81 protein-coding genes and 2 pseudogenes (2 of these 83 only partly in view) are annotated in these 115,343 nt (G+C 70.4%); 37 read left to right on the forward strand and 46 right to left on the reverse strand.

What is annotated here, in order from left to right; translation table 11 throughout:
* A protein-coding gene (locus OEB96_RS10330) for an amino acid adenylation domain-containing protein (RefSeq protein WP_266215370.1) crosses the window boundary here: on the forward strand, positions 1–622 show its 3' portion. It extends 986 nt beyond the left edge of the window; 622 of the gene's 1,608 nt are visible here — the last part of the coding sequence; the start codon falls outside the window, past its left edge; the stop codon is at positions 620–622.
* Positions 619–1,830, forward strand: coding sequence for a class I SAM-dependent methyltransferase (locus OEB96_RS10335; RefSeq protein ID WP_266215371.1), 1,212 nt, complete (start codon positions 619–621; stop codon positions 1,828–1,830). The genes OEB96_RS10330 and OEB96_RS10335 overlap by 4 nt, the downstream gene beginning before the upstream one ends.
* A gap of 54 nt (positions 1,831–1,884) precedes the next feature.
* Here the strand turns inward: OEB96_RS10335 and OEB96_RS10340 are convergent, their stop codons facing one another.
* The 4 genes from OEB96_RS10340 to OEB96_RS10355 form a co-directional block, all read right to left on the reverse strand.
* Positions 1,885–2,436, reverse strand: a complete 552-nt coding sequence (locus OEB96_RS10340) for a hypothetical protein (RefSeq protein ID WP_266215372.1) — start codon at positions 2,434–2,436, stop codon at positions 1,885–1,887.
* A 110-nt stretch (positions 2,437–2,546) separates the two neighbouring features.
* On the reverse strand, positions 2,547–3,527 hold the full coding sequence (locus tag OEB96_RS10345; protein ID WP_266215373.1) for a hypothetical protein: 981 nt from the start codon (positions 3,525–3,527) through the stop codon (positions 2,547–2,549).
* Positions 3,527–4,438, reverse strand: a complete 912-nt coding sequence (locus tag OEB96_RS10350; RefSeq protein ID WP_266215374.1) for a hypothetical protein — start codon at positions 4,436–4,438, stop codon at positions 3,527–3,529. Before OEB96_RS10350 ends, OEB96_RS10345 begins: the two co-directional genes overlap by 1 nt.
* 202 nt (positions 4,439–4,640) lie before the next feature.
* Positions 4,641–7,358, reverse strand: a complete 2,718-nt coding sequence (locus OEB96_RS10355; protein WP_266215467.1) for an ion transporter — start codon at positions 7,356–7,358, stop codon at positions 4,641–4,643.
* Between OEB96_RS10355 and OEB96_RS10360 the strand changes: the two genes are divergently transcribed.
* The 10 genes from OEB96_RS10360 to OEB96_RS10405 all read left to right on the forward strand — a co-directional run bounded on the left by OEB96_RS10360 (position 7,246) and on the right by OEB96_RS10405 (position 17,696).
* Positions 7,246–8,076 (forward strand): Coq4 family protein, encoded by an 831-nt coding sequence (locus tag OEB96_RS10360; protein WP_266215375.1) that lies wholly within the window; start codon positions 7,246–7,248, stop codon positions 8,074–8,076. The genes OEB96_RS10355 and OEB96_RS10360 overlap by 113 nt on opposite strands.
* 11 nt (positions 8,077–8,087) lie before the next feature.
* Positions 8,088–9,473, forward strand: a complete 1,386-nt coding sequence (locus OEB96_RS10365) for a sigma 54-interacting transcriptional regulator (RefSeq protein WP_266215376.1) — start codon at positions 8,088–8,090, stop codon at positions 9,471–9,473.
* Between the two features lie 111 nt (positions 9,474–9,584).
* Positions 9,585–10,997 carry a class II fumarate hydratase gene (gene fumC, locus OEB96_RS10370; protein ID WP_266215377.1) on the forward strand — a complete coding sequence of 471 codons (1,413 nt, stop codon included), beginning with the start codon at positions 9,585–9,587 and terminating at the stop codon, positions 10,995–10,997.
* Between the two features lie 59 nt (positions 10,998–11,056).
* Positions 11,057–13,120 (forward strand): M3 family metallopeptidase, encoded by a 2,064-nt coding sequence (locus OEB96_RS10375; protein WP_266215378.1) that lies wholly within the window; start codon positions 11,057–11,059, stop codon positions 13,118–13,120.
* Between the two features lie 71 nt (positions 13,121–13,191).
* The gene (locus OEB96_RS10380; RefSeq protein ID WP_266215379.1) at positions 13,192–13,380 is read left to right on the forward strand and encodes a CPXCG motif-containing cysteine-rich protein; all 189 of its coding nucleotides are present in this window, start codon (positions 13,192–13,194) and stop codon (positions 13,378–13,380) included.
* A 5-nt stretch (positions 13,381–13,385) separates the two neighbouring features.
* The gene (locus OEB96_RS10385) at positions 13,386–14,411 is read left to right on the forward strand and encodes a helix-turn-helix domain-containing protein (RefSeq protein WP_266215380.1); all 1,026 of its coding nucleotides are present in this window, start codon (positions 13,386–13,388) and stop codon (positions 14,409–14,411) included.
* Positions 14,412–14,475: 64 nt separating this feature from the next.
* Entirely contained in the window at positions 14,476–15,126 is a 651-nt protein-coding gene (locus tag OEB96_RS10390; protein ID WP_266215382.1) for a hypothetical protein, read from the forward strand.
* Between the two features lie 53 nt (positions 15,127–15,179).
* Positions 15,180–16,001, forward strand: coding sequence for a gamma-glutamyl-gamma-aminobutyrate hydrolase family protein (locus tag OEB96_RS10395; RefSeq protein ID WP_266215383.1), 822 nt, complete (start codon positions 15,180–15,182; stop codon positions 15,999–16,001).
* Positions 15,998–17,206, forward strand: coding sequence for an LNS2 domain-containing protein (locus OEB96_RS10400; protein WP_266215384.1), 1,209 nt, complete (start codon positions 15,998–16,000; stop codon positions 17,204–17,206). The genes OEB96_RS10395 and OEB96_RS10400 overlap by 4 nt, the downstream gene beginning before the upstream one ends.
* Positions 17,207–17,240: 34 nt before the next feature.
* Positions 17,241–17,696: a GatB/YqeY domain-containing protein gene (locus tag OEB96_RS10405; RefSeq protein WP_266215385.1), complete on the forward strand. Its 456-nt coding sequence runs from the start codon at positions 17,241–17,243 to the stop codon at positions 17,694–17,696.
* 36 nt (positions 17,697–17,732) lie between these two features.
* Here the strand turns inward: OEB96_RS10405 and glgX are convergent, their stop codons facing one another.
* The 7 genes and pseudogenes from glgX to treZ all read right to left on the reverse strand — a co-directional run bounded on the left by glgX (position 17,733) and on the right by treZ (position 32,062).
* On the reverse strand, positions 17,733–19,928 hold the full coding sequence (glgX, locus tag OEB96_RS10410; protein WP_266215386.1) for a glycogen debranching protein GlgX: 2,196 nt from the start codon (positions 19,926–19,928) through the stop codon (positions 17,733–17,735).
* An 86-nt stretch (positions 19,929–20,014) separates the two neighbouring features.
* Positions 20,015–21,913: a 1,4-alpha-glucan branching protein GlgB gene (gene glgB, locus OEB96_RS10415; protein WP_266215387.1), complete on the reverse strand. Its 1,899-nt coding sequence runs from the start codon at positions 21,911–21,913 to the stop codon at positions 20,015–20,017.
* Positions 21,910–23,652 carry a maltokinase N-terminal cap-like domain-containing protein gene (locus OEB96_RS46420; protein ID WP_323137357.1) on the reverse strand — a complete coding sequence of 581 codons (1,743 nt, stop codon included), beginning with the start codon at positions 23,650–23,652 and terminating at the stop codon, positions 21,910–21,912. The genes glgB (OEB96_RS10415) and OEB96_RS46420 overlap by 4 nt, the downstream gene beginning before the upstream one ends.
* Positions 23,653–23,682: 30 nt before the next feature.
* Positions 23,683–25,353 (reverse strand): annotated as a pseudogene (treS, locus tag OEB96_RS46425) (maltose alpha-D-glucosyltransferase); the annotation flags it as partial.
* Positions 25,354–25,388: 35 nt separating this feature from the next.
* Positions 25,389–27,440 (reverse strand): alpha-1,4-glucan--maltose-1-phosphate maltosyltransferase, encoded by a 2,052-nt coding sequence (locus OEB96_RS10425; RefSeq protein ID WP_266215389.1) that lies wholly within the window; start codon positions 27,438–27,440, stop codon positions 25,389–25,391.
* Between the two features lie 30 nt (positions 27,441–27,470).
* Positions 27,471–30,236 (reverse strand): malto-oligosyltrehalose synthase, encoded by a 2,766-nt coding sequence (gene treY, locus OEB96_RS10430; protein ID WP_266215390.1) that lies wholly within the window; start codon positions 30,234–30,236, stop codon positions 27,471–27,473.
* A complete protein-coding gene (gene treZ, locus OEB96_RS10435; RefSeq protein ID WP_266215391.1) occupies positions 30,233–32,062 on the reverse strand; it encodes a malto-oligosyltrehalose trehalohydrolase in 1,830 nt (609 codons plus the stop codon). The genes treY and treZ overlap by 4 nt, the downstream gene beginning before the upstream one ends.
* A gap of 88 nt (positions 32,063–32,150) precedes the next feature.
* Here treZ and OEB96_RS10440 point away from each other — a divergent pair, with 88 nt between their 5' ends.
* A complete protein-coding gene (locus tag OEB96_RS10440; protein WP_266215392.1) occupies positions 32,151–33,233 on the forward strand; it encodes a mechanosensitive ion channel family protein in 1,083 nt (360 codons plus the stop codon).
* Between the two features lie 12 nt (positions 33,234–33,245).
* On the opposite strand, the gene OEB96_RS10445 is transcribed toward OEB96_RS10440, so the two are convergent.
* Complete coding sequence (locus OEB96_RS10445; RefSeq protein ID WP_266215393.1) at positions 33,246–34,289, reverse strand: pyridoxal-phosphate dependent enzyme; 1,044 nt, start codon at positions 34,287–34,289, stop codon at positions 33,246–33,248.
* Positions 34,290–34,535: 246 nt separating this feature from the next.
* On the opposite strand from OEB96_RS10445, the gene OEB96_RS10450 reads away from it, so the two are divergent.
* A complete protein-coding gene (locus tag OEB96_RS10450; RefSeq protein WP_266215394.1) occupies positions 34,536–36,281 on the forward strand; it encodes a tetratricopeptide repeat protein in 1,746 nt (581 codons plus the stop codon).
* A gap of 31 nt (positions 36,282–36,312) precedes the next feature.
* Here OEB96_RS10450 and OEB96_RS10455 read toward each other — a convergent pair whose 3' ends face one another.
* From OEB96_RS10455 to OEB96_RS10465, 3 genes are read right to left on the reverse strand one after another with little or no spacing between them, the layout of a single operon-like run.
* Entirely contained in the window at positions 36,313–36,966 is a 654-nt protein-coding gene (locus tag OEB96_RS10455; protein ID WP_266215395.1) for a hypothetical protein, read from the reverse strand.
* Between the two features lie 45 nt (positions 36,967–37,011).
* Positions 37,012–38,346, reverse strand: coding sequence for a cation:proton antiporter (locus tag OEB96_RS10460; RefSeq protein WP_266215396.1), 1,335 nt, complete (start codon positions 38,344–38,346; stop codon positions 37,012–37,014).
* Complete coding sequence (locus OEB96_RS10465; RefSeq protein WP_266215397.1) at positions 38,343–40,016, reverse strand: cation:proton antiporter; 1,674 nt, start codon at positions 40,014–40,016, stop codon at positions 38,343–38,345. Before OEB96_RS10465 ends, OEB96_RS10460 begins: the two co-directional genes overlap by 4 nt.
* Before the next feature lie 234 nt (positions 40,017–40,250).
* Here OEB96_RS10465 and OEB96_RS10470 point away from each other — a divergent pair, with 234 nt between their 5' ends.
* Entirely contained in the window at positions 40,251–40,694 is a 444-nt protein-coding gene (locus OEB96_RS10470; protein WP_266215398.1) for a response regulator, read from the forward strand.
* A 5-nt stretch (positions 40,695–40,699) separates the two neighbouring features.
* Here OEB96_RS10470 and OEB96_RS10475 read toward each other — a convergent pair whose 3' ends face one another.
* Genes OEB96_RS10475 through OEB96_RS10495 form a run of 5 tightly spaced genes read right to left on the reverse strand, consistent with a single transcriptional unit; the run spans position 40,700 to position 46,184 of the window.
* Positions 40,700–41,323, reverse strand: coding sequence for an HmuY family protein (locus tag OEB96_RS10475; protein WP_266215399.1), 624 nt, complete (start codon positions 41,321–41,323; stop codon positions 40,700–40,702).
* Positions 41,324–41,346: 23 nt separating this feature from the next.
* Entirely contained in the window at positions 41,347–43,365 is a 2,019-nt protein-coding gene (locus OEB96_RS10480) for a TonB-dependent receptor plug domain-containing protein (RefSeq protein ID WP_266215400.1), read from the reverse strand.
* Positions 43,308–44,867, reverse strand: a complete 1,560-nt coding sequence (locus OEB96_RS10485) for an MXAN_6640 family putative metalloprotease (RefSeq protein ID WP_266215401.1) — start codon at positions 44,865–44,867, stop codon at positions 43,308–43,310. Before OEB96_RS10485 ends, OEB96_RS10480 begins: the two co-directional genes overlap by 58 nt.
* On the reverse strand, positions 44,864–45,757 hold the full coding sequence (locus tag OEB96_RS10490) for an HmuY family protein (RefSeq protein ID WP_266215402.1): 894 nt from the start codon (positions 45,755–45,757) through the stop codon (positions 44,864–44,866). The genes OEB96_RS10485 and OEB96_RS10490 overlap by 4 nt, the downstream gene beginning before the upstream one ends.
* On the reverse strand, positions 45,744–46,184 hold the full coding sequence (locus OEB96_RS10495; RefSeq protein ID WP_266215403.1) for a hypothetical protein: 441 nt from the start codon (positions 46,182–46,184) through the stop codon (positions 45,744–45,746). Before OEB96_RS10495 ends, OEB96_RS10490 begins: the two co-directional genes overlap by 14 nt.
* 231 nt (positions 46,185–46,415) lie before the next feature.
* On the opposite strand from OEB96_RS10495, the gene OEB96_RS10500 reads away from it, so the two are divergent.
* The 3 genes from OEB96_RS10500 (at position 46,416) to OEB96_RS10510 (ending at position 49,888) form a co-directional block, all read left to right on the forward strand.
* Positions 46,416–48,344: a Kelch repeat-containing protein gene (locus tag OEB96_RS10500; RefSeq protein WP_266215404.1), complete on the forward strand. Its 1,929-nt coding sequence runs from the start codon at positions 46,416–46,418 to the stop codon at positions 48,342–48,344.
* Between the two features lie 249 nt (positions 48,345–48,593).
* Positions 48,594–49,289, forward strand: a complete 696-nt coding sequence (locus OEB96_RS10505; RefSeq protein WP_266215405.1) for a DUF3501 family protein — start codon at positions 48,594–48,596, stop codon at positions 49,287–49,289.
* Positions 49,286–49,888 carry a peroxiredoxin gene (locus tag OEB96_RS10510; protein ID WP_266215406.1) on the forward strand — a complete coding sequence of 201 codons (603 nt, stop codon included), beginning with the start codon at positions 49,286–49,288 and terminating at the stop codon, positions 49,886–49,888. Before OEB96_RS10505 ends, OEB96_RS10510 begins: the two co-directional genes overlap by 4 nt.
* Before the next feature lie 10 nt (positions 49,889–49,898).
* Here the strand turns inward: OEB96_RS10510 and OEB96_RS10515 are convergent, their stop codons facing one another.
* From OEB96_RS10515 to OEB96_RS10525, 3 genes are read right to left on the reverse strand one after another with little or no spacing between them, the layout of a single operon-like run.
* Positions 49,899–51,947, reverse strand: a complete 2,049-nt coding sequence (locus OEB96_RS10515) for an ABC-F family ATP-binding cassette domain-containing protein (RefSeq protein WP_266215407.1) — start codon at positions 51,945–51,947, stop codon at positions 49,899–49,901.
* A 60-nt stretch (positions 51,948–52,007) separates the two neighbouring features.
* Positions 52,008–53,909, reverse strand: a complete 1,902-nt coding sequence (locus OEB96_RS10520; protein WP_266215408.1) for a PhoPQ-activated protein PqaA family protein — start codon at positions 53,907–53,909, stop codon at positions 52,008–52,010.
* Between the two features lie 51 nt (positions 53,910–53,960).
* On the reverse strand, positions 53,961–54,521 hold the full coding sequence (locus tag OEB96_RS10525; protein WP_266215409.1) for a hypothetical protein: 561 nt from the start codon (positions 54,519–54,521) through the stop codon (positions 53,961–53,963).
* Between the two features lie 161 nt (positions 54,522–54,682).
* Between OEB96_RS10525 and OEB96_RS10530 the strand changes: the two genes are divergently transcribed.
* A complete protein-coding gene (locus tag OEB96_RS10530) occupies positions 54,683–59,230 on the forward strand; it encodes a protein kinase domain-containing protein (protein WP_266215410.1) in 4,548 nt (1,515 codons plus the stop codon).
* A gap of 42 nt (positions 59,231–59,272) precedes the next feature.
* Positions 59,273–59,584, forward strand: coding sequence for a hypothetical protein (locus OEB96_RS10535; RefSeq protein WP_266215411.1), 312 nt, complete (start codon positions 59,273–59,275; stop codon positions 59,582–59,584).
* Positions 59,585–59,600: 16 nt separating this feature from the next.
* Here the strand turns inward: OEB96_RS10535 and OEB96_RS10540 are convergent, their stop codons facing one another.
* Positions 59,601–60,680, reverse strand: a complete 1,080-nt coding sequence (locus OEB96_RS10540) for an OPT/YSL family transporter (RefSeq protein ID WP_266215412.1) — start codon at positions 60,678–60,680, stop codon at positions 59,601–59,603.
* On the opposite strand from OEB96_RS10540, the gene OEB96_RS10545 reads away from it, so the two are divergent.
* Both OEB96_RS10545 and OEB96_RS10550 read left to right on the forward strand, forming a co-directional pair.
* A complete protein-coding gene (locus tag OEB96_RS10545) occupies positions 60,679–61,272 on the forward strand; it encodes a hypothetical protein (protein ID WP_266215413.1) in 594 nt (197 codons plus the stop codon). The genes OEB96_RS10540 and OEB96_RS10545 overlap by 2 nt on opposite strands.
* A 44-nt stretch (positions 61,273–61,316) precedes the next feature.
* Positions 61,317–61,814, forward strand: coding sequence for a hypothetical protein (locus tag OEB96_RS10550; RefSeq protein WP_266215414.1), 498 nt, complete (start codon positions 61,317–61,319; stop codon positions 61,812–61,814).
* A 9-nt stretch (positions 61,815–61,823) separates the two neighbouring features.
* On the opposite strand, the gene OEB96_RS10555 is transcribed toward OEB96_RS10550, so the two are convergent.
* Positions 61,824–62,624, reverse strand: a complete 801-nt coding sequence (locus OEB96_RS10555; RefSeq protein ID WP_266215415.1) for a hypothetical protein — start codon at positions 62,622–62,624, stop codon at positions 61,824–61,826.
* Between the two features lie 85 nt (positions 62,625–62,709).
* Between OEB96_RS10555 and OEB96_RS10560 the strand changes: the two genes are divergently transcribed.
* Positions 62,710–64,020, forward strand: coding sequence for an NAD(P)/FAD-dependent oxidoreductase (locus OEB96_RS10560; protein ID WP_266215416.1), 1,311 nt, complete (start codon positions 62,710–62,712; stop codon positions 64,018–64,020).
* Between the two features lie 26 nt (positions 64,021–64,046).
* On the opposite strand, the gene OEB96_RS10565 is transcribed toward OEB96_RS10560, so the two are convergent.
* From OEB96_RS10565 to OEB96_RS10605, 9 genes are all read right to left on the reverse strand, one after another.
* Positions 64,047–65,846, reverse strand: a complete 1,800-nt coding sequence (locus OEB96_RS10565; protein WP_266215417.1) for a DNA methyltransferase — start codon at positions 65,844–65,846, stop codon at positions 64,047–64,049.
* The gene (locus OEB96_RS10570; RefSeq protein WP_266215418.1) at positions 65,843–66,196 is read right to left on the reverse strand and encodes a c-type cytochrome; all 354 of its coding nucleotides are present in this window, start codon (positions 66,194–66,196) and stop codon (positions 65,843–65,845) included. Before OEB96_RS10570 ends, OEB96_RS10565 begins: the two co-directional genes overlap by 4 nt.
* A gap of 70 nt (positions 66,197–66,266) precedes the next feature.
* Positions 66,267–67,205, reverse strand: a complete 939-nt coding sequence (locus OEB96_RS10575; protein ID WP_266215419.1) for a hypothetical protein — start codon at positions 67,203–67,205, stop codon at positions 66,267–66,269.
* A 133-nt stretch (positions 67,206–67,338) separates the two neighbouring features.
* Complete coding sequence (locus tag OEB96_RS10580) at positions 67,339–68,619, reverse strand: ribonuclease H-like domain-containing protein (RefSeq protein WP_266215420.1); 1,281 nt, start codon at positions 68,617–68,619, stop codon at positions 67,339–67,341.
* Positions 68,616–71,000, reverse strand: a complete 2,385-nt coding sequence (locus tag OEB96_RS10585; RefSeq protein ID WP_266215421.1) for a DEAD/DEAH box helicase — start codon at positions 70,998–71,000, stop codon at positions 68,616–68,618. Before OEB96_RS10585 ends, OEB96_RS10580 begins: the two co-directional genes overlap by 4 nt.
* Before the next feature lie 498 nt (positions 71,001–71,498).
* Entirely contained in the window at positions 71,499–72,572 is a 1,074-nt protein-coding gene (locus OEB96_RS10590) for an RluA family pseudouridine synthase (protein WP_266215422.1), read from the reverse strand.
* Entirely contained in the window at positions 72,569–73,600 is a 1,032-nt protein-coding gene (locus OEB96_RS10595; protein ID WP_266215423.1) for a synaptic vesicle VAT-1 family membrane protein, read from the reverse strand. Before OEB96_RS10595 ends, OEB96_RS10590 begins: the two co-directional genes overlap by 4 nt.
* 53 nt (positions 73,601–73,653) lie before the next feature.
* On the reverse strand, positions 73,654–74,451 hold the full coding sequence (locus OEB96_RS10600; RefSeq protein WP_266215424.1) for a hypothetical protein: 798 nt from the start codon (positions 74,449–74,451) through the stop codon (positions 73,654–73,656).
* A gap of 301 nt (positions 74,452–74,752) precedes the next feature.
* Positions 74,753–75,316 (reverse strand): hypothetical protein, encoded by a 564-nt coding sequence (locus OEB96_RS10605; RefSeq protein ID WP_266215425.1) that lies wholly within the window; start codon positions 75,314–75,316, stop codon positions 74,753–74,755.
* Between the two features lie 187 nt (positions 75,317–75,503).
* Between OEB96_RS10605 and OEB96_RS10610 the strand changes: the two genes are divergently transcribed.
* The 4 genes from OEB96_RS10610 (at position 75,504) to metH (ending at position 83,521) form a co-directional block, all read left to right on the forward strand.
* On the forward strand, positions 75,504–77,408 hold the full coding sequence (locus OEB96_RS10610; protein WP_266215426.1) for an IgGFc-binding protein: 1,905 nt from the start codon (positions 75,504–75,506) through the stop codon (positions 77,406–77,408).
* A 57-nt stretch (positions 77,409–77,465) separates the two neighbouring features.
* Positions 77,466–78,686 carry a CaiB/BaiF CoA transferase family protein gene (locus OEB96_RS10615; RefSeq protein ID WP_266215427.1) on the forward strand — a complete coding sequence of 407 codons (1,221 nt, stop codon included), beginning with the start codon at positions 77,466–77,468 and terminating at the stop codon, positions 78,684–78,686.
* A 114-nt stretch (positions 78,687–78,800) separates the two neighbouring features.
* Positions 78,801–79,820, forward strand: coding sequence for an ArsR/SmtB family transcription factor (locus OEB96_RS10620; protein WP_266215428.1), 1,020 nt, complete (start codon positions 78,801–78,803; stop codon positions 79,818–79,820).
* Positions 79,817–83,521, forward strand: coding sequence for a methionine synthase (metH, locus tag OEB96_RS10625; RefSeq protein ID WP_266215429.1), 3,705 nt, complete (start codon positions 79,817–79,819; stop codon positions 83,519–83,521). Before OEB96_RS10620 ends, metH begins: the two co-directional genes overlap by 4 nt.
* 110 nt (positions 83,522–83,631) lie before the next feature.
* Here metH and OEB96_RS10630 read toward each other — a convergent pair whose 3' ends face one another.
* The 3 genes from OEB96_RS10630 to OEB96_RS10640 are packed head-to-tail and all read right to left on the reverse strand — an operon-like array spanning position 83,632 to position 85,439.
* The gene (locus OEB96_RS10630) at positions 83,632–84,270 is read right to left on the reverse strand and encodes a M15 family metallopeptidase (RefSeq protein ID WP_266215430.1); all 639 of its coding nucleotides are present in this window, start codon (positions 84,268–84,270) and stop codon (positions 83,632–83,634) included.
* Complete coding sequence (locus tag OEB96_RS10635; RefSeq protein ID WP_266215431.1) at positions 84,267–84,596, reverse strand: hypothetical protein; 330 nt, start codon at positions 84,594–84,596, stop codon at positions 84,267–84,269. The genes OEB96_RS10630 and OEB96_RS10635 overlap by 4 nt, the downstream gene beginning before the upstream one ends.
* A gap of 42 nt (positions 84,597–84,638) precedes the next feature.
* Entirely contained in the window at positions 84,639–85,439 is an 801-nt protein-coding gene (locus tag OEB96_RS10640) for a hypothetical protein (RefSeq protein WP_266215432.1), read from the reverse strand.
* Between the two features lie 675 nt (positions 85,440–86,114).
* Here OEB96_RS10640 and OEB96_RS10645 point away from each other — a divergent pair.
* Positions 86,115–87,239, forward strand: coding sequence for a sigma 54-interacting transcriptional regulator (locus OEB96_RS10645; protein WP_266215433.1), 1,125 nt, complete (start codon positions 86,115–86,117; stop codon positions 87,237–87,239).
* 123 nt (positions 87,240–87,362) lie between these two features.
* Here OEB96_RS10645 and OEB96_RS10650 read toward each other — a convergent pair whose 3' ends face one another.
* Positions 87,363–92,381, reverse strand: a complete 5,019-nt coding sequence (locus tag OEB96_RS10650; RefSeq protein ID WP_266215434.1) for an nSTAND1 domain-containing NTPase — start codon at positions 92,379–92,381, stop codon at positions 87,363–87,365.
* 119 nt (positions 92,382–92,500) lie between these two features.
* A complete protein-coding gene (locus tag OEB96_RS10655) occupies positions 92,501–93,547 on the reverse strand; it encodes a hypothetical protein (RefSeq protein WP_266215436.1) in 1,047 nt (348 codons plus the stop codon).
* 297 nt (positions 93,548–93,844) lie between these two features.
* Between OEB96_RS10655 and OEB96_RS10660 the strand changes: the two genes are divergently transcribed.
* Positions 93,845–94,489, forward strand: coding sequence for a hypothetical protein (locus OEB96_RS10660; RefSeq protein ID WP_266215437.1), 645 nt, complete (start codon positions 93,845–93,847; stop codon positions 94,487–94,489).
* Positions 94,490–94,547: 58 nt separating this feature from the next.
* Here the strand turns inward: OEB96_RS10660 and OEB96_RS10665 are convergent, their stop codons facing one another.
* Positions 94,548–95,891 (reverse strand): YncE family protein, encoded by a 1,344-nt coding sequence (locus tag OEB96_RS10665; protein WP_266215438.1) that lies wholly within the window; start codon positions 95,889–95,891, stop codon positions 94,548–94,550.
* 131 nt (positions 95,892–96,022) lie between these two features.
* Positions 96,023–97,864: a beta/gamma crystallin-related protein gene (locus OEB96_RS10670; protein WP_266215439.1), complete on the reverse strand. Its 1,842-nt coding sequence runs from the start codon at positions 97,862–97,864 to the stop codon at positions 96,023–96,025.
* An 863-nt stretch (positions 97,865–98,727) separates the two neighbouring features.
* On the opposite strand from OEB96_RS10670, the gene OEB96_RS10675 reads away from it, so the two are divergent.
* From OEB96_RS10675 to tnpB, 3 genes and pseudogenes are all read left to right on the forward strand, one after another.
* A protein-coding gene (locus OEB96_RS10675) for an IS3 family transposase (protein WP_266215440.1) occupies positions 98,728–99,917 on the forward strand; the annotation gives its coding sequence in 2 pieces (ribosomal slippage) (positions 98,728–98,998 and positions 98,998–99,917; 1,191 coding nt in all).
* Between the two features lie 508 nt (positions 99,918–100,425).
* Positions 100,426–100,701 (forward strand): annotated as a pseudogene (tnpA, locus tag OEB96_RS46625) (IS66 family insertion sequence element accessory protein TnpA); the annotation flags it as partial.
* Between the two features lie 176 nt (positions 100,702–100,877).
* Positions 100,878–101,069, forward strand: coding sequence for an IS66 family insertion sequence element accessory protein TnpB (gene tnpB, locus OEB96_RS10680; RefSeq protein WP_266215466.1), 192 nt, complete (start codon positions 100,878–100,880; stop codon positions 101,067–101,069).
* A gap of 74 nt (positions 101,070–101,143) precedes the next feature.
* On the opposite strand, the gene OEB96_RS10685 is transcribed toward tnpB, so the two are convergent.
* Positions 101,144–101,326: a hypothetical protein gene (locus OEB96_RS10685; RefSeq protein WP_266215441.1), complete on the reverse strand. Its 183-nt coding sequence runs from the start codon at positions 101,324–101,326 to the stop codon at positions 101,144–101,146.
* A 314-nt stretch (positions 101,327–101,640) separates the two neighbouring features.
* Here OEB96_RS10685 and OEB96_RS10690 point away from each other — a divergent pair, with 314 nt between their 5' ends.
* The 4 genes from OEB96_RS10690 to OEB96_RS10705 are packed head-to-tail and all read left to right on the forward strand — an operon-like array spanning position 101,641 to position 109,442.
* Positions 101,641–102,219, forward strand: coding sequence for a CAP domain-containing protein (locus OEB96_RS10690; RefSeq protein WP_266215442.1), 579 nt, complete (start codon positions 101,641–101,643; stop codon positions 102,217–102,219).
* Positions 102,220–102,264: 45 nt separating this feature from the next.
* On the forward strand, positions 102,265–102,843 hold the full coding sequence (locus OEB96_RS10695) for a CAP domain-containing protein (protein ID WP_266215443.1): 579 nt from the start codon (positions 102,265–102,267) through the stop codon (positions 102,841–102,843).
* A gap of 24 nt (positions 102,844–102,867) precedes the next feature.
* Complete coding sequence (glgB, locus tag OEB96_RS10700) at positions 102,868–106,998, forward strand: 1,4-alpha-glucan branching protein GlgB (protein ID WP_266215444.1); 4,131 nt, start codon at positions 102,868–102,870, stop codon at positions 106,996–106,998.
* Positions 106,998–109,442 (forward strand): DUF3536 domain-containing protein, encoded by a 2,445-nt coding sequence (locus tag OEB96_RS10705; RefSeq protein WP_266215445.1) that lies wholly within the window; start codon positions 106,998–107,000, stop codon positions 109,440–109,442. Before glgB (OEB96_RS10700) ends, OEB96_RS10705 begins: the two co-directional genes overlap by 1 nt.
* Before the next feature lie 10 nt (positions 109,443–109,452).
* On the opposite strand, the gene OEB96_RS10710 is transcribed toward OEB96_RS10705, so the two are convergent.
* Both OEB96_RS10710 and glgC read right to left on the reverse strand, forming a co-directional pair.
* The gene (locus tag OEB96_RS10710) at positions 109,453–110,250 is read right to left on the reverse strand and encodes a hypothetical protein (RefSeq protein WP_266215446.1); all 798 of its coding nucleotides are present in this window, start codon (positions 110,248–110,250) and stop codon (positions 109,453–109,455) included.
* 72 nt (positions 110,251–110,322) lie between these two features.
* Positions 110,323–111,588 carry a glucose-1-phosphate adenylyltransferase gene (gene glgC / locus OEB96_RS10715; RefSeq protein ID WP_266215447.1) on the reverse strand — a complete coding sequence of 422 codons (1,266 nt, stop codon included), beginning with the start codon at positions 111,586–111,588 and terminating at the stop codon, positions 110,323–110,325.
* Positions 111,589–111,684: 96 nt separating this feature from the next.
* On the opposite strand from glgC, the gene glgA reads away from it, so the two are divergent.
* Positions 111,685–113,139: a glycogen synthase GlgA gene (gene glgA / locus OEB96_RS10720; protein WP_266215448.1), complete on the forward strand. Its 1,455-nt coding sequence runs from the start codon at positions 111,685–111,687 to the stop codon at positions 113,137–113,139.
* Here the strand turns inward: glgA and OEB96_RS10725 are convergent, their stop codons facing one another.
* Together OEB96_RS10725 and OEB96_RS10730 are read right to left on the reverse strand one after the other, a co-directional pair.
* A complete protein-coding gene (locus OEB96_RS10725; protein ID WP_266215449.1) occupies positions 113,140–114,678 on the reverse strand; it encodes an HAD-IG family 5'-nucleotidase in 1,539 nt (512 codons plus the stop codon). It abuts the gene before it with no gap.
* A gap of 93 nt (positions 114,679–114,771) precedes the next feature.
* On the reverse strand, positions 114,772–115,343 hold the 3' portion of the coding sequence (locus OEB96_RS10730; RefSeq protein ID WP_266215450.1) for an ABC transporter ATP-binding protein. Its footprint extends 1,273 nt past the window's final position; the window shows 572 of its 1,845 coding nt (coding positions 1,274–1,845); the start codon falls outside the window, past its right edge; the stop codon is at positions 114,772–114,774.

Consider the following 115,343-nt stretch of genomic DNA (forward strand, 5'->3'; position numbering starts at 1 on the left):
CCCGATCGGCCGGCCCTGCCCGGGGGCTCGCCTTCGGCTGCGCGACGCCGACGGTCGCGTGCTGCCGCTCGACGCCCTCGAGCCCGCGGCAGGCGAGCTCGAGGGCGAGCTGTTGGTGCACGGTCCCACGCTGATGCGCGGCTACTGGGGCAACCCCGAGGCCGACGCCGCCGCGTTCTGGGTGGCAGACGACGGTACCCGCTACTACCGCACGGGCGACCGCGTGCGCCTCGGTCGTGACGGCGCGCTGTCGTTCCTGGGCCGTCGCGATCGACAGATCAAGCTCCGCGGCCATCGCATCGAGCTCGACGAGATCGAGCACGCCCTGGCCTCGCACCCCGCGGTCGAGGCATGCGCCGCACTGGTGGTCCGGCGGTCGGGCAGCGACGTGCTGCATGCGGCCGTGGTGCCCACCCTCGAGCGCCGCTCCGATCCCGCGCTCGACGTCGAGCTCCATGCCCACATGGCCGCTCGCTTGCCACCGTACACGATGCCCTCGATCGAGTTCCATGCCGCGCTGCCCCGCACCTCGACCGGGAAGATCGATCGCCGAGCCCTCGTGGCGATCGTGAGCGCGCGTCATCGCGATCCCACCCCAGACCCCAGCCAGGAGCCCCCGTGACGCCATCCTCCGATTCCCCGGACCCATTCACGGCTCCGACCTCCACGTTCGATTCCGGTGGGCTCGGCGAGGCCGCCGTGGCCGAGCTCATGCGCTGGTACCACGAGCGCATGTTCACGCCGGCCACGGTCGAGCTCTATCACCTCGCCGATGCCTACACGGCCGAGCGCGCGCGCGAGATCGCCGAGGAGCTCGCGCTGTTCGCTGCGCTCGAGCACCCGCGGCCACTCGACCTCGTGCTCGACGAGCTGGGGATCCTCCCCGGGGCCCGCGCGCTCGTGCGCCGCGTGGTGCAGATCCTCTGCCACGAGGGCATGGGCACGATCGACGGCGAGACGGCTCGCCTCGAGCGACGCGAGCGCCTCTACGAGCTCCACGCGCTGCGCGAGCGCGGGCTCGCGGCCGACCCGGCCATGCTCCCCGCGTTCGAGATGATCGACAAGGTCCGCGAGCACGCCGCCGCGTTCGCTCGCGGGACCATCAGCGGCGCCGAGATGCGCTCGCGGGTGCACGTCGCGTTCTTCCTCGAGTGCCCGCTCGGCACCCAGGGCAGCCGCCTCGGCGGCGAGGTCATGCGTCACGTCGTGCAGACCCGACCCGACGCGCGCTGGTCGGTGCTGGAGCTCGGCGGCGGGACCATGAGCGGGGCCATCGGCACCTTCGAGGGGCTCGCCGAGGCCGGGCTGGTCGATCGCATCGGACGCTTTTGCTTCACCGAGATCAACCCCTTCTTCGTGATGCAGGCCCGCGAGGCTCTGCCCGCGCGCTACCCGGAGGTGGGCGCATTCCAGTGCTCGGTGGTCGACTTCAACGAGCCGTTCCACAAGCTCGAGTCGGAGGGCTTCGACCTGGTCTACGGCGTCAACTGCCTGCAGTGTGCCCGGGACCTGCCGTTCACGCTGTCGGAGATCCGCCGCGTGCTGCGACCGGGCGGGTGGCTGGTGATCCCGCAGTACACCCGCGGTGCCGACGACCAGCCGCTGCCGCTGGTCGACCTCGCGTGCGATCCACTGCCGAGCTACTGGGACGTGCAGCTCATCCCCGGCATGCGCCCGATCCACGGCATGCCCACCGCTGCGAGCTGGGCCGCCACGCTCGATGCAAGCGGCTTCACCGGATTCCAGGCCGTCCCCGAGCGCGCGATCGGGGTCGAGTGCTTCGACGAGCGACACTACTGCGGCGTGATGCTGGCGCGACGGCCCGGCTGATGGCTCGGGCGGCCTCGCGTTGCCGATGAGCCACCCCGGCTCACGAGGCTGCGCCTACTCCAGCGTCCAGGTGGCCAGCTCGACCGACATCCCCACGCCGTTGCCTTCGCCGTCCGAGGATCCCGAGCGCAGCACCAGCGCGCCCAGCGGTCCATCGGCGGTACCGTAGGAGAGCTGCAGGCGTAGCGTGGCGTCCGGGTCGACCGGGTCGAAGATCAGGTCCCCGAGGTCTTCTTCGGTGAGGTCGGCGTAGATCGATGCCGAGGTCGAGGTGATGAACTTCGCTCCAGTCATCAGAGTCGTGTCGAGCGCTCCGTCGTCGCTTCGAAGGTCGATCTCGAGGTCGGCCTCTACCCAATCGGAGCAATCGATTCGCTCGTTCAGCCAGGGGAACCTCGAACTTTCTGCCCGCTCGAGGTCGATCTCCTGAACCATGCTCGGCTCGTACACGGTCACGGTGATCCGTGTCTCTCCGGACGGAGGGAACCCGCGAACATAGGACTCGCTCGCCTCCCATTGCAACGGACCGGAGCGCTCGCCCACCACCACTGTCATCAGCTCGCCGAAGGTGACTCCGAGAACGAGAGGCTCGTCCTTGTCGGTCACGGGAGCATGATCGACCTGGAAGCACCCACCCGCAGCGCTGCAGGCCGCCAACATCGCCGTTGCCGAGAATAGCCCGATGAGTGGTATCGCGTGGTTCATGGCGCCTTTCGCTAGTCATCGACGGGGACACAGTCCTCGTCGCCCATCTTCGGAGTGCAGCTGCCGTGCAGTCCATGATCGACCCATGTATACGCATACCAGGTCGTGGCCTGATCGCTTGGGATCTGCTCGATCTGCGATAGGCGGGCGGTTCGGTGGATCTGGATCGCCTGTTCCTCGCTCGTCCCTCGCGTGTAGACGACCGGAGAATTCTTCCCCTGTCCCGGACGATTGTCCATGGCCGTGATCCAGGCGTTGCGGTTGGACATGTGATCGCTCTTGCGGTAGAAGCGGCCCGAGGCATTGCTCCAGAGCAAGGGGCTGTTGTTGAACGCGAAGATTTGAGTGGCGCTGCTCGTTGCCAGGCTACTCTCGTAGCACCCCAGATTGCCGGTACAGCTCGTCAGAAGAGCGACGGCCTTGGCCCATCCCCCCGCCATCGACCCCAGCCTGATGTCCTCGGAGAACCACGCACGACACCGTTTCTCGGGTGGCTCCACGGTCGGTGCGTCGTCCTGAGTGCCCCACTGGATCTTGTCCATCCAGCCATGCCCCGCGTAGACCGCCAGCGACACCGCATCGCTCTTGAGATGGTCCTCTCCAAAGGGCCGCTTGTCGGCATCGATGAAGTCCGATGGCCGCGTGTCGCCCTCGGTGAGCCGGGTCCCCACCCAGCCGTCGTCGTCGAGCTCGGCCCGCAAGCTGGCGCTCACCTCGTTCACGTCCGTATTCGAGCAGTCGTTGCCGGTGAAGTCCATGGACTCCGCGATGAAGTACGACTTGGCGGCCGGCGGCGGGGTCTCGGTGCCCTGCGTGTCGTCGAGCCCGCTGTCCACGTCGGAGTCGAGCGCGCCCGTGCTGACCGGCGGCCCGTCATCACCTCCCGTGGGCCCCTGCCCGATCCCGTTCTCGGGGTCCTGGCAAGCCACGAGCCCGACGCCCACGACCGCCGCGGCAGGCACGAGGATCCAGACTCTGCGCAGCGCCACCATCAGGGAAGCTCCTGCTCCACCACGGGTGGAGCGCTGGTCAAGGACAGGAGCACCATCGTGGCGCGGGACCCCATGCGGTCGTCGTTCCCCGTGCCCACGGTGATGGCATAGTCGAGCATGTACCGCGGCGCAACGATTGCCGATGGGCTCTGCGGGTCGAGCATGTACACCGTACGCCGGGCCGAGACGAGCACGGACTCGACGTTGGCACCCGTCGACTCGGCTACGTGGCGAGCAAACGAGCGACGAACGTCCAGCTCGGAGGCAGCGACGACGCTCGGCTCGAATCGCTCGATCTCGATGCGATTGACCCGCAACGACGACACCCGCTGCTTCGGCGTGACACCGATCCGCACCCCCGCATCGAGGATCACGGTGCCGTCGAGGGTTCCATTGGCCTCGAAGCGGATCTCATCGACCCACTCGTCGTGCGTACCATCGGGCCCCTTCACACCACTGCGAACGTAGGAGGTCGTCACATCGTCGTACGAAAGACTCGTATCGAGGATGCCCTGGGTCACCAGCTCATCGATCGCACTGCCGGCGACGTCCCATGGCACGGCGTCGACCGCTCCACCATCTTCGGTCAAGCGAGTGGTGTCGACCACGGACAGGTCGTCGAACCATGCGTCGTAGCAGACCACGAGCCCCGGCCGCAGCTCGGCGATGCTCGCCCGCCCCTCCGGGCTCGACTCCATGGTGTACGCGTGCCGAGCCCATGCCGCTGCCTGGCCGAGCTCGAGCTCCAGGCCCATCGCCGCGAGCATGCCCTCGAGACGCTCTTGCAGCTCGTCGACCATCGGCCGAGGCCGCGTGAGGCGAAGCTCGAGCACGGCGGAGCCCGGCAGCGGCGGAGGCTCCGCCTCGAGCGCCTCGTCGTAGCCCTGCTCCGCCGCGCCCTCGGACGCCACGAGATGTGGAACGGCGCTCGTGAAGGCTCGAGGCCCCAACGAGGTGCTCGGCTCGGCATCCCCTGTGGGTCCCTCGTCCTCGATTGCCGGCATTGGCTGGCAAGTCTCCAGCGCGATCCACGTGCCCAGCATCCATGCTCGACCCATGGACTTCGACCTACACCATGGATCCCCTTACGCAAGCGAGGTCGGCGGACCCGAGTCAAGCCTCGTGCCCCACCCCCGGCTGATCATCGGCGATCACCCAGACATGCCGCACCGCCGACAGCTCCACCACGAACCCCGGCTCCTCGGGCCCGGGGGCCACGCACAGCTGCTCCCGGCCGTCGTCGTCGCGGATCCGCACCGCCACCAGCAGCATCCCGCGCTGCCGCAGGCCCAGCGCCAGCTCGCGAAAGCTCACCGTGCCGCTTCGACGCTTGCGCAGCCGCAGGCGCACGAAGCTCTGCCCCCACGAGCCGAGCAGCTCCGAGTACACCGCGTCGAAGCCCGGCACCACCACCGACTGGAACAGGAAGAACGCCCGTAGCTGCGGGATCGAGTAGATGCGCACGTGGTGCTTGCCCACGGTGCGAAAGTGTTCTTCGAGCCTCGCGGCGAGGCGAGGGTCGAAGACCTCGGCCACCACCCGCGGCTTGCCGTGCTCGGCCCCGTGCGCGACCAGGAGATCCTCGAGCTTGAGCAGCGTGGTGGTGGTGCGGGCGTCATTGACCCCCCGCGCATCGGCCACGAAGATCACGACGTCGAGGTCGCCCACGTGGCCGAAGCCCGCGGGCAGATCGACCAGGTGGCGGCTGGCCATCCAGTCGGCCACCCGCAGCAGCACGCGGCTGTCCTCGACCACCTCGGGGGTGGCCCCGCAGGTGAACACGTAGCTGCCGTCGGGCTGCGGCGAGAACGTGCCGTGGTAGTCGGGCATCAGGCCGCGCTCGACCAGCTGGCTGTGCTCGTCGAGCGCATCACGGGCGCGCTGCAAGGTGGCCTCGTCCTCCACCAGCACCAGCACCTCGGCGCCGATCTGACCGCGCAGGAGCTCCTCGAGCATGTAGATCGAGCCGCGGCGGAAGCCACACACCAGCACGCGCCCGACCTTGGTCTGCTGGGTGCGCACCAGCGCCGGCGGTGGGGGCACGGTCGATGGCGCCGCGCCGGCATCGACCAGCTCCTCGCGCAGCTCGGACTCCACCGACTTGGGCAGGCTCTCGGCCAGGTCGCGGATCGCCCCGAAGTTGTCGGCGATGGCCACGAAGCCGAGGCCGCGGCCCCCTTCCACCGCGTCGCCTGGCCTGGGGTTGACCAGCACGCGAAAGTCCAGCGACGCATCGTCCTCCTCGGTGGCCAGCAGAAGGCCCACCGGGACGATCGGCGAGCGCCCCGGCTGCAGCCCTCGACGCAGCAGCCGGTCGATGGCGCGGGCCGAGTCGCGGCCGAGATCGGGAGGCTCGTCCATCGAGAACCCCAGGCCCTCGGTGCGAAAGAAGCAGGTGTAGAGCTCGTGGCCGCGGCTGGTCAGCAGCTCCTCGAGCAGGTCGCCCAGGCCCGGGCGACGCACCACCCCCGCGATGAACAACGCCACCAGGCGCTCGGTGGGCACCACGAACCCGCGAAAGGTGTTGCGGCCCGGAGCCACCGCCGCGCGGGCGGCCGCGATGTTGCTGTCGTCGAGGATCTCGGCGATCACCACCCGCTGGCGCTCGTTGGGGCGCCGTGGCTGCCGTTCCACTTGCGCGCGCACGCGCTCGACGAGGTTCAGCAGGATCTGGATCGTGTCGGCGTCGGGCGTGGGATCGTCGGGGTCGGCCAGCAGCACCACGCGCTTGGCATGGAACACGTCGGCCCGGCGCATCAGGGTGTCGTCTTGATCGGCGCGCTCGCGGTAGACGATGCGCGACAGCTCGGGCGCGCGCAGGAAGTCGGGGGGCTCCTCGGTGCGCCCCACCACCAGGTAGCGCTGGCCAAAGAGCCCCCGGCGTCGCAGATCGCGAAACCATGCGGCCGAGAGCACGCGAGAATCGGTGGGCAAGAGCTTGCGATAGTACCGACGCAGCTCGGCCAACAGCCGCGGCGTGGATGCGTTGACCCCCACGATCACGGTGTGCCCCCGCAGCCCCGCCGGGCGCAGCCGCGACAGCTGCAACAGCTCGTGCACCACGTCGGTGCCCATGCCGATGAGGAACGAGACCAGGAACAGGCCGAACACGGTCAACCCCAGGCTGATGAGCACCAGCGGGATCGCGATCGGCGACGAGAGCATGTTGCCGGGGTCCTGCACCTGGCGAAACGCCCACCACAGGAGGTTGTGGAACTTGCGGTCCTCGCCGTCGATCTGCTCGTCGCCGGTCACGTCGACCACGAGCCCCTCGCTGTCGACGAGGTGGAACATCACCACCGCCCCCGCAAACGAGAGGCCGCCCACCACGAACCCCATCAGCACGATCTGCCGGGCGCGCTCGCGCCGCGAGAGGATCGACCACAGGTCGAACACCAGCGGCGCCCAGTAGCTGATGAGCAGCACCATGCGGGTCAGCCGGAACAGCCGCAGCCAGCGGGCCCCGGCGGGGCTGGTGGGGATCGGCACGAACGAGATCAGCGCGACCAGGTCGACCACCAGCAAGAAGATCGACCCGGCGCGGCTACGCCCCGAGCGCTGCACGGGGGCCGGGCGCTCGACGAGGTTGCCCGCGTCCTCGTCGGGATCGCGGTTGCGCCCGTAGATCACGAACAGCCGCAGCACGAACTCGGTGCCGAACAGCGCGAAGAACAGCGAGTCGGTCCCCTGCACCCAGGAGAACGGGAGCAGGCTGACGATGATCGCCGCGCTCAGCACCAGCCGCACGGTGGTGAGCTCGAGGAAGCGGTCGACCTCCTGCACCCAGCGCAGGTCTCGCGGAGCGCGTGGCGAGGACGAGGACGAACTCACGGGACCGGCAGGTTGCCACGTCCACCTCCGAGCCGCCAGACTACCCTCCGTGACCCCGCGGGAGCACTGGCTCGTCGCCCGCTCGATCGTCCGCGTGATGCGTGACTCCAACCGCATCGAGGACATCCACCGGGTCGCCGAGATCACCAGCCGAGGTCGATTCGGCGCGCTGCTGCAGCAGCTGCGCGCCGCCGGGAGCGAGCCCGAGCTGCTGCGGCGCCGCCCCGAGCTCGACCATGAGCGCGTCGACTTCGAGACCCTGCGGCGGCTGCCGCCCGACACGCTGGGCGGCGCCTACGTGCGACACCTCGACGACAATGGCCTGACGCTCTACACCGACCCGACCTCGAGCGAGCACGTCTCCGATCCCGACATCCGCTACCTGATCCACCGCTATCGCCAGGTCCACGACATCTGGCACGTGCTGCTGGGGCTCGGGACCCAGGGGCACGAGGAGGTGCTGCTCCACGCGTTCGTGCTCGGGCACCTGCAGCTGCCGATCTCCGCGCTGGTGGTGGTGCTCGGCTCGCTCAAGCACATCGTGCTCGAGCGGCGCTGGCACACGCTTCGCCACGAGCTGCGCTGGGCGTTCCACAGCGGGCGCGAAGCCGCACCGCTGATGCTGGTCCCCTGGGAGCAGCTTTGGGACGAGCCGCTGGTCGAGGTGCGGCGGAGGTATCGAATTCACGCGCGTGGAGACGAGGCCCCGCAGTGGTAGCCTGATGGCGCATGCACACCGTGCCGCTGTGGTCGAGTGAAGGCATCGTCGCCCTGCGTCGCCGCCGGCTGCGGCTCGAGGTGGTCCGCGGTCCCGACAAGAAGAAGCGCGTCGAGCTCGAGCGCGATCGCATCGTGATCGGCACCCACGAGCGCTGCGATCTCGTCCTCACCGATCCCACCGTCTCGCGGCAGCACCTCGAGATCGAGCTCTCGTCCCGGGGCTACGCCATTCGCGATCTCGACTCGCTCAATGGCGTCTACGCCGACGACGTCCGCATCCGCGAGATCGTGGTGACCAAGGGGCTCCTGCTGACGCTCGGCGACACCCGCGTCAAGCTGGCCCCGCTGTCGGACACGGTGGATCTGCCGCTGCCTCGCCAGACCCAGTGCGGCGCGCTCCTGGGCCGCAGCACCGCCATGCGACGGGTGTTCGCGCGGCTGCTCGAGGCCGCGGCCACCGACGCCTCCGTGCTCGTCACCGGCGAGCCGGGCACGGGCAAGGAGCTGGCCGCCCGCGCCGTGCACGAGCACGGCCGCCGCGCGCACGGGCCGTGGGTGGTGGTCGACTGCACGGTGCCCTGTGCCACCGCCCTGCAGAGCGCGCTGTTCGGGCACGAGCACGGGGCGTTCGCCGGAGCAGGGGGCGCTCGCATGGGGGCGTTCGAAGCGGCGTCGGGCGGCACGCTGCTCCTCGACGAGGTCGGCGAGCTGCCGCTCGAGGTGCAAGGTCACCTGCTGATGGCGCTCGAGCACCGTCGGGTCCAGTCGCTGGGGGGCTCTCGCATCCGCGAGTTCGACGTGCGCCTGGTGGCGACCACCCGCCGAGATCTCCGGCGCGAGGTCAACCGCGAGGCGTTCCTCCCGGACCTCCACGCGCGGCTGGCCACGATCGACCTTCACCTCCCGCCGCTCCGCGAGCGCCCCGAGGACGTCCCGCTCTACGTGGAGGCGTTCCTCGCCGACCAGGCCGCGGCCGGTGCCTCGCTCGTCATCGACCCGATCGCGATGGACCGGCTGGGACGGCGAGCGTGGCCCGGCAACGTGCGAGAGCTTCGGGCGGCGCTCGAGCACGCGGCAATGCTCCCGCCGGCCGGCTCCCCCGCGTCCACCGCCGCGGCTCCGCGCCCGCGCCCCCATGAGCGCCTGTCCGCGCTGCCTCCCGTGTTCGCGCCCGATCCGAGCGATCCGTCCATGGCCGTGCTCGAGGTCGTGGTCGATCCGCAGGTGCCGCTCTCGCTGGGCCGGGCGCTGCTCGTGGAGCGATACGAGCAGGCCTATGTCGAGGCGCTGATGCACGTGCACGACGGCGACGTGGATCACGCCGCGAAGACGGCCGGGCTCGACCGCGTGTCCGTGCTGCGGCGGCTCGATCTGCTCAGGGCCACCAAGCGGTAGCGGCCGGCGTGGACACCGGACCGGCTCGCACGTCGTCCCGTTCGCGTCCAACGGTCGTGCTCCCGGGTCCGTGGTCTTCGAGCGCCCCCCCTGCTAGCCTCCCGCCCCGTCATGAGCCGCGCCCAAGGACCCGTTCGCATCGAGACCGACAGCATGGGGGAGATCGAGGTCCCCTCGGACCGCTACTGGGGCGCGCAGACGCAGCGCTCGCTGCACCACTTCAGCATCGGCCACGATCACTTCCCGCGGCCGATGATCCGGGCGCTGGGCGTGCTCAAGAAGGCGGCCGCGCTCACCAACGGTGACCTCGGCATGCTGCCGGCCGACAAGGTGGCGCTCATCACGAAGGCCGCCGACGAGGTCATCGAGGGCAAGCTCGACGATCACTTCCCCCTGTTCGTGTGGCAGACGGGCAGCGGGACCCAGAGCAACATGAACACCAACGAGGTGATCAGCAATCGCGCCATCGAGCTCTCCGGGGGCCAGCTGGGCAGCAAGACGCCGGTCCACCCCAACGACGACGTCAACCGCGGGCAGTCGTCCAACGACACGTTCCCCACCGCCATGCACATCGCGGCGGCCGAGCAGGTGGTGCATGCGCTGCTGCCCAGCCTCGGCCGGCTGCGCCAGGTGCTGCACGACAAGGCCCGGGCGTTCGCCGACGTGGTCAAGATCGGCCGCACGCACCTCCAAGATGCCACCCCGGTCACCCTGGGCCAGGAGCTCTCCGGCTGGGTGTCGCAGCTCGACCATGCGCGCGTGGCCATCGAGGGCGTGCTGCCGCAGGTCTACGAGCTGGCGCTGGGCGGCACCGCGGTGGGCACGGGCCTGAACACCCACCCCGACTATGCGGTGCGCTCGGCCGCGCGCATCGCCGAGCTCACCGAGCTGCCGTTCGTCACCGCGCCCAACAAGTTCGCCGCGCTGGCCGGTCATGACGCGCTGGTGCTGCTGCACGGCGCGCTCAAGACCCTCGCCGCCGCGCTCAACAAGATCGCCAACGACGTGCGCTGGCTGGCCTCCGGGCCGCGCTGCGGCATCGGCGAGATCACCATCCCCGAGAACGAGCCCGGCTCGTCGATCATGCCCGGCAAGGTCAACCCCACCCAGAGCGAGGCGCTCACCATGATCTGCGCCCAGGTCATGGGCAACGACGTGGCGGTCAACATCGGGGGCATGAGCGGCAACTTCGAGCTCAACGTGTTCAAGCCGGTGATCATCCACAACGTGCTGCACAGCCTGCGACTGCTCACCGACGGCATGAGCAGCTTCCGGGAGTTCTGCGCCGAGGGCATCGAGCCCAACCATGATCGGATCTCGAAGAACCTGCACGACAGCCTGATGCTGGTGACGGCCCTGAACCCGCACATCGGCTACGACAAGGCGGCCAAGATCGCCAAGCAGGCCCACGCCGAGGGCACCACCCTCAAGGCGGCCGCGGTGGCGCTGGGGTACGTGACCGAGGCGCAATTCGACGAGTGGGTCGACCCCAGCCAGATGGTCGGGTCCAAGCCCCCGGCCTAGTGCCCAGCCCGGTTTCAGCCCAAGCCCCAACCCACGACCAGTACGCAAGACCAGCGCCGATGACCGACGCCGAGCTTCCGCTGCTGCGGCTCCAACCGCCGCTGCCGTTCGACCGCATCGAGGCCGCGCACGTGCGGCCAGCCATCGATGCCCTGCTGAGCGCGGCCCGAGCCGCGATCGAGCGCATCGCCGAGGCTCCCTCCGACGGAGCGCCACGCACCTACGCCAATACGCTGCGGGCGCTCGACGACGCGACCGAGCCGCTCTCGCGGGCCATGGAGGTGATCGGGCACCTCGAGTCGGTGGCCACGACCGAGGCGCTGCGCCGAGCCCACGACGAGGTGCTGCCCGAGGTCACCGCGTTCTTCTCGTCGATCCCGCTGCACGATGGGCTCCATGCTGCGCTGCGCGCCGCGTGGGAGCACGAAGGGCCATCCCTGCCGCCTACCCGGCGCCGGCACCTTCGCAAGACGCTCGACGAGTTCGTGCGGCACGGGGCCGAGCTGTCGGCCCCGCACAAGGCTCGCCTGCGTGCGCTCGACGTGGAGATCTCCGCGCTGACCACCCGCTACGCCCACAACGTGCTCGATGCCACCAACGCCTTCGAGCTGGTGATCGAACACGAGGCGGAGCTCGCAGGCCTGCCGCCCTCGGCGATCGACGCGGCGCGGGCCTCGGCCGCGGCCCATGCCAAGGGCAGCCGCACGGAGGGCTGGCGCTTCACCCTCCAGGCCCCGTCGTACCTGGCGCTGATGACCTACCTCGAGCACGCCGGCCATCGCGAGCACGTGTGGCGAGCGTTCAACACCCGCGCGTGTGCCGAGCCCTGGGACAACCGGCCGCTGCTGGGCGAGATCCTGCGTCTGCGGCGAGACAAGGCGCGCCTGCTCGGGTTCTCGTGCTTCGCCGACCTCGTGCTCGAGGACCGCATGGCCACGTCGGGCGCAAGAGCCCAAGCGTTCGTCGACGACCTGCGCGCGCGAGCGCGGGCCGCGTTCACGGCCGAGAACGACGCGCTGCTGGAATTCCGTCGCGAGCGCGAGGGGCCGGACGCGCCGCCCTTGCGCCCGTGGGACGTGGCCTACTGGTCCGAGCAGCAGCGACGCGCTCGCTTCGAGCTCGACGAGGAGGCGCTGCGCCCCTACTTCGCGCTGCCGCGGGTGATCGCGGGGATGTTCGAGCTGGCGCGGCGGCTCTACGGCGTGCGCATCGAGCTCGCCCCCGATCTGCCCACCTGGCACGAGCGCGTCGACGCCTACTCGCTATGGGCCGAGGACGGCACCGCGCTCGGCTCGTTCTACGTGGACGCCTACCCGCGGCCCACCAAGCGCGACGGCGCCTGGATGAACGGCCTTGTCACCGGGGAGCTGGTCGAGGGCGGCGGCCTCACCACCCCGCACGTGGCGCTCGTGTGCGCCAACGTGACCGAGCCGCTCGGCGATGCCCCGGCCCTGCTCACGCACCGCGAGGTGGAGACCCTGTTCCACGAATTCGGGCACCTGATGCACCACATGCTCTCGCGGGTGGAGGTGCGCGGCCTGGGCGGCACCAACGTGGCGTGGGACTTCGTGGAGCTGCCCTCGCAGATCATGGAGAACTGGTGCTGGGAGCGGGAGTGCCTCGATCTGTTCGCGCGGCACTGGCAGACGGACGCACCGATCCCCGACGCGCTGTGGCAGCGCCTGAGCCGAGCCCGGACCTACCGCGCCGCCAACGCGATGATGCGCCAGCTCGGGTTCGCCGCGCTGGACCTGTGGCTGCACATGGAGTTCGATCCCGAGGCCGAGCCCGACGTGATGGGGCGCGCCCGGGCGATCCTCGACGAGCACTCGGCGGCTCCCTTGCCCGACGACCACGGCATGATCGCCAGCTTCGGCCACCTGTTCGCGCACCCGGTGGGCTACGCGGCCGCGTACTACTCGTACAAGTGGGCCGAGGTGCTCGACGCCGATGCCTTCACGCGCTTTGCGAGCGAGGGCCTGTTCGACCCCACCGCGGGCCGAGCGTTTCGCGACGAGATCCTGGCGCGGGGCGACAGCCGCGATCCGATGGAGCTCTACGTCGCGTTCATGGGCCGCGAGCCGAGCGTGGAGCCGCTGCTGCGGCGCAGCGGGCTGCTGTAGCCGCGGTGGATGAAGCGAAATAGTCCGCGAGGCTCACGGAAGCGCGGTTGGCGATCGTATGATCGTCGGCCATGGGCGAGGAACTCGAGGTCACGTGTCCGTGGTGCGGCGAAGCGCTGCCGCTTTGGATCGACCGTGAGACCGCGGGCTCGTTCGTGCAGGACTGCGACGTGTGCTGCCGCCCGTGGCAGGTCCACGTGCACTGGGAGCCCGACGACGACGGCGGAGCGCGCTGCGAAGCCTGGGTGGAGCGTGCATGACCGACATGAGTCCTCCCACGCGGACCATGGCCGCGCTCGTCCAGGCCACGGTGATGTTCGCGCTCTCGCGCGGGGTGACGCTCCTCGAGGTGGCGCAGGCCACCGGCGTCTCGGCCGAGCAGCTGATGACCGCCACGAGCTGGCTCCCGCAGGAGGTGATCCCGCGGATCTGGTTGCTCCTGGCCGAGCGCTTCCCGGGTGAAGCCGTCGCGCTCTCGATGGCCTCGATCGGCGCCACCTCGCGGATCTTCGGAGATCTCGGCCGCATGGGGAGCCTCGTGCCCGACCTGCGCTCGATGATCCTCTTGACCATCCGCAATCGGGCGCTCCTGTCCGACGGTCTGGAGCTGCAGCTGCTCGAGACGGACACCGAAGCGACGCTGCGGATGCACCACCCGATGGACGAGGTCGACGGCGGCTACGAGGCCGAGCTGGGGCTCGCGATGTCGGCCCGGGGGTTCGGCCACCGCTTCGGGACCGAGGGTCTGCTGGTGCGGGTGGAATTCCGCCACCGACCCCTCGGTCCTCTCGATGCGTACCAGCGCTTCTTCGAGGTGCCCGTGCGCTTCGAGCAGCCCAACAACGCGCTGGTGCTCCACGCCCACGCCCTCGATCGCGAGAACCCCAAGGCCGACCCTGCGCTGCAGCTGTTCGTGCAGCGCCACCTCGACCGGATCCGCGAGGAGCTCGGCGCGCGCGCCGACTCACCCCTGCTCGAGCGGGTGCGCGAGGCCGTGGCCCAGGGCAGCGTGCGAGGCGAGTTCTCGGTCGAGACGCTGGCGCGCCGGCTGGGCATGTCCTCGCGGGTGCTCCAGCGCCACCTGGCCGACGAGGGCACGAGCCCCCGCGCGCTGCTCGACCAGGCCCGCAAGGCGCAGGCGCTCGAGCTCGTCCGCGATCCTCGGCTCGCGCTCGAGGAGATCGCGTGCCTCCTGGGCTATGCGACCGAGCGAAGCTTCCGCCGCGCCTTCGAGCGCTGGACCGGACGGACTCCGGCGCAGGCGCGGCGCAGCGTCGGCGACGGCACGTAGGAGGAGCGCTCGCACCCGAAGCTTTACGGGATGACCGGTTGCTGCAAGGATTCCCGACCCGCCCATGGCCAGGCTCCTCCACGTCACCGCCGAGCAGCTCGTGGCCGTGCGCGCCGCCATGCGGGCGCCGATGCCCGACGGGCCCTCGTGGAAGGCAGCACGCCCCGAGGCCCCCGGCGAGGCGGTGGCGCCGTGGTTCTCGCTCACGCCGAGCTCGCCGTCGTTCGATGGCCGGATCGGCGGACGGATCGGCGACCGGATCGGTGATGCCGACGTGGAGCTCACCGCCACCATGGCCACCTTTGGTGGGGTCACCGGACCGCGCTCGGCCACCGCGGGCCTGCCCGACGGCGCCGAGCCCCCGGCGGTGGTCCTGGGCGGCAACCCGGTCGCGCCCGGATCGGCGGCCGGCCCCACCGCCATGCGCAGCCGTCAGTGTGCGATCCGCCTGCGGGTCGCCGCCGAGGGTCTCGCGAGCGATCGCCAGTGCCTGGTGCTCGCCGCCGTGTGCGGCCTGCACCCCGGGTCCCGCGTGCAGGTGCTGCTGGCCGATCACACCCTGGCCGAGCTGCCGGTGAACGGCGAGGATCGCCTCGCGGTGCTGCTCGACGTCCCCGCCGACGGCATGCTGCGCCTGGAGCTGTGGCTGCGCCTGGCCTCGCACGACGCGGCGGCGCGCCTGGGCGTGCGCGGAATCGTGGGGCACCTGCTGTGACCGCTCGGTGCGTCGTTGGCCAAGCGCACCGGGTTGGGGCACGCTAGCGCTTCGTGGACACGACCTCGGCCCCGCAACGCGTCCGCCCCTGCATCGGCGTCTCCATCAACTTCATGCACGCCGACCCGCAGCGGCCGGTGTTCAAGGGCATGACGCTGCAGTACCTCGAGCAGCGCATGGTGCTCTCGCTGCACCGCGCCGGTGCGATCCCCGTGGGCCTGCCCCACCTCGAGGACGACGACGGCGCCCGCGAGCTGGTCTCCCGCATCGACGGCCTGGTGCTGACGGGCGGGGCCGACCTCAGCCCCGCAAGCTACGGCGAGGAGCCGCTGCGCCCCGAGTGGAGCGGCGATCCGCTCCGCGACGCCTACGAGCAGCGCCTCATCGACCACGCACGCGCCAAGGGCCTGCCGATCCTGGGGCTGTGCCGCGGGATCCAGATGATCAACGTGGCCCTCGGGGGTCGGCTCCACCAGGACATCGTGACCCAGCGCCCCAACTCGCTGGTCCATCGCGACTGGCACCAGTACGACGCGCTGGGCCACGAGATCCGCATCGAGCCCCGGAGCTGGGTCAGCCGCATCTACGGCGACGCGACCTCGCTGGAGGTCAACAGCGTCCACCACCAGGGGCTCAGCGAGCTGGCGCCCCCCCTGCGGGCCACCGCGTGGGCGCCCGACGGCGTGATCGAGGCGGTGGAGATGCGCGAGGGCGACGAGTGGATCATGGGCATTCAGTGGCACCCCGAGTGGCTCGAGCCACGCACCGATGATCCCCGTACGGGCGCCGGAGGTCGCGCCAGCGGCAGCGCAATCTTCGGCGCCTTCGTGGACGAGTGCGCAGCCCGGGCCAAAGCGCGTATGATCGCAGGATGACATCCCAGGCTTGGTCGTCGCCGTTGCTCGCGCTGTCGGCGATCGCCGTGCTCGCCGCCTGCACGCCTCCCGCGGAGGACGACGGCACCGCCACCGCGATGACGCTCGCCTCGGCCGAGGACACCACCCCCACCGACCCCGGCGAGGGCACCGCCTCGACCCCCGCCGACACCATCGACGACGCCGACGGCACCGCCAGCGAGGGTCCGAGCACCACGGCCGACGCGACCACCGATGCGACCACGGGCCCGCCCCCGATGTGCGAGCCGGTCCCCAGCTGCGACGCGGTGCCACCACCGACCGGTCCGCTGCGCGAGTGGGAGCACTTCGAGTCGACCCTGGTGACCGCCTCGGGCAGCGAGCGCCATCGCGGCCGCGACATGTTCTACAACCCCGGCGACACCCACTGGGCCATGGCCAAGTTCGCCTATGGCCCCACCGACTGGGACCTCAGCGGCGAGCAGGTGGACCTCTACCTGCTGCGGAACTGTTTGGGGACCGAGGAGGCCGACTGGGAGCCCCTGGGACCCGCGTTCACCACCTTCGACGGCGACCACCCCACGGTGGAGGGCGTGGAGGACTCGGGCGGCTGGGTGTTCTTCCAGATCCCGATGGCGCTCCCCCTGGGACGCCACCGCGTGCACTTCGTGGTCCGCGGCGACGCCAGCCGAGCCGACGCGTACATCGAGGTGGTGGAGCCCGGCACGCCGATCATCCTCTCGGACATCGACGGCACGCTGACCACCGACGAGTGGGAGCGCCTGGTCGACTTCCTGCAAGACAACATCCCCGACATCAACCCGGGCGCCCCCGAGGCGCTCCACGCCCTGGTCGACAAGGGCTACCGGCCCATGTACCTCACCGCACGGCCCGAGTTCCTGGGCAACCGCACCTACGACTTCGTGGAGCAGCGCGGGCTGCCCCCCGGGATCATCCACACCACGCTGAGCACCACCGGGGCGCTGGGCAGCGAGGCGGTGACCTACAAGACCGGCGAGCTGCAGGCGCTGGCCGCTCGGGGTCTGGTGCCGGCGTGGGTGTTCGGCAACACCGACTCCGACGCCACCGCCTACGACAACGCGGGCATCATGCCGCTCGACCACCGGATCTTCTTCCAGTTCGACGACCCGTTCGGCGGGCGCCGGATCGAGAGCTACCAGGATCTGGTGCCCGAGTTCGAGGCGCTCGACCCGGTGTGCGAGTAGCCGCGGGCGGGCGTCGCTGCTACCCTCCGCGGTCATGAGCATCCGCGAGGACATCGAAGCCCGCATGAGGCAGGCCCGCAAGGACCGTGACGAGCGGACCAAGAACATCATCAACATGCTCAAGAACAAGGTGCTCACCGAGCTCAAGAGCGGCTCGGGCGCGGTCGAGGACGACGCGCTGTGGCTCCGGACCATCGCCAGCTACGGCAAGCAGGTGGCCAAGGCGATCCCCGAGTTCGAGAAGGCCGGCGAGCGCGGCGTCGAGGCGCTCGACGAGGCGCGCTTCGAGCTGTCGTTCTGCGAGCAGTTCCTGCCCAACAAGCTCGACGAGGCCGGCACCGAGGCGCTGGTGCGCCGGCTGGTGGCCGAGCACGGCATCAGCAGCCCCGCCCAGATGGGCAAGCTGATGGGCCTGCTGATGAAGGGTCACAAGGACGAGATCGACGGCAACCTCGCCCGCACCGTGGCCCAGCGCGTGCTCACGGAGTAGCAAGGCCCGCAGGGCCTCTCGTCGTGCGCTCGTACACTAGGGAATCGACGGCGAAGGATTCTCGCGCGATCGCTCGAGCACCCACACGGTTCGGCTCGGCACCATGAATCGCCGGCCCGGCACGATCGACTTGCGCGGGCCGGACAGCGTCACGGAGCCGCTGTCGATCACGCGCTCCCACGGCCGCTCGGTCAGCACGGTGGGCACGATGAACCAAAGCTGCTCCCAGTGGGCGTTGAACACCAGGTAGAACGAGTCGTCGACGATCCTCCGCCCCCAGCGATCGGGCCCCTCGATGCCCTCGCCGTTGAGGAACACGCCCAGTCCCTTGGCCAGCCCCGAGCCCCAGTCGGCGTCGCTCATGGGATCGCCGCTCGGTCGGAACCACCCGATGTCGGACAGGCCCGTGCCCCTCACCGAGCGCCCGTGGAACCACCGGGGACGGCGAAACACGGGGTGCTCGCGGCGGAAGCGAATGAGCCCGCGGGTGAGCTCGAGCAGCTCGAGGTCCGCACGCGACCAGTCGATCCAGGACAGCTCGTTGTCCTGACAGTACGTGTTGTTGTTGCCGCGCTTGGTGTGGCCGACCTCGTCGCCCGCATGCAGCATGGGGACGCCCTCCGACAGCAGCAGCGTGATCAGCAGGTTGCGCTGCATGCGGGCCCGCAGCGCGAGCACCTCGGGGTCCGAGGTCGGCCCCTCCACCCCGCAGTTCCACGAGCGATTGTCCTGCTCGCCGTCTCGGTTGTCCTCGCCGTTGGCCTCGTTGTGGCGCTGCTCGTACGAGACCAGGTCGCGCAGGCAATAGCCGTCGTGTGCGGTCACGTAGTTGATGCTGGCGTGAGGGAGCCGACCGGTGGACTCGTAGAGATCCGAGCTGCCGGTCAGGCGCGAGGCGAACTCGCTGAGGGTGCGCTCCTTGCCCCTCCAGAAGTCGCGCAGCGTGTCGCGGTAGCGACCATTCCACTCCGACCAGCCCACGGGAAAGTTGCCGACCTGATACCCGCCCTCCCCCACGTCCCAGGGCTCGGCGATCAGCTTGACCTGGCTGATGACCGGGTCTTGCTGGATGAGGTTCATGAACGCGGCCAGGCGATCGACCGCGTGCAGCTCGCGGGCGAGCGCCGCCGCGAGATCGAAGCGAAACCCGTCCACGTGCATCTCGATGACCCAGTAGCGCAGCGAGTCCATCAACAGCTTGAGCACCTGGGGGCTGCGCATGTCGAAGGAATTGCCGCAGCCGGTGAAGTCGACGTAGCGGCTCGGGTCGTCCTCAGCCAGGCGGTAGTAGGCGGCGTTGTCGAGCCCGCGAAACGAGAGCGTGGGGCCGAGGTGATTGCCCTCGGCGGTGTGGTTGTAGACCACGTCGAGGATCACCTCGATGCCCGCCTGGTGCAGGTTCTTGACCATCTGCTTGAGCTCGAGCACGTGTGCCTGCGGATCGGCCTCGCTGATGTAGTCCTCGTGCGGCGCGAAGTACCCGATGGGGTTGTAGCCCCAGTAGTCGTGCAGCCCTCGCTGCACCAGGGAGTGCTCGTGGACGAACTGGTGCACGGGCTGCAGCTCCACCGCGGTGATCCCCATCGAGCGGAGGTAGTCGATCATCACGGGGTGTCCCAGCCCCGCATAGGTGCCGCGCAGCCGGGCGGGGAGCGCATCGGCGAGCAGCGTCGAGCCCCGCACGTGCAGCTCGTAGATCACGGTGTCCTCCCAGGAGATCTGCGGCGCCCGATCGTGCCCCCAGTCGAAGTAGGGGTTGATCACCACGCAGCGCGGCATGTACGGGGCGCTGTCGTCGTCGTTGGGGGGGCCGTCGGGCGCACCGAAGCGATAGCCGAACAGGGCCTCGCTCCAGCGCAGCTCGCCGCAGATCGCCTTGGCGTAGGGATCGATGAGCAGCTTGGCCGGATTGCAGCGTCGCCCCCGCGCGGGCTCGTAGGGGCCGTGGACGCGCAGCCCGTAGCGCTGGCCGGGCCGCACGCTGGGCAGGTAGCCGTGCCACACGTAGCCGGTGACCTCGGGCAAGGGCAGACGGGTCTCCCGATCGCGCTCGTCGAACAGGCACAGCTCCACGCGCTGCGCGACCTCGGAGTACACGGCGAAGTTGGTGCCGCCGCCGTCGAAGGTGGCTCCGAGCGGCTGGGGAGCTCCGGGCCAGACCTCCGGCGGCTCGGGAGCCGCTCCAGCGTCCTGGGTGGCCTTGGCCGCGGCACGGGATGCATCTGGGCTCATGGGATCACCGCGATCATGCAACCAGCGTTCACCATGACGAGGGCCCGGCAAGCGCGGGTTCCTGGGCACGCCTGGCAAGCGGTGAGTCAGGGAGCCCGGGGCGCGAGCATCACCGCCCCCAGGGGCGGGAGCGTGAGGCTGAGCGAGCGCGCGTGCCCATGGGCCGTCACCGGCGTCGCCTCGGTCCCCCCGAGGTTGCCCTGGCCGCTGCCCCCGTAGTCCTGGGCGTCGCTGTTGAAGACTTCGTCCCACGGCCCGCCCACCGGCACCCCGACGCGGTAGTTGTGCCGGGGCACCGGGGTGAAGTTGAAGGCGCACGACACCCAGCCCCCGGCGCCGTCATGGCGCAGGAAGGTCAGGCAGCTCTGCTGCCAGTCGCTGGCGTCGACCCACGAAAACCCCTGCTCGTGGGTGTCTTGCTCGTGAAGGGCCGGCCGCTGGCGATACAGGCGATTGAGGTCGCGAACCATGCGCTGCACGCCCGCGTGGGCGTCTTGGGCCAGGAGGTGCCAGGGAAGGCTCTGCTCGTGGTCCCAGTCGGACGGCTGGGCCAGCTCGCCGCCCATGAACAGCAGCTTCTTGCCGGGCTGGGCGTAGAGGTAGCACAGCAGCAGGCGCAGGTTGGCAAAGCGCTGCCAGTCGTCGCCCGGCATCCGGCCCAGCAGCGAGCCCTTGCCGTGCACGACCTCGTCGTGGGACAGCGGCAGCACGAAGTTCTCGTTCCACGCGTAGATCATGCGGAACGTGAGCGCGTCGTGGTGATGGGCGCGATGGATGGGATCGAGGGACAGGTAGCGGAGCGTGTCGTGCATCCAGCCCATGTCCCACTTGAGCCCGAAGCCCAGGCCCCCGAGGTAGGTGGGTCGCGAGACCATCGGCCACGCCGTCGACTCCTCGGCGATCGTCTGCACGTCGGGGAACGAGCGGTAGATCTCGCGGTTGAGCGCGCGCAGGAACTCGATCGCCTCGAGGTTCTCGCGTCCACCGTGCCGGTTGGGCACCCACTGCCCGGCCGCACGCGAGTAGTCGAGGTAGAGCATCGAGGCCACGGCGTCCACGCGCAGGGCATCCACGTGATAGCGCTCGAGCCAGTGCAGCGCGCTCGAGATCAAGAAGCAGCGTACCTCGTGCCGCCCGAAATTGAACACATGGGTGGTCCAGTCGGGCTGGAAGCCCTGGCGAGGATCGGCATGCTCGTAGAGGTGCGTGCCGTCGAACCGGACCAGGCCATGCTCGTCGCCGGGGAAGTGCGAGGGGACCCAGTCGAGGATCACGCCGATTCCCGCCTGGTGCAGGGTGTCGACGAGCGCCATGAGCTCCTGCGGGGTACCGTAGCGGCTGGTCGGCGCGAAGTAGCCGGTGGTCTGATAGCCCCACGATCCGTAGAACGGATGCTCGGTCAGCGGCATGAGCTCCACGTGGGAAAAGCCCATGTCGCGCACGTACTGCGCCAGCAGCGGGGCCAGCTCGCGGTAGCCCAGCATGCGCCCGTCGGCCGTGCGCCGCCAGCTGCCCAGGTGCACCTCGTAGATCGACATCGGGGAGGTCAGCGCCTGGTGAGCGCCTCGGGTGGCCATCCAGGCGTGGTCGTGCCACTGGTAGGCCAGGTCCCACACCACCGATGCCGTGCGCGGGGGAACCTCGGCGAAGCTCGCCATCGGATCGGCCTTGTGGTGAGCGACGTCCGCTCCGTGCGGGACGATCGCATACTTGTAGAGCGCCCCGTGTCCGACCCCGGGCACCACGCCCTCCCAGATCCCCGACTCGGCGCGCGGGTGCAGGACGTGCTGGTCCTCGCTCCACGCGTTGAAGTCGCCCACCACGCTCACCCGCGCGGCATTCGGGGCCCAGACCGCGAAGTAGGTGCCGTCCTCGCCGACGTCGGGCGGCAGCAGGTGCGCCCCCAGGTGCCGGTACAGCCGATGGTGCGAGCCCTCGTTGAACAGATGCAGGTCGTCGCCACCGAGGCGGGTGAACGGGGTCATCGCGGGATCTCCCACGCGCGCGCCAGCTCGGCGATGCCCTCGAGGGGAATCGCCACGTGGTCCGGCCGATGGTGCAGCTCGTAGCCCAGCTCGTAGATCGCCTTCTCGGCGGCGTAGATCCGCAGGAGCGCGAGCACCTCGTCGTCGGGGGCACGCGCGAGGAACGGCTCGTGGCGGGCTCGCCTCAGGTAGCTGCGCACGTACTCGGCCGCGCTCACCCGGTACCAGGTGGTCACCAGCGCGGCCACGTGCCCGTGGTGGTCCGAAGGAGCGGGGTCGGTCAGGCGATGGCGCTCGAGCACGGTGTGGGCGGCGTAGTGGAACGAGCGCACCATGCTGGCCACGTCGCGCAGCGGGCAGCGCCTGCTGCGACGCTCTTCGAACGACCGGGTCGGCTCGCCCTCGAAGTCGATGAGCACCACGTCGCGCCCGGTGTGCAGCGCCTGGCCGAGGTGGAAGTCGCCGTGGGTGCGGATCCGCAGCGCGTGGAGGGAGCGACCCATCACGGAGCGCAGCGCGGCGACGAGCGGGCGCTCCAGCGCGAGCACGGCCCGGGCCTGGTCGCGCACGGGCTCGGGGAGCCCGGTCAGCCGAGCCGACAGCGCCTGGAAGGTCTTGGCCGTCAGGTTGCGCAGCGACTGGAACAGCGACCGGCGATGGAACGAGGTGAAGGCCTCGGTGCCGAGGGCCGGGTCGTCGCTGGGAGCGGCGAGCGCCACGTGGAGCTCGGCGGTGCGCGTGCCGAGCCGCTGGGCCAGCTCCACGGACGAGCCGACCAGCTCGAGCGCGTGCTCGGGGGAGGGCTCCAGCGCGAGCGCGAAGGGATCGGCTCCGACCCCCGACTCGAGCGCGGCGAGCTCGGCGGTGCTCGGGGCGCTCCAGTGCGCCTCGAGGAAGCGCTCGACGGCATCGAGCGTCACGCTCCAGGCGTCGCCCTCGTTGCGCACGAAGCCGTGCATCACCGCAAGATCGGCGCGCTCGAGCGCGTGCCCGTCGTCGCACGCGTACGTGACGTGACCCGCCATCGGCGGGCTGTGCTCGAACCCGGCGTGCTCGGTGAGCCAGCGCCCGAGCTCCACGTCGGGGTTGCGACCGTCGCGGACCCGGCGATAGAGCTTGAGGATCGCGCGATCGCGAAACACGATGGAGGTGTTGCTCTGCTCGGCCGAGCCCACGCGGGGAGGGACGCGCTCGAGCGGCTCGGTTCCCCACACCTGCGCGAAGGCACGGGTGCGCACCCCGTGGGCGCTCCCGCGGCGGCCGCGGAGGCGAAGACGGTGCCCGATGGCCTCGACCATCGCGCGGCCGAAGCCGGGCTCGTAGCACGCGTCCACGAGCACGCCGCTGTGCTCGGCGCCCGGCCCGGGTGCCGAGACGGACCCGGCGTCGGGCTCGGCTGCCCGCACACCGAACGCGGGGCCCGGCTCCACCGTCAGGTGTGCCAGCACGGCGCGGGGGTGCTCGTGCTCGAGCTCGTGGGCTCGCGCGCCGCTCACGAAGGTCAGAGGGAGCTGGTAGGTCTCGGGCAGCGCGTCGTCGTAGCTCACCTCGAGCAGCAGCAGCACGGCGTCATGCCGAGGCACCGTGAGCACCTCCACCAGCTCCACCCCGTCGATGGAGCGAGACTTGCCCGCGAACCAGCGCTGCTCGGCGAGGTACTCGGGCAGGATCCGCGACAGCGACCCGGCCGGATCGTCGAGCACCGCGGCCCAGCTGCCCGTGGAGCGCAGCGATGGCACGATCCTGGCCGAGGGCGCAGCGCCCTCCAGGGGAGGCTGCAGCGAGAACCAGTAGAACTCCCGGGGTCCCAGGGTCAGCAGGTAGGGCTCGGGGCCGATGACCGGGAACCGGGTGCCGCCGAACATCTCGATGGGCGCGAGCCCCGAGCACGCCCGCAGGTCCAGCGACACCGCCTGGGGGAAGCGCGAGAGGTTGGCCGCCACCAGCAAGAGCTGGTGCTCGTGGCGGCGCAGGTACACCAGCACCTTGCGGTTGCCGGGGTGCAGGAACTCGATGCTGCCGCGCCCGAACGCCGAGAAGCGCTTGCGCAGGGCGATGAGCCGCCGCATCCACCACAGCAGCGAATTGGGGTTGTTCTCCTGGGCCTCCACGTTGAGCGACTCGTAGTGGTACTCGGGCTCGACCACCACGGGCAGGAACAGCCGGTGCGGGCTGGCGCGGGAGAAGCCCGCGTTGCGGTCCGAGCTCCACTGCATGGGGGTGCGTACCCCGTTGCGATCGCCGAGGTACACGTTGTCGCCCATGCCGAGCTCGTCGCCGTAGTAGAGCACCGGGGTGCCGGGCAGCGACAGCAGCAGGCCGTTCATCAGCTCGATGGAGCGACGATCGTTGCCCAGCAGCGGCGCGAGGCGGCGGCGAATCCCCAGGTTGACCCGGGCCTGCTTGTCGGCGGCGTAGACCCGGTACATGTAGTCGCGCTCCTCGTCGGTGACCATCTCGAGCGTGAGCTCGTCGTGGTTGCGCAGGAACAGCGCCCACTGGCTGCCCTCGGGGATCGGAGGCGTCTGCTCGAGGATGTCGATGATCGGGAAGCGGTCCTCCATGTGCAGCGCCATGAACAGGCGCGGCATCAGCGGGAAGTGGAAGCTCATGTGGCACTCGTCGCCATCGCCGAAGTAGGCGGCGGCGTCCTCGGGCCACTGGTTGGCCTCGGCCAGCAGCATGCGGTCGGGAAAGCGCTGCTCGACGTGGCTGCGGAGCTGCTTGAGGAAGGCGTGGGTCTCGGGCAGGTTCTCGCAGTCGGTCCCTTCGCGCTCGTAGAGGTACGGGATGGCGTCGAGCCGCATGCCGTCCACGCCCTTGGCGAACCAGTAGTCGCACAGCCGCATCATGGCCCGGCACACCTCGGGGTTGTCGAAGTTGAGGTCGGGCTGGTGCGAGTAGAAGCGGTGCCAGTAGTACGACTTGGCCACGCGATCGTAGGCCCAGTTCGAGGATTCGAAGTCGCGGAAGATGATCCGGGCGTCGCGATAGCGGGTCTCGGGCTCGTCGGTCCACACGTAGAACGCGCGGTGTCGGCTGTCGGGCGCGGCCCACCGTGCGCGCTGGAACCACGCGTGCTGATCGGAGGTGTGGTTCAGGACCAGCTCGATGATCACCCGCAGGCCGCGCCGGTGGGCCTGCTCGAGGAAGGTCTCGAAGTCGCGCAGGTTGCCGTAGGCCTCGTGCACGCTGCGGTAGTCGGCGATGTCGTAGCCGTCGTCGCGCAGCGGTGAGGGGTAGAACGGCAGCAGCCAGATCGCGGTGACCCCCAGCTGCTGCAGGTAGTCGAGCTTGCCGGTGAGCCCGCGGAAGTCGCCGACGCCGTCGCCGTCGGCGTCGGCGAAGGCGCGGACGTGCAGCTCGTAGACGATCGCGTCCTTGTACCAGAGGGGCTGCTCGAGGACGGGAGCAGGAGAGCTGGCCTTGCGGCGGACCATGGGGACTTCTCGGGGGGACCTCTCGGGGGACGTGCTCAGGCGAAGTAGTCGAAGTCGCGCTCCGTGCGGCGACGCCGGCGTACGCGGAACACGTGGGCCGGCATGGCGCGGGGATCGAGCCGCACGAAGTGAGCGTCACCCGACCACGCGAAGCGATCCTCGGACAGCAGGTCGTGCACCTGCAGCGGCTCTCCCTCGCGGCCGCCCAGCTCGCTCGCGGGGATCCGCACCCAGCCGCTGCGGGGCTGGTGGGGATCGAGGCTCACCACCACCACGATGGTGTCCTCGTGCAGCGGCGAGCGCTTGGCGAAGCACAGCAGCTGCTCGTCGTCGGCGTCGAAGAAGCGCAGGTCGTGGTCCTGCTGCAGGGCGGGGTGCTCGCGGCGGATGCGATTGATGCGGGTGATCAGCTCGTGGATCCCCGGCTCGCTCGCCTGGCGATCCCAGCGCCGGAGCTGGTACTTCTCGGAGTCGAGGTACTCCTCGCTGCCTTCGCGCCGCGCCCGGTGCTCGCACCGCTCGAACGCGGGCCCGTAGATCCCGTAGTTGGCGCCCAGCGTCGCGGCGAGCACCAACCGGATCGCGAACGCGGGCCGCCCCCCGTGCTGCAGGAACTCGGGCAGGATGTCGGGGGTGTTGGGCCACAGGTTGGCCCGCAAGAACTCGCAGATGGGCGGCCGGTAGAGCTCCTCGAAGTAGCGCCGCAGCTCCCACGCGGTGTTGCGCCACGTGAAGTAGGTGTACGACTGCGAGAACCCGACCTTGGCCAGCCGCAGCATGCGTCGCGGGCGGGTGAACGCCTCCGACAGCAGCACCACGTCGGGGTGCCGGGCGCGGATCCGGTCGATGCACCACTCCCAGAACGGCAGCGACTTGGTGTGGGGATTGTCCACGCGGAAGATCCGGACCCCGCGATCGATCCAGTGCTCGAGCACCCCGGCCAGCGCCTCCCACAGCGACGGCCACTGGGGCGACTCGAAGTCCAGCGGCACGATGTCCTGGTAGACCTTGGGCGGATTCTCGGCGTGCTGGATGCTGCCGTCGGGACGAAAGCGGAACCACTCGGGATGCTCGCGGATCCAGGGGTGATCGGGCGAGGCCTGGAACGCGATGTCGAGCGCCAGCTCGATGCCCACGGCCGCGGCGGCCGAGCGCAGCGCCTCGAAGTCCTCGAGCGTGCCCAGCTCGGGGTGGATGGCGCAGTGACCTCCGTCCTCGCTGCCGATGGCCCAGGGGCTGCCCACGTCGCCCTCGCTGGCCACGGGGGCATCGTTGGGTCCCTTGCGGTGGGTGTGGCCGATGGGATGGATCGGCGGCAGGTACAGCACGTCGAAGCCCATCGCGGCGATGCCGGGGAGCCGGTCGATCACGTCGCGCAGCGTCCCGTGCCTGCCCTCGGGACCGAGCGAGCGGGGAAACAGCTCGTACCAGGTCGAGAAGCGTGCCTTCTCGCGCTCGACCACCATGGGCAAGGGGTCGGTACGACTGGCGTGGCGACGGGGGTCGTGGCGGTGCACGAGCGTGGACAGCTGGTCCGAGAGCGCGGTGTTCAGCCGTCGAGAGGGATCGTCGCGGGGATCGGGGGCCTCGAGCAGCTCGGCGAGCTCGCACAGCCACACGTGATCCCGCGCATGCTCAGGGCCGCGCTCCGGGTCGCTGGCCGCGGCTGCGGCGTCGCGCACGAGGGCGGCGCCGATCCGCAGGTCGACGTCGAGGGGCTGCCCGGCCGCGGCCCGCGTGGCGAGCTCGGTCTGCCAGGTCTCGAAGCGATCGATCCACCCCTCCACCACCAGCTCGTAGCGGCCGGGCGTGGGGGGCACCACGACGCCCTCGAAGCGATCGTTGCCACGGTGGACCATCGAGACCTCGGCCCAGGCCTCGTCGTCCACGCGACGCCAGCGGCAGACCGCGGCCACGCGATCGTGACCGTCGGCGAACACGTCGGCCGCCACCACGATCTCTTCACCGGCGATCCGCTTGGCCGCAAAGCGGCCGCCGTCGACGAGGGGAGTGACGGGCTCGATGCACACGCGCGCCCGGCCGCGGCCGTGGGCCGCGGCCGCAGCCGATGGGACGGAGAGCGGCACGGCACCGGGCTAGCACCCCGCGTCGGGCCATCAAGAGCCCGCACGCGCTCGTGCCCGCAGCAGCGCCACCGGCAGCTCGGCGAACAGCTCCGGACCGAGGAGCGTGCCGTTCGTCGCGTGGATCGTCCGGCCCGAGAGCAGCTCGTACCAGCGCCGGGGGGCATCCGGCGGCAGCGCGACGGCGGTGCCTCGCCATCGCTCGCGCAGCGGCCAGCGCGGAGGATCACCGACCAGGCCCGACGCTCGTCGCGCCACCACGCCCATGACCCATGCGTCGCCGCAGCAGCGTGCGAGCGCATGGGCGTGCTGGTCGGCACCGGTCGACGCGAGCTCGAGCGGAACCACGCGCCCTTCGAGGTACGGCCCCGGTCTCGATCGGCGATCGGCAAGCCCCCTCATGAGCACGTGGGTCTTGATCCGACCGTCGTGCCAGCGCTCGCGCAGCTCGTGCAGCAGCGCGCCACGATCCTCGGACCAGCGCGCGTGCAGCTCGCATGCCTGGTCTCGCAGCCGAGCGAAGTCCACGGGCCGGCGGTTGTCGGGATCCACCAGGCTGAGATCCCAGCGCTCCGTCCCCTGGTAGACGTCGCAGACTCCCGGCGAGACCAGCTGCAGCACGAGCTGGGCCAGGCCGTTGATCGCCCCGGGGATCGCCACCTGCTGGTGCAGCCGGTCGAGCGCTCGCCCCCACGCGGTGGAGGACAGCGACCCGAGCAGGGTCCGTGCCCGCTCGACGATCTCCGCCTCCGCCTCGGGATCGGGGCGGATCCAGCTGGTGCGGCGCTTGGCCTCGCGCGCCGCCTTGACCAGGTAGGGATGGAGGCGCTCGTCGAAGCGCTCGCGCTCGGCCTGCCAGGGGGGCAGCGCCCCGATCACGGTCTGGACCAGCAGCTCGAGCTCTTCGCGTCGATCCGAATCGTCGGCCGCGATCCCCAGGCCCTCCTCGCACAGGGTCAAGCAGTGGAGGTAGTCGTCCGGGCGCTCGGTCAACACGTAGAGGCGCGCTCGCACGTCGGCGCCGCGCTTGGTGTCGTGGGTCGAGAGCGCGAGCAGCCCCCGGGGGGCCCGCTCGCGCCGGCACACGGCCCACGCGGTGAAGGCCGCCTCGGGATCGTCGGGCGGCACGGGCGTGCACCCCACCTCGGCGAGCCCGAGGTTGGTCACGTAGCGGTAGAGCGCGGTGTCCTCCACGCCCTTGGCGGTGGTGGGGCCGGTCAGCTGCTGCCAGCGCCGCACGAACGCGCTCGCGCGCCCGTCCTGCCCCGGGGGCACGGCCACGCGTCCCTCGACCACGCGGGCGATGAAGTCGAGCGCGCAGTGAAACGCGGCGGAGAGCTGCGCCCGTGCCTCGCGGAGCGCGAGCTCGAAGCGTTCGCGCTCGTCCTCCACGAGGCTCGAGTTCCCGTGGGGACCGGCCTCGGAGTAGATGCGATAGACGGGCAGCGCGGCGGTGAGCGCGGTGAGGGCTCGATGCAGCTCCTGGAACGACACGTCGCGTGCGCGTCGATCCATGGCGGCCAGCTCGCGGAGGTCGGCCGCCATGGTGCGCAGCGCGGGGGCGAGGGTTCGCGCCAGCACGTCGCGCTTGCTCTGCTGGACGCAGGCCGAGAAGCTGGTGTGCCCGGTGGCGCAGCGAAACGCGGCGTCGAGGACGGCCCAGCCCAGGGGATCGCACAGCAGCGGGCCCACCGCATCGATGAAGTCGTAGCCGGTGGTGCCATCGGCGAGCCAGCTGGGCGGGAGCTGCTCGCCGCGCTGCAGGATCTTCTCCACCACCACGTAGCGAACACCCCTGGTCCGCAGGCGCTCGAGGTAGACGCGTGGGCAGGCGAGGCCGTCGACGTGGTCGATGCGCAGGCCCTGCACCTCGCCCTGGGCCACCAGCTCGAGCACGCGGCGGTGGTAGGCATCGAACACCGCCGTCCGCTCCATCCGCAGCGCGACCAGCTCGTTGATGTCGAAGAACCGGCGGTAGTTGAGCTCGTCGAGCCCCGAGCGCCAGTAGGCGAGGCGATAGGACTGCGCCTCCAGCACCGCGTGGAGGGCATCGTGGCGCTCGCTCGGGGTGGCGCCGTCCGGAGCGTCGGCAATCGCCTCGCCAAGCCCCGGGCGCTCGCGCAGCAGCGCCGCGAGTCGCGTGCGCAGGATCGGGGTGTGCTCGATGCGGCGCTGGCGAGCCGCTCGGGTGTCGACCCGGGGCGGCAGCGCCGTACAGGCGGCGCAGAGCCGCTCGAGCGCGGGCGACCCGGTCAGCCGCTCCAGCACCAGCGGCCAGGTCCGGGGATCGAGGGGAAAGGCGCGGGCCCGGTAGCCCACGAGCAGCCCCTGGTCGTCGACCCCCAGCCGCAGCAGCCCGCCCTCGAGCGCCTCTCCGTAGTGGCACTCGAGCACGGGCAGCACGACGCGGGCCTGGGGATCGACCGACCAGCGGATGTCGAAGAATCCGGCGTAGCGGGAGGCCGGGCCGTGCTCGAGCTGGTCGCGCCACCACGGGTTGTCGATCGAGGCCCTGACATGGTTGGGCACGATGTCGAGCAGCAGCCCCATGTCGGCCTCGGCCAGCGCGCGGGTCAGCCGGTGAAGGCCGGCCTCGCCCCCGAGGGCCGGATCGATCACCTCGGGGTCGATCACGTCGTAGCCATGGTCGCTGCCCTCGGCGGCGCGCAGCAGCGGCGAGACGTACAGCCAGTCGACGCCCAGCGCCCGAAGGTCGCTCACGTGCGCAGCCGCCGTCGACAGATCCACGTCACCGCGCAGCTGCACGCGATAGGTGGAGACCGGCTGGGACCGGGTCATGGAGAGAGTCTCCGCAGCACGGCGAACCAGGCGCCGGGCAGCACGATGGGATCGGAGGAGGGTCGCATGGGGTCCAGCACCTGGCCTCGGCCCCCGAAGCAAGGGTCTTCACCCTCGATCACGCACGTCCAGCGCCCCTCGCCGAGGGGCAAGAGGATTCGGCGCTCCTCGGCCGAGAGGTTGGCGACGAGCATCCAGCGCTCGTGGTGCCCGAGGTGGACCACGAGCACGTGGTCGCCGTCGTGGAGCTCGCAGCGCGGTCGCACGCCCACGAATTCGTGGCCGTGGGCCCGGCGGAAGCGGAGCAAGCGACGGTAGAGCGCCCACAGCTCGCGGTGGGGCGAGCGCTCGATCACCGATGGTTCGATCCGGCTGCCCTCGAAGGTCGACTCCTGCTGTGGATCCTCGAGTTCCCCGCCGCGCGCTTCGACCGAGCCGAGCAGCTGCCGCAGCTCCTTGCGCCGTCCCTTGCGCACCGCCTCCGCCAGCTTCGGATCGCCGTGGCTGGTGAAGTATGCGAAGGGACGGCGCTCGCCGTACTCCTGGCCCATGAACAGCAGCGGCACGTGCGGCGAGGTCAGCAGCAGCGCGGCCGCCAGGCGCTGCCCGGCGAGCGTGGTCAGGCCGCCGAGGCGAGCGCCGCCGGCCTGGTTGCCCACCTGGTCATGGTTTTGGGTGCAGACCACGAACGTCGCGGGGGACAGGCCCTCGGTGGGGGCACCGTGCCGGCGGCGACGAAACCGGCTGTACTGGCCGCGGTAGGCAAAGCCCTCGGTGATCGCCTCGGTGAGCAGCCACGGGTCGTCGAAGTCGGCGAAGACCCCGCGTCGATCGGAGGTGAGCCGGACGTGCAGCGCATGGTGGAAGTCGTCGGCCCACACCGCATGCAGTCCCAGGCCACCCGAGGCGCGAGGGCGAACCAAGCGAGGGTCGTTGGCGTCGCTCTCGGCGATCAGCACCCGGGGGCACCCATCGGCCCTCACCAGGGCCTCCACGCGCTCGGACAGCTCGGCGAGGAACGGACGGGGCGTGGGGTCGACGATGGCGTGGACCGCATCGAGGCGCAGCCCGTCGACGCCGAGCTCGTCGAGCCACATCAGGGCGTTGTCGATGAAGTAGCGACGGACCTCGTCGCTGCCCGGCCCGTCGTAGTTGATCGCGTGCCCCCACGGCGTGTGGTAGCGACCGGTGGTGTAGGGCCCGAACCGCGGCAGCACGCAGCCCTCGGGTCCCAGGTGGTTGTAGACCACGTCGAGCACCACCGCGAGCCCGGCCCGATGGCACGCTCGCACGAACGCGCGCAGGCCCGAGACCCCGCCGTAGGCCTCGTGGACCGCGTAGGGGAAGACTCCGTCGTAGCCCCAATTGCGGGCCCCGGGGAATGCGGCCACGGGCATCAGCTCGATCGCACTCACGCCGAGCTCGCACAGCCGCGGCAACGCCTCGATGGCCGCCGCGAACGTCCCCTCCCGGGTGAACGTGCCCACGTGGAGCTCGTAGATCACCCAGCGCGAGAGCGGAGGCGGACGCCACCTCCGATCGTCAGGGGCGGCGCACGACTCGACCACCGCCGAGGGCCCGTGCACGCCGTCGGGCTGGGCACGGCTGGCCGGATCGGGCAGTCGGTCGCGCCCGTCGAGCACGAACCAGTAGCGATCGCCGGGCCCTGCGCCCGGCACCTGCCCCGCGAAGTAGCCGAGCGCCTCCGCCCGCAGCGGAATCCTGCGCCCGGACAGCTCCACCTCCACCACGCGGGCGTTGGGCGCCCACACCAGGAATGCCACTGCGCCCTCGATGGCCGTCGCGCCCAGGGCCAAACCATTCATCGCTGGCTCCACGCCCTGCGGCCTAGCGCCTGCAAGGGCCCTCGCAACGCGGCTTGCGACCGCAGCCGTGGGGTGAAGGATGCTCGTCGTGATCGCCTCCCTCGCCTGGGCGTTGGTCGTCGTGATCGCGGTGGCGCTGGTCGCCCACGGACTGGGGTGGCTGGCCGCACGAGGCCTGCGGCGCTGGGCCCGGCGAACCAAGCACGCGCTCGACGACGAGATCGTCCATGACCTCGCGGGCCCGCTGCGCTGGGTGCTGCCCGTGGTCTCGCTACCGCTGACGCTCCCGCTGGTGCCGCTGCCCGAGCACGTGGCCGATCCGCTGCAGCACGCGGCGCTGGTGCTCGTGATCATCACCGCGGGCTGGGTGGCCCTGCGTACCCTGCGAACGGTCGAGCGCATCATCGCCGCTCGCTACGCCAGCGGCGGCGAGGATCTGCACGCCCGACGGGTCCACACCCAGGTCCGCGCCTTCCGCAACATCGCGGCGTTCCTCGTGGTGCTGCTGACCCTGGCGTTTGCGCTGATGACGTTTCCCCAGGTCCGGCAGGTGGGGGCGGGGCTGCTGGCCTCGGCGGGCGTGGCGGGCATCGTGGTGGGCTTCGCCGCCCAGCGCAGCATCGCCACCGTGGTGGCCGGCGTCCAGCTCGCGCTGGCCCAGCCGATCCGCATCGACGACGTCGTGGTGATCGACGGCTACTGGGGTCGCGTGGAGGAGATCACGCTCACCTACGTGGTGATCCGGATCTGGGACGAGCGGCGCCTGATCGTCCCGGTCACCCGCATCATGGAGGCACCGTTCGAGAGCTGGACCCGCTCGTCGGCCCAGCTGCTCGGCACGGTGGAGCTGCTGCTCGACCTCCGGGCCGACGTCGAGCCGCTCCGGGCGGAGCTGACGACGATCCTTCAGACCACGCCGCAGTGGGACGGCAGAGCGGCGGTGGTCCAGGTGACCGAGCTGCGCGACCACGGGAAGGTGGTGCGGGTGCTGGTGAGCGCCCAGGAATCGGGCCCGCTGTTCGAGCTGCGCTGCGTGGTGCGGGAGCGGCTGGTGGCCTTCATCGCCGAGCACCAGCCCGAGGCCTTGCTGCGTCACCGCGCCGAGCTGGCCTGGGATCCCGCGTACGACCAGCGATCGGCCCGACCCGCGCCCGAGGAGGGCGAGGCATGAGCGGCCCGAGCATCAAGGTGCGAACGGGCAGTCGGCCTGCCACCCCTCGCGAACGTGCGCGCGAAGGTCGTTGCTCGCGTGCGTGTTCCAGAACAGCACCGGGCCCTCCACCGGGTGCTCGGCCAGGGCGCGTCGCATGCCGGCCACGCACTTGGCGGTGTAGGTGGTCTCGAGCCGCAGCCCCTGGGCGCGCGCGTCCTCCATCGCCTGCGTGGCGGCGTCGGTGGGCACGCCATAGCCACCGCCCACCTGCGAGTGGTCGATGCACCAGGTCACGCCGGCGTGCTCGAGCAGCTGCCCCGCGCTCCCCTTCGCCTGCGAGGCCGGCAGCCCGTGCTGGACCATCACCCGGTGGGCCATGCCCAGCATGCGGCGAAACATCACCCCGTTGAACCCCCAGCGCTCCACCGACGACACCAGGTGCAGGCGCATGGATCGTCCCGCGAGCGCCAGGCCCAGGGCCAGCCCGGCCGATGTTCCCGCCGAGCCCGCGGTCACGAACACCACCCGCGGCAGCGGCAGCAGCCCCGCGTCGATCTGCGCCGACAGCTCGAGTCCCGCCTCCACGAAGCCCAGACACCCCAGCGCCGTGCTCGCGCCCGCGGGCATCGAGACCCCCATGCGCTCGGGTCGACGCCACACGTGGTAGGCCAGCCACGCCCACGGCAGCCGGGCCCGCGACTTCACGTTCCACAGCCGTGCACCGCAGGACACGAGCACCGCGAGGTTCCGACGCACGTGCGGGGTGAGCGTCTGGGTGAACGTCAGCGCATGGAGCGAGCGCCCCTGCTGCCGCAGGAACAGCGCCAGCGCCAGCAGGTGGTGGCTTCCCACCCCGCCCACCGAGAGGATCGGCCCGTCGCCGTCGTAGGGGGCGTTGGCCAGCACCCACTCGAGCTTGCGAACCTTGCCTCCGCCGTAGACGTCGCTGCTGACGTCGTCGCGCTTGACCCAGACCTCGGCTCCCCCCACGTCGAGCCCCGGCACGCGCTCGACCGGCGTGGGCAGCTTGGCCAGCGTCAGCCGGGCCGGCGGCGCTCCGAGCCGCTGCGACAAACCGTCCCACGCAAGGCCTTGGGAAGAGGAAGACACAAGCCCCTGGGCATGATGGATGCTGGGATCCATTCGCCCGAGACGCTAGCACGAGCCGCACGGCCTCCCGCGAACGCCCAGGACGACCCGACTGAACGAAAGCGCCGTGCGGGAGCCCAAGAGGCCGCACAGAGGGCTTGCCGGGCCTCGCGTGGCCGTCCCGCGCGCGCGGCTTGGAACCTTTGTTCGCTATGCTAATGTCCGCTGGCCGTGAAGCCCTGTCCCTACTGTGCGGAGCTGATCCAAGACCAAGCGGCCAAGTGCCGCTACTGCGGCGAGTGGCTCGACCCAAGCAAGCGGCCCGTGTGGTCGGACACGGCGGCGGGCGTTGCCCCTGCACGCGCGCCGGAGCCCGTGGGGGCTCCTGCGGCACCCGAGCTCGACCTCCACGAGCTCCACGACGACCCGCCGCCGCGCGGGGACACCTCGGCGACCTTGCCCGTGGGCTCGAGCTTGGCCGATCTGTCGCGACGCGAGCCCGAGCCCGCGCGCACCTGGTCGGCTCCGGCGTGGCTGGCCAACGCCCAGGTGGCGCGCGCCGAGTCGCGCGAGCCCGAGGTCCCCCCCACCGATCGCAACACGCTCGAAGAGGTCGCGCTCCGCATGGAGCGGATCCGCCAGAGCGCGGCGGCCGTGCGCGAGACGGTCGATCCCGCGCCGCACCCCGTGCGCTCGGCGAACGAGCGCGCAGAGCCCTACGACGAGCCCAGATCCTCCGTATCGGCCGCGGGCCGCGGCCACGCGGTGCTCGAGGACGAGCCGGGGGTCACGCTGCCCGCGGGCAGCCTTCGCGCGGTGGGGCTGCCCGAGCGCCCGCGCTCTCGCGAGCGCGACCACTACGACGACGAGCTTCCGCCGCCCCGCACCCAGCGGGCCCAGCGACGCGAGCGGTCCCGCCAGGAGCTCGAGCTGTCGGAGCGCCCGACCATCCCCGACATTCCTCGCGACCAGCTCCTCGACGAGCCCGAGCCGCCGCGACGGCGCAAGACCAAGGGCACGCGCGACGAGGCCGAGCACCACGCCGACGAGCACGAGCCCCACGAGGCACGTGGACGCGGCCGACGACGCGAGGCCGCGGCCGAGGTGATGCCACCGGCTCCCAGCCCCCGCCGCCCCGATGACTTCGACGAGGACGCGCTCGACGACGAGTTCCCGCCCCCTCGCGCCGCCGGGGTCGGGGGCTTCGACGAGGGGTTCCTCGACGAGGACGACGAGGGCTACGAGGGCGACGAGGGCTTCGACGACTTTGGCGCGGCCGGTCCCGCCCCCACCCCGCTGCCGTGGCGACCCATCCTGCTCGCGGCCGGCGTGATCGTGGTGGCGGGCGTGCTGCTGTTCCGCGACTACCTGTTCCCGAGCGATCCCGAGACCGACGAGGTGGCCGAGGGCGCCGAGGGGGGAGATGCGGGTGAGGAAGGCGAGGCCAAGGACGCCAAGGGCGAGGCCAAGGCCGAGACCAAGGACGAAGCCAAGGCCGACGGCGAGGGGCAGCCGGTGGAGCCCGAGACCAAGGCCGACGGCGGCGAAGTGGCCCCGGCCGACGGAGGCGCGACCAAGCCCCCGGCCCCGACCGCCCTCGATCCCGCGACGATGGCCAAGCTCGACGAGGCCCGCGCCGCGTACGAGGCCGGCTCCAAGGGCAGCTCGAGCAAGCTCAGGCTCGCGGGAGAGAAGCTCCAGGAGATCCTGACCACCGCCCCCGACCACCCCGAGGCGCTCACCCTCATGGCGCAGGTCTACCTCGAGCAGGGCAAGCTCGACGACTCGCTGTCCACCTCGAATCGCTGCACCGAGGTCGCGCCCGACACCTCGGCCTGCTGGCTCACCATCGGGGTGATCCAGGAGGCCAAGGGCGCCAAGGAAGTCGCACGCGTGGCCTATGGCAAGTACCTCGAGCTCGCGCCCGAGGGGCGCTACGCCAAGGACGCCCGCAAGGCGCTCGGACGGCTCAAGTAGCCGGCATCAAAAACGCGCCCACGAGCCACGCCTACGACGGGCGGCGCTCGCGAGGCCCTCGCGCGGCCGTGGGCGTGGCCGCGAGCTGCTGGGCCCCGGTGTCCACGAACGCCGCGCCGGCCGGCGACAGGCAGCGGATGCCGGCGGCCAGCGCGAACGCGACGGCCGAGCCCTCGAACCCGCGCTGCGAGAACACCCACAGGCGACCCCGCCCCCTGCCCTGCCAGCTGCGCAGCTCCTGCTCGGTCACCGGATCCTCGCTCGTGTCGATCATCGCCATCACCGGCGAGCGCGCCCGACGAGCGATGAGCCACGCGGCCAGCATCACCAGGCACGCGAGCACCAACAGCCCCCACCCCGCAAGGCGCAGCAGCCCGCCATCGAGCACCGCCGGCGCGCGCAGGCGATCGGCGATCACCAGCACGATCCACGCCGCCGTCAGGCCCAGGAACCCGCCGTACGCCAGCTCCGGGGCCCGGGTGGGTCGAGCGGTGTGCCCTTCGAAGTGCACGAGGTCGGGACCATCGTGGGGCAGCGCGTTGCCGGGCACGGCCTCCGTCTGCAGGCGCTCGTCATCGCGAGCCCACTGCAGGCAGTGGGCGGCGAAGCGACCGCTCGGGGTCGCCGTCGAGGCGGGAGGAGGCTCGGTGGAGTCGCTGTCTGGGAGCAGCCCGAACGAGGCCATGGCGGTTGGAGCCGTGGCAGCAGCGGCTGGATGCATGGTGCTCCCTCACGGAGGTGGGCCCTCCGCTGCCGCCACGGGGACCGGAAGTGCCGACTCCGAGCCCGCCGCACCCGCCTCACCCGATCGGATCAGGGCGAGCCGGTAGGCGACCGGCGCGACCAGCTCGTTGAGCGCCACGATGCCGAGGGTGAGCGCGGCGGCATCGGGTCCGAGCTCGGGAAAGGTGCGGGCGAACAGCGTCGACAACGCCAGCGCGAGGCCGGCCTGCGGCAGCAGTCCAAAGCCCACGAAGCGCCGCACCACGTCCTCCGCCCCCGCAATGCGGCAGGCCACGCGTGCGCCCACCATGAACGCGCTCGCCCTCACCAGCACCAGGATCACGGCCGGCACCCCCACCACCGCGAGCACGTGCAGGTGGATGGTGGCCCCCGTGACCGCGAAGAACACCAGGTACACGGGCAGCGCCGAGCCCTCGATGGCGTGGTGCAGCGCATCTCCCTGCTCGGTCGCGTTGCGCACCAAGAGCCCCGCGGCCAGCGCGACCAGCAGCGGATCGAGCCCCACCCGATGCCCCACCTCGGCCACCACGAACGCGACCACGAGCACGATCAGCCCGGCGTCGTGGCCGACTCGCCGAAGATAGAAGGCCAGCGGCCCCCCCACCCCGATCCCCACCGCGATCGAGCCGAACAGCTCCCAGGCGAGGCGAAGCACCGTCTGCCCCAGCTCGGCCGATCCACCCATCAGCGCGTCGGCCACGGTGCTCGCCCCCGTGAACAGCACGATCACCACCAGATCGGCGATCACCACCACCCCCAGCACCGTGCGGCACACCGGTCCGTCGGCCTGCAGCTCGGTGCGCAGCGCCACCACCACCGCGGGTGACTGCGCGGCCATCACCGCGCCCAGCACCAGCGCAATCGCAGCCGCTTGCGGTGGCGTCAGGCCGGCCATGAACGGCAGCCACCGCGACAGGCCCAGCACGGTGCCCGCCAGCACCAGCGCACCACCGACCACCGCCAGCCCGGTGATCCAGCCGATCGCCCGCCACAGCGCGCGCATGCGTCGGAGCTCGAGCTCCGAGCCGGCCGTCAAGGCGATGAGGGCCACCGCCACCCCCGTGAAGATCTTGGCGTTGTCGAGCGCCTCGTCGGGGATGAGGTCGAGCCCCGATGCACCGGCCAGGATCCCCGCGCCGATGTAGCCGGTGAGCTTGGGCAGCTGCAGGCGCGCCACCACCTTGCCCATGAAGTGGGCGGTGAGCAGCAGGTACCCCACCACGAGCAGCGTGATCGACCCGATGAACGCCGACTCCTCGGCGTTGAAGGTGCGCGTGGCGGTCATGAAGCCCACCAGCGCCAGCAGCACCAGCACGTTCATGCGTCGGGTCCCTCCCCCTCCGCGGGCGGCGGCTCGAAGCGCCAGTAGAGCGACACCAGCACCTCGCTGAGCATCGCCCCTCCGATGATCGCCGTGATGATGGCCGACTGACCGTGCGATCCGGGATGCAGCAGCTCGGCGTTGATCACCATGGCGATGGGCAGGGTCCCCAGCGGGGAGAGCACCAGCGCCCGCAGGGCCTGCCGCGGCAGCGCGGCGTCGATGCGACGCCACACCAGGCGCTCACCCACCAGGCGACCCAGCAGCCGCGCCCCCAGCACGACGAGCATGAGCACCCAGCCCAGCGGATCCCACGGCTGCCACAGCGCGCCCGCCACCACCAGGAACACGAGGTAGATCGGCGCCTCGAGCCGCGCCAGGATCGCGCGCAGCGGCTCGGCATGATCACCCGGGAAGTTGGCCAGCAGCACGCCCACGGTGCAGCACACCACCAGCGCCGACAGCTGCAGCTCGCTGGCCATGCCCGCGGTGAAGGCCACCGAGCCCAGCAGCAGGGCGACCCGCTCGCTGCCCGAGGCCGGCAGGCGCAGGATCACGTAGATCACGAAGCCCACGCAGGCCGACAGCCCGAAGGTGATGAACAGCCACGCGGTCCCGGGCACGTTCCAGCTGCCCGGCGAGCGGAAGTACACGGTCACGAACGCCAGCACCAGCAGGCCGACGATCTCGTCCATGCTCGCCAGCAGGGTCAGGCGCTCGCGTACGACCGCGCTGGCTCGTCGCGCCCCCATGCGCAGCGCATCGGAATCGGCCGCCACCGCCCCCGCGGCCCCCAGCAGCAGGGCATCGCGCACGAGCCCCGGATCGACCAGCGCCATGTCGAGCACCAAGCGGTCCGCCCCCAGCGCCAGCGCGCTGGCCAGGGCCACCAGCAAGAGCGGCATTCCGGTCCCGATGCCCAGGATGGTGGGCGTTCCCCGGGGCAGCACCGACAGACGGCCCAGCTCCACCCGCATCCCCACCGTCAGCCCCAGCCACCCGAGCCCCAGGTGCAGCAACGGACGCAGGTGCGCGAGCACGGAGTCGGTCAGGATCCCCACCGCATCGCTGCGCGCGAGCAGGCCCAGCAGCAGGAAGGGGAACCCGGCCGCGACCACCCGCGAGATCCCCAGCCACTCCTCGATGCGACGAAACCACGCCTGCCCGCCCAGGTAGGCCAACACCACCAGCAGCAGCAGGCCGATCAAGGTCTTGATCACCACCCAGGGGCGCTCGGCCACGGGTGGGATCGAGGGCTCGACGGGGACGGGTGACGAGGCGTCCTCCGAGCGCGGAGGCGCGACCGGGAGCTCGCCCGTGGTCTCGCCGTCGATCGAAGGGCCGACCGACGATTCTCCGTCGTCCGTGAGCGCCGCTCCGAGATCCTCCGCAGAGGTCTGGGTGCTCCCCTCCGTGGTGGCCTCGTCCGTGAGCGCACCACCGGTCGTGGCGCTCGTGGCCTCGTCCGTGGTCGCCGTGCCCGTGCTCGGAGGACCGGTGGTCGTGGCCTCGCCCGTGGTGGCCTCGACCTCCGCCTCCACGCCGTCGGCACCCGACGGGGGAGGCCCCATCATCAGGAGGGAGAGCACCAGCAGGAGCGCGCTGGGGGGTGCCGTCCCCGTATCCTGACCGAACCCTCGACCGCCCGCCAGGCCAACGACGAAGGTCACGACGAGCCGCCCCCTTCGGTCCTGCCAATGGTTCCCCCGTCGAGCACCACCCGAGGCACGCGTGCGTGACAGGAGGTCGCACTGAGCCCTCCTGCCTCACTCGTCCTGGGACGGAGCCGTGAGGACGTCCCGCCCGTGGCCGGCACCGATGTCCTGCACCATGTCCAGTCGGCGAGGCCGTCGTGTCCACGGGCTTCGGGCTCGACGGCACGCCACGTGCAAAGGCCAGCCGACATGATCACCACGGCCACCCAGCCCACCTCGACCCTGACGATCCCCCTGCCGCTCGGGAACGTGCTCCTCGCCGAGGACGACCCCGATCTCCTCGACCTGTTGTCGTGTTACCTGCGTCGTCGGGGATACCGAGTCTTCTGTGTCCGGGACGGTACGGCCCTGCTCAAGCGGATCGACGAGTCCACCCCCGTGGGCTCCCTTCCCCCCATCGACGTGATCGTGAGCGACGTGTACATGCCGGGCCTCGATGGGCTCGAGGCCCTGCAGGAATTGCAGGACGATGGGCGACGCATCCCCATGATCCTGATGACGGCCTTCGGCAGCCACGACGTGCACGAGCAGGGACGCCGGCAGGGGGCCTCGCTGGTGCTCGACAAGCCGTTCGAGCTCGATGATCTGCTCTCGGCCGTCGACGAGGCCCGCTTTGGTCGGATGGCCGGTTAGGCGCATCACCCGGGCGCGAGCGCGGCCCAGCGGACCGTGAAGACGCCCGAGGTGCCCGCCTCGTCGTAGTACCCGCCGATCTCCACCTTATACGCATTGCCCTCCACGGTGCGCACCACGTACACGACTGGCTTGGGCGTGAGCACGTGGGTCATGAAGTCGTAGTCGTACCACTCATCGAGCGCGTAGTCGGGGTCCTCGTTCTCGTCGTCGCCGTCGGGTGCATCGGTCACCCAGCCCTCGGTGGGGATCGAGGTCACGGCGTCGAACGTCGTGCCCTCGAGCATCACCGCCTCCATCCCGCCCGTGCCCGAGCTCCCGCCGTTGATCGCGATCGCGAACCGCCGCAGCCCCAGGTCCCACTCGTCCGAGTCGGCTGGATCGGCCGGGTCCCGCTGCTCGCGGGACTCGAGATCGAGGTAGATCCACTGCTCCTGGTCGGTGGCATCGATGGTGCTCACGGTGACGCCGTCGCCCTCGTCCTCGTGCTGAACCTGCGGCCCGCCGCCCTCCTCGGCGGGCGCATCGGTGGTGCTGCTGCCATCGCCGAGCGTCTCGCCGAGATCGGGCGCACAGCCGGTCATGACCAGTACCATCATCGTGCTCGAGAACCAGGTGGATGTACTCATCGGTCGTCCTTCCTACCTTCGGGTCAGTAGCGCAGGGTGACCCCGCCGTAGAACGTGCGCGGCGGGATCGGGTTGGTGGTCGCGTCGCCGGCATCGAGCAGGTTCTCGACCCCGGCGAACGCCTGTACGTGCTCGGCCAGCAGCGCCTGGCCGAGCCGGAGATCGAGCGTGGCGAACGGCGGCGTGGGCTGTTCGTCCTCGACCGCATCGCCGTCCACGTCGGCGTAGAAGAGGCGTCGCCCCTGGATCGTGGCCCGCACCCGCAGGCTCGTGCCCCAGCGCCGCCGATGGAATCGCAGCCCCGCCGTGCCCTGGTGGCGTGGGCGACCGGGCAGCAGGCGCTGGTTCTCCACGTCCCACGCATGCGCGAACGCGTAGGAGCCCTCGAGCGCCAGCGGCTCGAGCACCGACAGCGCCGCCGCCGTCTCCACGCCGCGGCTCTGGGCCTCGCCCACGTTGACGTAGCCGAACTGCGTGACCTCGCCGCCATCGTCGACGGTGTCGACCACGATCGTGTCCTGCAAGCGATGGTCGAACACCTGCCCCGACAGCCACAGCCACGACCACGGCCGCACCTCGGCCGACACGCTGCTGCTCCACGAGGTCTCCGGCCGCAGCTCGGCGTTGCCGCGCACCACGTAGCCCGCCGAGGGGTTGGCGAACTGCAGGAACATCTCGCGAAAGCTCGGCGCGCGATAGCCCCGGCCGTAGCTCGCGCGGATCGTCCAGCGCTCGCTCGGGCGCAGCATCAGGGCGATCCGCGGCGTGGGGTAGATCCCGAAGTACGTGTCCAAGTCGAGCCGTGCCCCGGCCACCACCGCCACCCGCGGTGCCAGGCTCGGGGTCCACTCGTCCTGGGCCAGGATCGCGTAGCGCTGGCGATCCACCCGTGTCGGCTCGATGCGATCGGAGCGCAGCACCTCGGCCTGGAGATCGGCGCCCACCGTCACCGCGTGCTGGCCAATCGCGTGATCGTACTGGGCGGTGGCCTGCGCGAGGTGATCCCACGTGTCCTGCGACTGATCGAGCGCGGTCGAGCCTCGTTGGTCCTGCACGAACTGGTCGCGCCACAGGTTGTACGACCCGCTCACCCGCAGCGACGACGCCGACAGCTCGATCCGCGGGACCAGCCCCACCGTGATCACCTCGGTGCGATTGCGGCGATCGAACACCGCTCCGGCCGCATCCATGTCCACGCGGCTCTGGTCGCGCCGCAGGTAGTCGGCGGTGCCCAGGAGCGACAGCGGCCCCAGCTCGCGCAGCTCCTGACGCGTGCCCACCCGCCACAGCGCCTGGGCGCTGCCCGTGGTGGCCACATCGGACGGATCGGCATCCCAGCCGTCGGTGCGGTGCAAGCCCGCGCTCGCCGAGCCCGCGTAGCGCTCACGGGTCAGCGCCACTCGCCCGGTGAGATCGACGGTGCGCAGGCCCCCGTAGGCCGCATGGACCTCCGCCTCGTGCGGCCGCGTGGGACGGCGGGTGATCACGTTGATCGTCCCCGCCAGCGCATCGGCGCCGTAGAGCACCGAGCCCGGCCCGCGCACGATCTCGATCTGCCCGACGTCCTCGGCGGGGAACCGCGACAGATCCATGGTGCCGTCGACCCGCCCCGTGGTGCGCTGGCCATCGACCAGCACCAGCGTGTAGCGAGGGTCGAGCCCCTGCAGCTGGATCCCCGTGCCCCCCACCCCGCGCGTGAGCGCCACCCCGGGCACCTGCTCGAGCACCTCGGCCAGGCTCTCGCCGCCGCTCTCCTCGACCTCGGTGCGAGACACGACCTGCGTGGCCACGGGAGTGTCGGCGAGCGATTGCTCGGTTCGGGTGCCGGTCACGACGATCGTACGGACCTGCTCGTCGTCCGCCTCGGGCTCGTCGAGCGCCTCGTCCTCGTCGTCTTGCCGGGCCGGCACCGGCACCGGCTCGGGCGGCGGCGCGACCGGCTCGACCAGCAGCCCCGCCATCATGCGAGCCACCAGCACCGCGCTCACCATCGCCGCCTCGAGGACCGAAGGCCCAGCACCACCATCGACCACGCCAGCCACGAGAGGGGCACACGCTCGCCGGCCGCGCGTGCTCGGCAGCTGCAGCCCTGGCCCTCGCCGACCGCCATCCCGTCCGAGGTCGCGTCGGTGCCCTGCTGCGTGCCCCCTTCGCTCGACTCGTCCCCGGGCGGCTCGCCCGTGCTCGAATCGAGCGCGCCCGTGTCGTCCAGCGCCCCCGTCGTGCCCTCATCGGGCGCGCAGCCGGCCGCGTGCACCTCGTCGCCCACGCACACCCGTGCCCGCGCCGAGCTCGACGCCTCGACCGGCCGCGCCACCACCAGCCAGTAGCCCCCGGCCGGCAGCGCGGCTCCGCCCGCCATCGCGATCACCCCTTGCGCCTCGACCGTCTCGAGCGCCAGCGGATCCTCGACCACCCCGTCGGGCGCTCCGTCCTGCACGGCATGCAGCGACAGCTCCACCCCGGGCAGCGGAGCATCGGCCCCGAGCCACAGCGGGCCGCCCGGGTGATCGATCCTCCAGTACTCGGTCGCCACACCATACACGCGCGCGTCCACCTCGAGCGGCCAGCCCTCCTCGCTCGCCACGATGGGCTCGAGCTGCGCCGCGTAGGCATGCGTCGTCGCTCGGCCGGCGCGAGCGCCCGTGGCCAGGTTGGCGCGCGCGAACTCGCCGAACGCGGCCGTCAGCCCGTCCGACCGCCCCTGCAGCGCCTCGACCACCGCCGCCATCCCGTCGGCCTCGCTGCCGTCGGCGGTCTCCATCGCCAGCAGCACCTCCCCCATCACCACCGGGTCGTGGCGCTCGCCGAGGTAGTCCCACCACAGCGCAGTGCCGTAGGCGAACGCGGGCACCGGCCCCGGCGGGGGCTCGTCGAGCGGCCGCCCCGGAGCGGCGAGGTAGGCGTTGCACCAGTGCAGGAAGTCGGGCCACTGCGGCGCGAACTGCCGCTGTCCCCACACGGCCATGCCTTCGCTCATCCAGATCGGCAGCGTCCCGTAGGCCGCCTGCACCGCGTGGAACGCCTCGTGCACGGCCACCACCTCCACCGCCTCCTGCAGGCTGCCGTAGCCGTAGCCCACGAAGTCGTTCTCGATCACCAGGAAGCCCACGCAGTGCCGGGGGCCGCCCTCGGTGCAGCCGTCCACGCCAAAGCGCCCGTCGGAGGCCCCACCGAAGTCCACCAGGTACACGTCGAGCGCCGGGCTGCCGCCGAGCAGCTCGAGACCCAGCGTCGCCTCGCTCACCGGGGGCCGCAGCAGCAGCTCGTCCGCGAAGATCGAGAGCGCCTGCGCGGTGGTCTGCGCCACTTGCTGGGGGAAGTCCGGTACGAGATCGCCGTCGTCGTCGAGCAGCCGCGTCTGGTTTCGCCCCGCCACCGAGTAGTGCACCCGCACCACCCCCGTGGGCTCGTCCCAGTGCTCCACCACGTCATCCCCGTCGAACGACCACAGCCCGCCCTCGGTGGGCCGGGGCTCGGCGCGCGCGGTGGCGCAGGGCAGCGCGAGCGCTCCCACCAGCAGCAGGCGACGCGCCGCGGTCACTCGAGGAAGCTCCAGCGCCAGGTGAAGTGTGCGCTGTCGCTGCCCATCATGCCGGTCTCGTTGCACCCTTCCTGCCCCGAGCCGTAGTAGGCGTCGATCACCAGCTTGAGCGTGCGGCCATCGGGCAGCTGCAGCACGAACGGCACGCCCGTCGTGGCCACGCAGCCCGCGTAGCCCCACCACGGCGTCAGCAGGTAGTTGGGGCTGCCCTGCCCCATGCCGTCGTCCACCAGCGTGCAGCCATCGTCATAGAACGCCTCCTCGGCGAACGCGGCCCCGCCGGGCACCGCGTCGAGCTCCTCGTAGGCCACGCCGTCTGCGAGCGCCGCCTGCACGCACGAAGGTCCCCCCGTGCCGCCGTTGATCCGGATGGCGAAGCGCTTGGCCGCGATGTGCCAGTCGTGCGAGCCCAGGCTCTGTAGGTCGTCGATGTCGACCCGCTGCAGGCCCTCGTCGGTGAAGCGCATGTACACCCACGGGTTCATCGGGGCGTTGGGCAAGCCTCCTGCCGAGGCGTCGATCTCGCTCACGAAGCCGGCGCCGTCGGGCATGCTGCTCACCGCGCCCTCGCTGGTCACCCCGTCCACCAGGCCGAGGTCGAGGATCATCGCGTCCTCGCAGGCCACCGCGTGATCGCACGACGGCTCGCCCGTCTCGGTGGCATCGGCGGTGGCGGCCGTGGTGTCGTCGGGCTCGGAGGTCGTGGGCGCGGCCGTGGTGCCCTCGTCCGGCGTCGTGGTGGTCGGTGCATCACCGGTCTCGCTCGAAGGATCGGGACCGCTCGAGGAATCGGTCGCCTCCCCGTCGTCGGCGCACGACGACGCGAGGGTGAGCGCGAGCAATGCAGCCGCGCAGCGGCCGAGGGTGGGCAGTGGGTCACGGTGGAGCATGTGCAGCATGGGGATCCTCGGAGGTGGGCGCGACGACGGTCGCGGAGTCCGGCATGGGCTCGGGAGCGGACGACGGCACGGGCTCGTACGCGGCCGGCGGCTCGTCGACCGGCTCGGGGTCGGACCGCTCCGTCGACGACGGTGGGGGACGTGATTGCTTGGGCGTGGGCGCGGGCGTAGGCGCGGGCTCGGATGCGGTCAGCAGCGGCGCGCACGACGGCGAGTGCTCGCCCGCGCAGCGAAAGCTCGCTCCACGGCACGACGCCGCCCAGCTCGTCTCTGCCCAGCCGATCGACACGTCGTCGATCGCGATCTCGTCGGGTGCACACCCGATCGCGCCGGAGGACGCGCGCGCCAGATCACCCGCGCAGCCGGGCCCCACCCACGTGCAGGCCAGCATCCCCGCCAGGCCGAGCATGCATCGCATGGCTATATTGAAAACAGTTTTCAAAATTGAATTCAAACGGAATCGTACCCGGTCCAGCCGGCCGTTTCGTGACCAAAATCAAAGTCTTGAAAGTCGTTTTCAATTCTATAGTCTCCCCGTATGCCCCTCCCCCGCCCGCGCTCCGGTGTCCTTGCTGGACTGGCGATGCTCGCATGCACGCCGGTCGCCGCTTCTTCCTCGAGCCCCGGTTCGACCGCGCCCCCACCCGCCGTGGCCCTGGCCTCCGTCACTCCACGGCCGCTGCCGCGATCGGTCGAGGGCGACCTGCCGATGCTTCCCCAGGCGCTCACCAGCTTCGGTGCGGCGCTCCACGGCGAGCATCTCTACGTCTACGGCGGGTACTTCGGCCGCCCGCACGACTACTCCGAGGCGGGGCAATCGGGTGCCCTCGTGCGGCTGTCGCTGGCCACGGGCACGTGGGAGGACCTGGGCAGCGGGCCCAAGCTGCAGAGCGTGGCGCTGGTGACCCACGGCGACGCGCTCTACCGCGCGGGTGGCATGCAGGCCCAAAACCCCGCGGGGCAGCCCGCCGATCTCCGCTCGCAGGACGGCGTCGCCCGCTTCGATCCGAGCGCCCTGCGCTGGACCGAGCTACCGCCGCTGCCCGAGCCCCGCTCGTCGCACGACGCGATCGCGGTCGGCGACACGCTCTACGTGGTCGGCGGCTGGCAGCTCGACGGCCCGGGCGCCCCCACCTGGCTCGACACCGCCGCTTCGCGCCCGCTGCACGACGACGCGGCCGAGTGGTCGCGCTTCGAAGCCCCGTTCCGCCGCCGAGCCGTGGCCGCGGCCGCGGCCGCCGATCGGCTGGTGGTGGTCGGCGGCCTCGATCCCGAGGGCAGCGTCTCGCAGGCGGTCGACGTGTACGACCCCGCGGGGCAGGCCTGGACCCGCGGCCCCGACTTCCCCGGCGCCGGCTTCGGCGTGGCCGCGGTCGGCATCGACGACACCGTCTACGCCGGCGGCAGCGACGGCGTGATCCACCGCTGGCGCGTGGGCGCCCCCGCCTGGGAGCGCGAGACCTCGATGGCACTCCCCCGCTTCTTCCACCGCTTCGTCGCCACCGGGCCGGCCGAGCTGGCGGTGCTGGGAGGCATCCGCTCGATGGCCACGGGCACCCGCGTGCGCCCCGTCGAGCGCATCGCCGTGGGCCAGCACCCGCGCTCGCCCAGCGTGGCCCACGTGGAGCTGAGCAACCCCGCGGCCGCCCGCAACCGCCAGGGCGTGTTCCTGCTCGACGATGCCCTCTACGTGTTCGGCGGCAACGTGAGCCTGGGCCAGCACGACTTCGAGCCCCAGCACTTCACCGACCAGGGCGCGCGCCTCGACCTCGTCACGTTCGAGTGGTCGCCCATGGCCCCCTATCCCGCACGTCGTCAGACGATGTCCACGCTGATCACGTCCGATGGCACCGCGCTCGCCGTGGGCGGCTTCGGCCACGACGGCGAGGTGGCGCGCACCCACCCCGAGCTCCACGTGTACGAGCCCGTCGCCGATCGCTGGACCCCGCGCCCCGGCGGCCTGCCGGGCCTGGGGCGCACCCAGCTCGGCCTGGCCGAGCACGACGGCACGCTGTGGGTGCTCGGCGGCCTCGACTACGATCCGCGGCGCTCCAAGGACGATCAGTTCCGACACGAGCGCTCGGTGCTGCACGCCCCGCTGCACGATCCCAAGGCCGGGCTCGTGCCCTCGGGCCTCGAGCTGCCGCGGCCGCGGCGGGCGTTCGCCTCCGCCCAGCTCGGCGACCGCGTCTACCTGGTCGGGGGCATGCGCGAAGGCTTCGCCTTGGTGGAAGAGTGCGAGGTGCTCGACCTATCGAGCGGTACCTGGCACGCGCTGCCCGGGCCCGCACGTCCGCGGTTGTCGGCCGAGCTCGTCGCGCTCGGCGGCAAGCTCTACCTGGCGGGCGGCTCCTCGCGCCCGGCCCAAGGCGGCGAGCTGGCGGCCGATCGCTCGGTCGAGGTGTTCGATCCCGCGACCGGCTCGTGGTCCACGCTGATCGACGCGCTGCCCATCGAGACCCGACACATGCGCATGCTGCCGTGGCGTGATCGCCTGCTGGTCTACAACGCCCACGACGAGGACGGCCGCGTGCACGTGCTGGTGATCGACCCGGGCGACGGGCCCGCCGCGGGGTAACCAGTCGCGCTCGCCCAAGAGGTCCGACCGTGCGGTGCGGGCCCTCTCAATTGATTTCGATTATCATGATTTTCGATATTCGGCCGATGAATCGATCCGAGATGGCACTCACGCTTAATTCCAATTTTTGATTTTGACTTTCAATTTTATCAAAGCATACTCTCCCAAGGCACGGTCGTCGGCCCACTCGGAGCAAGGCGTTTCGCTCCCGCGGCGCTCCGAGTGGGCCGACTCCTTTCCCTCCCGATCATGACCGCGTACCCCCTCGACTCCCTCGCGCCCTCGGTCCCTCCCGCTGCGCGCTTCTTGCCCCTGCGCCCTCCCGACGTGCTGTCGAGCGAGGCGTACGAGCGCATCCGTCCGCGATACCTACGGCTGATGACCGAGCTGCGGCGTCACCGTCGCGTCCGGATCGCACCCGAGGTCGTCCTCCTGTTCGAGAGCCGCGAGACCGTGCTCGCGCAGATCCACGAGGTGCTGCGAGTCGACGGCCACACGCCCGAGCACGTGGAGCGCGAGCTGTCGCAGTACGACTGCCTGGTGCCGCGCCCCGGCGAGCTGCGGGCCACGGCGATGATCGACGGCGGCAGCCGCTCGCGCGGCCGGGCCCTCGCGACGGCGCTGCGCCGCCCCGGCGCCGTCACGCTGTCGGTCGACGGCATCCGCTGCGACAGCCAGCTCGCGGCGCCTGGCGACGACGACGACGATCCCGTGCAGTACCTCCGCTTTGGGGTGGAGCTCGGCTTCACCTCTGCGCTCCGCCGCCGCGACGCCGCGGTCGGCATCACCACCCACCTGCCCCCCTGCATGCGGCTGACCTTCGCCGCGCCCTCGCTGCGCGACCAGCTCCGCGACCAGCTCGGCGCGCCACCTCCTCGCACGCTCCTGCACACGCTGGCCGCGTGCCCCTGGATGCTCACCCTCCCGGAGACCACCCCATCATGACCGTCCTCGTCACCCGCCCTGCTCCCGACTTCACCTGCGCCGCCGTGCGCCCCGACGGCTCGATCGACGACGCGTTTCGGCTGTCGACCGCGCTGGAGGGCAAGTATGGCCTGCTGGTGTTCTATCCGCTCGACTTCACGTTCGTGTGCCCCAGCGAGCTCATCGCGCTCGATCACCGCATCGAGATCCTGCGCGAGCGCAACGTGGAGGTGATCGCAGTCTCGATCGACTCGCAGTACACCCACCACGCCTGGCGCAACACGCCCATCGACGCGGGCGGGATCGGCCCGGTGCGCTACACCATGGCGGCCGACGTCAAGCACGAGATCTGCCGCGCCTATGGGGTGGAGACCGCGGGCGGCGTGGCCCTGCGCGCGTCGTTCCTCATCGACCAGGCGGGGATCGTGCGCGCCCAGCTCGTCAACGATCTCCCGCTCGGCCGTGACATGGACGAGCTGGTGCGCCTGGTGGATGCGCTGCAGTTCCACGAGGAGCACGGCGAGGTCTGCCCCGCGGGCTGGCGCAGGGGACAGGTCGGCATGGACGCCACGGCCGACGGGGTGGCGAGCTACCTGCGCGGCCACGCCAAGGCGCTGTGAGCCCGCGGGCTCACCCGGGCAAGCCCGCGCGTGCCTCGTCGAGCTCGGCCTGGGCCAGCTCCCATGCGTCCGTCAGCTCCGACAGCTCGGTGCTGTCGCGCTGGTACTCGGCCAGCAGCGCATCGCGGCGCCTGGGGTCGTCGTAGAGCGCAGGATCGGCCAGGGCCAGGTTGTGCTCGCGCTGCCGGGTCTCGAGCGCCTCGATCCTGGCCTCGATGTCCTTGATCCGCTGCTGCAGCGGACCGAGTGCCCGGTTCTGCTCGGCCCGGCGCTGCGCTTCCTCGCGCTTGCGGGCCCTCCGCTGCTCGCGGCTCTCGACGGGCACCGACGAAGCCGCCGCCGCGTCGGGCGTGGTCGCGGCCACCGCCCGGGCCGGTTCCCTGGTGGGCCCCGGTGCCGCCGAGGTCGCCGCCTCCATCGCGGCACGCTCCGGATCGCGGTGCCGGTCGAGGTACTCGTCGAGCGTACCCGGATAGGTCTCCACGCGTCCGTCTGCCACGTCCCAGATCCGCGTGGCCAGCGTGCGAATGAAGCTGCGGTTGTGGCTCACGAACACCAGCGAGCCATCGAACGAGGTCAGCGCCTCCGCCAGCGCCTCGCTCGAGTCGAGGTCGAGGTGGTTGGTGGGCTCGTCCATCAACAGCACGTTGCCGGGATCGATGAGGATCTTGGCCAGGGCCACCCGCGCCCGCTCGCCGCCCGAGAGCACGTCGATGGGCTTGTCCACGTCTTCCTCGTGGAACAGGAACGAGCCCAGGAGCGTGCGGACCCGCGTGGCGCCGGCGCGGGGGTTGGCCGCCGCCACCTCCTCGAACACGGTGCGCCCGGGCTGCAGGGTCTCGGCGTGGTGCTGCGCGTAGTAGCCCACCTTGACCTTGTTCCCCAGCGTGATCGCGCCCGCGTCGGCGGCCAGCTCGCCCGCGATCATCTTGAGCAGCGTGGTCTTGCCGGCGCCGTTCTTGCCGATGATCCCGATCTTCTCGCCGCGCTGCACCCGGAGGTCGTTGCCGGGGAACACCACGTGATCGCCGAACGCCTTGCGCAGCCCCTCCACCTCCACCACCACCGCGCCCGTGCGCTCGGTGGGGGGAAAGCGCAGCCGCATCACCTCGCGACGGCTGAAGGTGACCACCTCGTCCATCTTCTCGAGCGCCTTGATGCGGCTCTGGACGGCGCGCGCCTTGTTGGCCTGGGCGCGAAAGCGGGTGATGAAGCGCTCGGCCTGCTCGCGCTCGCGCTGCAGGTTCTTGGCCTGGTTCTCGAGCACGATCTCCTCTTCGGCCCGCTGCTTGCGGTACGACTCGTAGTCGCCCCGGTACTGCCGCGTGCCCTCGACCTCGAGGCTCACCACCCGATCGATCTGCTCGTTGAGGAACTCGCGGTCGTGGCAGATGAGCACGAACCCGTGGGGGTAGCGGCGCAGGAAGTCGCCGAACCATGCCACCGAGGGCAGGTCGAGGTGGTTGGTGGGCTCGTCGAGCAGCAAGAGCTCGGGGCGCTGGAACAGCAGCGCTCCCAGATGGGCCCGCATCCGCCAGCCGCCCGACAGCTCGCCCACGTCGCGCCCATGGTCGGTGTCGGAGAAGCCCAGGCCGGCCAGGATGCGGTGCGCTTCGTGCTCGGAGTAGTGCTCCTCGAAGTGGGCCTGGCGCTCGTGCGCATCGGCCAAGCGCTCGGCCGCGGCCATCAGCGCCTCTTCGCCGTCGGCCCCGTCCGTCTCCCGAGACGCCCGCTGCATCTCCTCCTCGGCCGCACGCAGCTCCTGGTCGATGTCGGCGCGCCCCGGCACGCTGCCGGTGACGGTGGCCAGCACGGTGGTGCCGCCATGGGGCGGGATGTCCTGGGGCAGATAGCCGATCCGCAGGCCCCGGCGCGCCCGCACCTCGCCGCCATCGGGCGTGGCCATGCCCGCCATCAGCCGCATCAGGCTGCTCTTGCCCGAGCCATTGACCCCCGTCAGGCCCACGCGATCATGGGCGCCGATCCGAAGATCGAGCTCGCGCAGCAGATCCTTCTTGCCGAAGGCCAGCGACACGCCCTGCAGGACCAGGAGGCTCACGGCCGGCGGTGTACAACCGCCGCGCGGGGGCTCGCAAGGCCCGACCCGGCCGAGCGCCCCTCAGAGGTTGTTCAGCGCCTGGCACCGCAGCAGGGCCTGGGGCGCGTCCTCGTTCTCGGCCGACACGATGTGCTCCCAGACGTAGGTGTCGCTGGTCGCGGGCGTGTACCAGCCCAGGTTGCCCAGCTCGACGTTGACGCGCGCAGCCGCACACTGGGCCAGCGCCTCCGCCTCCGGAGTCTCGTCGCCCAGCAATGCGCCCACGAGCGTCTCCACGTCGACGATGTGCTGGCCCCGGACCACCATGGGCAGCGTACCGGCCAGCATCGCGTGGGCCGGGTCCGCCATGTCGACCGCGCCCTCGGCCTCGCACCGCCACTGCGGCAGGCTCACGGGGGAGCCCAGCGGCTGATCGAGATCGTGGGGGAAACCCTCGGGCGTGACGTAGACGTGGGACGAGTAGATCTGCTCCTCGGGCGTGCCGTCGACGCCGGGGTAGCGGAACTCGACCACGTGCGCGTCGTAGCCCTGGGCGGGCATCGACAGCTCGACCTCGTAGGTCAGCGGGCCGACGGGATCGAGCGGCGTGGCCTGCCACCCGTCCGCGATCGTCGTGTAGCGAAAGTCCCGGACCTCGGAATTGTTCGCCACCCACAGCACCACGCTCGAAGGATCCTGGTCGGTCTGGATCGTCAGGACCCCGTCGGTGACCTCCTCGGTGAGGGTGGGACGCGTCCCGCCCGTCAGGATCGACTGATACCAGGCGGTGAGGCCCATGAGGTTGGTGTCGAGGTTCTCCCCCAGGCTGTGCGACTCGTTGGGGACGATCCGCTGCGTGGCCTCGCCGGGGATGGCATGCAGGAACGTCCGCGTCGCGTCGGCGAGGAAGAACTCGTCGCCGCCCGCCTGCAGCACGTAGTGCGGCATCGTCAGCGCATCGGCGTAGCTGATGAGGTCGACCACCCCGCGCAGGAAGTACCCCTCCGGGGACCGGATCTCCTGCAGCACGCTCTCGTTGACGTAGGAGTCGGCGGCGTCGGCGTATTGACCGTAGCTGCGGAATTGCTTCTCGGCGAGCTGGTCGAGCTCGAGGGCGGTGAAGACCCCGGGCACCACCGCCTCGACGCGATCGTCGGCGGCGGCGGTCAGCCAGGCCGTGGCGCCGCGCTTGGAGAAGCCGGTCACGATGAACCCGTCGGGAGCCTGTCCGATCCGCTGGTCGAGGAACTCCTGCATGGTGTCCATGGCGCGGACCGAGGCCTTGGTCATCGGGAAGTATGCAGCCCAGGTCGGATCCTGCGTGTCCATGGCCTTGCGCCACGAGTACGCGACCAGATCGTCCTCCGACATCGGCTCGGGCCGGTCCGGAGCGGTGGAGGGCTGGGCCGGGATCTGGCCCAGCACCACCGCCGGCGTCCCCGTGGCCACCGCCACCTGGATCAAGAGCGGCAGCTCGCCCATGCCCGGCAGGGTCTCCGACACGTCGCCGCCCACGATCACCAGGTGAGCCTTGGTGGTGGTGATCATGTCCGGCACGATGATCGTCATCCAGTGACTCCAGATGGCGGGCGAGATCTCGTCCTCGGAGCGCCACTGCTGGGAATCCATCTGGAGGAAGTAGGTGGTGTAGCCGATGCCGTTCTGCTGGCTGTCGAGCGCATAGGTGTACGCGGGGTCGTCGTCCTGGACGAACTCGCGGAGCCGATCGACGCTCCCGGCGATCTCGGACCACCCCACCGGGGCGGACAGCGGCTGCACTTCCTCCGAGCTCGGCACGCACTCCTCGGTCCCCGTCGTCGTCGAGTCGACCCCCGTGGTCGTGGAGGAGGAGGACGAGCCGGTGGTGTCCGGATCGTCGGTGGTCGTCCCCATGTCGGTGTCCTGCGGCTCCGGCGAGTCCGGGCATGCCGAGAGGAGGACGAGCGACAGGGCGGCTCCACGAGCTGGGGTTCGTTCACGCATCGGCCCGATGGTCGCAGATGCAGCCGGGCGGAGCTACCCGCTCGTCCCTGCCTACCGCTCGTCGCGAGGGGCGAGCACCAAGAAGCGCTCGCGCGCCTCGGCCATCAGCGCATGGGCCTGGGCCACGCAGGTCCGAACCTCGTCGATGTAGCCATCCGCCGAGGCCGACCAGGTACGGTTGACCAGGCGCTCCGCGGCAGCAAAGCGGGTCATCACCTCGCCGTACACCGCGAGGCCGAAGCTCGGGATCATCGCCTCCCGCTCGTCGGCGAACACGGCCAGCGGCTCGGCCAGCCGCGCATCGAGGCGCTCGTGCACCGCGTAGGGATCGGCGCCCTCGCCCTGCGCGACCAGCTCCTCGTGCAGCGCCCGCAGCTCTTCGTCGGCGCGCACGAGCGCGTCGCGGAGCCGCTCCACTCGCTGGGCCACCTGATCGGCGGTCCCCGAGGCCTGCGCCGCCGTCTTGCGCAGGAGCACCACGCCCCCGAGCGCCAGTGCGGCCATCGCCCCGTAGGCCGGCCAGTGCACCGCGGAGGGATCGCGCACGGCCACGAACGAGCCGCCGATCACTCCGACCCACAGGAACACGTGTCCGAGCCGACGGCTGTGCATGACCAAGACCGACCCACTCTTCGCACACCCGCGGCCGAGGAACAAGCGCGCGCGGGGTGTGTCCGGGCCGGATCGAGCTGCGGTGAGCGCCAGCGCAGCGTCGGATTCGTCGTACGATGGACGGGGCGAGCATCAGCCGCGGTCATCGAGCAGGTCAGCCCATGCACAGAACCGAGGTCGAGGACGCGACGCGCTCGTTGGCGAGCACCGTGGAGGACGGGACGGAGCTGCTCGCCTCCAAGCCCTTGCCCGGTGCCGCCCACCACTCGGACCTGCCCACGCTGACCCAGCTCGGGCGCTTCGTGCTGCTGCGCCACGTGGGCTCCGGGGGCATGGGCGAGGTGTACGCCGCCTACGACGAGCAGCTCGACCGCCGCGTCGCGATCAAGCTGCTGCGGGCCGATGCCTCGCACCGCACCCGCGCCCGCGAGCGCCTGCTGCGGGAAGCCCAGGGGCTCGCACGGCTCTCCCACCCCAACGTGGTGCAGGTGCACGAGGTCGGCGTTCACGACGATCTCGTGTTCATCGTGATGGAATTCGTCGAGGGCCTGACGGTCCGCGACTGGCTCCTCGAGCCCGGGGACCCCGCCACCGCCCCCCCGCGGAGCGAGCCGGAGTCGGCCAGGCCGACCAAGGACGCCAAGCGAGCGCCCCGACGGCGCTCGATCCAGGCCGTGCTCGACGTGTTCGTGGAGGCCGGCCGGGGCCTGGCGGCCGCCCATGCGATGGGCCTGATCCACCGCGACTTCAAGCCGGGCAACGTCATGGTCGGTGAAGACGGTCGCGTGCGCGTGCTCGACTTCGGGCTCGTGCAGCGCGACGACGAGCCCGAGCCCCCGCCCGGCCTCGACGACGACGAGCCCGACGCGTCCTCGCAGACGCTCGACCCCGGCACCAGGACGGGCCTGTTCCTGGGCACGCCCGCGTACATGGCCCCCGAGCAGTTCGCCGGGACCGAGCTCGATGCGCGGACCGACCAGTTCAGCTTCTGCGTGGCGCTCCACGAGGCGCTCTACGGTCTCAGGCCGTTCGAGGGCCGCGGCCTGGCCACGTTGATCGTCAACGTACGTCGCGGGCAGATGCGGCCGCTTCCCCCCGACCACGACGTACCGGCCTGGCTCCGCGCCGTGGTGCTGCGCGGGCTCTCGATCGATCCCGCCGACCGCTTCGAATCCATGGACGCGCTGCTGCACGCGCTGACCCACGACCCCGCGGTCGTGTGGCGTCGCTGGCTCCGTACGATCGCCTCGCTGGCCGCGGTCGCGCTCGTGGTCGCGCTGGTGATCCTGGGCGGGCTCGAGCTGCGCGACCGCTGGCGAGAAGAGCAGCGCCAGACCGCGGCCGCGCAGGCACTCGAGCGGCTCGAGGAGCGGATCGCACGACTGCGAGCCGAGGGCGACCTCGCGCGAGCCCGCCGTCTGTTCGAGGACTTCGTCGCGCGACCGGAGCTCCAGGACACCGATGCCCTGGCGCAGGCGTGGCTGCTCGAGGCCGAGCGCCGGCGGGCCGACGATGCCTTCGAAGATGCCCAGTCGGCCTACGCCCGCGCCTACCTGCGCGCCCGCAGTGGCACGATCGAGGCCGAGGCCCTCGTGGGGCTGGCGCAGGGCTTCGATCAGCGGCTCGACTGGACGGCGCTGCACCAGGTCCTGCACATGCTGCAGCAGCATCACCCCGCGCTCCTCGAGGATCCGGCGCTGCGCGAGATCCGGCTACGGGCGGCCCTGCAGGCGCGGGACCTGGCCGCGGCGCAGCGGCTGCTGCAGACCGCGGGCGATCCGGAGGACCTCCGCCTGCACGCGCTGCAGGCCCTGCAAGGAGCCACGCCCACCCCCTACCGGGACATCGCAGCCGCGTGGCCCTTCGAGCTCGAGGACGACGGCACCCGGCAGCTGCTGCTTCGCGACGAGCGCGGCGGAGCCCTGCGCGTGGTGGAGGCCGACCCCACGCTCGCCGAGCGCGTCGTCGTGTCGATCGGCGAGGGCACGGGGTACCCCGTGCCCCCCGGGCACGAGCGACCGGGGCTGTTCGTGGCGGAGCGCGGCGAGGAGGTGGCGCTGCTCCGGCTCGGCTCCGACGGTACGGCCACGGAGCTGCTGCGCTGGACGGAGGGCCGACCCGAGGGCGTCACCGCCGGCGATCTCGACGGCGATGGCGAGCCCGAGATCTACGTGGGCACGAGCCCCCAGAGCCGGCGCATCGTTCGGCTCGATCGCGATGCGGCGGGGCAGTGGTCGTGGACCGCCCCCGAGCGTCACGCCGAGGCCTCGCTCTCCGACACGATGGCGGTGGAGCTCGCGGATCTCGATGGAGATGGTCGTCCCGAGCTCGTGGCCGGCACCAGCGACTGGACCGCCTACGACGTGCGCGTGCTCGCAGCCGAGGGCAAGGAGCTGCGGCTGATCGCCCGCGACCAGCTCGGGCCCATCCTCGACGTGAAGGTGGTGAAGGACGCGGCCGCGCAAGCCCTCATCGTCGTCAACAAGACCGGCGGCCGGGGAAACACCACGATCTTTCCCCCCGATCGTCCCAGCGGTGAGCCGGTCGGGCTCCACGTGCTGCGGCTCGTGGACGATCACCTCGAGCGGGTGGCCCTCGTGCCTCCGCCCCACGCCTCGCCCACGTACGGCCCGGCCCGCCTGTTCGGGCTGATGGTGGGGGACGTCGACGGCAACGGGCTCGACGATGTGGTCGTCGTGGTCGATCGGCTCGACGGCGCGCACACGTGGCTTCAGCTCCAGGCGCCCGACGGGAGCTTCACCCCGCTGCTCCTGGGCAACGTCCGCGCGCGCGCAGCGGTCGAGCTCGATGGAGACCCGGCCAGCGAGCTGCTCGTCGAGATCGAGGACGACCAGGACGTGGGACACCTTTGGATCCTCGGCACGGGAACGCAGGCCCTCCCCCTGCACGGGCTCGCCAACGAGGCACCCGAACCCGCGCCTCGAGGAGAGTTCGCAGCGGAGCTGGCGGCGTCGTGGGAGCGCGCGGGCGAGCTCGAGGGCATGGGGCTGTTCGCCGAGGCCGCGCTGGCGTTCGAAGACCTCGCGATCGCCAGCGCCGATCCTGCGATCGGATCGGCCGCACGACTGCGGGCGGCCGCGCTGCGCGAGCGCTCCGGAGACGACCACGCGGCCCTCGAGCACTACGATCGCGTTCGAGCCGAGGGCGATCCGGCCCGCTCGATCGAGGCCCTGCGGGGAGCGCTGCGCCTGCGAGCGCGAGAGGGGGCCTACGCCCCGGTGGTCGAGCTCGCCAACGCCCTGCTCGCGCGGCCCGAGGTGGACGAGCCCGAGCGAAGCTCGCTGGTGGCGCTGCGCGACGAGCTCGCCGACGTCGTCCACGGCCTCGCGCGGCTCGAGCTCCCGCTCGATCGCCCCCTGCCCCCGTCCCTGCGGATCCACCAGCCGCTGAACCTGCACCGCGACCCCAGCACCGCGTCGCTCGAGGTCTCCGGGTTCCTCGAGGGCGAGCTGGCCTCGATCCCCGTGACCTGGTCGGGTGGCCATCTCGCCCTCGAGGTCGAGTGGTCGATCCCACGCGCCGAGTGGGGCGCAGGGCTTGCGTGGGTGCTGATCCCGGAGGCCGGGGGCGACCCGGTGCTGCGGCTGCAGGAGCGCGCCGAGGGCGGCGCCAACGAGGTCTCGCTCGAGCTGCGGTGCTCCATCGCGCCCGACGTCGGCGTCACCCGGGTCGACGACGCGGACCCCGGCCTCCTCGAGCGCAACGTGATGCGGGCGGTGCTCACCCCCGCGCTCCACGAGCGCCGGGTCTCGATCTTCGACGCGCAGGGCAAGCGGGTCGCCGACCAGCGCTCCCATGTCGCGTTCGAGGCCCCTCCGCAGGGCGACTACCGGCTCGTGCTGCGGGCCTACGACGAGTGGGGCTCCGACGGGTGGAACGAGGTCCGGATCCACCGCATCACCGCCACCGGGCTGCGCATGCGCGGGCCTCCGAGCGAGCCGGCCACCGCCGTCGAGGCGGCCGGTCGCGCCTTCGTCGAGGGCGATCTGCGCGCGGCGGTGGAGCGGCTCGCCGCCCTCCCCCAGCCCTCGGCGGACGCCCAGGCCATGCACGCCCACGCGCTGATGATGCTGGGCCGCGTGCACGAGGGACAGGCGATCCTCGATCCGCTCATCGGCACGCTCGGTCCGGGCACCGACGGCGACCCCGACCCCGGCGACGGCGAGCGGGCCCTGGCCACCCTGCTGCGCCGACATCCCGTGCTCTACGCCCCCTTGCTCCGCGAGCGCATGGGTGCCCGGTTCTCCGCGCTCGCCCACCAGGCGTGGATGCTCGCGCTGCTGTTCCACGCCGACGAGCCCGTGGTGCAGCGGGAGCTCCTCGAGCTGCTCGACGATCTCGACGCGAGCCCCGAGGCCGTCGACCCGCTCGCGGCGAGCCGGCTGATCTCGCTGCGCTTGAAGCGAGCGGACGTGCTCATCGAGCTGCACGAGCCCGACGCCGCCCGCCGCGAGCTGGCCTCGGTGCTCGCGCTCGGCGAGGCGCTCCCGCCCCGCCGACAAAAGGCCGTCCAGATGGAGCTCGAGCTGCGTCACGCGGCGCTCGAGGTCGACGCCGGCGAGCTGCCGCGGGCCCGGGAGCGGGTGCTCCGCGTGCTCGAGGCCAGCGCGCGGCGCATGTACATGGAGGAGCAGCTCCGCGTCGACCCCCGGCTGTCGCGCGTGCTCGACCCCCCCGCGCCGCGCTGACCCCCGCGCCGCGCCGACCGAAATTGCTATGATGGCGCCCGCATGCGACCTCTCGTCGTGTCGATCGTGCTGCTGCTCGCCAGCGGCTGTCCCGAGCCCGAGCCCGGACCCAGCGGCCCCGAGCGCTGCGAGGACTGCGAGCAGCACGAGTCGTGCCCGGACTTCCAGCCGAGCGAGAACCCGCTCGAGCCATGCGACGAGATGGACGCCACCTGCTACTACTGCGGCCCGGTCATGCGGAGGTTCGCCTGCCAGCCCAACGGCGCCGGAGAGCTGCGCTGGCAGGACGCAGGTGCGGCCGACATGTGCCCGCCGCCGCCCGAGCCCATGACGGGCACCGCCGGGTCGGGCTGAGGCCCTCCCCGCGCCGCTATCCCATCCCGCGCAGCACCGCCGCCATCGCCACCCCGACGCCCGCGAGCGCCTCGCCCACGATGAAGCCGGCGGCGAGCGGAATCCCCACCCCGTCGACCCAGGCTCGACCGAGCTTGGCCTCCGCCCCCATCCGCACGAAGTTGCCGATGGTGTAGGTGAGCACGATGTCGAACGGCATGTAGAAGCCGAGCCCGATGAGCACGCCGATGCCTCCGAGCCCCGAACCCGCCATCAGCAGGCCCAGCCCCGCCCCGGCGGCGTAGCGAAACGCCGGCACGTCGCCGCCGAGGATCCCCTCGATCACCCCGGCCAGCGCGGTGGCCTGCGGCGCGGGCAGGCGCTGGCTCCCCAGCGTGTAGGCGTCGTGCAGCACGTAGATGAGCGTCACCACGATGATGGGCCCCAACCACGTGGCCAGCAGCTGGCCGATCTGCTGCCGCCGCGGGCTCGCGCCCACCAGGTAGCCCGACTTGAGGTCGAGCAGGTGCACCGTGCACGACACCGCCGCGCCCAGCAGCAAGAGGCCCGCCTTGCGGATCCCCGAGCGCGACGACTTGAGGATCGTGGCCACCGCGATGCCACCGGGATACGCCAGGCGGTTGAAGTCGATCATCTGCTTGCGCAGCGGGATCACGAACGCCAGGCCCAGCACGCCGCCCGTGATGCAGGCGAGCACCATCAGCACCGGCGAGAACCCGCTGACCCCCGGGAAGTGGCCGTCGAGGATGAACAGCGCGGGAACCGAGAACATCATCCCCGCCGAGGCCCCGTTGACGGCCGAGGCGATGGTCTGGTTGATGTTGTTCTCGACGATGCTCGTGCGCCGAAGCACGCCCCGCAAGATGCCCCAGCCGAGGATCGCGGCGAGCTCCGAGCCCTCGATGGAGAACCCCAGGATGAGCGACGCATAGCCCATCGACACGCAGATGACCGTCCCCAGCAGATAGCCCACCAGCAGCGCGGTGAGCGTGAGCTCGGGATAGGGTCCGCGATGGACGGGTCGAGGGTCGGAGCGCTGCGCCATCGTCCCGAGCATCCCACGGACGGCGACGGCCTGGTATCGTGTGCGGGTCATGAGGGCAGCGCCGTGGGCAGCAGGCATCGTTCTCGGGCTCGCGTCGTCATGCGGGGTCCCTCCGGGTGAGATCGGCGGCTCGAGCCACGGCGACGGCGACTCGTCGTCCACCGCGAGCGCGGGCACGACCGCGACCTCGCAGGGCAACGGCACGGGACCCGTGGCCGACGGCAGCGGTGATGCCACGCAGGGCAGCCAAGGGACGAGCAGTGCCGATGGTGGCACCACCCAGGGCGTCGATCCCACCGCGGGGAGCTCGAGCAGCAGCGACGCTTCGAGTGGCACCGACGAGGGCACGACGGTCGGGGTCGGCGACAGCGGCGGCACCACCGACACCGGCGAGTCCACGGGCCCGGCCCCGAGCTGCGACGAGCTCTACGGCACGGCCCCGGGCTACGAGCTGTGCATGGAGACCGAGGACGAGTGCCACTTCAACGCCGACACCGCCGGCGGCAACTGCTTCGACATGTGCGCCTCGCTCGGCGGCACCTGCCTCGACGCCTTCGACAACAGCACCGCGTGCGTGATCCTCTCGTTCGGCGACGACTGCTTCACCAACCGCACCAACGAGATCTGCGTGTGCAACCGGTGATGGCGAGCCCCTCCGCGCAGCTCTGCTAGCCTGACCTCGCCCGGATGTCCGACGCCCCGCCCGCCCTCGATCCGAACACCCTCGAGCGCCTGCGCCGAGGCGTGCCGCTGCGGATGACCGCGCGCGGCGAGCTGCTGTTCGACGAGGGGCCCATCACCCACCCCCGGGTGCGTCAGGCGCTGCGCGAGGGCCTCGACGTCAGCGACGGTGGCGAGCCCATCGTGCGGCTCGGCGCCCAGTGGTGCTACCTGACGATCGAGGACTGCCCGCTGCGAGCCACCGCCGTCCGCCGCGACGGCGATGCGCTGCGCATGCGCCTCGACGACGGCCGCGAGCTGCCGCTGCCGCCGCAGTCGCTGCTCGACGAGCCGGGGCGAGGGCTGCGATCGCAGGCGCCCTCGCGAGGCTCCGGCCGAGCGCTCGCCGTGCGCTTCACCAACCAGGCGCAGATGGACCTCGCCCCGTGGCTCGAGGACGCGGGCGACGACCGCACCGCGCTCGTGCTGGGCGACCGGCGCTTGGTGATCCCGCGCAGCACGTAGCACGACGCGCTAGAAGACCCCCCCGATGTGGAACCCGAACAGCGCTTGGTGGGTGGGCGCGACCTGGTTGACGGTCTCCACCCGGCAGCTCTCGCTGCTCCCACGCTGGCTGCAGACTCGGCGCTGGGTGTTGAAGACGAAGTCGATCTCGGCGCCCACGAACATCGTGGGACCCACCCAGAAGTCGATGGTGGGACCCAGCAGCATCGAGAACCCCTGCGAGTAGTCGCGGTCGCGGCTGTGCTCGTAGTAGAAGGCCTGTCGACCGTAGCCGGGCGCGAACGTGAAGCCGAGGTCGAGCCTCCAGATCGGCAGGATGGGGCGGACGAACGCGGCAACCGTGTGCTGGGCGGCGACCGAGTAGCCCGCATCCGGACCCTCGTAGCGGGGCGTGAACATCCCCATCCGGTAGAGCCCGCCCCACAGCAGCCACGGCGCCGCTCGATGCCCGAGCGTGACCCCGAGCCCGAACGACGGCGCCGTGTAGCCGTTGAAGAACTGGTCTTCGTAGCGGCACGGCGCGCGACCAGGGATGCAGCCGGCGCCGCCGATCATCCCCTCGAGCTCCACCCCCTTGGGTCGATTGCCATCTCCGTCGGCCCCGCCGACCGCCGCCTGGGCCTCGTTCGGCGACATCGCCAACGCCAGCGCCGCCGCGCCGGCCATGATCGTGAGCGTTCGATTCATCGTGTGCATGCCGAGGATGGAGTGCACCCGCCGTGCCACCGTCGGGGAACCCACGAGGCGGCCCGAAGGCGACGCCAGCAGCGGCTCGAGGATGCCCCGGGTGCCGCGCCGCGCCACCGCCATCACAGACGTCCTCGACCCCCGCGCGCCATCGATGCGGACCAATTCGGACCTCCCGATTTCCATTCGAACGTCTCGCGTTCTTCGTATGCTCGGCCCGTCGGCAGTGGAGCAGGATGTCCTCGTCTTGGGAGCCGGGCTCGGCGGGCTGTGTGCGGCCCTGGCCCTCGCTCGTCGTGGCTTCAGCGTCACGATCGTCGATCAGCAGGCACCACCCTGGCCCCGGGTGGGCGAGTCGTTCGACTGGGAGACCCCGCGCCTGCTCGAGCACTTCGGCCTGGATCTCGAGTCGCTCTACGCGAGGCGCTGGCTGACCCGCAAGCCCGGCGTGGTGCTGTGGTCCAACAGCACGCGCGCCGACCACACGACCACCCTCTCGCCCTCGCCCCTGCTGATGCGCGCGCTCGGCCGCGCAACCGTCTCGTACCACGGTGATCGCAGCCGCATCGACGAGTTCATCCTGGCCCGCGCGCAGGAGGCAGGCTGTCGGTTCATCGAGGATCGCGTTCGCAAGGTCGAGCTGCGGGGCGACCGGGTCGAGGGGGTCGAGACCCAGACCCACGGTCGGCTGAACGCCCGCTACCACATCGACGCGAGCGGGCGCGCGCGGCTCGTCGGCCGCGCGGCGGGAGCACGGGCACGCCCCTGCGGACCGAAGATGATCAACATCCGGCGCCGGCATCGACACGACTACGACGGCAGGGGGACTCGGCTCTACCTCCTCCATCACGAGGGACGGCTCGTGTGGGCATGGAACATCCACGTCGACGAGCGAACCACCGACATCGGCGTGGTGATCCCCGCGTCGTACCTGCGCGAGACCTCCGCCGATCATCGACCACGAGCCCGCCCCGAGGACGTCTACGCCGAGATCTTGTCGAAGATCGAGCCGCTCTCCGGCTTCCTCGCCAGCCACGCTCCCGAGGGCCCGCTCCACGTGTGCAGCTTTCGCAACGACGTCGTCGAGCGGATCGCGGGGCCGAACTGGCTCTCGGTCGGCGAGGCCGCGTTCGTGCTCGACCCCATCTCCTCGGGTGGCGTGACCGCGGCGCTCCGTTCCGGCCGCTTTGCGTCGATCCTGATCGGGGACGCGCTCGAGCGAGGCACACCAGCGCTCACCGAGCGGGAGCAACGCGACTATCAGCAGCGACTGAGCCAGCAGGTCGAGTTCGTCAATGCCACCGTGCGGGATCTGTTCGACTACCACCTGCTATGGAACGAGGTGGGGCTTGCGTTCTACATCCGCATCCTCGTGTACCCGCAGTTCTACATGAACTGGCAGAACTCCGTCCTGCCGCTGCGCATGCGCGGGGGCGCACGGCTGCTGCGAGTGCTTCAGCGGCAGCTTCGCTTCGTGACGGCCTCGACGGTGCGCGCCCTCGATCTCATCCATCGCTGAGCACGCGCCCTCGGGACGGCTCCGGCCTACGCCATGGGCTCGGCCTGCGCGAGACCGGGCTCGGCGCCCGCCTCGGCATGGGCTTGGTCCACCCCCCACCCGCGGCGGCCTCGCACCACGCGGATGCGCAGCCGGTGCTCGCGGTGCAGCGCATCCTCGACGCGCACCACCACCGTGGCCGTGCGTCCAGAGCACACGTGTGCCGAGCTACGGGTCGGCAGCGTGCGCTCGCGGTCGAAGCGGCCGAGCACCTCGTCCACCCGAGCAGAGCCGTCGTCGTTCCACGTCACCGCCCAGCGCTCGACCAGCTCGAGCGGGCCCGGCGGGGGCTCCCGCAGCGCCAGGGGCAGCAGCGCCGGGGTCGGGTAGGCCAGGCTCAGCAGCTCGATCCGAAGCGGCCCGGCGGGCAGCCCCGAAAGTCGCACCAGCACCCGTGCTCGCTCGGCGATGGCCCCCTCGGCCGGCGAGGGCGACCCCTCGTGCAGCAGCACCCGCGGCAGCACGAGCTCGACCGGTGCGGGACGCGAGCTCTTGCGCCGACCCGGCGCCACCGACTCGCCCAGCGTCGCCGACTCGCCCCGCGAGCCGGCGTCGACCGCCACGACGCAACCAACGGGCACCGACCACCGCCATGCGGCCACCGCCTCGGCCGCGACGCGCCGGCCAGCCCGTGCCGCTCCACGCTCCTCCACCTGCGTCTCCATGCGCAGCCGGTCCAGCGCGCGGCCGGTCAGCGCCTGCCAGCCCTCGCGCACCCGTGCCTCCACGATCGCGCGCGGAGGCTCGTCGTGCCCCACCTGCAGCACTTCGAACCCCCGCGGGCCCGTCGAGCCCAGCAGCCGCCCCGTGGTGATGTGGATCGCCGAGCGACCCACGTCGCACCCGATCCAGCGCCGCCCCAGCGCCTCGGCCACCGCCATCGTGGTGCCCGAGCCGCAGAACAGATCGGCCACCAGGTCGCCCGGGTTGCTCGAAGCCTCCACGATCCGCCGCAGCACGCTCTCGTTCTTCTGCGTGGCATAGCCGGTCTTCTCGGTGGAGAAGCTCTTGATCTGGATCGAGTCGAGCGAGTCCCGCCCCCGCAGCGACAGCTCGGCCTCGCCCGCGTTCCACACGTCATCGAGCGGCACTCCGCGCCCGCGCGGCAACGATCCATCGCGTCGGCGGTACCCCGGCGGGTGCGGCAGGTGGGACTTGTTGAAGGTGAAGCGCTTGGGATCCTTGACGTAGAAGAACAACAGATCGTGATTGCGGATCCAGTTGCGGGCCTTGGTCTTGAACCCCGACACCCAGCCGATCCTCCACACGATCTCCCGCTGGAAGCACCCGGGCCCGAACACCTCGTCGAGCAGCAGCTTGATCGCGTGCCCCACCGTGGGATCCACGTGCACGTAGAGGCTCCCGTGCGGTGCGAGCAGCTCGTGCACCAGCCGCAGCCGCGGATCGAGCATGGCGACCAGCCCCGCCGGACCCCCGGGCCATGCATCGGCGTAGGCCGGCTGCCGGAGCAGCCGCCCGCCCGTCTCGCCCACCGGCGTGATCACCTCGAATCGGCCGCCCGTCGCAAACGGAGGATCGACGTAGACCAGATCCACCGTACCTCGGTGCTCGCGCACCAGCGCATCGAGGGCACGCAGGTTGTCGCCTTCCACCAGGCGATTGCGCCAGCGATCGGGGCCGCCCTCCGCCTCGTCGCTCGCCCCGTAGGCCGCCCATCGTCGCAGCGTGGCCCCGGGCCGTGGCACGGGGACACGCCGTCCCTGCGCGTCGTACTTGCCGGGCCACCGGAGCTCGAGCCCGGGCAGCCCCTTGCCATCGTCGCTCATGGAGCCGGAGGGGGTGCCTCCGCGGCTTGCCCCGGAAGGCTGCGAACGTGGGCCACCAGCACCTGCAAGGTGGCGTCGGTGAAGCGATCGCCAAACCCCGGCATCTGCCCTCGTCCCGCCCGGATCACGCCCTTGATGCCCTCGTCGCTCAGCCGCTCCACGAACGCGGCATCGGCCAGGCTCGAGGCCGTCGGCGCGTCCTTGGTGGGAATGCCCGCCTCGCCGTGACAGCGCGCGCAGTACTGCTCGTAGAGCTGCTTGCCGGAGATCGGGCGCTCGGGCCCCGCGGGCTGGGTGCACCCCCCCGCGAGCCAGAGCGCGAGCAAGGCGACGGCACGGCGGCTGCACATGCCCCAACGTCTAGCAGCCCCGGGTCGTCGCCGTCGAGGCCGTACCCAAACGCGGTGCCCAGCGCGGAAATCAGCGAGGCCGAAGATCGAGCGCGCCGCCCATGAGTCCGGGCTCGCTCAGGGGCGGAGCGGCAGCGCCTCCCCGTCCCGTGGCCCCTCCGGTAGAAGACGGCGGAGCATCGGGCACCAGGACCTTGGGCGACTGCGTCGGGGGTGCGGGCGCGGGCTCGGGGGTGGCTTCGGCCGGGGGAGGCTCGGGCGTGGGCGCCTCGGGCGAGGGCGCGGCCAGTTCGAGCTCGGGCTCGGGCTCGGGCTCGGGCGCGGGGCCGGGCTCCTCGGGCGCTCCGTCGACCACACCACGCTCACGCTCGTCGAGCACGACGTAGCCATGCTCGTCGACGATGGTTCCGGCGGGCGGGATGTACTCTCCCGTCGGCGTGCTCAGGCCGAGCCGCACCGCCAGGCTGTCGTTGTAGACGTCGACCGCCTTCTCGTAGCCCTTGCGGGTCTTGCCGTAGAACACGCCCGCCGTGATGCCAAAGCCCACGGTGGCCAGGCCCCCGCCCAGCAGCACGGCGCCGGTGCCATTGATCTGCTGGAGATCGAGCCCCTCACGGGCCGAGGCCGCGGTACCGGCCACGGTGAGGATGCCGGCCACCACCGTCAGCGCCGTGAACACCCGGGAGATCCGAAGGTTGCGGGTGGGCAGCGCCGCCGAGGCGCTCGCGTCCGACCGCAGGATCGCATCGAGCGATTGCCAGCTTCGCTTGGTCGCCAGCTCGCTGGTCCCCTTGGTGTACCGCATGCCCTGCGGCTCTTCGTGGCGGTAGATCGCGTTGTCGGCGTAGGCCTGCTCTCGCTGCTGGCGATCGGACGAGGTCTCGAGCTCCTCGAAGTCGGTGGGCCGTAGCTGTGGCGACAGCGAGGTGCAGCCGCCCGCCACCGTCCCCATCGTCATGGCCGAGAGCAGGGCGCAGACCTGCGCGAGTCTGAGTGGGCGGCGGTTCACCGGCTTGGACCGTACCACGATCGCAGCTCCATTGGTCTTGGCGGCTCTTCGGGAGCGTCGCCCGGCGGGCGCCGCAGGTCATCCCGGCCCCGAGGGCCTCGATGGACGCTCCAACGGCGCCGCCCCCCGGGCCTTACACGGCCAGCTCGTCGAGCAGCGGCCCCAGCCCGAGCCCCGTGCTCCCCCCGGCCTTCTTGCGCAGTCGGGCCAGGCGGCGCTCACAGGGCGTGACCGACGCCAACGCCACCACCAGGGCGGCATCGGGGCGTCGCGCCTGGTGCTCGAGGTGCTTGGCCAGGGCGTCGTGAGCCACCGGGTCGCCCGGCGCCATGCGGCACACCTGGGCCCAGCGCCGAGCCGCGTCCCGTGGCCGACCGCGGCGGCGCTCGATCTCGGCCGCCAGCAGCCCGGCCTCGACCAGCGGCGACGACCCCCGCGCGGTCCCCCTCTCCAACCCCTCCAAGAGCGGAGCCAGCACCGTCAGCGCTCGCTCGGCACGATCGAGCCGGTCGTGGTGCCGCGCGGCTCGCAGGCGCTCGATGGCATCCTGCGGCTGCAGCAGCCGGGTGTGCATGGCCTCGGCCAGCGCCGCGAGGCTCAGCACGTCGATGCGGTTGTGCCGCTCGACTCGAGCCAAATCTGCGGCCGCATCGGGGTCGGGCGCCTCGAGCCAACGCCACAGCAGCTCCACCACCTCGGCCCCGCTCACGTCCCCCTCCCGGGGCAGTCGCAAGTGCCGTAGCTCGAGCGTACCCAGGCGGCAATCGGGCCCACGATCGCGCCACAGGCGACGCGCCGGAGGCAGCAGGTCGACGTGGGGCGCTCGCAGCGGATCCTCGGTGGGCGGGTAGATGCCATGCCGCACCAGTCGCCGACGCAGCAGCGGGAGATCGAAGCTTCCTCCGTTGAAGGTCACGAACGCGGTACGCCCGGTCATGCGCGCGCGCAGGGTCGCATCGAGATCGGCCAGCATCGCTCCCTCGGCGCCCACGCGATGCAGGCTCCACTGCTCCACCCGCATGCGATCGAGCGCCACGTAGGAGGCCACGCCCACCACACAGGCCACCGTGCCCGCCTGACCCAACAGCCCCGTGGTCTCCAGGTCGAGCATCACCGCCGGATTGCGCGGGTCGAGGCCCTCGGCGGGCATGCGCGCCAGTGTGCTCAGGGCCCGAGCCAGCGCGGGCGCAGTCGGTAGATCCAGCGCATCGAGATCCCCCCCCAGCGCAGCCGGGCGCCCGTCGCGGCGCGCCACCGGCAGCTCGATCGCCTCCCGCACGTAGCCCGCCCTCGGCCCACCGCGGCGCGGCGACGGCCGCACCACCGACGCCTCGGCGACGCCTCGGCGCGGCGTGCCCTCGCGATGGGCGAGGCGACCCGCCAGTCCCATCCCTGGCCCGCTGCCAGGACTCATCGCGGCCCTCCGGCCGTGGCCTCCACGGCCACCTCGCGCAACGCCTCGAGCACCGCGATCACGGCCGGGCGCTCCACGCCGTATTGCTCGGCCGCCTCGCTCGAGGGGCCCATGCAGGTGGGGCAGCCCACCTCGCAGCCGCAGCCGCGCACCACCGCGATCACCCGATCGAAGAGCACCGCCCCCATGGCGAACGCGTGCACGGCCAGCCCCGCCCCGCCCGGATTGCGATCGAGCAGCACCACGTGGGGCACGCCCCCCGCCTCGAGCCGGGCTCGCGCATCGGGCCCGTTCAGCGCGTCCAGAGCCACCCCCCACGCGCCGGGATGCCCGGCCGTCACCGCATGCATGAGATCGCCGACCTCGCACATCAGCAGCATCGCGGCCACGTGCCGCAGGGCATGGGCCGCCGCGAGCGCAGCCCCGGCCCGCTGCACCGGATCGGAGAGCACCGCGGCGGCCCGCGGCGGCAGGCCCCAGAAGGCCGCGGTGGTGTGCCGCTCGAGGTCGGGCAAGGAGACCGGTCCAAAGCCGATGTTCTCGTGGGTGTGCAGGCGGATCTTCTTGAAGCCCGGCACGGTCCGCACCACGTGGGCGTAGCCCGTGCCCGCCCCCCACTCGATCTCGCTCCCCGCGGCGTCGTCCTCTCCCCGCCCGGCATCGACCACGCGCACCCGCAGCTTGCTGACCGCGACCGTGGTGTAGTTGGCCCGCACGGGCCGAACGGAAGCCTTGCGACCGTCCCAGTCGAGCGCGCGCACCTCGTAGGGACGCCCCTCGATCGGGTAGATCGCGCCGGGGTGCAGGTAGAGCGGCGCATCCTCGAAGTCGACCTGGGCCAGGACCTCGCCGTCGGGGTCGAGCACGCTGAAGTTCTCCTCGAGCACGCCCCGCAGGCTGACCTGCTCGGCCACCGAGTCGCCGCCCAGCACCACGTAGCGGCCGCTGCCTTCGAGGCCACCTTCGAGACCGGGCTCGTAGGCAAGCCCCCCACGCTCCTCGAGGTACCGCAGCGCCAGGGCCGTGTCGTCGCGCGACAGGCCCGGCAGCACCTCGTCCTCGCCGATCGGCAGCTCCTGCGCCGCACAGCGCACGTGGGGCAGGAGCACCTCCGGATTGTTGGGATCCACGCGGGCCTGCTCGACCGTGCGATCGAGCAAGAACTCGGGCGATGCCGCCACGAACTGATCCAGCGGCGAGGACGACAGCACCAGCACCGCCAGCGACGGCTGGCCCCGCCGCCCCGCTCGACCCACCCGCTGCCACGATGCCGCCCGCGTGCCGGGATAGCCCGCCAGCACCACCGCATCCATGCCCCCGATGTCCACCCCGAGCTCGAGCGCATTGGTGGAGGCGACCACGCGAGCCTCGCCCTCGCGCAGGGCCTTCTCGATCTCGCGCCGACGATCGGGCAGATAGCCGCCGCGATAGCCCCGAATGGCCGTATCGGCGGCGGCCGCCGCCTGGCTCGCCAGCCCTGGCCCCCGCCCCGCCCGGTCGCTCGCCTCGTCGTCTCGCAGGTAGCGGGTCAGCAACTCCACCGCACGACGCGTGCGGCAGAACGCCAGGGTCGCCACCCGAGCCCGGCGCAGGATGGAGGTGATCTCCCGCGTGACCTTGATGTAGTCGCGCCGCACCCCGGTCACGTCGTCGACCACCCTCGGGTTCAGCACGAAGAAGGTGCGCGGGCCCGCCGGCGAGGCATCGTGGTCGATGACCTCCACGCCCCCTCGTCCCTCGCTGCGCTCCGTGGTCCATGGGCACAGCGCCTCCGCCAGCGCCCCCGGCTCGGCAATGGTGGCCGAGCACGCGATCACCTGGGGTCTGGCCCCGTAGTGACGGCACAGCCGCCAAAGCCGCCGCAGCACGTTGCCCACGTGGCTGCCGAACAGGCCGCGGTAGGTGTGCAGCTCGTCGAGCACCAGATAGCGAAGGCCCGCCAGCACGCGACCCCACGCGTCGTGATGGGGCAGCATCCCGCGGTGCAGCATGTCGGGATTGGTCGCGATGGCATGGGCCCGGGCGCGAGCGGCTCGGCGCTCGGCCGGTGGCGTATCGCCGTCGTAGGTCGCCACGCCGACCAGTCCCGGCCCCATCCCGTCGGCGCGCCCCGAAGCGCCTTCGGGCCCGAGCAGTCCCGTGAGCTGTCGCATCGACTCGACCTGATCGCGTGCGAGCGCCTTGGTCGGGAACACCATGAGCGCTCGCGCATGGGGGTCGCGGAGCACCGCCTGCACGAGCGGCACCTGGAAGCAGAGCGACTTGCCCGAGGCGGTCGAGGTCGCGAGCACCACGTTGCGGCCCGCCTCGAGGGCCTGCAGCGCACGTGCCTGGTGCTCGTAGGGCGCTGCGATCCCCCGCCGACGCAACGCGTCCAGCAAGCGTGGATCGAGCGAGCTCGGCCAAGCACCGAACGTACCCGCCCTCGCCGGTCGATCGTGACGGCAGACGATGTCGACCGCGGGATGAGAGGAGATCTCCTCGATCGCGGCCTTCAGTGGCGAGCCCCCGATCGCCTCTTCCGTCGGCGAATCCGAGCGATGAACACGAGCTTCTCCCGTGCGGGACAGGGCCTGATGATCTCGACCGTTACCGTTGCCAGCCCCTGAAAGGAGGGTCCGCGCACGGGAGAAGCTTGGATAACGCTCTAACATCGAACGCGATCGGGTGCTCGCACTGAACGCAAGTCGCCTCGTAACACCCGTTCAGGTGCCGCGTCAAGCGGCGTTGCGATCCCGCGTACGATGGTTTGCGCAGACACCGTGCTCGAAGGTCGGGTCCCTTCCTTCGAAGGGTCCACGCATGCGCATGACCCGCAAGGCTGATCCACGAGGGATCGCCTCCATCGATCGGCGGCGATCGGTGCCGATCGGGTGGGCTCAGGAACCGGCCGAGCGGCGCAGTGCCTCGAGCAAGTCCGCGAAATCGGACGGAAGATCGCAGACGAAGCGCAACGGCAGATCTCGTGTCGGGTGCATGAAGCCGAGCTCCATCGCGTGGAGCATCGGTCGACCGCGACCCTCCGCGAAGTCCTGCAATCGAGGGCCTCTTCCTCCATCCCCATGGCGATGGTGGTCGCGATGGTGGTGGCGATCGTAGTCCCGGTCGTAGACCCGCTCGCCCACCAGCGGAGTGCCTTGCTCGCCGAGGTGGATGCGGATCTGATGCTGCCGCCCCGTGCGAAGCGTGCAGGCCACGAGGGTGACGCCCGGGCTCGCTGCGCTCTCGGTCCAGCGCAGGCCCTGCCCCGAGAAGCGCTCGCGCACCGCCACCTCGGTGATGGCCCGCCGGGCCGACGGGGGTCGCGTGCTCTCCCTTCCCTTCCACGTGCCGCGGCGCCCATCCCCGCGATCGAGCACCAACCATGTATCGTGCGTGGCCTCGACCACGCGACCGTACGCCAGCCCCAGATACAGCCGCTCCACCGTGTGCCGACGAAACTGGTCCCCCAGGCCCCGCTCGGCGCGACGCGTACGGGCAAACACCACCACCCCGCTGGTGTCCTTGTCGAGGCGCTGCACCACCCGCAGCGGCGGCAGATGACGCCCGCCCTCGCGCCGCCGCAGCGCCGCGTGGGCCCGGTGCAGCAGCGTATCGCGATCCTCGTCGGCGTAGGGCACCGTGAGCAGCCCGGCCGGCTTGTCGACCACCACCACGTCGGGATCGACGTGTCGCAGGTGGACCTCGGGATCTCGCGGCCGTGCGGCATGGGCTCGCACCTCGATCCGCTCGCCCCGGCGCACCCGTCGAGCCGGATCGGTCAGCGGCTCCCCATGACGCAGTACGCGGCCGCTGCTGCACAGCGAGCGCGCCCGGCTCCATGGCACCCCCAAGAGCACGCGCACCACCGCCGCGATCGTCTGCCCATCCTGCTCGGGGTCGACCACGCAGGCGGCCTCCCCCTCGCGATCGCGTGGGGGGGCATGCGAAGGGTCGCGCGAGTCGTCGCTCATGGCCGCAGCACCAGCTTGCCGATCGTCTGCCCGGTCTCGAGGCGGCGCTGGGCCGCCGCCGCATCGGCCAGCGCGAACACCTCGATGGGCGCGGGTCGTAGCACGCCGTCGTCGGCCCAACCGAGCAGCAGCTCCATCCCGCGGGCGAGCCGATCGGTGTGCTCGAACAGATAGCTCAGGTTGAAGCCCATCACGCTGCGGTTGTGCTGCGTCATCTCCAGCGGATCGAACCGAGGCGTGCGCAGGTAGTGCCACGCCAGGCGCAGCCAGCTCCGCCGCTGCCCCGCGCGCGGCAGCATGGTGGCAAAGCCATACACCACCAGCCGTCCGGTGGGCGCGATGTGCCGGTAGCTCTGCCGCAAGGTGGCCACCCCGTTGGCATCGAAGATCGCATCGTAGCCCTGGGGAGCGAACGCCTCCGCCTGCGCCCACAGGTCCTGCGACGAGCGGTCGATGACCAGGTGGGCCCCCAAAGCTCGCGCCGCCTCGACCTTGTGCGGGCTGCCCACCACCGCCGCCACCTGGCAGCCGAGGTGCCGCCCGAGCTGCACCAGCACACTGCCCACCCCACCCGCGGCCGAGTGCACGAGCACGCGCGCGCCGAGGGCCGGCCGACCCAGCTCGAGCAGGGCATACCACGCCGTCAGCCCCACCGACGGCAGCGCCGCCGCCTCGTCGGCCGAGAAGCCCCTGGGCCGCCGAAACACCTGGTGACGTGGCACCACCACCTCGCTCGCATAGCCGCCAAAGCGGGTGACCGCGAGGACCTCCTGGCCCGGCTCGAGGTCGTCCACACCGTCCCCGCGCTCGGCCACCGTGCCCGCGACCTCGAAGCCCGGCGTGATCGGCCATCCCACGTACTCCTTGGCCGAGGAGTAGAGGCCCATGCGTACGATGCAATCGGCGTAGTTGACCCCGCACGCCTGGGCCGTCACGCGTACGTGGCCGGCGGGCAGGGGCAACGACGGCCGGTCGCGCAGCACCAGCCGGTCGTAGCCGCCGGGTCGATCGATGACGATGGCCTGCATGGGTCGGAAGAGCGCGCGACCATAGCCCAGGTGGGGTCGTGGAGCGATGGGGATCAACGCGATGCGGGCGGCAACGCGGGCGCCGGCCCGGGCGCTCCCTCGATGGCCCGCACGACCTCCCCCACCGCGCGGGTCCGCAGGGTGGCGCCATGCTCGGTCCGCTCGACCTCCACCTCGGTCCCGGCCTCGAGGATCGTCTCGAACAGCTCCAGCACCGTGTCGGGCGAGCCCAGCCCGCGCTCCCGCAAGAACGCCTCGGCCGCTGCGTCGAGCTCGACGGTCCCGTACGTGCCCAGCCGCTGCCGTGGCAGCACCAGGTGGGTGCTCGATGGATCGAGCGCCCGGCCCTCCACCTCCAGCGGAGCCACGCGTTGCTCGATCAGCACCCAGGTGCTCGCCGGTGCCGACCCTCGCCCGTCGTGACGCACGCCCACCTCGTAGGCCATGCACGCGCGACCGCTCAGCGGCGCCGTCAGCGGTTCCCCCCGTACCCGCACCGGTCCGCTCACCGCTTCGCGCACCGGCCCCGTCGGCGGAAGCGCCATCGACCACCGCGAGGGCAACGGCGAGGGCGGAGGACCGGGCCGACGGCGCTGCCAGGCCACCCATGCACCGGCCAGCAGTGCGCTCGAGCCGGCCAGCAGCGCCCCGCCGCCCAAGGTACCCACGAGCAATGCACCCGCGATCACCCCCACCGCACCTCCCCATGCGCCCGCGCGCAGCAGATCGACCGGCCGTAGCCGCGTCCGCACCTCGTGGGCCTCGTGCTGGTGCAGCATCAAGGCCGTGCTCTCGCGGCCGAGATCGATCCACGCCCGCTCGCCGCAGTGAGGGCATGCCTCGTGCCACACGGCGTTCCGATCGCCATCCCGACGATGAGGCTGAACCAGCCCCTCGTCGGGCCAGTGCAGCCGCCCGCACTCGCCACACACCATCGCATGGCCGGGTCGCCTCGATTCCGGACCCCCTGGATCCCGAGGACGCGGAAGGTGCTTGCGGGGCAGCCGACGCCTGGCCCGGCCGGATCCCGGTCCTGGCCCGGCCCGGACCGAGACGCCTCCGCTCCCCGTCACCCGAGCACCTTGCCCCGGGTCGGCCCCGCGGTGCAATCGACGAGCCCCGGTTCGGGCTCGGATCGGCCCTTGGCCGGCCTCAGCGATAGGGATCGGGCCGATGCGACAGCAACGCGACCTCGAAGCCCCTCAGATCCGTCATCGCCTGGCACAGCATCGCGGTCACGCGATCCGGATCGGGTGCCACGGGATAGAGAGTCTCCTCGAACACGTCGTTGGTGCGCTCGAAGACCCCGGGCTGCCGCATCAAGGCTCGCAGCCGCGACACTCCGAGCCCGAGCTGAGCCAAGAGCGCCCGGTCGGCGCCGCCCAGCCGCTCGACCGCCCGCAACCACTCCCACAGCGCACGGCGGGCCTCGACCACCGCCAGATCGAAGTCGTCGCAGCGCTCACGACGGCCCCACGGAGTCTGGCGCAGCGGCGTGTCGAACACGCGATGCAGGGGCGTCTCCAGCACCAGCCGAACCACGCGGGCCTGGATGGCCAGCCGTCCCAGGTCGGGGGTGAGGTGACGAACGTCCAGCGGCAGGTCCACGTGGATCTGCTCGAGCCGCCGTTGCAGCGCCAAGCGCCGGGCGCGGGCTCGTCGGGCCCGGTGGGCGGCCATCGTGATCCCGGTCCCCGAGACCGTCGCGATGATCATCGTCCACAGCTCCACCAAGCCCCCCTTGGGTCATCGTAGCAAGCCGAGGCGGAAGGGCTCGTCCACCTCGACCCTTGGCGTGAATTGAGGGTGCACGCGCCGAGATCGCGTCCTCGCGCGTCCTCTCATCGTGGGCGACAGCCCCCAACCCTCCCAGTCTCCAATTTGGTTCGTAGGCTAGGGTCGTATGGTGGCGCCACGAAGGCCGGGGTGGATCGCGGGGGTGGGACTGATGCTCGCGTGCGGCGACACGGGCGAGGATCCCAGTGTTCTCGACGAGACCAGGGGCACGGGCTCGACCACGCTCACCCCCACCTCGGGCTCCACCAGCCCATCCGCCACGACCACGGGACTCGACTCCACCACCTCGAGCCACGACGCCGCCGACATCGGACCCGAGCCCGACGTCCCCATCCCGTTGTTCGACGTGGGCGGCGTGACCGACATGGGCGCGAACTCCGTGGCGTGCAGCAGTGACCTCAAGCAGGTCGTCTCCATCGGCACCGGCGCCGTGGTCGAGACCTGCCCGCCCGACGAGGGGTGCCTCCAGGGCCAGTGCATCCCAGCCTGCCTCGCAGCCGCGGGCTCCGAGGGCTCGCTGGGCTGCGAGTTCCTGGTGCCCAGCTCGCCGTTCTTTGCCAACGGCAATCCAGCGGCGGCGCAATCGGGCCCCTGTCACGCGCTGCTCGTGTCCAACCCGTGGGATCGCCCCGCGCTCCTCGATCTATCGCGCGATGGCATGCCCTACGATGTCTCCCTGGTCACGCGCATCCCCAATGGAATCGGGCCGGCGACCACCTACGGTCCGCTACCGCCCGCCGGCATCCCCAGCGGCCAGGTCGCGGTGGTGTTCCTCTCGCATCGCCCCGGCGTGTTCAACGCCAACTCGCTCGAGTGTCCGATCGCTCCGGCCGTGCTCGCCGACACCGCGACCCACGGCACCGCGCAGGGCGTGGCCTTCTCGCTGGAGAGCGACACCCCCGTGCAGGTCTACGACATCATCCCGTACGGCGGCGCCTCGACCTATCTGCCGTCGGCCTCGCTGCTCTACCCCAGCACGGCGTGGGGCGACGGCTACGTGCTCGTCTCCCCGCACCCGCCCGACGGCACCGAGTGGCTGCTCGCGGTCGTCCGCGACGACGCCACCACCCTCTCGATCCAGCCCACCGTGGCCATCGCGGCGGGCAGCATCCCCAACCCGCCCGTCGCCGTGTTCACCCAGTACGTGGCCAACGCGGGCGAGGTGTTGCAGTGGCACGCCCTGGGCGATCCGTACGGCACGATCCTCTCGGCCGACAAGCCCATCGGCGTGTTCTCGGGCAACACCTACCTGCAGGTGAGCACCACCGACGGTCCGCTCTCGGGCCGCGACAGCGCGCACCAGATGATCCCCGACGTCAATGCGCTCGCCTCCGAGTACGTGGGCGCGGGCCTGCTCAGCCGCCTGCCGGGCCTTGCCCCCGAGAGCGTGCGCTACCGCCTCGTGGGCGTGGTCGATGGCACCACGCTGTCGTGGGACGCGGCCTCGCCCCCCGGGGCCCCGGCCACCTTGAACGCGGGACAGATGGCGGAGTTCGAGTCCACCGCGACGTTCTCGGTGGCCTCGCAGGACGAGGGCCACCCGTTCTCGCTCTCCCAGTACATGTCCGGCACGCTCGGCGGGCAGCCCGGCTGCACCGGCATCCCCGGCCCATGCGGGCTCGGCGACGACGACTGGGTGGTGCTGGTGCCTCCCGCCCAGTTCCTGCGCTCCTACGCGTTCTTCGTCGATCCGACCTATGGCACCAGCTCCCTGGTGGTCGTGCGCGAGGCCGGGCCCACCGGGTTCGAGCTCGTCACCCTCGACTGCATGGGCACGATCACCGGCTGGCAGCCGGTGGGCACCGACGGTCGCTTCGAGTACGCCCACGTCGAGCTGTTCCGCGGCGGCGTGGCCTCGGTGCCCGCCTGCGCCACCAGCCAGCACCTGGCAACGAGCGACGGCAACTTCGGGATCGTGGTGTGGGGCCAGGACGCCGCGGCGTCCTACGGCTATCCCGCGGGCGGCAACCTGCGCTCGATCAATGCGATCGACGTGGATCCGGCGGGCTGACGCTCGTCGGCCCGCCGGCTCGACACCGCACCGCCTGGCGTGCCACGGTCGCCGGCCATGTCGTCCGCTCCCGCCCCCGAGGCGCTCGCCGGCCTGCGCGTGCTCGAGCTCGGTCAGCTGCTCGCCGGACCATTCGCCGGGTTCCTGCTCGCGGGCTTTGGCGCCGAGGTGATCAAGGTCGAGCCCCCTGGCACCGGCGATGCCATTCGGAAGTGGCGCAAGCTCGAGGGCGGCACCTCGCTGTGGTGGCGGAGCCTGGCCCGGGGCAAGCGCAGCATCACCTGCGACCTTCGCAAGCCCGCCGGCCGCGACCTGCTGCGGCGCCTGCTGGCCACCGGGATCGACGTGGTCATCGAGAACTTTCGCCCCGGTCGCATGGAGGCGTGGGGGCTGGGCTACGAGGAGCTCCGCGCCATCGATCCTCGCATCATCATGGTCCGTGTGTCCGGCTACGGGCAGACCGGGCCCTACCGCGATCGCCCCGGCTTCGCCAACGTGGCCGAGGCGTTCGGCGGGCTGCGCTACGTCAGCGGCTTCCCCGATCGCCCGCCCGTGCGCACGGGCGCCAGCCTCGGCGACTCGCTCGCGGGGCTGCACGCCGCGTTCGCCACCCTCGCCGCCGTGCACGAGCGCGACCGGGCCGACGGCGGCAGCGGCCAGGGCCAGCAGATCGACGTCGCGCTCTACGAGTCGGTGTTCTCGATCATGGAGAGCCTCGTGCCCGAGTACGATCGCCTGGGCCACGTGCGCGAGCGAACCGGCTCGGCGCTGCCCGGCATCGTGCCCAGCAACACCTACCGCTGCGCCGACGGCCGCTACGTGGTGATCGGGGCCAACAGCGACGGGCTCTACCGCAAGCTCATGCACGCGATCGGCCGGCCCCGGCTCGCCGACGATCCTCGCATGCAGCACAACGACGGTCGCTCGGCCCACGCCGACGAGCTCGACGCCGCCATCGAGGCGTGGACGTCGAGCCTACCGCAGGCGCAGGTGCTCGAGGCGCTCGTCCGCGCCGACGTCCCCAGCGGGCCGATCAACAGCGCGGCCGATCTGTTCGCCGACCCCCACGTCGCCGCCCGAGACATGCTCGAGCCCATCACCCTCCCCGACGGCTCCACGCTTCGCGTCCCCCGGATCACCCCCCTGCTCTCGCGCACTCCCGCGCGCAGCCACTTCGCGGGGCCCGAGCTCGGCGCCCACAACGAAGAGATCTACGTCGAGCGCCTGGGACTGACGCCCGACGAGCTCGATGCGCTGCGGGCCCAGGGCGTCGTCTAGTCGCCCTGGTCGTCACCTGCGAGAGCTCGCGCAAAGCACGCAAGTCTCCCGACCGCCCCGGCGCTTGATCTCCGCCCCAATTCAGGCATCATCCGTTCATCAAGATTTGCGGATATGAGCGGAGCCATCACGCATGACCTCGAGGGGACGGTGGGCCTCCTGGGTCTGCTGGCCGACCCCACGCGGCTGCGCTTGCTCAGCCTGCTCGATGGGGCCGAGCTGTCGGTGGCCGAGCTGACCCGCATCACCGAGCTGCCGCAGTCACGCGTGTCCACGCACCTGGGCCGGCTGCGCTCGGCGAGCCTCTTGGCCGAGCATCGTGCGGGCAACTGCACGCGGCTCACCCTCGACCGCAAGCGGCTGCCCGCGACCGAGGCCAAGCTGTGGAGCCTGGTGCGGGCCCAGACCGACGACCGCGTGCTCGCGGCCGATCGCGAGCGTCGCGAGGCGCTGCTGCTCGACCGTCGCGAGCACGAGGCGGGATGGCCCGACCTCGTGGCGGGCCAGATGGAGCACCGCTACTCGCCCGGGCGCACGTGGGAGGCCACCGCCCGTGGTCTGGTGGGCCTGCTGCGCCTGGGCGACGTGCTCGACGTGGGCTCGGGCGACGGCGTGCTCACCACCCTGCTGGCCCCGCGCGCGCGCTCGGTCACCTGCCTCGATCGCAGCCCCGCCGTGATCGCGGCCGCGGCCGAGCGCCTGGCCAAGCTCCCCAACGTGCACCTGTGCGAGGGCGACATGCACGACCTGCCGTTTCCCGACGCCACCTTCGATCAGGTGCTGCACTTCCACGCCCTCACCTACGCCACCGACCCCCACCGCGCCCTGCACGAGGCTCACCGCGTGCTGCGGCCGGGGGGCGACCTGGTGCTGGTGACCCTGCACGAGCACCGACACACCGAGATCGCGCGCAGCTACAGCCAGGTCGTCGATGGCTTCTCGATCGACGAGCTCCAGCGGCTCGTCGAGGAGGCGGGCCTTGGCGTGTCGTGCTGCGACATCACCTCGAGGGAGCGCCGCAAGCCCTACTTCGAGGTCGTCACCGTGTTCGCCCATCGGCCGGCCGACACCGAGGTTCCCTCCCGTCCCCGACGGCCGACCACGCCGACCAAGAAGAAGGCCAAGGTCTCATGAGCAGCGAAAGCCCGTCTCGCCCCGACCCTCGCACCTACCTGCCCACCGCCCTGCGCGAGCGCATCTTGTTCCTCGACGGTGCGATGGGCACCGCCTTGCAGGACTACCGCCTCGACGAGGCCGCCTACCGCGGTGACCGTTACGAGCACCACCCCCGCGACCTGCGGGGCAACCACGACGTGCTCGTGCTGACCCAGCCCCACGTGGTCCGCGAGGTCCACGACGCCTATCTCGCCGCGGGGGCCGACATCATCGAGACCAACACCTTCTCGGGCACGCGCATCGCCCAGGCCGACTATGGCCTCGAGCACGAGATCCATGCCATCAACCTGGCCGCCGCCCGCCTGGCCCGCGAGGCCGCCGATGGCTGGACCGCCCGCACCCCCGAGCGCCCGCGCTTCGTGGCCGGAGCGGTGGGCCCCACCAACCGCACGCTCTCGATCTCTCCCGACGTCAACGACCCGGGCTTTCGTGCCGCCACCTTCGACCAGATGCGCGAGGCCTTCGCCGAGCAGATCGACGCGCTGGTCGAGGGCGGCGTCGATCTCCTGCTGCTCGAGACCGTCATCGACACCCTCAACCTCAAGGCAGGGATCGTCGCCGTGCAGGAGGTCTTCGAGCGCCGCGGCGTGGAGCTGCCGCTCGTGCTCTCGATGACCATCACCGACAAGAGCGGCCGCATCCTCTCGGGGCAGACCGTCGAGGCGTTCTGGATCTCGGTGGCCCACGCCCGCCCGCTGTGCGTGGGCATCAACTGCGCGCTGGGGGCCGACCTCATGCGCCCCTACGTGGCCGAGCTCTCCGCCATCGCCGACACCTTCGTCGCCTGCTACCCCAACGCCGGCCTGCCCAACGCGTTTGGCGAGTACGACGAGCGCCCCGAGGCCACCGCCGCGTTCTTGCAGGACTTTGCCAAGAGCGGCCTGGTCAACCTGGTCGGCGGTTGCTGCGGCACCACCCCCGCGCACATCGAGCACGTAGTCGGCGCGGTCCGGGGCATCCCGCCCCGGCCGGTCCCCGCACGGGACGACGGCGGCGGCAGCCGCTACGCGGGGCTCGAGCCGCTGCGCGTCGACCAAAGCAGCAACTTCATCATGATCGGCGAGCGCACCAACGTGACCGGCTCGCGGCGCTTCGCCAAGCTCATCAAGGACGATCGCTACGACACCGCGCTCGAGGTGGCGATCGATCAGGTCCGCGGCGGCGCCAACGTCATCGACGTCAACATGGACGAGGGCATGCTCGACTCCGAGGCGGCGATGACCCGCTTCCTCAACCTCGTGGCCAGCGAGCCCGAGATCGCCCGCGTGCCGATCATGATCGACTCCTCCAAGTGGTCGGTGATCGAGGCCGGCCTGCGCTGCGTTCAAGGCAAGGCCATCGTCAACTCGCTGTCGCTCAAGGAGGGCGAGGCGGACTTCGTGGCCAAGGCCCGGCTCGTGCAGCGCTACGGCGCGGCGCTGGTGGTGATGGCCTTCGACGAGCAGGGCCAGGCCGAGACGGTGGAGCGCAAGGTTGCGATCTGCGAGCGCGCCTACCGGATCCTCGTCGACCGGGTCGGCATGGACCCCACCGACATCGTGTTCGACCCCAACGTGCTCGCGGTGGCCACCGGCATCGAGGAGCACGCGCGCTTCGGCCTGAACTTCATCGAGGCCACCCGGCTCATCAAGGAGCGCTGCCCCGGGGCCAAGGTCTCGGGCGGCATCAGCAACCTCTCGTTCTCGTTCCGCGGCAACGACGTGGTGCGCGAGGCCATGCACTCGGCGTTCCTCTACCACGCGATCAGGGCCGGGCTCGACATGGGCATCGTCAACGCGGGCCAGCTGGTGGTCTACGAGGACATCCCGGCCGAGCTGCTCTCGCGGGTGGAGGACGTGATCCTCGATCGGCGCCCCGACGCCACCGAGCGCCTGGTGAGCTTTGCCGAGACGATCCGCGGCGAGGGCAAGCGGCGCGAGGAGGACCTGTCGTGGCGCGACGCGAGCGTGGAGCAGCGCCTGCAGTACGCGCTGGTGCGTGGCGTGCTCGACTTCATCGAGGCCGACACCGAGGAGGCGCGACTGCAGTACGGCCGCCCGCTGTCGGTGATCGAGGGCCCGCTGATGGACGGGATGAAGGTGGTGGGCGACCTGTTCGGCGCGGGCAAGATGTTCCTGCCGCAGGTGGTCAAGAGCGCCCGCGCCATGAAGCGAGCGGTGGGCGTGCTCATGCCGTACATGGAGCAGGACGCCGAGGGCGGCGCCAGCCGCCGCAAGCGGGGCAAGATCGTGCTCGCCACCGTCAAGGGCGACGTGCACGACATCGGCAAGAACATCGTGGCGGTGGTGCTGCGCTGCAACGACTACGAGGTCGTGGATCTCGGGGTGATGGTGCCCGCCACCACTATCCTCGACACCGCGGTGGCCGAGGGCGCCGACGTGGTGGGCCTGTCCGGGCTCATCACGCCCTCGCTCGACGAGATGATGGGCGTGGCCAAGGAGATGACGCGCCGGGGCATGGAGCTGCCGCTGCTCATCGGTGGCGCCACCACCTCGCGGCAGCACACCGCGGTCAAGATCGCCCCGTGCTACGAGCACTCCACCGCGCACGTGCTCGATGCCTCGCGGGTGGTGGGGGTGGTCGCCGATCTGCTCGACGTCGATCGCCGGCGTGCGTTCGACGTGGCCAACCGGGCCGAGCAGGCCAAGCTCCGCGAGATCCACGGCGGCAAGCGGGTCAAGCCGGTGCACCCCCTGGCCGAGGCGCGTGCCGCCGCGCCCGGGCTCGACTTCGAGCGCGAGCCGCCGCCCACGCCTGCGTTCCTGGGGCGGAGGGTGCTGCAGGACGTTCCGCTCGCGGAGATCGTGCCCTACATCGACTGGACGTTCTTCTTCACCGCGTGGCAGCTCAAGGGTCGGTATCCCGGGATCCTCGAGCATCCCAAGTACGGCGCCGCGGCGCGCGAGCTGTTCGAGCACGGCAAGGACCTGCTGTCGCGCATGGTGCAGGAGCGCATGGTCACCGCCAGCGCGGTCTACGGGTTCTGGCCCGCGGCGCGCGAGGGCGACGACATCGTCGTGTACCACGAGGATCGCAGCGGCGAGCGCCTGCGGTTTCCCATGCTGCGGCAGCAGCAGCACAGCGGTGATGGCCCGCACCTGTGCCTGGCCGACTACGTGGCGCCCGTGGGCGGGCCGCCCGACTGCATCGGTGCATTCGCGGTCACGGCGGGGCTACGGGCGCAGGAGACCGTCGCGCGCTTCGAAGCCGCGGGCGACGACTACTCGGCCATCATGGTCAAGGCGCTCGCCGACCGGCTCGCCGAGGCGCTCGCCGAGCGCATGCACCAAGAGGCGCGGCGCGAGTGGGGCTACGGCAAGGACGAGCGGCTGTCCAACGACGAGCTCATCGCCGAGCGGTACCGCGGAATCCGGCCTGCGTTCGGGTATCCGGCGTGTCCCGATCACACCGAGAAGGGCAAGCTGTTCGAGCTGCTCGGGGCGCGGGAGGTCGGGATGGATCTGACCGAGCACTTCGCGATGACGCCCGCGGCGAGCGTGAGCGGGATCTACCTCGCGCACCCGCAGGCCCGGTACTTCGGGGTGGGGCGAATTGGTGAGGATCAGGTGCGCGACTACGCGGCGCGCAAGGGGATGACGGTGGGCGAGGTCGAGCGCTGGCTCGGATCGAGCCTGGCCTATGAGCCCGACGCGGGGTGACGGGAGCCGGCCGTTCGTCGAGGATCGCGGCGACGCATCCGCCGAGTTCCCCACTCTCGCACCCAACCCGGGCGTTGGGCCGATGGCGGTCCATATTGGACGCCCACTGGCTAGGCCGTTCCGCCCTCCTCCCCCAGTTCGTCCCCCAGCTCATCCACCAGTTCGTCCTCCTCCTCGAACTCCTCGATCACATCGACCTCGTCTCCGATCCCGAACGAAACATCCTCCTCCGGCGGCCCGGGATCATCCTCCCCGATCACGCCGCTCCCATACGCCTCGAGGCTCAGCGGGAACTCCCAGTGCCACGGCTCGAGCTTGTACGGATGCCACCCGTACTCGTGCGCGTGCTCCACCAGCCACTCGTGGAGTGGAGTCCGCTTCTGCTCCTTGCGGGTGGACTTGGTCGGCCACAGGCCACCGGTCCCGATGTCCATCGCCAGGCCCGTCTCGTGCGGAGAGTTGTAGGCCAGCCACTTGCGCCCCTCCCTCACCGAGCCGAACCGCGAGACCAACGTCTTCTCGTACTGGGCACGACTCGTCCACTTGTGCCTGCGCCAGCCCGAGGCGAGCTCGATCTTCACGCCAATGTCGCGCTCGATCGCAGCGGCCATGGTCTCGAGGGCCGCCGCCGCCAGCGTATGCAGGCGGCGGACCTTGCCCCGAACCCCCGGCACCTCGACCAGCAGCGGCGACTTGCTCGCCAGCGAGCCGTAGACCTTCACCCTCACGCGTCGTTCCTCGTAGCTCATGGCTCACCCCTCGCCGCGCCAAACAACGCCAGCATCGACCCGACCATCCGCGAGCGATACTCGATCGCCGCCTCCACGTTGCGCATGTGAAGACCGTGGAGCACCGTGTCGAGCTCCCACCTGCCCTCGGCGTTCTTCGTGGCCGGCACCTCCGACAGGTTGTCGCCGTCGAGGCTGATGATCGTACGCGCGGCCAGCACCGACTCCGCACCGGTTCCAGCCTCGAGCGTGCGCGTCTCCACCTTCAATTCCGCCACACTGCCCACGAACTGCGAGACCTTGTCGGCCGCCGTGCGCAGCGCTCCCTTGATTTCCGTTGCCACCATGGTGTTCCTCTCGTTCTCCTGTCCAAGTTTGGTTGATTGCACTCACGAGCTCGCGTCGGCAGCCGGCTCGAACAGCTCGGCCTCGTCCTCGGGAATCTCATCCTCCCACTCGTCATCGAGCTCCGGCTCGCCAAGCTCGGGCGCATCGCCCCCAAACTGCGGCTCGACGGCTCCGAACGACACCTGAGCATGGCCACCGATCCGCACCCGAAACAGATCGAGCGCCACCGGGCCCGTACCACCCACGATCTGCAGCGAGTCGGCCTTGCTGCAGCTCACCGACAGCTCGGCCGAGCCACGCCCGGCCTCGACGGCCGCGAGCGCGTCGACGCGGCCTCGCAGCGAGAAGCGAGCCCCCCGCTCGGTCGAGACCAGGATCACGGGATCGACGGCCACATAGACCTTTCGGACCACCCGCCAGCCCAGCCTCCACTTGCGACCGCCGGCGTCGCGTCGGCGCACCAGCTGCCCCGCCACCGCGTCGACCCCCAAGAGCTCGGTCATCGACAGCTTTCCCGTGCGGATGAAGACGCTGCTCTCGCCCTCGAGCGCGAGCTCGAGCGTGCCCTCGACGGCCTGGGCGGGAAACGCATCCACCCTCACGCCGCCCATGGTGCGCACCATGGTGGCCCCGGCCGAGGTGAAGCTCAGGCTCACCGAAGAGGCCCCGGGCCGGGCCCGTGGCTCGACCCCGAACTCGCGGATGTTGCCGAGCTTGTGAAACACCCCGCCACGAAGGGCCCCGTAGTCGCCGACCTCGTAGGGATCGGTGACGGGACTCCAGGCGGCGAAGTGCAACAAGCGAGACCTGATGAGCTGGGCGTAGTACGAGGCGAAGTCCATGGTGATCATCCCGGGATGTCCTGGAATGCCTTGGATCAAAGGTTCTCAATGAAGAAGGACGACACTGGAACGGACACCGGCATTGTTCGAGTCCTCGCCACGACACCACTGCACCCACGCCATACCATCATGAGCAAACACGTCGACTGAGTCATTTCGAATTACCTCGTTCTCGCTCGCCCCCCTGCCATCACACTCTCCTCAATTTCGCGCAGGTCGTTTCCGCACTGCGCAAAATTGCCCAATCTCTCTCGGGACCCATCGAGGGTAGACGTTGGCCACCTCCGACGAGGTCATGCTCCGCCCTCGCGGGAAGGCAAACGGATGCATCCACGAAGCAACTCACGTGCCCGGCGGCTCACATCAGGAGACTCAGGGAATTTCCATGGCTTGCCAGCTACCAAACATCCGCTTTGAAAACTCATTTGATTGAATATTGAATCGTGTTTTACGCGCGGTTTAATACGACAATCCCGCTGAACCGGATCGAGACACATGGCCGATGTCTTCAGCGCACAGATTGCGTTCTCTGCACAAAGTGTTTCCCCTATCAGTAAAGCGTGATATCTCGTGTATCGAAAGGCCCATGCGATGGAACAGCGCAGGATGCGCTTGGCGGCATCTCGATCAGACTCGTCGGACTCGAACGCGGTTCTCACTGCCACCAACGAGGCCGTGTCCACCTCCGGCAATCACTTCGGACACGGGATTCGTCAGGTGGAATCGCTCACCCGGAGCGCTCGCGGCGGTCTGCCCCCGGCTCCGAGCCCCACGAGCGGTTTCGATGCTCGAACCCCCGCGCGGAGCTACGCGCTGACCCTGGCGCGCCGGGTGGCCTCCTCCCGCTGCGCCGTCCTCATCGTGGGGCCCACGGGCGTCGGCAAGGAGGTGCTCGCCGAGGAGATCCATCGCCGAGGGGACCGTGCGGGCAAGCGCTTCCTCGCGATCAATTGCGCGGCGATTGCCCCTTCGCTGTTCGAGAGCACCTTCTTTGGCCACACGCGTGGGGCCTTCTCCGGCGCCACCTCCGACAAGCCAGGGCTCGTCGAGCTCGCCAACGGCGGCACGCTGTTCCTCGACGAGGTGGGCGAGCTGTCCCTCGACGCCCAGGCCAAGCTGCTGCGCTTCCTCGCGAAGGGGACGTACTGGCCGGTCGGCGGCACCAGCGAGCAGCATGTCGACGTCCGGGTCATCGCCGCCACCCACCGTGACATCGGTGCCGAGGATACCAAGTCGTTCCGTGAGGATCTCTTCTACCGGCTGAGCACCATCACGATTCGCATTCCCGGGCTCGATGCTCGCGACGTGGAGACCATTGCTCGCTCGATCGCGACCGAAGTGGCGGAGAGCCATGGCGTGGTCATCTCGGAAGACGATGCAATGGCCCTCACCACGCGCTGCGCCGCACACGAGTGGAAGGGCGGCGTGCGTGAGCTCCGGAACGCGATCGAGCGACTCATGATCCTGTGGAACCCGGGTCGACCCAGGGAGGAGGTCTTCGCGGAGGTCCTGGGGCAGCGGCCATCCCCGTCGAGCCCGAGCCCCCACGTCCCGAGCGTGAACGTCTCCAAGGATCTCGACAATCTCCTCTTTCTCGGTGTCGCCGAGCAATGTGCGGACGTCAAGGAACTGGCCAGTCGCACCGAACGAACGGTTCAGGCCATCTACGGTCGCCTCAAGAAGCTCGATCTCACCCCGCAGGACGTCGGCCCCACCCCCAGGCTCGAGGCACGCAAGGCAAACCTTCGACGTCGCCTCGCGCCCGAGCTTCCGTGGATCCAGAGGCTGCTCACCGAGTGAGACGAGCACCGAGGTCACTCATGTGCCCGTGCCCTCGGGCCCCGCTGGCCCACCGGGTGTGGCGACCTGTGTCTCCTGTCGCATGACATCGGGCAGTCGCTGGCCGGTTGGGCCTCCTCGTACTCAGCCAGGATCTCTACCGGACAGCACGGCCGCGCAGACATCGGCCACCTCTGCGTCGACCGCGATGTCGCCCAGCGCCCGACAGGCGAGGCCCAGGCGCTGCTCGAGATCGACCACCCAGCGCTGGACCACCCCATCGACGCTCGCGCTGAGCACGGCCCGACCGTCGTCCACGAAGCGCAGCGCACGTACGTCACGCGCGTGCCGCCCCAGCACGGTGAGTTCCTCGTCGGTCTGCAGATCCCACAGCTTGATCGTCGCATCCAGGCCCGCAGTCACCATGCGCGTCCCATCGGGGGAGATCGCGATGGCGTTGACGTTGGCCATGTGCCCATCCAGCGTCACCTGCTGGTCCATCTCGGGGGTCCACAACAACACATGGCCCATGTGGTCGCCGAGCGCGAGCCGACCAGACGAAGCATATGCCGCGGAGAACACGATGCCATCCATTCGATGCGAAGCCACGGGCTCGTCGAGCCGGCTCAGGTCCCACAGCTTGGCCACCTTGTTGAGCTCCAGGGTCATCAGGTGGCGACCGTCGGGAGAGATCGCGACGAGCGAGGTCCCCCGGTCATTGGCCGGAAACGCCGTCACGGGGGCGAGCGTGGCGGTGTTCCACAGCTTCACGACTCCGGCACCGTCGCCCGTGACCAGCTGCCGATCATCGGGAGAGAACGCGATCGCGGAGACGATCGAGTCCTGGGGGGGCAGCTCTCCTGCGAGCTCGATCCCAGTGGAGCCTTGTTGCCAGAGCATGGGCACGCGATCGGAAGCCACGGTGACCAACCGCTTCGAGTCCGACGAGATCGCCATGGCCGTCACCCCGTCGCCGTCGACCTCGGACGCGTCCGTCGCGACGAGGCTCCTGATCTCCACCGCCTTCTTGGCTCGCTTGGCCAGGGCCACCCACTCTCCGTCGGGGGACAGCACGATGGGCTGGGCGTCGTCCTTGCTGCCTGCCAGCAGCACTTGCTGGGTCGTGGAGTGGGCGCTCCACAGGCGAACCGATCCATCCAGCGCTCCGGTTGCGATCCATTGCCCATCGGGAGAGAACGCCAAGTCGCGGATCTGATCGGCGTGTCCCTCGAGGATCGCTCGCTCGGCCCACGTCCGAGCGTCCCACAGCCGCAGCGTTCGGTCCCAGCCCGCCGTGGCCAGGACCGTGTCGTCGGGCGAGAACTCGAGGCCGCTGACGATCGACAGGTGTCCTCGCAGCGTGGAGCGCTTCTGGCCGCTGGTGATGGACCAGACCTGGACCACCTGATCGAGAGCGACGGCGATCTGCTCGCCGCTCGAGTCGATCGCGATCCCTCTGACCTCCCCGGTCCCCACGAAGTCCTGCGGCTCGGTGGCATCCGAGGTCTCCCACAGCCGCACCACCCCACTGGCGTCGCCGGTCGCGACGTGCATGCCATCGGCGGAGAAGGCCGAGGCCACCACCTTGTCGCGATGACCTCCGAGCACCATCACCTCGCTGGGGCTCGCCAGCGCGACGAGCCGTGCGCCCTGCGAGGTGACCGCGAGCAAGCGCGCGCCGTCGGGAGAGAAGCGCAACTCGAAGATCGTGCCCTCTTCGGGCTCGAGCACCTCCGCGCGGTCGACCCACCCTCCGTCCCTCCAGCTCCACACGTCGACGGTGCCGTCGATCACCGTCGCCAGCCGCTGGCCATCGGGGGCAACGGCCATGACATCGACGTGCTCGTCGTCTTCGGCCAGGGCCACGGGCCGTGGACTTGCTCCCCAGCGCAGCGCGCCGCTCCCCCGGCTCGTGGTGAGGATCTCCTCGCCCCCCATCCCACCGAACGCAACGAAGGAGAGCCCCTTCTGCCCGTCGACGACCTGCAGCGGCTTGCCGGTCGCGACCTCCCAGATCCTGGCCGTGTCGTCGCGGCCGGAGGTGGCCAGCCGAGCACCGTCGGGAGAGAACGCCAGATCAGTGATGCTCTGGTCGTGTCCCCGCAGCTCTCGCGCCGGGTGGAGCCCTCGGGTCGCGGCATAGAGCGCCCGGCGTACCTCGAGGCGCAGCTTCGCGACGTCGTGCGGCTGCTCCTTGGACAAGCGGATCGCCTCTACGAGCGCCGTGGCTCGTGCGCCCGCCTCGTCGGCCATCAGCTCGATGGAGACCCCCTCCTGACGGGCCAGCGCATCCACGGCCTTGGCCTCGTTGTTCCTGGCCTCCTCGGCCGCGATCCGCTCGGCCTCCCGGGCGTCGATGGCCGTCTTCAGCGCATCGTGCTTGGCCTCCTTGGCCCGCTCGGCCTCGCGATAGAGCACGGTGGCGTACACGGCCGCGCCCACCGCCAGCACCCCTGCCAGCCCCACCATGACCGTGGCTCGCCGCAACAGCTTGACCCGCCTGGTCTGCTCGAGCGCCAGCTTCTCGGCCGCCTCGAGCTTCTCACGCTGCAGGCGCTCCTTCTCGGCGGCCTGGCGACGCTCCTCTTCCTCACAGGCGAGGAAGTACTCCTCGAGCCTCGGATCGAGTCGCAGCGAGCCGTCGCGGAGAAACGTACGGACCAGCTCTCCGCGCTCGTGCACGTGCACGAGGTATGTGGGAGAACAATCGTGCTGCCGCCACTCGACCGTCGCGGACTCGAGATCCTGTCGCAGGTGGATCACCTCGCGCGACGCCGCCACCCACTCCTGAAGGCGGTCCCACTTGCGCAGCAGGGCCTCGTGGGCAACCTCGACCACGTCGCCCGCGTGCTCGTCGTGGCTCTTGACCACCAGCCGCTCGGCGGCGAGTCGATCGATCAGCCGTTGCGCCGACGATCGCTCCAGTGACGACTGGGTCCTCCCGGACGAGCGAGTCCCCCCGCGGATGGCGTAGAGCATCTCGAGGGGCACTCGACGCCGCAGGCAGCGGAGCTCTCCCCCTTCGGACTCGCGGATCTCGGTCAGCGAGAGCATCACGGAGATCAGGCGCTGGCGATCGTCGTCCTCGAGCCCCTCCCACACACGCTCGGCGGTCTTGGTGATCGCCCCCTGGACCCGTCCCAGTGCCTCGTAGGTCTCCACGCGGAGCCAGCGTCCGCGGCGTCGATCGTAGAGCTGGCGCAGGACGTGCTGCAGCAGCGGCATCGATCCCGGCTCGTTCGCGAGATCGTGCAGGATCAGCTCGCACAGGGCCGTCTCGTAGCGAAGCCCCGCGGCGAGTCCCTGCTCCTCGATGGCGCTGCGCAGCTCCTCGGCCGACATCGGAGGGATGAGCCGCAGCCCCTCCACGCGCTCGCGTAGCCCTCGATGCACCGCGCACTCGCCAATGAAGTCCGAGCGCATGGAGATGATCACGCGGTGCGAGGGTCCGACCGAGCTCAGCAGACGATCGAAGAACTTCGTGCGCTGCTCGGCGTCGCGGCAGAGCGTGAACATCTCCTCGAATTGGTCGACGTACAGCACCCGAAGGGGCGCATCCCCCAGCTCCTCCAGTGCGTGCTCGAGCTTGCCGAGCGGCTGATCGCCGGGCCGGAAGTCGGCCAGGGCCAGGCCCGGGCTCGCGTCCCGAAGGCGCGGCACGACCCCCGCCATCACCAGCGACGACTTGCCGCAGCCCGAGTTGCCGAGCACCGCGAGAAACGAGTCGCGCTCGAGCTGCGCAACCAGGGCCTGCACCAACCCATCGCGCCCGCGAAAGAACTCGCGCTGCTCGGCGGTGAACGCCTCGAGCCCCGGGAACGGGCAGCGCACGTCGTACGGCGGAGGCTTGCGCCCGTGCCCGAGGGCAGAGAACGAGAGCTCCAGCGCGTCCTCGCACAGATGCTCGAGCTCCGACAGCCTCGCCTGGTGCTCGTGCTTGGCCGCGCCCGCGAGCACGGCCGGGTCCACCGTCACCGCCCGGGCCAGCGCGCGCGCGCGCTCGAAGGCCATCGGGGCGCGCTCCTCGAACAGACGCTCGATCTCCTCGGCGGCAGCGGCCAGCTCGGACTTGGTCAGGGGACGATCGAGGTCGTCGCTGAACAGGGGCCGACCCGCCAGGCGGCTGAACAGCGCGGGGACGACCACGTCGTCGCGTCGCCGCACCTCGACGCACGCCTCGGCCAGGGCCCGGTCGATCACCCCGTGCTCCCGCAGGCGGGAGTAGAGCGCTCGGGACAGCGCGAACGCGGTGGCCTGGGTGACCTTCTCGGTCATCGCCACCACCGCGGGCATTCCCAGCTCGCGGACCAGGCGCTGGCCGAGGCCTCCCAGCGACGCTTCGGCCTCGGGCTTGGCGCTGTCGCACACTCCCAGGAACGCAAGGTGCGGCAGGCCGTGAGCGGCCCCCAGCTCTCGCAGGCGCTCGATGAGATCGGTGGCCTCGACCGCACCGGTCGTGCCGTCGTCCCTCTGGAGGAACACCGCCGTCTCTCCCGACCGCGCCGAGTAGGCTCCGTGGCACACGATGTGGAGGATGGTGAAGCGCTCGGCCGTGAGCCGCTTGCAGATCTCGGCGACGGTGGGAGGTCCGACGGCACGCGGATCCTTGCCCAGCACCAGCGACGGGATCTCGCCCAGCCCCGTCAGCGCGGTGTCGATGGCGTCCTTCTCGTCGAAGGGATCCACGCGATAGCGGTTGCCGGGCTCGGGGCTGGCCACCACCACCAGCGCTCGCAGGTCGCGGCGGCCGAACGGGAGGAACCGCCGATCGCAGGCGCTGGGCAGGTACAGCGAGAACGGCGTGCGCTGGTTCTGACCGAGGAAGCCCCACTGGTTGCCGTCGAGCGGGCACGCCAGCCTCTCCCAGCGCAGCGACTGCAGCGTCTTGGCTTCTACCGCCAGCAGCACCCGCAGCTCGGACGCGTCGGCCCGCGCCTGGGCGAACAGCTCTCCCACCCCGCCTGCGAGCACCCGCTTGCCCAGCATCGTGCCGTAGTCGAGCGAGCCCAAGACCCCCTCGAGCTCCCGTGGTTGCAGGGGCAGGCCGAGCTCACGGCGAACCGATGGCTCACCCGGGCGACTCCACTCTCCAACGATGCGATACTCGTCGTCGACAGTCGTGGATTGGATCACCAGCACGAAGATGGATCGGGAATCCGCCATGGTCAGTCACGCGCTCGAGTCGTCACGTCCGGGGTGAGAATCGATGCTCGGGGTGCAGGGCAGCTCGAGCGACGAGGTTGGCGAGCTCGAGCGGGCCCAAGGCGAGCTCGGACTCGCGATCAGAACCGTACCCGCATCCCCATGGGCGACAGGCCCACGCGGCGCTCCTCCAGCCGTCGGGCGCGTGTCTCGTCGAGCCCGAGCAGCACCGCCGAGGCAACCGCCACCCCGCCACCGATCGCCATCGTGATCCAGCTTCCCGGCGTGCTGTCCCAGAGCTTGGGACAGCTGTTGGTGTCGTCGCCGAGCCGCTGGCACTTGTCGTTGGCGCTCAGCATCCCGACCCCGCCCGCCACCAAGCCCACCCCGGCCGCAAGACCGCCGACCTCCACCCAGCGAGGGAGGACGCGCTCGATGGGCTCGGGCGGTTGCACGGGCTCCGGCTCCGGCTCGGGCCCGGGTTCCGGTTCGGGCTCGGGCTCCGATTCGGGCTCGGGCTCCGGCTCCGGCTCGGGCTCCGGTTCGGGCTCGGGTGGGGTCCCGAACACCAGGGTCTGGCGCTCACCCTGGGTGTCGAGCTCGACCTGCTCTCGAATCGGTGCGGGCTCGGTGCCCGCCGCGGCCCGAATCTCGACCAAGTATGACCCGAGATACAGCTGCTGCTCGGTCCCCGACAGCGGTCGTCGATTGATCAAGACGACACACTCCTGGTGGCACACGAACGCGACCGAGGCCCTGCCCTTGGCCTCCAGCTCGGCTTTCTGCGCATCGAACATCGTCTGGATCTCCTCACCGAAGAAGAGATCGGTCGACTCCATCGCCGACGCGATCGCCACGTCGTGGAGGATCTGATGCGCTTCGGCCACGTCCTTCTTGTTGCCGCGTGCGAGCAGGGTCCGCGCCAGGGACTTGCGCAGGTTGATCACGAGCTGGCGGCCATACTCGTCCTTGGCGAGCTCGTCCTCGAACGCATGTAGGCTCGCGAGCGCGGCACGGAGACGCTCCAGTGCTTCCTTGGTGTCGGTCTGATAGTTGTCGTAGACCCAGCTGTTGTCCTTCTCTGCCCGCTGGAATGTCTCCAGGTAATTGGCCGAGAGCTCGGGCTCGGTCGAGTCGGACGCGGGGGCCATCAACAATACGAGAGTCAGGATCGACGACAGGGACATCACCATCTCAGCATAGCCTCGATTGGCAGAACATCGATCGTCGAACGGAAGCCGGTGTCCAAAAAATCTGCATTGCCGATCGCGCCATGACTGAGGCATAGTGAGTGAAGGATGGTCGGTCTGAAGCGAACGGTGCTGCTCCTTGCGATTTCGATGCTCGGCTGTGGCTCGGAACCACCGTCTGCTCCACCTCGACAGACCCCGGCTCCCAAACCCGAGCCAGCGCTCGATCCCGCCCCCGAGCCCAAGCCCGTTGCCCAGCCCGCGCCCGAACCCGAGCCTCCCGAAGTGCCCGCAATGCCTACGAACTGCACCATCGTGGTCGAAGGCGACGGCCCGAGGCTGGTCAAGGCGGCCGTACGTGCTCGCACGCCCGAGGGCGAGGCCCCTGAAATTCGGGAGGGCACGATCGACGGTGCAACTGGTCGTACCGTCCGGTACGAATGCCCCGAGCCCCGACACCGCACGAACGTCGATCTCATCGCAAAGCTCGAGAATGACGAGGTTCTCCACTGGAAGGGCATCGACCTCGACGAGAGTGGCGAGGGCAAGGTCACCAACGAGCAGAGCGAGGCGGGCCTGCCCGCCGATCTCTCCCCCGAGGAGATCGAGATCCTGGCTCAGCAGCGCGGCATCTCCGTGGAAGAGGTCATCGCCGAGACGGCCAAGACGACACCCAAGCTGACCCGGAGCGCCGTGGTGTTCCGACCCAACTATGCTCCCTGGATCGAGCTCAAGCTCGAGGGCACGCGACAGTTCCAGCTCGTGCTCGCGGCCAAGAAGACCAAGGCGCTTCCGGAGGGAACCTACCAAGTGTCATTCCGCACCACTGAGGATGGGGAATGGAAGCAGGCGGGCATACCGCTCGAACTCACGGCCGGCAAGTCCTACGATGTCGAGATGACCAGCCGCCCTCCTTTCATGAAGGTCACCGTGAAGTAGGCAAGCGCTCGGCAGGAGCACTGGGCTGCGACGTTGCCATCGCTCCGCAACGGCCCGGTCACATACACCTCGGCAGATAGGTCAGATTGGTCTCTGTAAACATTCCAATCAAGACCGGTTCCGTTGTCTCGTCGTCGATGTCCACCTCACGGAGTTCGCTGCCGGTGGACAGGAACACTCTCCGGGTACGCGGGTTCCACTCGAGCCCCACCGGAGACCACGGCCCAGGAATGGATGGCGCCAGATCGCGCAGCCGGGTGGCCTCGCCGCTGGAGGTGTCGATGCTGTAGATGGAGCTGTCGATGCCGTTGGCCACCAGCAAACGACCCTGGGCGCAATCGAAGGCCGTGCCGCAGCTGTTGATGTCCAAGGACGCGCCATCGAGCATGATCGGAACCATTGCCATGATCTGTCCGGTCGCTGGGTCGAAGGTCAGCAACTGATCATCGTTGTCGATGCCATACAGCATACCGTCCGCCCCGTGCTCGAGACCGCAGACGGTCGTCGCTCCGTGGCTGCTGCCCCCGGGGGCCAGCTCGCCCATGCCCACCATGCAGGTGGCCGCATAGTCGACCGTGTGGAGCTGATTCATGCCGAGGTCGTTGACGTAGATCTCGCCGAACTCGTTGATGGTGCCGCTCCCAACGTCTACGGCAGGTACTCCCCCCATCGGTGTCACCAGCGTGATGAACGGCCCGAGCGCAGCCGTCGTCGGCTCGACCGTCATGAGGGTCATCGCCCCCATGTACGGGGTGAATGCGGTGAGCACCAGAGTATCGGGGTTGAGGTTTGGGTTGCCATCATGGCAATCGGCCCCCCCCACCAGCCCTCCGTCGGGGTTGGCGTCGCCCCAGCCGTCGCCATCTTCGTCCTGCATACACGCGGTGGCGTCGTCCTCCTCGCGCGCCGCCCCCGGGAACGTGCTGGCGTTGGAGTCGTCGCAATCGGTGCCCGGGTCGACCCCGGCTGGTGGCATTACGTCGCCCCAGTCGTCGCCATCTACGTCTTGCATGCAGAGGAGCGGATCGTCGTTGGGCGCGGCACCAGGGAACGCGTCGGGAGCGCTATCGTTGCAGTCATCGCCATTATTCACGGTACCGGGCGGCATGTCGACGGCTTGCGTGCACATGGCAGCATCACCAAAGCCGTCGCTGTCGGCATCGACGCACCACGTCTGATCGTTCTCCCCCGTGGAATCCGTGGTGGTGCTGGTGCCGGTGCTGCCATCGGTGCTGGTGCTGCCCGCAGTGCCGGTGCTGCCATCGGTGCTGGTGCTGCCCGCGGTGCTGTCGTCGTCGTCCGTGCCCGTTTCGGTCAGCAGCGCCGGGTTGTCCACCAGCGTACAGCCCGAGCCCAACAGGGCCGTAGCCACGATGATCAGCCCCTTGCTCGATGTATACATCCTCTCGCTCCTCTGTGCTCCGAGCGAAGGACGGACGCCACCGCGACCGTCCTTCGCCTCACGGTGCATGTGGGTGCACGACCCAGGGTCGAGCCCTTCGCGCTCTCTGATCTGATTCTTGGTCACCGGCTCTAGAGCTTTTCGACCACGACGCCCGACGTAGTGTCGTTGAAATCGCCTCCGACGAAGCTCGCATCCCCAGTGAACGCCTTGGTGCGCCCGGTGAAGCCACCGTGTTCGTACAATGTAACGCGGTAGCCAGGGGCCACTCGTAGTGACGATACGGTGTCGTTGCCGATCGAGAGTTGGTGGTGATCGTAGCGACCCACGGCGAGGGTTTGCTTGCGTCCGCCAAAATTCGTGTCGGAGAACAACTCCGCCGGGATCACTGGCGGCTTGGCGGCTTGCGCCCTACGAACGATCACGCTCGACGTCTTGTCATTGAAATCACTACCGATGTAGGCTGTATCTGCGGAGTAGGTCCTGCTGTTCCCGGAAAAGCCGGCGTTCTCGTAGAGCGTGACCTCGTAGCCCGGTAATACGCGCAGTGATGTCACGACATCATTGCCGATCGAGAGCTGGCGGACATCATACTCACCGACCTCCAGACGCTGGCTGTTGCCCCCGAAATTTTGGTGCTGGAAGAGCACCACGGGCGACAGCGGGACGGCATCCTCCAATTTCTCGATGATCAAGCTCGATACCGTGTCGTTGAAGTCACTGCCGACGAAGGGTACATCGCCGGTGAAGCACTTGAACCGTCCCGTGAAGCCGCTATTCTCGAACAGCGTGACTCGATGACCCTTGGCCACGCACAGCGACGTCACGGCGTCGTTGCCGATCGAGGACAGTTGGCTCACATCGTGGCGTCCCACACGGAGGCGCTGCCGCTTGCCGACGAATCCCTGGTGTTGATACAGCACCACGGGCGCTGTCGAGTCCACACGCTCGACGATCACCGCACTCACGTTGTCGTCGAGATCGTCTCCGATGTTGTCGGCATCCCCTGTGAGGACCTTCGAGCGGCCGGAGAAGTCCTTGTTCTCGTACAAAGTGACTTGATAGCCTGGGCTCACCCACACGGACGTCACCCCGAAGCCCAAGTAGATCTTGTCCTTGTCATTACTTCTCTTCGAGGAGCCCGTGATGGTATAATTGCCCTCGTCGAGGCCTTTGGCGGGGCCGCAGAAGCCTGCACCGCCGAACAGCACGGCCGGCCGTCGTTCGACGACCAGACTGGAGATCTTGTCGTTGAGATCGCCGATGTAGCGGTTGTAGCGATCCTGAAAGACCCTCGACTGGCCGGTGAATCCTGGGTGCTCGTACAAGGTGACACGATAGCCTTCCGACACGATCAACGACGAGATGGTATCGGCGGCGCCATGCGCCCGCAGGTCCCAGCGCCCGACCTCGAAGCTCCAACCTCGTCCCTCAAAGGCAGCGTCGGTGTACAGCGTGACTGCCCTGTTCTCGTACGGATGCCAGGCTGAATCAGGGGCCTCCACGTCGAGCGCATGTCCATAGCGTTGGCGAACGACGCCGCCATCGGTGGCAATCCATGAGTGATCACTGTTCGCGTTGAACGTTGCCGTCTTCGTGAAATCACCGTTGAATACGGTGAGCGTGAGATCGCTGAGGCCGATGAGCTTCGCCCACCCGCTCGACTGCCCGTAGTCGAACGGATTCAGCAGAGTCTCCTTGTGTAGGAGCGGGGCCGTGTGCGGGTCGATCTTCCAGCCGGTATTCTTGAGGGGTTGAAGCGCGGCGAGGAGTCTCTCGTAGTCTGACCGTATGAGGGGAATGTTCCCGCCGGTTGCCACCACGTTCTTGAGCAACGACAGGGCCCTGAACGCAGCGCTGAGCCTGGCAGCCGTCGTGATCGGCGCGAGCGACATGCCAACCGTGCTGATCGAGACGGTGCTCATCACGACTTGCCCGATGCTGATCGCGAAATCGAGCAGTGCGAAGTCCATGTTCGGAGTTATCATTACATAGATGGGTTCGGACGTCTTGTTGCAGAAGTGCAATTGGTTGTCCTTGGAGCCGAAGGATGCCATTGTGCCCTCATCTTCATCGTTTGGGTTGATCGTCGGCTGCGTGAGTGAGAGCCGACCTGGGCTGCTCGGTCGCAGGGGTTTGAGGAGTGCAGTATCCGACCGTGAGTCTCACATCGGGTCGATTGCCCGCGCCCTCGACGTGTCCTCGAGGTCTCAGTGCTGTACTGGAACCGGGAGGCGAACCACGCGTCCACGGGTACTTGGGGAGAAGGTCGAGCAGTGCATCACCGCTGGTGAGTGACGCCAACTAGCAGCAAGCGCCGTGCCGCGCGGGGTGCGGTGAGATCACTGGAGAATTTAGGGGGAGCGGCGGGATCTGGGCGGAGGGTTGAAAGTGTGGTTGATTGGTTTTGAACGTGGTGTTGAAAGGGCGATGGCTCGCGGCTCGCGGTAGCCTAGGGGCGGGACGGTTGTCCTCACCCGCGCTCATCTGCAGTGGTTGGTGCACGGTCGGCTGCCGTGGGGCGGGCAAGGATGGAGCGCCCGACGACCGCGCGAGTCGCGTGACGGAGGGCGGTCAAAAGGGAATGTCATCATCGATGCCGGGATGGGCATCGTCGATGATTAGACCTCCCCCGTTTCAGTGGACACCCTCCAACCGAAACAACCCCTCGTCGTCGTAGCCGATCAGCGCGGCGTTCGGTCACCGGCGCTGCGAGCAGCCGAGGTCCCCAGGGGGGTCCAGGGGGGCTTGCAACCTGTGGATGACTGTGGAGCGCGGTGGACGAGTTGCGCTTCGCCAGCTGGGCGTCGACGGGCGATACTGGAGGAGAGACCAAATGGGTAAGAGAAAGAGGAGAGTCTTCACCGCCGAGCAGAAGGCCGAGGCCGTCAAGATCGCGCTCGGCTCACGCAAGTCCATCGCCGAGGTGGCCCGGGATCTCGACGTGGGCGTCAGCGTCCTGCGGAGTTGGATCAAGCAAGCGGAGATCGACCAGGCCGCCGATCCCAACGGCCCGATGACGTCGGAGGAGCGAGCGGAGCTCGCGAGGCTCCGTCGCGACAACAAGCAGCTCGAGATGGAGAACGCGTTCCTAAAAAAAGCCAGCGCCTTCTTCGCCAAGCAGATGGGATAGGCATCGAGGTCTTCGAGATCATCGAGGCGGAGAAGGCAAATTTCCCCGTGGCCATGATGTGCGAGGTGCTGGAGGTCTCGCGCTCGGGGTACTACGCGTGGCGAGATCGCGAGCCCTCGGAACGAGCCAAGCAGAACGTGAAGCTGGCCGCCGAGATCTCCGAGATCCACAAGAACAGCCGCCGGACCTACGGCAGCCCACGCGTCCACGCAGAGCTCCTCGAGCGGGGGTTCAAGGTCAGCCGCAAGCGAGTCGAGAAGCAGATGCGAGAGCAAGGAATCGTGGGTCGCAGGCGACCGAAGTTTCGCAGGACGACGGACTCCAACCACGACGAGCCGATCGCCCCCAACCTCGTCGCCCGCCAGTTCGACGTCGAGGAGCCCGATTGCGTGTGGGTTGCTGACATCACGTACATCTGGACCCTGCAGGGCTGGATGTACCTGGCCGTGGTCCTCGATCTGTTCTCCCGTCGCGTGGTGGGCTGGTCGATGGCCGAGCACATGCGAGTCGAGCTCGTCCTCGATGCGTTGCGAGCTGCCCTCGGCAAGCGAGAACCCTCCGAGGCCGGCTTGATGTTCCACTCGGATCGAGGCTCGCAGTACGCGGCCAAGGACTACCGGGCTGCCCTCGAAGCAGCAGGCATCACGTGCAGCATGAGCCGCCGCGGCAACTGCTGGGACAACGCGGTCGCGGAGAGCTTCTTCGCGACGCTGAAGACCGAGCTCGTCCACGACGTGATCTTCACCTCACGCGAGGCAGCGAAGACGACCATTGCGGAGTGGATCGAGATCTTCTACAACGGGAAGCGGAGGCACTCGAGCCTCGACTACCTGTCGCCCCTCGAGTTCGAGCGGCGATACTACGAGAACCTGGAGAGGACTGAAGTGGCGTAAATCGGGTGTCCACTTTTTCGGGGGAATTCCAGATGGCGTGATAGCGGGCCAACACTTGGCGGAGGTTGGCGATCGCGCTGGCGAGCTCGCGAGCGACGAGATCCTCGGGAACTCGTCGTCGGCACCGGCATCGAGCTGAGGATGGTAGACGACGAGGGTATCGAGACGAGCTTGCGCTTGCGCACGGCGGCAACGATGAGCGCCCCTGTGCCGAGCCTGTTGATCCGGCCGGGACTTCACCGATCGACTCGGACACCGCATCGACGGCGCCGTCCTCGAAGACGGGATGGTTCTTGGCGGCACCGGCTCCGCGCACGCGTGGCGATGTACTCACGGGTCTCGGGCGGTGAGAGCGGCAAGAGCCGGGCAATCGTGACGATGCGCCGATCGAGCGCGTGATGGGTTGGTGCGGCGAAGCGCTCGTCGAGCGCGAGTTGGTCAGCGAGCATGTACCCGTTCAGTAAACCGCGTCGTGACCTGATGCCGCGGTCGCGCTACCCCTTCGTTGGTGGCAGCGCCGAAGCTTCGTAGAGAGCAGTGGCTCGAGCACGTCCGGGCCTGGAAGGCCAGCGGTCTCTCGCGCAGTGAGTACGCGGCCAAGACCGGCCTGAGCCCGCAGACCTTGGGCTGGTACGCGTGGCGGCTCGAGACCGACGGCGAGCAGATCGACGTGCGCCGCAAGCCGCGGCGCCGGAGCAAGGCGATCGATCTCGCCCCAGGGATTCCGGTCGTCGAGCTTGCCCCACTGCCGACCTCGGCGGCTCACCTAGAGCTCGCGCTCGCGGGCGTCACGATCCCCCTGCTGGCCGACTTCAACGCTGCCACGCTGACCAGTGTGCTCCACGTGCTGGAGGCTCGACGATGCTCCCCACCTCGGTCCGCATCGTCGTGTGCACCGAGCAGCAGGACATGCGACGCGGCTTCGATGGTCTCGCGCTCGTGGCGAGGTAGCGGCTCGGCATCGATCCGCAGAGCGGTGTGCGGGTCTACTTCGTCAACAAGCGGCTCTCTCGCCTCAAGGTTCTGTGGTGGAATCGCAACGGCTACTGCATCCTCTACAAGCGCATGCACCGAGCCGTGCTCGCGATTCCGTCCGATGGCTCGGGCAGCCCGGCGCTGAAGATCGGTACCCGTTCAGCTTCACGGCGATGACCGTCTCCGCGAGCTGATAAAAGCTGGGCAGCCCCAGCTCGAGCAGGCTCACGGGCTCGCCATCGAGCTCGAGCTCACCGCTTCAGCGTCCCGACCGGCTCCCACACCCGGCCGGCGTTGTGCAGCGGCTGGCTGTGGCGCGCGCGATCGGCCAGACGCGAGGCTCGCTCTACGACCTGCGCGTGCGCCTGCTCCTGCAACTCGGGCTCGGAGCAGGGGGTCGAAGGGCTGTCGTAGAAACCGAAGTACTCCAACATCGTGTGATACCTCATGACTTGCTTCACTCGCCCGTGAAGCGTCGTTGCGGGTGCGTTGCGGGGCGGATTCGCGCACCGTGGGGGCCAAGGGAAGGGACGCGGGCCACCACGGGCCTCGGCCTCTTGAAACGTCCCAACCTCGTTCGAGTAGACACTGCGTCTTCGAAGAAAATTCGGCCCTCGGCGCTCCCGCCTTTTGTGTTTCCACGCGACGAACCGATCACAGGTAATCGCATGGGTCGCCGATACTCTTCCTTCGACCGGTGATCGCTCCGCACGAGACGAGACCGCTCCGTCGTTGCTACGGTTGCGCCGTGTGCTGGGCTCGCCACGTGGCCAACTCGACGTCGCCGTTGCTTGCGGTGTTGCTGTCGTCGACCGCATGTGACGCTCCTGCAACGGCCCCCGCCCCCGAGGACTGGCCACGTACTCGAGCCTGCGAGGACCTCGACGACTGGCCGTCGGACTGGGCCGCGCTCGAGGATGCGGCCGCGATGCACCTTCGCGACCTTCGCTCCGAGGTGATCGACTGCCGCGAGCGCGGCAAGCTCGGCCCCAACCCGGCGCTGCAACGGCGCACCGCGCTCGATTGCGCTGCCCGCATGCACGCGCTCGACATGGCGGAGCAGGACTACTTCGGTCGCTTCGATCCCGACGACGCCTCCGAGCGCGAGCGCGTGGAGGCGGCCGGGTACTCGCCTTCCGTGGTGATCCAGCACATCGCCGCCGGTCCGCGCGACGCCACCGAGCTGCTCGACCGCACGTGGATGCCCCGCCCCGTCCCCTGCTCGGACCTCGCCAACCCGGCGCTCGAGGAGCTCGGGATCGGCCACGTGGGCGACCTCGACGGCGATTTCGCCACGCTCTGGGTCGTGGTGCTGGCAAGCCCCTGAACGCCGTCATCCCACGCCGCACGGGAGTCGAGTACCCTCGTGGCGATGCCTCGACCCGGCCGGCTGGCCTTGCTGCCCTCGCTGCTCTCCCTGGCGCCGTCGCTGCTCGGGACCGGCTGCGGGCTCGACTCGTTCGTCGACTCCGAGCTGGGCGACGCCCCGCGCTGCGCCGAGGTCGACCGCTGGCCCGTCGCGTCGGCCGACGCCGAAGACGAGCTGCTCGATGCGCTCGAGGAGCTACGGCAGGCGGGGGCGGAGTGCGAGGGCGAGGTCGTCGATGGCGTGGGCCCGCTCGAGCCGATCCCCACCTTGCAGTGTGCGGCGCGACTGCATGCGGGCGATCTCGTTCGCCACCCCGAGCACGCGCTGGGTCACGAGGGCACGGATGGACGCTCGGCGCTGGCTCGCGTCAACGCGGCCGGCTACGACGGAATCGCCCGCCACGAGCTGCTCGCGGGGGACTATGCCGCGGCGGATGCGCTGGTCGAGGCATGGCGAGGCAACGAGGCCCACTGCAAGGCCGTACTCGACCGCGACCTCGATCACGTGGGCGTGGCGCAGGCCCAGAGCCCGACGGGCGACCGCATCGTCTGGGTGGTGGTCACCGGGCAGGAGCGTGGGTAGAAACGCGTTCCGAGCCCCACCACCATGACGAACGGCACTGGGATGGACGGCACCGGCACGATCACGCGCACCGACGAACGGCTCTTCCAGCTCGCCCGAGAGCACGGCCTCGAGGAGAGCTACGTCGACATCACGGGCCAGCGACGAGACGCCTCGCCCGAGGGCATTCGTGCGGTACTGACCGCCCTCGGGGTGGCGGTCGAGCGCGATGAGGACGTGGAGCGCGAGCTGTCCCAGGCCCGCACGGCCCGCTGGTCACGGCCGCTCGAGCCCGTGATCGTGGCCTGGGAGGGCGAGGGCGCGTTCAGCCTGCACCTGCCCGCCTCCGTGGATCGCGGGCGCTACTCGATGACCCTCACCGCAGAGGATGGCAGCCCTCCGCGGTCGGCCCAGGGACGTCTCGAGGATCACCCGGTCGCCGCCAGCGACGAGCTCGAGGGTCGCCGCTTCGTGGCCCGCCAGCTCTCGCTGTCCAGCCTGTTCCCCGGTCCCCTCCCCCACGGCTACCACCACCTGTCCCTCGAGATCGAGGGCGCCAAGGACATCCGCGGGCAGGCCGTGGTGATGTCGGCCCCGCTGCGCGCCTACGCGCCGGACGGGTTCGAGCACGCCCGTCACTTCGGCGTGTTCTTGCCCCTCTATGCCCTGCACGGCGAGCGCAGCCTGGGCGCCGGCGATCTCGGCGATCTGGGAGCGCTGATGCGCTGGGTCGGCGAGCAGGGCGGCAGCGTGGTGGGCACCCTGCCGTTGCTCGCCGCCTTCCTCGACGAGCCCTACGAGTGGAGCCCCTATGCCCCCGCGTCGCGGCTGGCGTGGAACGAGCTCTACCTCCACCTCGAGGCGCTGCCCGAGTACCAGCACAGCACCGAGGCGCGCGCGCTCTACGATGGCCCGCAGGCCCAGGCCGAGCGCGAGCGCCTGGGCCGAGCCCCCCTGGTCGACTACCGCGGGCAGATGGCGTTCAAGCGCCGCGCGATCGCAGCCATGGCGGAGGCCTGCGCCGCAGGCCCCCGCTTCGCGCAGCTGCAGGCGTTCGCCAAGGAGCGCCCCGAGATCGACGGCTACGCGCGCTTCCGCGCCGTGGTCGATCGCCAGCGCGTGGTGTGGCCGCAGTGGCCCACCGCGCTGCGCGACGGCACGATCACCGATCGCGACTACGGCCCCGCCGACCACCGCACGCACCTCTATGCGCAGTGGGCCATGCACCAGCAGCTCACCGCGCTGCGCGAGCAGGCGACCCAGCCGGTGACCCAGCAGGCAAATGGTGGAGCAGGCCTGGGCCTCTATCTCGATCTTCCGGTGGGGGTCAACGGCTGCGGCTACGACACCTGGCGCTACGGCGACCTCTACGTGCGGGGCCTGTCGACCGGCGCTCCGCCCGACACGCTGTTCGACGGCGGTCAGAACTGGGCGTTCCCGCCGCTCCACCCCGAGCGGCTGCGCCAGCAAGGCTACCGCCACTTCATCGACGTCATCCGCAACCACCTGCGCTACGCGGGCGTGCTGCGGGTCGACCACGTGATGGGCCTGCACCGCCTCTACGTGATCGCACAGGGGGTCTCGGCCAAGGAGGGCATCTACCTGCGCTACCGGCCGCAGGAGTTCTACGCCATCCTCGCGATCGAGTCGCATCGCGCCCGCTGCCTGGTGGTCGGCGAGGATCTGGGCACCGTGCCCGACGTGGTGCGCGAGGCGATGGAGCGCCACCGGGTGCACAAGATCCACGTGGTGCAGTACGTGGCCCGTGCCGATGGCGAGCAGGCCCTGCCCAAGGCGCCCGCCAACGCGGTCGCGGGCATCAACACCCACGACATGCCGCCGTTCGCGGCGTTCTGGACCGGCGCCGACATCGACGATCGCGTGGACCTCGGCTGGATCGACCCAGAGCAGGCCGCCGCCGAGCACGTGCAGCGCGGGCGCCTGCGCGCCAACCTGCGGCGCTTCTTGAGCCGCGAGAGCACGCTGGCCCCCGATGCCGATGCTCCCGCCGCGCTCGAGGCCTGCCTGTCGCACCTCGGCCGCAGCCCGTCGCCCCTGGTGCTCGCTTCGCTCGAGGATCTGTGGGGCGAGCTACACCCGCAAAACGTCCCCGGCACCTATCTCGAGCGCCCCAACTGGCAGCGCCGCGCCAAGCTCTCGCTGCCGCAGATGAAGGCCGATCCCGAGGTCACCCGCCTGCTGGCCAGCGTGCAGCGCGCGCGCAGCGGCCAGCAAGGCCGGGTGGGCCCCGTGCGCCACGACGTCACCCGACTCACCGCGGACGACGTCTACCTGTTCAACGAGGGCACCCACGAGCGCATCTACGAGAGGCTCGGGGCACACCCCATGGAGGTCGACGGCCAGGACGGCACCTACTTCGCGGTGTGGGCCCCCGGCGCGCACTACGTGGCCGTGGTGGGTGACTTCAACGCGTGGGATCGTGGCGCGCACCCGCTGCGAAAGCACGACGAGTCGGGGGTATGGGAGGGCTTCGTGCCCGGGGCACGCGAGGGCTCGCTCTACAAGCTCCACGTGGCCGGGCAGGACGGCTCGGCCGAGGACAAGAGCGACCCGCTGGCGTTCTGGGCCGAGACCTCGCCCCGCACCGCATCCGTGGTCACCCACAGCCGGCACGCGTGGAACGACGCCGACTGGATGGCCAGCCGGGCGAAGCGCCAGCACCTGCACGAGCCGCTGTCGATCTACGAGGTCCACCTGGGCTCGTGGCGGCGCGTGCCCGAGGAAGGCGACCGCTTCCTCGGCTACCGCGAGCTCGCGCCGCTCCTGGCCGACTACTGCCGCGAGCAGGGCTTCACCCACGTGGAGTTCATGCCCGTGATGGAGCACCCGTTCTACGGCTCGTGGGGCTACCAGGTCACCGGCTACTTCGCGCCGACGAGCCGCTACGGGACCCCCGACGATCTGCGCTTCCTCGTCGACCACCTGCACCAGGCGGGGATCGGCGTGATCCTCGACTGGGTCCCCTCGCACTTCCCCTCCGACGCGCACGGGCTGGCGCGGTTCGACGGCACGCACCTCTACGAGCACGCCGATCCGCGGCAGGGATTCCACCCCGACTGGAACAGCGCCATCTTCAACTACGGCCGCCACGAGGTGCGCTCGTTCCTCATCAGCAGCGCGCTCTACTGGCTCGACCAATTCCACATCGACGGGCTGCGGGTCGACGCGGTGGCCAGCATGCTCTACCTCGACTACTCGCGCGCCGCGGGCGAGTGGGTGCCCAACGTCTACGGCGGGCGCGAGAACCTCGACGCGATCGCGTTCCTGCGGCGGCTCAATGACGCGGTCGACGCGAGCTTCCCCGGCGTGCAGATGATCGCCGAGGAGTCGACCGCGTGGCCGCTGGTCTCGCGTCCGACTCACCTGGGCGGTCTTGGCTTCGAGCTCAAGTGGGACATGGGGTGGATGCACGACACGCTGCGCTACCTCGCCCGCGATCCCATCCATCGCGGCTGGCACCAGAACGAGCTGACCTTCCGCATCATCTATGCGTTCAACGAGAGCTTCGTGCTCTCGCTGTCCCACGACGAGGTGGTGCACGCCAAGGGCTCGATGCTCGGCAAGATGCCCGGCGATCGCTGGCAGAAGCACGCCAACCTGCGCCTGCTCTACGGCTACATGTGGGGACAGCCCGGCAAGAAGCTGCTGTTCATGGGCCAGGAGTTCGGCCAGCTCGCCGAGTGGAACCACGACCGCTCGCTCGACTGGCACCTGCTCCACGACGATCTTCACGGCGGGCTCAAGCGCTGGGTGGGCGACCTGAACCGCCTCTACCGCGAGCTGCCCTCGCTGCACCACTGGGACCACGACCCGAGGGGCTTTGCCTGGATCGACTTCCACGACGCCACCTTCAGCGTGTTCTCGTTCATGCGCCGCGACCCCTGGGGCGGCGTCACCGTCATCGTGCTGAACTTCACCCCCGTGCCGCGCCACGACTACCGCGTGGGCGTGCCCCGCGGGGGCTCTTGGGCCGAGCGGCTCAACAGCGACGCCACCTGCTACGGCGGCAGCGGCGTGGGCAACGACGGCGGCGTGTGGGCCGAGGAGCACGGCGCCCACGAGCAGCCGTACTCGGTGCGCCTGCACCTGCCACCGCTGGGCGTGCTCTTCCTTCACCAGCCTGGTGCCCAGACCGAGGAGCACCGAGGCGGCTGATGGGCACGGAACGCTACCTGTGCATCCACGGGCACTTCTACCAACCCCCCCGTGAGAACCCGTGGCTCGAGTCGGTCGAGCACCAGGAATCGGCCTATCCGTTCCACGACTGGAACGAGCGCATCACGGCCGAGTGCTACGCGCCCAATGCCAACTCGCGGATCCTCGACGACGCGGGCTACATCACCCGCATCGTCAGCAACTACTCGCGGATCAGCTTCAACTTCGGCCCCACCCTGCTCGCCTGGCTCGAGCGTTCGCGCCTCGACGTGTACCAGGCGATCCTGCGGGCCGACACCGAGAGCCGGCGCCGCTTCTCCGGGCACGGCTCGGCGATGGCCCAGGGCTACAACCACTCGATCCTGCCGCTTTGCAACCACCGCGACCGCTTCACCCAGATCGAGTGGGGCATTCGCGACTTCGAGCACCGCTTTGGCCGCCTGCCCGAGGGCATCTGGCTGCCCGAGACCGCCGCCGACACCGAGACCCTCGAGGCCGTCGCCGGCGCGGGCCTGAGCTTCACCGTGCTGGCTCCGCACCAGGCCGCGCAGGTGCGCCCTCCCGGGCGCAAGGACTGGCGCGACGTCTCGGGTGCTCGCATCGATCCCCGCCGCGGGTACCTCACCCGCCTGCCCTCGGGGCGCAGCCTGGCGCTGTTCTTCTACGACGGGCCCGTGTCCCAGGCGGTGGCGTTCGAGCAGCTGCTGTCCAACGGCGACAAGTTCCGGGCGCGCCTGATGGGCGCGTTCGACCCTGCGCGACAGGGACCGCAGCTGGTCCACATTGCCACCGACGGCGAGACCTACGGGCACCACCACCGCCACGGCGACATGGCCCTGGCCTATGCGTTGCGGGCGATCGAGGTCGACCCCGACGTCAGGCTGACCAACTATGGCGAGTACCTCGAGCGCTTCCCGCCCGATCACGAGGTACGGATCGTCGAGCGCAGCTCGTGGAGCTGTGCCCATGGCGTCGAGCGCTGGCGCAGCAACTGCGGCTGCAACACCGGTGGCCGTCCCGACTGGAACCAGGAGTGGCGCACCCCGCTGCGCGCGTCGCTCGACTGGCTGCGCGACCGTCTGATGGTGCTGTTCGAGGAGCTCGCGCCCCGCGTGCTGATCGATCCCTGGCAGGCCCGCGACGCCTACGTTCGCCTGATCCTCGACCGCAGCGACGCCGCCATCGAGCGCTTCTTCGACGAGCACGCGGTCGAGGACGCCGAGGAGGTGGGCTCACACGAGCATCGGCGCAGCACCGCGCTCAAGCTGCTCGAGATGCAGCGCCACGCGCTGCTCATGTACACCAGCTGTGCGTGGTTCTTCGACGAGCTGTCCGGGATCGAGACCGTGCAGGTGCTCGGCTATGCCGGCCGCGCGATCCAGCTCGCGGCCGAGCTGGCCATGGTCGACGTGGAGACCCCGTTCTTGCAGCGCCTGACGGCGGCGCGCAGCAACCTGCCCGAGCAGGGTGACGGCGCCCAGATCTACGGCATGCACGTGGTGCCCTCCGCGGTCGACCTGCCGCGCCTGGTCGCCCACTACGCGGTCAGCTCGCTGTTCTCCGACTACTCCGAGCGGGCCCGCGTGCACGCCTACCTCGTCGATCAGATCGACGCCCACTACAAGAGCCTGGGTCGCTCCAAGCTCGTGGTGGGCAAGGCCCGCGTGGTCTCCGAGGTCACCCGCGAGCACCGCGTGCTCAGCTTCGGCATCCTGCACCTGGGCGACCACAACCTGAGCGGCGGCGTGCGCGAGTTCCAGGGCGATGCGGAGTACGTGCAGATGTGCCAGGAGGTGCTGGGCGCGTTCTCCCGCGCCGACATGCCCGAGGCCCTGCGCCTGCTCGACAAGCACTTCCTCGAGCTGACCTACTCGCTCCGCTCGCTGTTTCGCGACGAGCAGCGGCGCGTGCTCGACCTCATCGTGGGCAGCGCCATGACCGACGCTGAGGGACTGTCGGCGCGGCTCTACGAGGCCCACTCGCCGCTGCTGCGCTACCTGGCCACGCTCGACTTCCCGCTGCCGCCCGCGCTCCAGCGCCTGGCCGACTTCGTGCTCAACACCACGCTGCGCAAGGAGCTTGGGCGCCGCGAGCTCGACTTCTCGCGGATCCGCACCTTGCTCGAGGAGGCGCAGGGCGTGGGCATCGAGCTCGATCGCCTGGGCATGGGCTACGCGCTCCAGCAGGCCATGGAGGGCGCCATGGAGCAGTGGGTCGACCGGCCCGAGCAGCTGGGGCGGCTACGTCGGCTGCGACGCACCGCCGAGCTCGCACGCTCGCTGCCCTTCGAGCTCGATCTCTCGGTCGTGCAGAACTACTACTTTCGCACCCTCGAGTCCGAGCTTCCCCGCTTCTCCGAGCAAGCCGATCGCGGCGACCCGGTGGCCGTGGAGTGGCGCGACAACTTCCGGGCGCTGGGCACGGCGCTGGGCATGCGGGTATAGGGCGGGCGAGTCACCCCAGCTGGGTGATCTTGCCGACCACCGGCGGCTCCTCGCCGGCTGCGGCCGGGGACGCGGACGCGGCTGCTCGGGGCTCGCTCGGGGCCGTGGGACGGGAAGAACCCCCGCTTCCGCCCGAGCCCGAGCCCGAGCCCGGCCAGCCTCGCCACAGCGGCGCACCGGCCTGGCGCAGCCTCCGGCCCGCCGCCACCGCCACCAGCGAGATGCCGCCCAGCTCGAGCACCCAGTTGAGCTCCAGCCCCGCCACCCTGGTGCCGATGAGGATGTCGATGTGGTGGAACGAGGTCGCGCGCAGCACCACGAACGTCACCAGCACCACCATGCCGCCGAGCGCCAGCCGAAAGTCTCGCAGGTGCCCGCGCGCCAGCCAGCCGAGCGCCACCACCAGACCCGCCCCGGCGACCAGCACGGCACCGATGAACCCGACTTGGATCGGTCGCCGCTGCTCGTACCACCCGCCCTCGATCGCGGCGATCCGTCCGAGCTCGGTGATCAAGCTCTGGAGATCGAGCTGCTTGTTGACCCCGAGAACGGCCAGGATCGCCGCGAGCAAGACCCACAAGCCCGCGCGCCGGGCCGGCGCCGGCGGGCGGGGCCAGTGCCTGCGAACCACCCGCCAGAGCGCCGCGATCGCGTGCCGATAGGGTCGAGGTGGCCCCGCCTTCTCGACCATGAAGGCACGCAGGCACAGCCACGTCGCCGCGAAGTAGGCGACGACCGTCAGCCACCCCATGAACGTGGGATCGCCAATGCCGGCCGACCACTGGAGCTCCCGCATGCCTGCACCCATGTCGACCAACATGGTCGGCCCGGATCGGCGCCGAGGGCAAGGCGCGCGTTCTGCCAGCGCGGCGCCCGAGCGCTACCGCGAGCGCACGACGGCCTCGAGCATCGTCGAGGTCACCAGCGTGACCCCGCCTTCGCTGACGTGGAAGCGCTCCTCGTCGAGCGCGCGATCCTCCCCGATCACCAGGCCCTCGGGGATCTTGCAGCCGCCGGCCACGATCACCTTGCGCAGCCGGGCCCGTCGGCCCACGTCGACTCCGGGCAGCAGGATCGAGTCCTCCACCAGGCTGTAGGAATTGACGCGCACGTCGTTGAACAGCAGGCACCGCCGCACCGTGCCGCCCGAGACGATGCAGCCGGCCGAGACCAGCGAGTCCATCGCCGCTCCGCGGCGCTCGTCGTCGTCGAACACGAACTTCGCCGCCGGTCGCTGCTCGTGGTAGGTGTAGATCGGCCAGCGCCCATCATAGAGGTCGAGCGAGGGCGTCACGTGGGTGAGATCGAGGTTGGCCTCCCAGAATGCATCGAGCGTGCCCACGTCGCGCCAGTAGGGCTCGATCGCGCCCGGCGACATCACGCAGCTCTCGGCGAACGGGTGCGCATACACCCGCGCCCGCGGCACCAGGTAGGGCACCAGATCGTGGCCGAAGTCGTGCGAGGAGGCATCGTCGGCCGCGTCGCGCCGCAGCTGCTCGCGCAGCAGCTCCGCGTTGAACACGTAGATCCCCATGCTCGCGTAGCAGACCTCGGGCTTGCCCGGCACGCAGGGAGGATCGGCGGGCTTCTCGAGGAAGCCCACGATGCGCCCCTGCGCGTCGGCGTCGACGATCCCGAAGCCGCTGCCCAGGGCCCGGGGGACGTCCACGCACGACACGGTCGCGTCGGCCCCGCGTTGCAGGTGCCAGGCCAGTAGGCGGCTATAGTCCTGGCGATAGACGTGATCGCCGGCCAGGATCAGCACGTAGCGCGGCCGGTGGCTCTCGATGAGCTCGAGGTTCTGGAACACCGCGTCGGCGGTGCCGAGGTACCAGCTCCCCGCGTCGGTCTGCTGCTGGGCGGGCCACAGCTCGATGAACTCCCCGAGCTCGGCCCGCAGGAAGTTCCAGCCCCGCTCGATGTGCCGGATGAGCTCGTGAGCCCGGTACTGCGTGAGCACGCTGATCTTCCGAACCCCGGAGTTGAGGCAATTGGACAGGGGGAAGTCGATGATCCGGAACTTGCCCCCGAACGGCACCGCGGGCTTGGCCAATTGGTCCGTGAGCGCCCGTAGGCGGCTCCCACGGCCTCCCGCCAGCACCAGGGCCAAAGTGTTCCGCATGGCGTCGTTGAGGTCGTAGCTCACGGCGACTTCTTTTTGCCACACGGGTTCGGACCCGCCAAGGCGCCCATCCGCGCCAGCTCGTCGCCCGGCACCGATGTTCCGCGATACCCTGCCCCCATGCGCGTCCTGATGGTCGCCTCGGAGCTGTTCCCTCTGGTCAAGACCGGCGGCCTCGCCGACGTTGCCGCCGCGCTGCCGCGCGCGCTCGAGAGGCGCGGGCACGACGTTCGCGTGCTGGTGCCGGGCTATCGCGGCGTGCTCGAGCGCACCGAGGGGCGGCTGCAGCCGGTGCCGCTGGGCGATCCGCTCGGGGTGGGCAACGCCGAGCTCGTTCCCGCCCGGCTCCCCGGCTCGGGTACGCGCATCTACGTGCTGCGCTGCCCCGCCCTCTACGACCGCAACGGCGGGCCCTACGGCGACGCGCAGGGGATGGACTGGTCCGACAACCACCTGCGCTTCGGCATGCTCGCCAAGGCCGCCACGATCGTGGCCGTCGCGGGCGCCCCGCTGGGGTGGTCGCCGCAGGTCGTGCACGCTCACGACTGGCAGGCGGGACTGGTGCCGGCCTACCTGCAGCTGTGGGGCGGAGCGCGCCCCGCCACGATCTTCACGATCCACAACCTCGCGTTCGCGGGCCGGTTCCATCCCATGTTGATGGCGGCGGTGGGCCTGCCCCACTCGCTCTACGCGGCGCACGGCGTCGAGCTCTACGGCGCGATGTCGTTCCTCAAGGCCGGGCTCTACTACTCCGATCGCCTCACCACGGTCAGCCCCACCTACGCGCGGGAGATCCAGACGGCCGAGTACGGCGAGGGCCTGCAGGGGCTGCTCTCGGCGCGGGCGCCCCACCTGCATGGCATCATCAACGGCATCGACGAGGACGTGTGGGATCCCGCCCGTGATGCCGCGCTGCCGGCCACCTACGACCGCGCGCACCTCGAGGGCAAGGTCAAGATCAAGCTCGCGCTCCAGCGCGAGCTCGGTCTGCGGCAGGATCCGCGCGCCCCGATCTTCGGCATGGTCTCGCGGCTGACCGGACAAAAGGGCGTGGATCTCATCCTCGGCAACATGCGCCTGCTGCTGCAGTCGGGGGCCCAGCTGGTGGTGCTGGGCTCGGGCGCCGGGGGCTACGAGCTCGCGCTCGGCGAGGCCGCGCGTCAGCACCCGCAGCAGGTCGGCTACCGCCGCGGCTACGACGAGCCGCTGTCGCACCGCATCATGGCGGGCTCCGACTTCATCCTGGTGCCGTCTCGCTTCGAGCCCTGCGGCCTCACCCAGCTCTACGCCCAGCGCTACGGCGCGCTGCCCATCGTGCGCGAGACCGGAGGACTGGCCGACACCGTGCTCGACAGCTGGGCCTACCCCATGCACGGCACCGGGTTCTCGTTCCGCGACGCCACCAACTGGGCCATGGGCAACGCCATGTGGCGCGGGCTGCAAGCCTGGGGCACGCCGCGCTACGCCGAGCTGCAGCAACGAGCCATGCGTCGCTCGTTCGGCTGGGACCCGTCGGCCGCGGCCTACGAGCAGGTCTACCTCGACGCGCTGATGGAGCCGATCCGCAAGCTCTGATCACCCCACGTGCCAGTGCGGCATCGAACCATGCGGTGAGATGAAGTACTTGCTCGGCGAGACGTAGCGGAAGTTGCTCACGCGGCTGGTGTAGATGCACGCGTAGTACTCCACCTGCGAGCCGAAGCGGCTGGTGTCGTGGCGCTCGGAGAAGCTGCTGCCCCAGTAGGGGTTGAAGGTCTCGTCGACCTCGAGGCCGCGCCGGTCGAGGATCTCACGGGTCTCCTCCTCGTAGGCCCGCAGACGCTCGACCTGACGCCGCACCGAGGCACGCGTGGTCTCGAGCAATCGCGTGGCCGCGGCCTCGTCGAGCCCCTCGCGCGCCATCAGCTCTTCGACCGTCACCCGTCCCAGCGCCCGGGCCAGGTGCCGCTCGGCCGAGACCTGGGCCGCGATGCGGGCGCGCAGGGTGTAGAGCGCCTCGATCTCGTCGAGCGTGATCTCCCGGGCGCGCCGCACCGCCAGCTCTTGCTGCAGCTCCTGCACGATGAGCGCGGTACGCCAGCCCGAGCTCTTCTTGCTGCGCACGATGTCACCGTAGATGTGGTCGCCCACGTAGAGCACCTCGTCGGGATGCACGCCGAACGAGGCCTGCAGCCCCAGCTGGTTGCCGCCTTGGTAGATCTTGCCCCGCTGCACCTCCAGCCGCGGCGCGCCGACCATGGCTCCCTTGCGATCGAGCTCCTGGAACGGACGCTCGTCGCCGAAGAAGCCGGGCTTGCCCGAGCCCACCACCACCCAGTCGAAGTAGGCGAGCCAGTCCGCGTAGGACGGCGAGCTCTTGCCCAGCAGGTAGCGCAGCACGGCATCGGTATAGGGAAAGAAGCTGTTGGTGAGCAGGAACAGCTTCTTTCCGGCCGAGCGGAACTTGTGCAGCGTCTCGGGGAGATCGGGATCGCGCTCGATGTAGGCCCCGGGGTCCTTGCGCACCAGGTCCTTGATGGAGCCGTCGCGATGCGCCTCGTCGATGCACTCGCGGACGTCCTGCCAGATCTCGGCGTAGCCCGGGGGCTTGCCCCCGGGCCACAGCTCGGGACGGCTGTCGATGAGCTCGACGAGCTCGGCGAACAGGGCCACCTCGGGCAATTCGAACAGGGTGTCGACCTCGGCGAAGCGCTCGCGCTCCTGCCCCAGGCGCTGGAAGCGGTAGATCGCCTTGCGCTCCTCGGAGCTGAGGCGTCGTCGCCCGTGATAGGCCCGGCCCACGTAGCCGTGGCGGTCCATCTTCATCACGTTGCCCAGGCGCTTGTCGACCATGAGGCCGCGGATGGCGAAGCGCGGGTCGGCCTCGACCGCTCGTAGCTGCTCGGGATGCCCGCGCCCGATCAGCTTGTCGACCGCCGAGCGCAGCGACACCTCCGTGATGGCCTCCTGGCGATAGATCGCCAGGGTGTAGTCCATGTCGAAGCCGACGATCGAGATCCGATCGAGGTTGAGGTCGCGGTTGGTGAAGATCCGCCGCTCGGGGGGAGCCTCGGGCTCGAGGCCCCCGGCCACCAGCAACGAGCGGATCGGCTTGGGAAGCTCGGCGTATGGCACTGGTAGACCCTACCCTTCCCCCGCTGTTCACGGGAGTCCAGCCCTCGAGGAACCGTGCATGCGGAATCCACGCACACGGCCGGCGGGCGGACGTCAGCGATAGCCGGCGGCCTGCAGCTCGAACAGCCGGGCATAGCGACCGCCGCTGGCCACCAGCACCTCGTGGGAGCCCTGCTCGACCACGGTGCCATGGTCGAGCACCACGATGTGATCGGCCATGCGCACGGTCGAGAAGCGGTGGGAGATCAGCACCGCCATCTTGTCGCGCGACAGCCCCCGCACGTGCTCGAACACCTGGGCCTCGGCCTCGGCGTCCATGGCCGCGGTCGGCTCGTCGAGCACGAGCACGTCGGCCCCGCTGCGCATGAAGGCGCGCGACAGCGCGATCTTCTGCCACTGCCCTCCGGAGAGCTCGCGCCCGTTGGCAAACCACCGGCCGAGCTGGGTGTGGTAGCGCTCGGGCAGCTCCTCGATGAAGGGCGCCGCCATGCCGTGGTCGGCGGCCACGGCCCAGCGCTCCTCGTCCTCGAACGCCTCCACGTCGCCCGCGCCCACGTTCTCGCCCACGGGGAGCTGGTAGCGCGCAAAGTCCTGGAAGATCACCCCGACCCGCTTGCGCAGGCTGGCCTCGTCCCACTCGCGGATGTCGAGCCCATCGATGAGGA

It is taken from the genome of Paraliomyxa miuraensis (assembly GCF_026337845.1).
Classification (GTDB): Bacteria; Myxococcota_A; Polyangia; order Nannocystales; family Nannocystaceae; genus Paraliomyxa; species Paraliomyxa miuraensis.

What these genes read in the sequence shown, in the direction of transcription:
- OEB96_RS10345 (WP_266215373.1), bottom strand. Translation starts at nt 3,527, where the DNA reads ATGGTGGCGCTGCGCAGAGTCTGGATCCTCGTGCCTGCCGCGGCGGTC.
- OEB96_RS10360 (WP_266215375.1), top strand. Translation starts at nt 7,246, where the DNA reads ATGATCGCCGCGCTCAGCACCAGCCGCACGGTGGTGAGCTCGAGGAAG.
- OEB96_RS10365 (WP_266215376.1), top strand. Translation starts at nt 8,088, where the DNA reads ATGCACACCGTGCCGCTGTGGTCGAGTGAAGGCATCGTCGCCCTGCGT.
- fumC (WP_266215377.1), top strand. Translation starts at nt 9,585, where the DNA reads ATGAGCCGCGCCCAAGGACCCGTTCGCATCGAGACCGACAGCATGGGG.
- OEB96_RS10375 (WP_266215378.1), top strand. Translation starts at nt 11,057, where the DNA reads ATGACCGACGCCGAGCTTCCGCTGCTGCGGCTCCAACCGCCGCTGCCG.
- OEB96_RS10380 (WP_266215379.1), top strand. Translation starts at nt 13,192, where the DNA reads ATGGGCGAGGAACTCGAGGTCACGTGTCCGTGGTGCGGCGAAGCGCTG.
- OEB96_RS10385 (WP_266215380.1), top strand. Translation starts at nt 13,386, where the DNA reads ATGAGTCCTCCCACGCGGACCATGGCCGCGCTCGTCCAGGCCACGGTG.
- OEB96_RS10390 (WP_266215382.1), top strand. Translation starts at nt 14,476, where the DNA reads ATGGCCAGGCTCCTCCACGTCACCGCCGAGCAGCTCGTGGCCGTGCGC.
- OEB96_RS10400 (WP_266215384.1), top strand. Translation starts at nt 15,998, where the DNA reads ATGACATCCCAGGCTTGGTCGTCGCCGTTGCTCGCGCTGTCGGCGATC.
- OEB96_RS10405 (WP_266215385.1), top strand. Translation starts at nt 17,241, where the DNA reads ATGAGCATCCGCGAGGACATCGAAGCCCGCATGAGGCAGGCCCGCAAG.
- glgX (WP_266215386.1), bottom strand. Translation starts at nt 19,928, where the DNA reads ATGAGCCCAGATGCATCCCGTGCCGCGGCCAAGGCCACCCAGGACGCT.
- glgB (WP_266215387.1), bottom strand. Translation starts at nt 21,913, where the DNA reads ATGACCCCGTTCACCCGCCTCGGTGGCGACGACCTGCATCTGTTCAAC.
- treY (WP_266215390.1), bottom strand. Translation starts at nt 30,236, where the DNA reads ATGACCCGGTCCCAGCCGGTCTCCACCTATCGCGTGCAGCTGCGCGGT.
- treZ (WP_266215391.1), bottom strand. Translation starts at nt 32,062, where the DNA reads ATGAATGGTTTGGCCCTGGGCGCGACGGCCATCGAGGGCGCAGTGGCA.
- OEB96_RS10455 (WP_266215395.1), bottom strand. Translation starts at nt 36,966, where the DNA reads ATGGCCTCGTTCGGGCTGCTCCCAGACAGCGACTCCACCGAGCCTCCT.
- OEB96_RS10460 (WP_266215396.1), bottom strand. Translation starts at nt 38,346, where the DNA reads ATGAACGTGCTGGTGCTGCTGGCGCTGGTGGGCTTCATGACCGCCACG.
- OEB96_RS10470 (WP_266215398.1), top strand. Translation starts at nt 40,251, where the DNA reads ATGATCACCACGGCCACCCAGCCCACCTCGACCCTGACGATCCCCCTG.
- OEB96_RS10475 (WP_266215399.1), bottom strand. Translation starts at nt 41,323, where the DNA reads ATGAGTACATCCACCTGGTTCTCGAGCACGATGATGGTACTGGTCATG.
- OEB96_RS10490 (WP_266215402.1), bottom strand. Translation starts at nt 45,757, where the DNA reads ATGCTCCACCGTGACCCACTGCCCACCCTCGGCCGCTGCGCGGCTGCA.
- OEB96_RS10495 (WP_266215403.1), bottom strand. Translation starts at nt 46,184, where the DNA reads ATGCGATGCATGCTCGGCCTGGCGGGGATGCTGGCCTGCACGTGGGTG.
- OEB96_RS10505 (WP_266215405.1), top strand. Translation starts at nt 48,594, where the DNA reads ATGACCGCGTACCCCCTCGACTCCCTCGCGCCCTCGGTCCCTCCCGCT.
- OEB96_RS10510 (WP_266215406.1), top strand. Translation starts at nt 49,286, where the DNA reads ATGACCGTCCTCGTCACCCGCCCTGCTCCCGACTTCACCTGCGCCGCC.
- OEB96_RS10520 (WP_266215408.1), bottom strand. Translation starts at nt 53,909, where the DNA reads ATGCGTGAACGAACCCCAGCTCGTGGAGCCGCCCTGTCGCTCGTCCTC.
- OEB96_RS10525 (WP_266215409.1), bottom strand. Translation starts at nt 54,521, where the DNA reads ATGCACAGCCGTCGGCTCGGACACGTGTTCCTGTGGGTCGGAGTGATC.
- OEB96_RS10530 (WP_266215410.1), top strand. Translation starts at nt 54,683, where the DNA reads ATGCACAGAACCGAGGTCGAGGACGCGACGCGCTCGTTGGCGAGCACC.
- OEB96_RS10535 (WP_266215411.1), top strand. Translation starts at nt 59,273, where the DNA reads ATGCGACCTCTCGTCGTGTCGATCGTGCTGCTGCTCGCCAGCGGCTGT.
- OEB96_RS10545 (WP_266215413.1), top strand. Translation starts at nt 60,679, where the DNA reads ATGAGGGCAGCGCCGTGGGCAGCAGGCATCGTTCTCGGGCTCGCGTCG.
- OEB96_RS10540 (WP_266215412.1), bottom strand. Translation starts at nt 60,680, where the DNA reads ATGACCCGCACACGATACCAGGCCGTCGCCGTCCGTGGGATGCTCGGG.
- OEB96_RS10550 (WP_266215414.1), top strand. Translation starts at nt 61,317, where the DNA reads ATGTCCGACGCCCCGCCCGCCCTCGATCCGAACACCCTCGAGCGCCTG.
- OEB96_RS10555 (WP_266215415.1), bottom strand. Translation starts at nt 62,624, where the DNA reads ATGGCGGTGGCGCGGCGCGGCACCCGGGGCATCCTCGAGCCGCTGCTG.
- OEB96_RS10560 (WP_266215416.1), top strand. Translation starts at nt 62,710, where the DNA reads ATGCTCGGCCCGTCGGCAGTGGAGCAGGATGTCCTCGTCTTGGGAGCC.
- OEB96_RS10565 (WP_266215417.1), bottom strand. Translation starts at nt 65,846, where the DNA reads ATGAGCGACGATGGCAAGGGGCTGCCCGGGCTCGAGCTCCGGTGGCCC.
- OEB96_RS10570 (WP_266215418.1), bottom strand. Translation starts at nt 66,196, where the DNA reads ATGTGCAGCCGCCGTGCCGTCGCCTTGCTCGCGCTCTGGCTCGCGGGG.
- OEB96_RS10580 (WP_266215420.1), bottom strand. Translation starts at nt 68,619, where the DNA reads ATGAGTCCTGGCAGCGGGCCAGGGATGGGACTGGCGGGTCGCCTCGCC.
- OEB96_RS10590 (WP_266215422.1), bottom strand. Translation starts at nt 72,572, where the DNA reads ATGAGCGACGACTCGCGCGACCCTTCGCATGCCCCCCCACGCGATCGC.
- OEB96_RS10595 (WP_266215423.1), bottom strand. Translation starts at nt 73,600, where the DNA reads ATGCAGGCCATCGTCATCGATCGACCCGGCGGCTACGACCGGCTGGTG.
- OEB96_RS10605 (WP_266215425.1), bottom strand. Translation starts at nt 75,316, where the DNA reads ATGATCATCGCGACGGTCTCGGGGACCGGGATCACGATGGCCGCCCAC.
- OEB96_RS10610 (WP_266215426.1), top strand. Translation starts at nt 75,504, where the DNA reads ATGGTGGCGCCACGAAGGCCGGGGTGGATCGCGGGGGTGGGACTGATG.
- OEB96_RS10615 (WP_266215427.1), top strand. Translation starts at nt 77,466, where the DNA reads ATGTCGTCCGCTCCCGCCCCCGAGGCGCTCGCCGGCCTGCGCGTGCTC.
- OEB96_RS10620 (WP_266215428.1), top strand. Translation starts at nt 78,801, where the DNA reads ATGAGCGGAGCCATCACGCATGACCTCGAGGGGACGGTGGGCCTCCTG.
- metH (WP_266215429.1), top strand. Translation starts at nt 79,817, where the DNA reads ATGAGCAGCGAAAGCCCGTCTCGCCCCGACCCTCGCACCTACCTGCCC.
- OEB96_RS10630 (WP_266215430.1), bottom strand. Translation starts at nt 84,270, where the DNA reads ATGAGCTACGAGGAACGACGCGTGAGGGTGAAGGTCTACGGCTCGCTG.
- OEB96_RS10635 (WP_266215431.1), bottom strand. Translation starts at nt 84,596, where the DNA reads ATGGTGGCAACGGAAATCAAGGGAGCGCTGCGCACGGCGGCCGACAAG.
- OEB96_RS10640 (WP_266215432.1), bottom strand. Translation starts at nt 85,439, where the DNA reads ATGGACTTCGCCTCGTACTACGCCCAGCTCATCAGGTCTCGCTTGTTG.
- OEB96_RS10650 (WP_266215434.1), bottom strand. Translation starts at nt 92,381, where the DNA reads ATGGCGGATTCCCGATCCATCTTCGTGCTGGTGATCCAATCCACGACT.
- OEB96_RS10655 (WP_266215436.1), bottom strand. Translation starts at nt 93,547, where the DNA reads ATGTCCCTGTCGTCGATCCTGACTCTCGTATTGTTGATGGCCCCCGCG.
- OEB96_RS10660 (WP_266215437.1), top strand. Translation starts at nt 93,845, where the DNA reads ATGCCTACGAACTGCACCATCGTGGTCGAAGGCGACGGCCCGAGGCTG.
- OEB96_RS10665 (WP_266215438.1), bottom strand. Translation starts at nt 95,891, where the DNA reads ATGTATACATCGAGCAAGGGGCTGATCATCGTGGCTACGGCCCTGTTG.
- OEB96_RS10670 (WP_266215439.1), bottom strand. Translation starts at nt 97,864, where the DNA reads ATGGACTTCGCACTGCTCGATTTCGCGATCAGCATCGGGCAAGTCGTG.
- OEB96_RS10685 (WP_266215441.1), bottom strand. Translation starts at nt 101,326, where the DNA reads ATGTTGGAGTACTTCGGTTTCTACGACAGCCCTTCGACCCCCTGCTCC.
- OEB96_RS10695 (WP_266215443.1), top strand. Translation starts at nt 102,265, where the DNA reads ATGCCTCGACCCGGCCGGCTGGCCTTGCTGCCCTCGCTGCTCTCCCTG.
- glgB (WP_266215444.1), top strand. Translation starts at nt 102,868, where the DNA reads ATGACGAACGGCACTGGGATGGACGGCACCGGCACGATCACGCGCACC.
- OEB96_RS10705 (WP_266215445.1), top strand. Translation starts at nt 106,998, where the DNA reads ATGGGCACGGAACGCTACCTGTGCATCCACGGGCACTTCTACCAACCC.
- OEB96_RS10710 (WP_266215446.1), bottom strand. Translation starts at nt 110,250, where the DNA reads ATGGGTGCAGGCATGCGGGAGCTCCAGTGGTCGGCCGGCATTGGCGAT.
- glgA (WP_266215448.1), top strand. Translation starts at nt 111,685, where the DNA reads ATGCGCGTCCTGATGGTCGCCTCGGAGCTGTTCCCTCTGGTCAAGACC.